The organism is Sporomusa rhizae (genome assembly GCF_041428845.1).
GTDB lineage: Bacteria > Bacillota > Negativicutes > Sporomusales > Sporomusaceae > Sporomusa > Sporomusa rhizae.
Genome location: NZ_CP156925.1, coordinates 4,015,515 through 4,130,857, shown reverse-complemented (window position 1 = coordinate 4,130,857; position 115,343 = coordinate 4,015,515). Strand labels below are relative to the sequence as shown.

Here is a 115,343-nt window from a genome sequence, read left to right as displayed (position 1 = left end):
TAAGCATGGCAGATGCCGGCTTTAACCTTTTATCAGTTGAACCGGTTGTTGCTAAGGATGCCGATTATGCGTTAACTGAGGAGCATTTGCCCGAATTATTCCGCCAGTACGAACTGTTGGCCGAAGAATATCTGGCCCGGAAACAGGCGGGTAACGGCTTTGATTTCTTCCATTTTAACCTTGATTTAAGCAACGGCCCTTGTGTGGCTAAACGCTTAAGTGGCTGCGGTGCCGGACATGAATACTTTGCTGTAACTCCGGAAGGCGATCTGTATCCCTGTCACCAATTTGTCGGACGCGACGAATACAAGCTGGGTAACGTATACGACGGTGTTACTAATAAGGAAATGCCGGGGAAATTCCGCCAGGCCCATGTTCTCAATAAACCTGCCTGCCGTGAGTGTTGGGCAAGATTTTATTGCAGCGGCGGCTGTCATGCCAACGCCGACTTGTTCCATCATGATTTGCACAAACCATATGAGTTAGGCTGCGAGCTGCAGAAAAAGCGGCTGGAATGTGCAATTATGATTCAGGCTAAATTAGCGATGGCCGGTCAAGAGTAACCCGTAGGTGGGTAAAGCTTACTTTTTCCTGAGGTGTCCGCTATGACTTGTAAAGCAGTTAATCTTCATATAACCGGAATGATTCAAGGGGTGGGTTTCCGCCCCTTTGTTTATAATTTGGCTCGGTACTGGGGGATAAAGGGATGGGTTTCCAATACGGCCCGCGGTGTCGATATCCGGGCCGAAGGCCTTCCGGCTTCCCTGGATGCCTTTATCGCTGCTCTGAAAAGTCAGGCCCCGCCGTTAGCGGTTGTTGATACGATAGCGGTTAATCACTGCAAACCAGGCGGATATACCGATTTCGCCATCAAGCCAAGTGGCAATAGTGAAGTGAAAACAGCCTTAGTGTCACCTGATGTTGCCACTTGCCCGGCTTGCCGGGAAGAACTCCTGAATCCTGCTGACCGGCGGTATCATTATCCGTTTATCAACTGTACCAATTGCGGTCCGCGGTTTAGCATTATTCAGGACATCCCGTATGACCGGCGGGCTACCACGATGCAGCAGTTTACTATGTGTCCGGATTGTCAGGCGGAATATGATAACCCGGCTAACCGCCGCTTTCATGCCCAGCCTAACGCCTGTCCGGCGTGTGGTCCGGGTTACCGGCTGGTGGATACCAATGGCCGGCAGGTAGCAGTCCGCGATCAGGACGTATTTGCTGTTGCCAAGAGTCTGCTGGCTGAGGGCGCAATCCTGGCTATCAAAGGACTTGGTGGTTATCATCTGGCCGTTAATGCCAAAGAGGAAGCAGCTGTAAAGCGGCTTAGAACGCGGAAATTGCGTGAAGCTAAGCCGTTTGCTGTGATGGCCGGCAGTCTGGCAGCGGTTAAGCTCCAGTGTAATGTTGATACAAAAGAGGAAGCGTTGCTGACAAGCCAGGCCAGACCCATTGTACTCGTTAAAAAAGGCGCTGACTATCACTTGGCAGACAGCCTTGCGCCCGGCAACCCCTATGTTGGTGTAATGCTGCCGTATACGCCGGCTCATTATCTGCTATTAGACGAAGAGGACATGGTAGTTATGACCAGCGGCAATGTCAGTGATGAACCTATTGCCTATCAGGACAAGGATGCCTTTGAACGCCTTAGTATTATTGCCGATTATTTCTTACTGCATAACCGGGATATTCATTGCCGGACAGAGGACTCGGTGGTCAGAGTTGTGAAGGAAGAACCATACTTTATCCGCCGCAGCCGCGGGTATGTTCCTGCTCCTGTCAGACTGGCGCAACCATTGCCACCGGTATTGGCTGTAGGCGGTGAATTGAAGAACACCTTCTGCCTGACGCGCGGCAGGCAGGCTTTTATTAGTTGTCATATCGGCGATTTGGCGAATTTATCTACCTATCATTCTTATATAGAAGCAATTAACCATTTTAAAAAGCTGCTGGCATTATCGCCGGAAGTTGTTGCCTGCGACTTGCACCCTGAGTATTTATCGACAAAGTACGCATTAACCCTTGGCTTGCCAATAATACCGGTTCAGCACCATCATGCACACATTGCCGCCGTGATGGCTGAACACCACCTAACCGAGCCTGTTATCGGTCTTGCTTTTGATGGTACAGGCTATGGGGAGGATGGAACACTGTGGGGCGGCGAGTTTTTGGTTGCTGATTTAAAAGGATACCGGCGTAGCGGTCATTTGGGCTATTTACGGCTGCCGGGCGGGGAAAACGCCATCAGAGAGCCGTGGCGGCTGGCTTTGTGGCTGCTTAAGGAAATTTACGGTCAAGACTTTATCAACCTAAACTTGCCGTTTATACGACAATTGCCCGCTGGTTGGGAACTGTTGCTCACAGCCGCCGAAAAAGGAGTAAATGCGCCGCTGGCTGACGGCGCAGGCCGGATTTTTGATGCCGCCGCCGCCCTGCTGGGTGTTAGACAGGTTATTACCTATGAGGGGCAAGCTGCCATTGAATTGGAGCAAGCCGCGCAAGGCGCTAACGGCAGGGTGCTGCCCTACGATATTGTGTCGAAGAATGGGCAATTGATACTTGACTATAAGCCGTTGTTTGCCGGGCTATGCCATGCGTTGCAACAGGAAACAGCCATATCGCAGCTTGCTGCCGATTTCCATATAACCTTGGCTGCTGCTGCCTGTGAAGTAGCGCGAAAAATCAGCCAGGCTACCGGTATTAAAAAGGTGGCTTTAAGTGGCGGTGTCTTTCAGAATATCACCTTTTTAACACAAGTTGTCGGAATGTTAATGCAACATGATTTAATAGTATATCTTCATCGGCAAACGCCAGCCAACGATGGCGGTCTGTCTCTGGGGCAGGCGGTGATTGCCGGCGAAAGGAGTAGATAATTATGTGTTTGGCCGTTCCCGCCAAAATTATCGAATGCAATGGTTTCATGGCAACGGTTGATATAAGCGGTGTTACCCGCCAAGTCAGTCTTATGCTGCTGCCGGAAGCAGTTGTCGGTGATTATGTGCTTATCCATGCCGGGTTTGCCATTCAAAGCATTGATGAAGAAGAGGCACTGCGTACTCTCGAACTGTTTAAGGAGTTGGAGCAATATGCGTCTAACAGCTGAACAGACAGCGGGTGCTGCCGCCTTTTTTACCGCTACTATTACCAGGCTGGCAACCCGTCCTGTGCGTATCATGGAAGTGTGCGGTTCGCATACGGTAGCCATCTTTCGCAACGGTATCCGGCAATTGCTGCCGCCTACGGTTGAATTAGTCAGCGGCCCCGGCTGTCCGGTGTGCGTTACACCCAATGAATATTTGGACACCGCTATCGCCTATAGCCGCTGCCCCGATACCGTAATTGTCACCTTCGGCGATATGCTTAAAGTACCTGGCTCGGCGTCTTCCCTTCAGGCCGAAAAAAGCCGGGGGGCGGATATTCGTATTGTGTATTCGCCGCTCGACAGTTTGACGATTGCCAGAGAGAATCCTGATAAACACGTAATTTTTCTTGCGGTAGGTTTTGAGACAACCGCACCTACCGCGGCGGCCACTGTGCTCGAGGCCAAACAACAGAGACTTAAAAATTTTTTCGTTCTGTCAGCGCATAAGCTGGTACCGCCGGCACTGCGAACATTATTGTCAGCGTCTGAGACCAAAGTAGATGGTTTTCTGCTGCCGGGGCATACTGTCACAATAAGCGGTTTTGAGCCTTATCGCTTTGTTGCTGAAGAATATCAAGTACCGGCAGTGGTTACCGGGTTTGAAGCGCTGGATATTTTGCAGGGGGTCTCTTTGCTGATGGAACAAATTGCAGCCGGTAAGGCTGAACTCCTTAATCAATACCGCCGGGTAGCCAAGCCGGAAGGTAATCCGGCAGCCTTGCGGATTTTACAGGAAGTATATAGTCCGGCGTCTGCTGCCTGGCGTGGCTTTGGTGTTATCGAAGGCTCCGGGCTTAAGCTTAAGCCTGAGTATGGGGAGTATGACGCCCAAACAGCGCTGCCGTTGCCTGAAATCGTAACAAACGAACCGGTAGGCTGCCGCTGCGGCGAAGTGCTGCGCGGCAATATCATTCCGGAAGCTTGTCCGCATTTTGGCAGGAACTGCACGCCCGAGCAGCCTGTTGGTGCTTGCATGGTATCGGTCGAAGGTGCGTGTGCCGCTTGGTACAAATACGGACAGGGACGGTGGAATTATGCATAAAATGCCAGAACAGATTTTGCTTGGGCACGGCAGCGGCGGCCGGCTCAGCCAGGACTTGATTAAAAATATTATGCTGCCGGCTTTCCAAAACCAGGCGCTTGCCGAAATGCATGACGGTGCCCGGTTGACAATTAATGGCACTAAACTGGCATTTACGACAGATAGTTATGTTGTGAAGCCACGGTTTTTTCCTGGCGGCAATATCGGTAAGCTGGCAGTCTGCGGAACAGTCAATGATTTGGCTGTGTGCGGCGCGCAGCCACTGTATTTAAGTGCCGGGTTTATTTTAGAAGAAGGACTGTCTATGGCCGAATTCCGGCAAATTGTGGCTTCGATGGCAGAAATGGCTGCGGCTGCCGGTGTTGAGATTGTTACAGGCGACACCAAGGTAGTGGAAAAAGGTGCAGTTGATGGTATCTACATTAATACTGCCGGCGTGGGTGCCATGCTGCCTGGTGTCCAGATAGCCGCCAACCGGGTCAAGCCCGGCCAGGACATCATTGTCAGTGGCTTTCTTGGCGATCACGCCATTGCGGTAATGAGTGAACGGCATGGCTTAACGCTGCCGGCGCAGATTGTCAGCGATTGCGCACCACTAAACAAGCTTATTCAAAAACTGCTGACAGAAGTACCGGAAATCGCTATGCTGCGTGATCCTACGCGCGGCGGTTTGGCGACAACCCTAAATGAAATCGCCGTCGACGCCGGAGTAGGTGTTATGCTTGACGAAAACCTAATTCCGGTACGCCCTGAAGTGCAGGCAGTCTGTGCACTTTTAGGATTTGATTCTTTGTATCTGGCCAATGAAGGAAAAGTGATTGTTTTTGTCGAAAAAGAGCTTAGTGAAAAAGTTTTGACGATTATGCACCAAACCGAAACGGCTGGTGCCGCCTGTGTTGTCGGAACAGTAACTGAAAAAATGTCCGGACAGGTTGTACTCAAAACAAAAATAGGCGGCTTGCGCCTACTGGACATGCTTTCAGGGGAACAACTACCGCGAATTTGTTGACATATTTCTTGGAAGTTGTCCATAGTATATAGTATTATTAACAAGGACAGGCACCTTGTCATTACTTAGGGGAGGTTATACTGTGCAATTGGATTACGGCTTAAAACTGGAAACAACGCAAAAGTTAATAATGACTCCCCAGTTGCGTCAGGCAATTGCAATTCTCCAGCTTCCGGCTACAGAGCTGGCTGAGCTGGTGGAAAAAGAATTACTGGAAAACCCTGTGCTGGAAACAGATAATGACGGCAATAAAGACGAGCCTACTATCGAATCCGAGCCGTTAACCCGTGATGATAACCAGCCGGAAGCCGATGGCTGGATTGAATACTTACTGAATGGGGCGCAGAGTGCTCCGGGCAGTGGAACGGGAATTTCGGAAACAAATCAACGCCGGGAAATTGCAGATGTTGAGGCGTTGTCTTTGCAGGATTATCTGGAAATGCAACTGCATTTTGCTGTGTTTAAAGCTGGCTATTTGGCGGTCGGTAAATATCTTATCGGCTGTATTGATGACAACGGCTATTTATGCGGTACATTATCCGAAGTGGCTGCTCAGCTTGGTGTAGATGAAATCGTAGTTGGCGATGTCCTGCAAATCATCCAAACTTTTGATCCCGTCGGTGTCGGAGCGCGCAGCTTGCAAGAATGCCTGCTTATTCAACTGGAACAAAAAATCTTAGATTACAAAAGCGAAGAATTCGATTTGGCTGTTGCTATTATCAATGAACATCTTGATCAGGTGGCTTCCGGCCGTTTTAAACAAATTGCTGATAAGCAGCACTGCACGGTGCATGAAGTCCAGCAGGCTGTTGATATAATTCGTACCCTTAATCCTAAACCAGGTCGCACCTTTGGCGGCGGACAGCCTGGTTATATTGTGCCTGATGTTACTGTGGAACGCATTAATAATGGATATGCTATCAATATTAATGATAATTATGTGCCGCAACTGGCCATTAATCCTTATTACCGCCAGATTGTCCGGGATGCGGACAGTGACGCCCGCAAATACGTAGAAAGCAGGATTAATGCCGCTGTCTGGCTGATAAAAAGTATCGAGCAGCGCCGGCGAACATTATACAATGTGACCGAGGCCATTATCAGTTTGCAGCAAGCTTTTTTTGATCATGGTTCCAAATTTCTGCGACCTCTTACTATGAAAAAGGTGGCTGAACAGATTGGTGTTCATGAATCTACCGTCAGCCGGGCTACCGCTAATAAATATATCGCTACTCCCCACGGCGTATTCGGTATGCATACCTTTTTTACTTCAGGGGTTCAAAGCGCAGATGGACAAGATGTGTCAGCAAGCCGGGTAAAACAAGAGATAAAAGAGCTTGTTGCCGCGGAAAACCAAACCCAGCCTTTAAGCGATCAAGCCTTGTGTGACATCCTTAACGGCAAGGGAATTATGGTATCACGAAGAACCGTAGCAAAATATCGTGAAGAAATAGGAATTGCCGCATCAAGTAAACGCAAGCGTCACTAGCCCTTTGTGAAAAAACGTTACAATATTCCAAATATTGTAACAAAAATATTAAATTGGAAAAGGTATCTGCAAAAAAATGGAGAATAAGAAACAGGAATAATAATATTATAGAGGGCGGTGAATGTCTAATTGGCACAGCAGGATATTGTAAAATTGCTATGTAATGGCTATGTTATACCTGCGCCGCGCAATTATGAGGATTTTAAGTATGCGCTGGAACACTCTTCAAATCCTAGTCTCAGCCTGTTATTCGGCGATATTAACATTTTGCCCGAACTATTAGTCAAGGCGCGGGAGTACAAGAAACGCATTCTGGTTCATCTGGACTTGCTGGGCGGGTTCGGGAAAGATAAGGCTGGTATTGTTTTTTTGGCAAGAATGGGGGTTGCGGCTGTTATCACGACTAAACCCCAGCTGGGAAAATTAGCCCGCGAGGCAGGAATGCTTGTTATTCATCGCTTATTCTTGATGGATTCAGAGGCTATAAAGACTGGCGTAAATCTGCTTAAAGGTTATAAACCGGATGCTTTGGAATTACTGCCGGCCTCAGTTCCCGCCAGTGTAGTGGCTGAGCTGGGGGGAATGACCGGGCTACCCATTCTCGGGGGTGGCTTGATGCACAGCAAAGAAGACATCGAAATGGCTGTTCGCAGTGGCTTGAGTGCTGTTAGTGCCAGTAAACGCGAGCTTTGGGAGCCATTTGGAAAAGGGTAACAGTATGTGAAAATAATAATTTACGGAATATTTGAAATATAGCAGGAATTGAAAAAAGAGTAGAGAATATATTTGAACTAGAAGAATACAGGGACAGAGATAAAGAGGAAGTCCGCAATTTTCGCCCAGGAACGGTGCTAGCAGTTTCAGGGGCGTTAATTCGGGCTTTTGTTTTTTTGTCCAAATAAGGGGGGGCTTAGAAAACAGGTAGAAAAGTGATTAGCGTCGTTAGCTGAGTATATTAGGAACGCACAATTTCACAAGAAAAAAGAAGGGGGTATTATCTATGACTAATTTGTTTGGTGAATTTTTTGGCACGATGGTCCTTTTAACATTCGGTTGTGGTGTTGTAGCTAACGTGGTTTTAGCACGTTCGAGAGGAAACGGCGGCGGCTGGATAGTAATAACCGCAGGCTGGGCATTTGCAGTCATGCTAGGGGTATTTGCTGCGCTTGCCACAGGGGCTCCTCAAACCGACCTTAGTCCGGCAGTTACTCTGTTTAAAATGTATGCCGGTGTATACGAAGTGCCTCACGCTCTTGCTACTATGGGTGTCCAAGTACTTGGCGGCATTGCCGGTGGTGTTATTACTTGGTTGGTTTATCTCCCGCATTGGGAAATTACGGAAGACAAGGGTGCAAAATTAGCTGTGTTCGCAACAGCACCGATCGTTCGCAAGTTTGGTCCGGCTTTATTGTGTGAAGCAATAGCAACTTGCTTTTTGCTTATTGCTTTCTACACTATCGGCAGCAAAGCTGCACAAGGTGTTGCTGGTATTCCTAGTGGTTTAGGAGTTTACCTTACTGCAATGGTAATCTGGGCCGTTGGCTTGAGCTTGGGTGGCCCTACTGGTTATGCGCTGAACCCCGCCCGTGACCTTGGACCTCGTATTGCTCATGCTATTCTTCCGATTCCTGGTAAAGGTGATTCCGACTGGGCTTATGCTTGGGTTCCGGTAGTTGGTCCGATGCTTGGTGCGACTCTGGCCTTCATGATTTGCCGGGCACTTCAATTGGTCTAATATTTTTAGATTGCTGTAGGAAAGCTCTAAACAGGTTTTTCGATATCATTGAGGCCTAAGCCTTAAATAAATAAAAAGGGAGTTGCTGTCATGACCAAAAAGTATATACTTGCTCTTGACCAAGGAACAACCAGTTCGCGGGCTATCGTATTTGATTCCTGTTCCAACATTGTCGCAGTTGCCCAAAAAGAATTTACTCAAATTTTCCCGAAACCAGGTTGGGTTGAGCACAATGCGGACGAAATCTGGAGTTCGCAAATCGGTGTTGTAGCCGAAGCTATAGCCACCGCAGGCATTAGCCCTGCTGATATCGCCGGTATTGGTATTACCAACCAGCGGGAAACAACTGTAGTCTGGGATAAAACAACCGGCAAGCCAGTATATAACGCCATTGTCTGGCAGTCCCGCCAAACAATGGACATCTGCAACGATCTGAAAGCTAGAGGCTTGGAAGAAACCTTCCGTAATAAAACCGGCTTAGTAATAGACGCATATTTCTCGGGAACCAAAGTAAAATGGATTCTTGATAATGTTCCCGGCGCCCGCGAAAAAGCGGAAAAAGGCGACCTGTTATTCGGAACCATCGACACCTGGCTGATCTGGAAATTGTCAGGCGGAAAAGTGCATGTAACTGACTATTCCAATGCTTCCCGGACTTTAATGTACAACATCCGCGAACTTAAGTGGGATGAAGAACTGTTGGCTGCGCTGACTGTTCCCGCCTGCATGCTGCCGGAAGTTCGGCCGTCCAGCCAAGTATACGGCGATACGTGTCCTACCGTATTCCTGGGTGCTGCCGTGCCTATCGCCGGTGCCGCCGGTGACCAGCAAGCCGCACTGTTTGGCCAAACTTGCTTCAAACCCGGTATGGCGAAGAATACCTATGGTACCGGCTGCTTCATGCTTATGAACACCGGTGATAAATTATATGACTCCAAGAACGGCCTATTAACAACAATTGCCTGGGGTATTGAGGGTAAAGTAGAGTATGCTTTAGAAGGCAGTATCTTCGTCGCCGGTTCTGCTGTACAGTGGCTGCGTGACGGTCTTAGATTGATTGAGGCTGCTGCCGACTCGGAGTATGTTGCCAAAAAGGTTAAAGATGCTGAAGGCGTATACGTAGTTCCGGCCTTTGTTGGTCTGGGTGCTCCGTATTGGAACATGACTGCCCGCGGCGCTATCCTTGGCTTGACCCGTGGTACCAGCAAAGCACACATTGTTCGCGCAACCTTAGACTCCATGGCATATCAGACCAAAGACGTATTAAGCGCTATGGAAGCCGACTCAGAAATCAAACTGCAAGCGCTTAAAGTGGATGGCGGTGCAGTAGCTAACAACGTCTTGATGCAGTTCCAGGCAGATCTCCTTGGAGTACCTGTTGATCGTCCGCAAGTAATTGAGACAACCGCTCTCGGTGCAGCATATCTTGCTGGTCTTGCAGTTGGTGTTTGGAGCAACAAAGAAGATTTAGTTAATAACTGGAAATTAGAGAGCCGCTTCGAGCCTAAGATGGAAATGGAACAAAGTGCCAAACTTTATAAGGGCTGGCAAAAAGCAGTTAAACGTTCGATGGATTGGGAAGACTAATTTCTACTCTAAATTTACTACTATAAATATTGATAGGACTCAGAGATGAAGAGAAGTCCTTCTTGCGCCAGCTTGCCGGCACAAGGGGACTTCTTTATCTTTTTTTAACCTAATTCTAGGAGAGGGCTGACCTGATAGGCAGAGGTTTGACCCAGTCTCCCAAAGGAGTTTATAAAATATGCAAGCTACCGTTGTGGTCATTGGCGGCGGGGCAACCGGGGTTGGTATACTCCGTGATTTGTCCATGCGCGGTGTTAAAACAATTTTAGTTGAACAAAAAGATTTAGCTTATGGTACTAGTTCCAGGTTCCACGGACTTTTGCACAGTGGTGGCCGGTATGCGGTCAAGGATGCTGAATCTGCTAAAGAATGTATTGAAGAAAATTATATTTTGCGTAAAATCGCCAAGCACTCGGTTGAAGAAACCGAAGGACTATTTGTCAGACTGCAGGAAGACAGCGAGCAGTTTGAAGCCGATTGGGTGGCGGCATGTGCCAAGGTTGGGATTCCAACAACCCAAATTACTCCGGCGGAAGCCAAACGTTTAGAACCGCATCTAACCAGCAAAGCCGTTTCTGCTTACCGTGTGCCTGATTCTGCGATTGACGGTTTCCGTTTGGTATGGCAGAACGTGATGTCAGCGCGCAAGTACGGCGGCGAAGCGTTGACATATACCGAAGCAATTGCCATCCAGCATGAAAATAATCAGGTAGTGGGAGTTAAGGTCAGAAATACACTAACAGGCCAAATCAGCTCAATTGCCTGCGATTATATTGTAAACGCCGCAGGCTCCTGGGTAGGCCAGGTAGCCGGACTGGCGGGGATTGATGTTCATGTTAAGCCAGACAGAGGTGTCTTAATCGCTTTTAATCACCGTTTTACCAGCAGGATTGTAAACAGACTGCGGCCGCCTTCTGATGGAGATATCTTTGTGCCGCATGGTTCAATAACTATTTTGGGTACTACTTCTTCCCCGGCGGCTCGTCCTGATGACACCATTCCCCGGACGGAAGAAGTGACTAATTTATTAAAAATTGGCCAGCCTTTATTTGAAGATATTTATAATTATCGTATCCTGCGGGCATTTGCCGGAACACGGCCGTTATACAGTGCCAATCCTAATGCCGAAGGCCGGGCGGCTTCCCGGAATTTTACCATTATTGACCATGAAAACGACGGCTTACAAGGCATGGCTACTATTGTTGGCGGTAAGCTGACAACTTATCGTCTCATGGCTGAGAAAATGGCTGATAAAGTATGTCAAAAGCTTGGCGTGACTGCCGAATGCCGGACAGCAAGCGAGCCAATGATTGAAGGTGCTCCGGCAGCGGAAATTGAAGCAGCCAAACGCCTTTTCCCTGCTTATGGCGCTAACCGGGCAGCTTCCCGGCTTGGCTCCAAATTTGGTGAGGTAGTGAAAGCCATGGAGGACAATCCGGCTAAACGCCAGCTAGTGTGTGAGTGTGAAATGGTAACCCTGGCAGAAGTCGAGGTAGTGGCTGCTGATCCCACTAGCTTTAGCCTGGAAGACATCCGGCGCAAAACCCGTATGGGCATGGGAACTTGCCAAGGCGCTTTCTGTGGTTTTCGCAGTGTAGGCGTGGCGGCAACCACTGATCTAATTGCCGACAAAGATGCTCCAAAGTTTATGGAAGACTTCCTCCAAGCACGGTGGAATGGTATTCGTCCGGTACTTTGGGGAAATCAGTTGAGAGAAGCCGAATTAATGCGTGGTATTTACGCGGCCTCATTAAATATAGATGGAGCGGTTAAACATGAGAACGAATGATGTAATTGTAATCGGCGGTGGTCTTGCCGGTCTAACAGCGGCTATTACAGCAGCCGGAAGAGGTAAATCCGTACGGCTGATGACATCAGGCACCGGTGCGCTGGCTATTGGCGGTGGGGCTATTGATATACTCGGCTATCAGGAAGATGGCACATTAGTGAAAAATGCCCGGACTGGTCTAAGCAGTCTGTCGCCTGAGCACCCGTACAGCAAGGCAGGCAGTCAGGCTATTGAAGAGGCGGTAGCCTTCTTTCTGACACTTTGCCAAGAGGAAGGGTTCTCCTATACAGGTAGCCTTGATCAAATCCAATGGCTGCCGACAGCGCTGGGGACATTGAAGCCCAGCTGCTTAGTGCCTGAGTCTATGGATATAACTCCGGTTAAACAGGCCGACCATGTCATAGTTGTTGGTTTTACCAGACTAAAAGATTATTTCCCGGAATTAATTATCAAAGGGTTAAGCCGGATTCCCGGCTATCAAAAAGATTATGAACAAGTCACCGTTGATCCCGGTTTTACCGGCGGGCGGGATGTTACTACTGTCGATATTGCCAGATGGCTTGATACGCTGCAGGGACAACAGGCTTGCCGTGAGCAACTGCAGCATCACATTAAGCCGGGCAGTGCAGTGATTATTCCGCCGGTATTAGGCTCTCGTCCCAGCTATGCCGTCAGGGATACCTTAGAAAAAATACTCAGATGCAAATTTGTTGAAACTACTGTTATGCCAACAGCAGTTGTAGGTCTTAGACTGCGGGCGATGCTCTTGGCGCGGGCCAAAAAACTGGGTGTAACTATCATGGAACAGGCGCATGTCACCAGGGTTGTAAAGGATGGTAATAGTGTGACTTCGGTTGTCACCAGCAATATTGACCGGGAACGTGCTTACCAAACTAAGTCGGTTATCTTGGCTACAGGCGGATTTTATGGCGGTGGTATTGTAGCAGATATCAATAGTGTAAATGAAGCCATTTTGAACTTACCTGTGGCTGCGCCAGCCGACAGAGAAGATTGGGGAACGCTTAAGCTGTTTAGTGGCTCAGCCCAACCTTTTGCTAAGATCGGTGTTGCTGTTGACTCCAGCCTGAGACCGGTAAATGCGCAAGGACAGGTGCTATTGGAAAACGTTTATATTGCAGGGCGCAACTTAGCTGGCTATGACTATTGCCTGGAGAAATCCGGTAATGGGGTAGCGTTAGTAACAGGTTACAAAGCCGGCTTAAGCTGTTGAGGATAGTTAACAGTTTAAGAATATATTTAGATGGAGAGAAAACACATGAAAAAACATCACGAAAATCCAGATAGCTGTACCACCTGTACTTCCTGCGTGGTTCACTGCCCGGTTACCCAGGCTGTGCGGGAATTCCGGGGACCTAAACTGGCCGGTCCGGCTGGCGAGCGGTTTCGTTTACTGGAAGACGAATATGATGCTGCTTTGCAATATTGTTCTAATTGCAAAAACTGTGATATCAGCTGCCCGTCTCAGGTTCCCATCTCTACCTTAAATATGAAGGCGAGAGCCAAATACTATAAGACTCACAAACAACCATTCCGGGATTGGATATTGTCTCATGGAGAACAGATGGCCAAAATGGCCAGCCTGACACCGGGGCTTGCTAATCTGGGCATGAATAATTTTATCAGCCGGGCTGTCCTCAAAGGCTTGGGCGTTTCAGATAAAGCTCCATTGCCGGAGTATGCGTCAGAAACTTTTAGCAAGCAGTTTAAGCGGATTAAACAAAAACCGTCCGCCAATAAAGCAATATTTTACCCCGGTTGTTTTGTTAATTACAATCAGCCGGAAGTTGGCCTTGATGTAGTGGCTGTATTGCAGGCCAATGATTTTGAAGTTATTGTGCCGGAGGATTTAGTATGCTGTAGTTCCCCGTTGGTAGTTAACGGCTATATGGACGAAGCGGAAGCTAATGCCAGGAAGAATATCGGCATTTTAGAAAAGTATGTGCAAATGGGCTACCCTATTATAACGGCTTGTACCAGCTGCGGCCTCATGCTAAAACAAGAGTATCAGGAACTCTTTGAAATTGAGGGTGTAGAACAAGTTGCCTCCCGTATCTACGATATTGCAGAGTTTTTACTTGAACTTTACGATGAGGGCAATCTCAACACCAATTTTGTTAAGCAAAACGGCAAGTTCATGTATCACGCACCTTGCCATTTACGGGTTCAGGGGATTGGTAAACCCAGTCTGGAGCTTTTGCGCATGCTGCCGGGGATTGAAGTGATCGACGCCGATGCCGGCTGCTGTGGCATCTCGGGTAACTATGGTTTTAAAGAAGACAAATATGATATTGCTATGGCTATTGGCAGTAACTTGTTTGAGACTATTAAAGCCAGTGGTATAAAAACCGTATTGTCAGAGTGCGGTACCTGCCGGCAGCAGATTGGTCATGGCGCCGGGGTTAAGACAGTTCACCCGATTTCCCTGGTACGCGCGGCCTACGGAAACAAATAGGGAACATACGTCAAGAAGGAGAGGTACGTATGGAGCAAAGACGCAGTTGGATGGCAAAACTTGCAACTAACATTTTGGGTTCAACCGAACAAAATTCCGGGGAAAACCAAGGCAAAGCGGCATCCCTTGCAGTTGAACATAAAATGGGGATAAGTACAGATACTATTGATATGTTTGGCATGGCAGGAGATTTAGCTTTTATATCGCAGCAGTTAGTTTGGGAGATGGAACAGAGTAAAGCGGCCTTAAAAAAACTGAGCAAGCTGTCAGCGACGGTTGCCAGGGAAACGGAAGGTAATGCCAGTAGTACCCAAGAGACTGCTGCAGGAATAGAAGAAACCGCAGCCGCTGCCGGCGTTGTATCCAACTCGTCTAGAGAAGTTCTTGCCCAATGTATGGCTTCGCTGGAACTGGCCGTTAACAGTCAGCAAGAATTTGTTAAAGTAACTCATACTATGATGGATGTGGCTCAGGTTGTCGAAGGGGCGGCGCGTTCAGTGGAAAATCTGAACGCTGCCTCGCGGCGCATTAGCGAATTTACCAGCAAAATACAAGGTATTGCCAGTCAGACCAATTTGCTCGCCCTGAACGCGGCTATTGAAGCCGCACGGGCTGGCGAACACGGACGGGGTTTTGCGGTTGTTGCGCAGGAAGTAAGGAAACTGGCAGGAGAGAGCGCGGAAATAACGCAAGAGGTTAACTCTGTTGTCGGCGATATCACCAGTCAGACTAAGCAAGTTACGGCAACTATGCTGACAGGCCGTGATAAGCTGGCTGGTATAGAGAGTATAACGCGCACCTCGACCCAGTCGATGCAAGCAATCGTTGATACCATAACTCAAATCGGCAATACCGTCGAACGATTATGTCAATTGTCGGAAACCCAGAATCTAACTACCGAGCAAATGGCCACATCGGTGGGTGTCATCGGGGCGGCAACGGTAGAAATAGCAGAGAGTACTCAGGTTATGCAGGCAAATATCGGCCAACAGCAGGAAAAACTGGAACATGTCTTTGGCCACGCCCGGGCTATTACTGCTGTAGCTGACAAATTGCAGGAAGTAGCGGTTTTGTTTAAAACGTCTGAGGAAATTGTTTTTGGGGTAAATCCGTTTACCGCACCGCAGATTATCCGCGAAGCCTACGTTCCTATCCTGGAAGCTGCCGCGAAACGGATCGGTTTGCATGCCAGGGTAATCATTGTGTCGGATTATGATGCCCTTGGCCGTGCTATGCTTCATGGCACGGTAGATGTCGGCTGGTTTTCGCCTTTTGCCTATGTCTCGGCTAAAAAGACAGGCGCAATTAATCCGCTGGTTACCCCTATTGTCAATAACAGTGCTTCTTATACCGGACTTATCATTAGTTCCAAAGACAAAGGGTTATCAACTCTCGATGCACTCAAAGGAAAGAAATTTGCCTTTGTTGATAAACAATCTGCTTCAGGATATATTTATCCGCGCGCTTTACTGATGCAGCGCGGTAAGAAACCGGAAATGTTTTTTGGCGAAACTGTGTTTTCAGGCAGTCACAACCGGGTTATAGAAAGTGTGCTGGAAGGGATAGTGGATGCCGGCGCAACCTACTCAGAAGCCATTGCAACGGCCAGAACCAAGGGCCTGCCGGTGGAGAAGCTGGTTGTTTTGGCTGAGACCGAGCCAATCCCCAAAGATGCCATTGCCGTACGGCCAGGAATGCCGAGTGACCTTTCAGAAAAATTACGTCAGTCTTTTCTTGGTATTAACGATACGGATCATCAAGGAAAGACGTTGCTTGCCAAAGCCGGAATAAACGGTTTTACTATGACTAAAGATCAAGCTTATGACGTAGTTAGAAAAGTGGCTGGTAGCTAGGTTGAGAAAAAGAAATAAATCACATGGGATTTTTATGCAGGATTCTTATTAAAAACAGCGAATTGAAAAAAGCGCTAGGGCGGGACAAAATATGCACTTGTGGGACAAAAAAAGACCCGAAAAGCGTGTTTGGTAACTTAAATCAACTAATAAAACTTACACATAATAAAGGAGGAGTTCAATGAAAAAAAAGACGAAAATGATCTGTACAGTTGGCCCAAGTACTGACAAACCAGGAGTTTTAGAACAGATGCTGCAGGCCGGTATGAATATAGCCAGATTTAATTTTTCCCATGGGACGCATGAAGAGCACGCCAAGCGTATGGCTAGAGTACGGGAAGCTTCACAGAACACAAATATACCGGTTGCTCTGATGCTTGATAACAAGGGGCCGGAAATGCGGCTGGGATTATTTGCAGAAGGCAAAACCTATTTGGAAAAAGGCCAGACCTTTACCTTAACTACCCGGGAGGTATCAGGCGATAACCAGATCGTTTCGGTCAACCATAAGCTGCTGCATACAGAATTGTCGCCCGGGCATGTAATTCTTCTTTCCGATGGTCTTATCAGTCTGGTAGTTAAGGAATTAAACGGCCGGGATATTGTGACAATTGTTCAGAACAGTGGATCTATTTCCGATCGTAAGCGGGTTGCTGTTCCCGGTGTCTATGTAAAATTACCCATACTATCAGAGCAAGACATTGCCGATATCAAGTTTGGTATAGCGCAAGGCATTGACTTTATTGCAGCGTCCTTTGTCCAACGTGCCAGTGACATTTTAGACATCCGTAAATTGCTGGAAGAAGCAGGCGCCCACGACGATATCCACATTATCGCCAAGATTGAAAATGCCGAAGGCGTTATGCGGCTTGACGAAATTCTTAAAGTTACTGACGGAGTAATGGTAGCCAGAGGCGACCTGGGGGTAGAAATACCGGTAGAAGAAGTGCCTTTGGTACAAAAGCAAATTATCGAAAAGTGTAATAAACTGGGCAAACCGGTAATTACTGCTACGCAGATGCTGGAATCTATGTCGACAAATCCACGACCGACCCGTGCTGAAGCCAGCGATGTTGCCAATGCCATTTTAGATGGCTCTGATGCTATTATGCTAAGTGGTGAAACGGCTTCCGGACAGTATCCGGTAGAAGCTGTCCAAACGATGGCAAGAGTGGCTATGCGTACCGAACAGTCTCTACGATATGAGCAAATTCTGCTGGCCAAAGGCATCGGCCAGGAGAAGTCCACTACCGAGGCGATCAGCCATGCCAGTGTCCAGGTAGCTCATGTGCTGGGAGCATCTGCAATTTTGACTTCGACTAATACCGGTTATGCCGCGAGAATGGTTTCCAAGTATCGTCCTAAGTCAGCTATTTTGGCTGCTACTCCTTATGAAAAAACACTGCGTCGCTCATTATTATACTGGGGTGTGTATCCTGCGCTAGCTCCGAGATCGCAAAGTACAGATGAAATGGTAAATAACGCCGTTACTAGCGCTTTGTCAACCGATATTGTAAAAGAAGGTGATTTGGTGGTTATTACTGCTGGCGTACCTACAGGTACAGCGGGAACTACTAATCTAATCCGCGTACATGTCGTCGGTGATATTATGCTGCGGGGAACCGGGATTGGCCAAGCGGCAACAACAGGAAAAGTGTGTGTGGCTAAGTCATTGAAAGAGTTGGCAGCAAAATTTCAGTCTGGTGATGTTTTGGTAGTAAAAGCAGTAGACGAAGAATCAGCATCTTATGCAGCCAGGGCTGCGGCTATCGTGGCTGAAGAAGGCGGACTTACCTCCCATGCTGCTATTGTTGGTATCAGTTATGGTATTCCTGTTATTGTTGGCGCTGATGGAGCGACAGACCGGCTGCCTGACGGCACAGCAGTTACTGTCGATGCCGTGCGGGGAATTGTTTACAAGGGCGAAACGAATGCCAGATAATAAAGTTTCCCAAATTCGCTAAAACAGGCAGGATTTTCTCTATGAGTAGCGAAGACAATTAAATGAAAGCGAAGTAATATTACCTTCGTGGGACATAATATGTTCAAGTGGGACTCAATACGACCCGAAGGGGATGTGCAGTGGAAAAAATTATTCAGCTACAGCGCAAGATTGCGCCTGAATTAACACAAGTTATTGAAGCAAGGTACAATCTCCTCAGGCATATTCAGCATACTCAGCCTGTTGGCCGCAGAGCTTTGGCGATGATGCTGGATATGGGGGAACGGGTGGTCAGAGCTCAGGTAGACTGGCTGAAGACCGCCGGACTTGTTGAGTTTTCGCAATTGGGCATGACGGTAACGGCGGAAGGGCAAGCTATGTTGGGCGATTTAGCCGAATATATCCGCCTCTTGCATGGCTTGGTTACGCTGGAAACAGAATTAGTCGAGAAACTCAATTTAAAGCAGGTCATTATCATCCCCGGAGATAGTGAAGCCGATAGCGCAGTGCGCCGTGAATTGGGGCGGGCTGCCGCAGGAGTACTAAACCAGCATTTGGGAGATAATATGACTGTTGCCGTAAGTGGCGGTTCTACCATGGCCAAAGTAGCTGAAGCCATAAGCTTCAGCATGCCGTCAACTACAGTAGTGCCTGCGCGCGGCGGTCTTGGTGAAATTGTTGAATATCAAGCCAATACAATTGCCGCTGTTATCGCCGGCAAACTTGGCGGACGTTACCGACTGCTGCATATTCCTGATGGTGTGAGTGAAGAAACACTGGAAGCCATTTTAGCCGGAGATGCACATCTCAGGACTGTGGCTGATGCCATTAGACATGCTAACATTCTGGTGCATGGTATTGGTGAAGCTGTAGAAATGGCTGAAAGGCGAGGGGTTCCGGCAGAGACAATTGCCGAAATCGAACGCCGTGGGGCAGTAGGTGAGGCGCTGGGGCAATATTGTGCTCTTCCAGGAAAAGTGGTATATGTTACAAGCAGTATAGGTTTGCGACTGGATGACTTGGCTGAGATCGGCACGGTTATTGCCGTGGCGGGTGGTAGTGCCAAAGCGAAAGCAATTTTGGCAGTTGCCGGGACAGGCAGACAAGATGTGCTTGTAACCGACGAAGCCGCGGCTAAGGCTATTCAGTTACTAATAAATAATATTTAGGGGGAGTTTTATTATGACTATTAAAGTTGGTATTAACGGTTTTGGCCGTATTGGACGGAATGTTTTCCGGGTAGCTATTAACAATCCTAAGTTTGAAGTGGTAGCTGTAAATGACTTAACTGACGCTAAAACCCTTGCTCATCTTTTAAAATATGATTCAGTGCATGGCACTTTGGACGCTGAAGTTAAAGCCGTTGACGGCGGTATCCAAGTTAACGGCAAAGTAGTTAAAGTACTTGCTGAAAAAGATCCTGCAAGCCTTCCCTGGAAAGACCTGGGTGTGGACATTGTTGTTGAATCAACAGGCCGTTTCACCGAGAAAGACAAAGCTATGGCTCATATTAAAGCAGGCGCTAAAAAAGTTATTATCTCTGCTCCGGCAAAAAACGAAGATATCACCATTGTTATGGGTGTAAACCAGGACAAATACGATCCTGCTAATCATCATGTTATTTCCAACGCTTCCTGCACCACGAACTGCTTAGCTCCTTTCGCTAAAGTTCTGCAGGATAAATTCGGTATCAAATCCGGCTTAATGACAACCGTTCATGCTTACACCAACGACCAAAACATTCTTGATCTGCCTCATAAAGACCTTCGCCGCGCTCGTGCAGCCGCTATGTCCATCATCCCGACTACTACCGGCGCTGCTAAAGCCGTAGCTCTGGTTCTGCCGGAACTCAAAGGCAAACTGAACGGTTTTGCTCTTCGCGTACCTACTCCTAACGTATCTATCACCGACCTGGTCGCTCAATTGGAAAAGCCTGCTACTGCCGAAGCTGTTAATGCCGCATTGAAAGAAGCTGCTAATGGCGACCTCAAAGGCATCATGGCCTTCTCCGAAGAACCGCTTGTATCCAAAGACTACAACGGCGATGCTCATTCATCCATTGTTGATGGATTGTCAACCATGATGGTCGGCGATAACCTCGTTAAAGTCGTTTCCTGGTATGATAACGAGTGGGGTTATTCCAACCGCGTTGTTGACCTCATCAGCTTCATTATCGGCAAAGGCCTGTAGTTTCTAGTCTGTAGTTTTTTACATAGGAAGCAATCTTGAACAGTGTTCGGGATTGCTTCCTCTATGCCTAACCTGTTAACTGGAGGAATGTGCATGAATAAAAAGAGTTTGAACGACATCTCGGTATCCAATAAAAAAGTCTTTGTCCGTGTTGACTACAACGTGCCTATGGACAAAGCAGGTAATATTACCGACGATACCCGTATCCGGGCTACCATTCCTACTCTCGAATTTTTATTGTCAAAAAATGCAGCTGTTATCCTTGCCAGCCATTTAGGCCGTCCCAAAGGCAAAGTTGCGCCTGAGTTTTCCTTAAAACCTGTTGCTGAAAAACTCTCGCAAATGATTGGCCGCGAAGTAAAGTTTGCTCCTGATTGTGTTGGTGCTGAAGCCAGCAAAATGGCAGCCGAATTGCAGCCCGGACAGATTCTCTTGCTGGAAAACCTGCGTTTCCACGCGGAAGAAGAGAAAAATGATCCTGAGTTTGCCAAACAACTTGCCGGATTGGCAGAGATACTGGTAAATGATGCTTTTGGCGTCTCGCACCGTGCGCATGCATCCGTGCATGGCATAACTAAATACATACCTGCAGTCCCCGGTTTCCTCATGGACAAAGAATTGCTGTTCTTAGGTCAGGCCGTTACCAATCCGGTTCGCCCGTTTGCAGCAATTATCGGCGGCGCTAAAGTTTCTGATAAAATCGGCGTAATTGAAAACCTGCTGAATAAGGTAGATACCCTTATTATCGGTGGCGGCATGGCCAACACCTTCCTGGCCGCGCAAGGCTATCAATTTGGTAAGTCCCTGGTGGAAGCCGATAAATTTGATTTGGCCAAGCAACTTTTGGAAACAGCTAAAGCCAAAGGTGTTAACCTGTTGCTACCTGAAGATGTTGTAGTAGCCGACAAGTTTGCAGCTGATGCTGAACGCAAAACAGTTCCCATTGACCAAATCCCGGCAGAATGGATGGCTTTGGATATCGGACCGGCTACTGCCGCTAACTATTCCGCCGCCTTAAACGGCATGAAGACCGTTGTTTGGAACGGCCCGATGGGCGTGTTTGAATTCGACGCGTTTGCTGTTGGTACGGAAGCGGTAGCCAAGGCGGTAGCTGCCTCCGGTGCTAAGAGTATTGTTGGTGGCGGCGACTCAGTAGCTGCTTTGGAAAAACTCAACCTTGCCGCCCAAATTACCCACATCTCTACAGGCGGCGGAGCGTCATTGGAGTTTTTAGAAGGTAAAGAATTGCCAGGCATTGCTGCTTTGGCAGATAAGTAAATTTGGGTTAGGGGTGGAGAATATGCGTAAGCCTATTATTGCAGGCAACTGGAAAATGCATAAAACAGCCGGAGAAGGCGTTACCCTTGTTGAGCAACTCAATGCTCTCACCAAGGCTGTACAGGACGTAGAAATCGTGGTATGTCCGCCATTTACAGCATTAGCTTCGGTCGCAACTGCTGTAGCTGGAACCAATATTGGTTTGGGAGCGCAAAACATGCATTGGGAAGACAAAGGCGCCTTTACTGGTGAGGTTGCTCCCGGCATGCTCAAAGACATTGGCTGCACCCATGTTGTTATCGGCCATTCCGAGCGTCGCCAATATTTCGCGGAAACAGACGAAACCGTAAATAAAAAAGTGAAAGCGGCAATTAAAGCCGGTCTTACTGCTATCGTATGTGTCGGTGAAACCCTTGCCGAAAGGGAGGCCAACGATACGGAAAAAGTTGTTGGCGTCCAGGTAAAAGGTGGTCTGGAAGGTTTAACCGCCGGGCAAGTAGCTGACCTTGTTATTGCCTATGAGCCTGTTTGGGCTATAGGCACCGGCCGTACCGCTTCCTCTGAGGATGCCAACTCTGTATGCGCCTTTATCCGACGTACTGTAGCCGGTATGTTTGGCCAGGAAGCTGCGGACAAAGTTCGCATTCAATATGGTGGCAGCGTTAAGCCTGACAATATAGCCGAATTGATGGCGAAGCCGGATATTGACGGTGCATTAGTTGGCGGAGCCAGTCTGGAAGCCGCGTCATTTAGTAAATTAGTAATGTTTAAGTAAGGAGAATGCCCTGTGTCAAAACTTTCTTCTCCTATTGCTCTAATAATTATGGACGGTTGGGGTAATGGCCGCGTCGACGATGAATTTAACGCTATTGCACAAGCTGACACACCACATATTACCTTGTTAAATGAACTCTATCCAACAACTGCGTTGGTATGTTCAGGTGAAGCTGTCGGCTTGCCTGAAGGACAGATGGGTAACTCTGAGGTAGGTCACCTTAATATTGGGGCAGGCCGCACGATTTATCAGGAACTTACCCGCATAACCAAATCGATAAAGGATGGCGATTTCTTTAGCAATCCGGTACTTTCCTCAGTATGTGAACAAACTAAAGCGTCAGACGGTACGCTTCATTTGATGGGGCTTGTATCAGATGGCGGCGTGCATAGTCATATTACTCATCTGTACGCCCTCATTGAATTAGCCAAACGCTCTGGCCTAAAAAAAGTATATGTTCATGCATTCCTGGACGGACGGGATGTACCGCCTACCAGCGCTGTTACTTACATCAAAGAACTTGAGGCTAAAATCGCAGAAATAGGCGTAGGTAAGATTGCCACAGTTGCCGGACGTTACTATGCTATGGACAGAGACAAACGCTGGGATCGGGTTGCCAAAGCCTACGACGCCCTGGTCGATTGTCAGGGCAAGAAGGCAGTTAATGCTGTTGCTGCTGTTGAAGCTTCCTATCAGGAAGGGAAGACCGACGAGTTTGTTGAGCCAACTCTTGTTGAAGGAACAGGCTATAGTGGTATGAAGCCAAATGACGGCGTTATTTTCTTCAATTTCCGTCCTGACCGAGCCCGCGAGATTACGCGGTCGCTGACAGTTGATGATTTTGACGGCTTTGCACGGAAAGATGGTAAATTCCCACTCTTCTTTGCTGCAATGACCCAATATGATGAAACCTTACCCGTACCGGTAGCGTTTCCGCCTACGCGTCCCGTCAATACGCTGGGCGAGATAGTCAGCAAGGCGGGTTATACCCAGCTGCGGATCGCTGAAACTGAGAAATATGCCCACGTAACTTACTTTTTCAACGGTGGCGAAGAAGCGCCGTTTCCGGGCGAGGATCGCCTCTTAATCCCTTCGCCCAAAGTGGCTACTTATGACTTAAAGCCGGATATGAGCGCTGTGGAAGTAACTGATAAAGTAGTTGAAGCTATCAAGTCAGGCAAATATGACTTTATCATACTCAACTTTGCCAACTGTGACATGGTAGGTCATACCGGCGTAATGGAAGCCGCTGTTATTGCGGTAGCTACAGTAGATAAATGTGTTGGCCGGGTAGTCAATGCTATGCGTGACAGGGGCGGAATTACGTTGATTACTGCCGACCACGGTAACGCTGAAGTCATGCGCAACCCGGAAACAGGGGAACCCTTTACCGCGCACACTACCAACCCTGTTCCCCTTATTTTGGTATCAGAAGCCCACCGGGGCGCCAAGCTGCGCCCCGGTGCACTGGCCGACATTACGCCAACAATTTTAGATTTGGCCGGTATTCCTCAGCCTGCAGAAATGACTGGAAAGACTTTGATCATAAATAAATAGGAGGAAAACATATGTGCACAACTATCGTTGATATTTTAGCCAGAGAAATTATGGATTCCCGCGGTAACCCTACTGTCGAAGTTGACGTATTATTAGAAGACGGCACAATGGGCCGCGCTGCCGTTCCATCCGGTGCTTCGACCGGCGCTTATGAAGCTGTTGAACTGCGGGATGGTGACAAGGACCGTTACATGGGGAAAGGCGTACTTAAAGCCGTTGAAAATGTAAACGAAATTATTACCCCGGAAATAGTCGGTATGGACGCTCTTGACCAAATCGGTATTGACCAAGCCATGCTCGAGCTTGACGGTACCCCGAACAAAGGTAAATTAGGCGCTAATGCTATTCTTGGCGTTTCTATGGCCGTTGCTAAAGCGGCGGCAGCTTCTTCCGGCCTTACCCTATACCAATATCTTGGCGGCGCTAATGCCAAAGAACTGCCTGTTCCGATGATGAACATACTTAACGGCGGCAAACATGCGGATAACAACGTAGACATTCAGGAATTTATGATCTTGCCTGTTGGCGCCGAAAGCTTTGCCGAAGCGCTGAGAATGGGTTCCGAAATTTACCATAACCTCAAAAAAGTACTTGGCAGCCGCAATTTGGCAACTGCTGTCGGCGACGAAGGCGGTTTTGCTCCGAATCTGGCTTCCAATGAAGAAGCTTTAAAAATTATCATTGAAGCTATCGAAAAAGCCGGTTACAAACCGGGTGAACAAGTTATGCTTGGTCTTGACGTGGCAGCTACCGAATTATTCAAAGACGGAAAATACCATCTTGAAGGCGAAGGTGTTGTGAAAACTTCTGCTGAAATGGTGGAATACTATAGTCAACTAGTTGACAAATATCCAATCATTTCGATTGAAGACGGCATGTCTGAAGACGATTGGGATGGCTGGAAATTGCTTACCGATCGCCTGGGCGGTAAAATTCAACTGGTAGGCGACGATTTATTCGTAACCAATGTTGAACGCTTGAGCAAAGGTATTGAAACCAGAACGGCAAACTCCATCTTAGTAAAAGTTAACCAAATCGGTACTCTGACCGAAACCTTTGATACCATTGAAATGGCCAAACGCGCTGGCTATACTTGTGTTATTTCTCACCGTTCCGGTGAAACCGAAGACGCAACCATTGCCGATATCGCTGTTGCAGTTAACGCCGGACAAATCAAAACAGGTGCTCCTGCCCGTACTGACCGTGTTGCCAAATACAACCAACTGCTCCGTATTGAAGAAATATTAGGAGATTTAGCGCAATATCGCGGCCGCAAAGTATTTTATAACTTAAGATAAGTTCGCGCCGGAAGGAGGTGAACTAAATGCCGAAGGGATTTTTTCTGAAATGCAGTGACTGTGGCTACCTGTACGAGTGCGAAGATGACTTGCTGGAATGTATGAGTAATACTAAGGTCTGTGAACATTGTGGCAGCTCCAACCTCGAAGTCGTTCCGCAGCAGGAAGGTAAGTTTGGCTGCACCAGCCGGCTTAACACGCATGTGGTAAATGTGAATAGCTATGTGGATCATCCCGAACCGGTAAAACCCTCCCCGGTAGGCGTAGAGTAGTGAGATTTAAACAGCCGTGCGTGCGGCTGTTTAAATTTTTTTAAAAAAGGGAAAAATATGTAGAGTAAATCGTGAATTTGTTGACTAAATAATTGTCAAGTGTCATTTAAGTATGATAGAATATTGTTATGCCTTGGCATTGTATTACAACAAGGATATGGATCAGTCGTGGGGGGTGTTATGAAAGTGGTAACAGGACTGATGATTTTAGAGGCAGTGCTTTCTATTGCGTTAATTTTAGCAGTAGTGTTGCAGTCAGGCAAAAGTGCCGGTTTGTCGGGCTCAATTGGCGGCGGCGCCGAATCTTTATTCGGTGGCAAGGCTAAGGGGCTTGATCAATTACTGGCAAAGGCAACAATTATCATTGCTGCGTTGTTTGGCGTTGTCACCATGGCTTTGGTAAAATTGATGCAGTAGGTTTGCTAACCTCAATTGCCGGTTTTCCGGCATATTGAGGTATTTTTAAGGTTTTAAGCTCAAAGGAGGAAAAAGGAATCATGGATTTATTGTATTTCGCGCCAATAGCAGGTATTGTGGCGCTGGCTTTCGCTGCCTATTTGATGACCAGTGTTCTAAAGGAAAACCCTGGTAATCAAAAAATGCAGGACATATCCCAGGCGATTTTTGAGGGGGCAATGGCCTTCCTTAACCGTCAGTACAAAACTCTTATTCCGTTTACCATCGTTATCTTCTTTATATTGTTCTTTGTTGACGGCTATAAACTGGCCGTATCTTTCTTAGTTGGTGCTGTTTGTTCAGCCATTGCCGGTTATGTTGGTATGACATCGACTACTAAGTCGAATGCCCGTACTACGGAAGCTGCCCGTCATAGCTTGAACAAAGCTCTGAACGTTTCTTTCCGCGCCGGAGCGGTAATGGGTATGTCGGTTGCCGGTCTTGGTCTTTTAGGTGTTTCCAGTCTGTACATAATCTTCAGAGACCCTGTTGTTATTAACAGCTTTGCCTTTGGCGCCAGCGCCATTGCTTTCTTTGCCCGTGTTGGCGGCGGTATCTTTACCAAAGCTGCTGACGTAGGCGCTGACTTGGTAGGTAAAGTCGAAGCAGGTATTCCTGAGGACGATCCCCGTAACCCGGCGGTTATTGCCGACAACGTTGGTGACAACGTAGGTGACACCGCGGGTATGGGCGCTGATTTGTTTGAATCCTATGCGGCTACCGCTATCGCGGCTATGCTGATTGGTCAAACCGTATTCAAAGGCGATATCAACGGTGTACTGTTCCCGCTGGTAATCGGCGCAGCCGGTATCTTCGCTTCTATTGTCAGCACCTTCTTAGTTAGAACCAGTGAAGATGGTGATCCGCAAGCCGCTCTGAACAGAGGTATTTGGGGCACCAACATCCTTGTTGCAGTTGCTACCTATGGTTTTGCCAGCATGATGTTCCCGGCAAAAGCTATGGGAATTACCATTGCTGTTATTTGCGGTCTGGCGGTTAACGTTCTTGTTGGCGCTATTACCGAGTACTATACTTCTAGTAATAAACCTCCTACCCAGCATATTGCTGACGCTTCCCAAACAGGCCCGGCCACTAACGTTATTGCCGGTATTGCCTGCGGTTTAAGAAGTACCGCTTTACCAATGATCGTATTTGCTGTTGCTATCTGGGTTGCTTACTCTTCAGCCGGTATCTATGGTATCGCCATGGCGGCCATGGGCATGCTGTGTACAGCCGGTATGGTTGTTGCTGTTGACTCCTTTGGTCCTGTTGCCGACAATGCCGGTGGTATTGCCGAAATGGCCGAACTTGGTCCAGAAATCCGTAAAACCACTGACAAACTTGACGCTGTTGGTAACACTACTGCTGCTATCGCTAAAGGTTTTGCAATCGGTTCGGCAGCTCTTACCGCACTTGCTCTCTTTACCGCTTTCGGTGAAGAAATTGCTAAGAATCCTAAACTGTCCGGTCTGTTAGTAAATGGCCATCTGGTTATTAACCTGACCGAACCAGGCGTAATCATCGGTATCTTCCTTGGTGCAACTCTGCCGTTCCTGGTATGTGCCTTCACTATGGAAGCCGTTGGTAAAGCTGCTTTTGAAATGATCGGCGAAGTTCGCCGTCAGTTCCGTGAAATTCCTGGCATCATGGAAGGCACTGGCCGTCCTGACTATGCTAGCTGCGTAGACATCAGCACCAAAGCTGCTATCCGTGAAATGATGCTGCCCGGTATTTTTGCCGTAGGCTCACCGATTCTTGTAGGTTTCGTACTTGGTGCCAAAGCTCTTGCTGGTTTCTTAGCCGGTGCAACTGCTGCCGGTGTACTCTTAGCTCTGTTCATGTCCAACGCCGGTGGCGCTTGGGACAATGCGAAAAAATGGATTGAGACTGGTAAATACGGCGGTAAAGGTACTCCTACCCACGCTGCCGCTGTTATCGGCGACACTGTTGGCGACCCGTTCAAGGACACTTCAGGTCCTGCCATGAACCCGCTGATTAAAGTTGCTGGTACTATCTCTCTCATCATTGCTCCGCTGCTGTTCTTCTAGAAGATCACATAATAAACGCCAAGCTTTTGCTTGGCGTTTTATTTTTTTGTCTACGAATTGCGCTGCCGACTATTCGCTTTTGGGGTGTGTTTCTTTATGTGGCAGATAATGGTATACTAGTGGTGATGAAAATGCATAGCAGTTGTATCGAACCGAAGAATTATTACATATAGATATAGGGATATTAAAAACTAGGGTACGTATTTTCGTATCTGAAAATCTGAGGTGAATGCGGATGGCTAAGCCGCTAATCGGCATTACGGTCAATCAGTTTTTAACACAAGGTGGCACACTGGCTGGTACCAAACGGCAATTTGTCAGTGACGCCTATGTGCAGTCTGTCCTTAGGGCGGGTGGTGTACCTATACTGCTGCCGATTATTACTGAACAGGCAGCCATCGAACAACAACTGCAAGTGCTTGACGGTCTTTTGCTGACAGGTGGCGGCGATGTTCAGCCGCAGCTATTCGGAGAAGAGCCGGTACGCGAATTGGGATCGGTAATCCCTGAACGGGATTTCCAGGAAATATTGCTGGCAAAACTGGCACTGGCGGCCGGCAAACCGATGTTGGGTATTTGCCGGGGTTGTCAAATACTCAATATAGCGTTAGGCGGTACTATTTATCAGCATTTAACTGCCGACGAGGCAACCGTGCAGCATGATCAAAACTCGCCGGGAGACTATGCCGGTCATACTGTTGTAACGGAAGCCGGCAGTAAGTTAGCGACTATTCTTGGTTCGCAGGTATTGACGAACAGTTTTCATCATCAAGCGGTCAAAGGGGTTGCCAAAGGACTTAGGGTAAGTGCCAGAACCCATGACGGAATTATCGAAGCTCTAGAACATGTAACTGCTGATTTTGCTATTGGTGTCCAGTGGCATCCCGAACTTATGATTGATAAGTATCCTAATATGCTCAAATTGTTTAAGGAATTTGTCGGTGTGACTGAACGAAAATAATACTACTACGAGGGGGCGTTGTTTTTGGCCGTAATACCAGGAGCCGAGCCCTTTTTTCTACCAGGAGGGGAGACAGGCATACTTGTCGTGCACGGTTTTACCGGAGCTCCTTCAGAAATGCGTTTACTTGGCGACTATTTGCATAACCTTGGCTATACTGTACTGGGGCCGCGACTGGCTGGACATGGCGTCACGCCGGAGAAAATGGCGAAAACACTATGGAGCCACTGGTACGAAAGTGTGGAAGACGGCTATCATTTGCTGGCAGGGATCTGTAAGCGAGTTATGGTTGTAGGCCTGTCTATGGGGGGGTTGCTGGCGCTTAAACTGGTCAGTGAATATCCTGTTGAGCGTGTAGTATTGCTTAGCACGCCTATCTATATAGCTAATAAGCGCCTAAAATTATTACCTCTGTACCGCATGTATACTAATTTTGTCCCCAAAGAACGTAAGCACTTGTCAGACGAAGCAGACGAGTATTCGATAAGCTATAATGTAACACCGCTTAACTGTTTAGCCAGCCTTTTAAAACTGATTAGTCATGTTGATGGCTTACTGCCTTCTATAACCATTCCGGCGCTGGTCCTTCAATCCAAAAAGGAACATACGGTTGAGCCGGAAAGCGCGCAATATATTTATGATAAACTGGGAAGTCACGAAAAAGAACTTGTGTGGCTGAAGAAGTCCGGCCATATAGTTACCCTTGATATTGAACGTGACTTTGTTTTTAGAACAGTAGGCCAGTTTTTGGCCAGAAATAGTTGAGGTGTATCAATGAGTGACAGTAATGAATGGTGTTTTGCCTGCGGGCTGAACAACCCTATCGGCTTAAAACTTAATTTTAGAGAAGAAGACGACATGTATGTGGCCAATTTTATTCCAGGTCCGGAACACCAGGGGTATAACGGAATTATGCATGGCGGCCTTGTAAGCACCCTTTTGGATGAAATAATGGCCGGCTATATGTATGCCAAAGGGTTGAATGCCGTAACGGCTAAACTGGAGGTACGCTTCCGGCAGCCAACTCCAATTGGGGAAAAATTAACTATTAGCGGATGGATTACCGGCCAACGGGGAAAAATGTATGAACTAGCCGGTAACGTTGTTTTGCCGGACGGAACTGTAACAGCTGAGGGAAAGGCGATCGTCGCTATAAAAGGAGATGAGTAGTAATGGACTTGGCCGAAAGAATACTCGAGTTTATGAGAGAAGAAGCCTATAAACCACTCACCGCTGAAGATCTGGCCGACGGGTTGAATATTCGCGGCATAGAATTGGAAGAATTTTGGCAAATACTGGACAAGCTCGAAAGTACGGCTGCCATTATAAGAACCCGGTATGGAAAATATGGTATTCCCGATCGTATGAATCTGGTTGTCGGTAAATTTTCCGCAACCACTAAGGGCTTTGGCTTTATTTTGCCTGAAAATCAGGATATGGAAGATGTCTTTATTCCGCCTGATGCTATCGGCGGCGCTATGCATGGTGACAGGGTAGTAGCCCGTATGCACCGCAAACATATTTCAGGAAGAGCGGTAGAAGGCGAGATCATCCGCATTGTTACCCGCGCTATCACTAAAGTGGTTGGTACCTTAGAATCCAGCCGGAATTTCGGGTTTGTTCTGCCTGATAACAGGCGGATTGGCCGGGATATTTTTATACCCAAAGAAGAATTAGGCGGCGCTAAAACCGGCTCAAAAGTAGTTGTTGAAATTACCGAGTGGCCGCAAAAACAAAAAAGCGCCGAAGGGCGCATTGTTGAAGTCTTGGGACGTCAGGGCGATCCTGGTATTGAGATACTTTCCATTATTAAAAATCATAATTTGCCTACCGAGTTTCCGCCAGAAGTTGAACGGGCGGCGTCACGGGTGAGCACAACAATTAGTGAAGACGAACTGCTGGGACGGCGTGACTTACGAGATCAGCTTGTGGTAACTATTGACGGCGAAGATGCCAAAGACCTTGATGACGCCGTGCATGTCGAACGGCTAAAAAACGGCCATTACCTCTTAAGCGTACACATTGCGGATGTCAGCCATTATGTACGTGAAAATACGCCGCTTGATAATGAAGCCAGATTGCGCGGTACCAGTGTCTATCTTGTTGACAGGGTACTGCCTATGCTGCCGCCGCGTTTATCTAACGGCATCTGCAGCTTAAATGCCGGAGAAGACCGTTTGGCATTGTCCGCCCAAATGGAGATTGACGGGCGTGGCCGGGTAGTGAGCTATGAAATATTCCCGAGTATTATCCGGGTTAAAACCAGATTGACTTACACAATCGTACGCCAAATCTTGGCCGACCATGATGAACTTTTACGGGACAAGTATGCCAAACTGGTTGGGCCGTTAGAAGATATGGAACGGTTGTGCCGGATTCTGCGTGACCGCCGTTTACGCCGGGGGGCCATTGATTTTGATTTCCCGGAAATTAAAGTTAAGCTGGACGAAGAAGGTCATCCCATCGCTATTGAGAAACGTATTCGCAGTATTGCTGAATCGGTTATTGAAGAATTCATGCTTGTGGCCAATGAAACGGTGGCCGAGCACATGCACATGCTGGGAGTGCCTTCGATGTTTAGGGTGCATGAAGAGCCTGACGAAGAAAAAATGAACAGACTCAATGTTCTGCTCAATAACTTCGGACAGCGACTGCCCAAGACCGAGGAAATTCAGCCAATGTCATTACAGCGGGTACTTAGCAAGATTGCCGGACGACCGGAGGAACGCATTATCAGCACTGTCATGCTGCGATCACTCAAGCAAGCCCGCTATGATGCCGAAAACCTTGGCCATTTTGGTTTGGCTGCAACCTACTATACCCACTTTACATCACCGATCAGGCGCTATCCGGACCTGATTGTCCATAGACTAATCCGTGAGACCTTCTCGTCAGGAGATGTCTCGGCTAAGCGCCGCCAGAAGCTCTCGGTCATGCTGCCGGAAATTGCTTTGCACTCTTCCGAACGGGAACGTGCTGCGGCGGAAGCCGAACGCGCTACCGTCGATTTGAAAAAAGTAGAGTATATGGCGCAATTTGTTGGTCAGGAATTTGACGGTATTATCAGCAGCGTAACCGCCTTCGGCTTTTTTGTGGAAATAGATAATGGTATCGAAGGACTTGTGCGCGTTTCCAGTCTGGAAGATGACTACTATCAATATGTAGAAGAACAATATGCCTTAATTGGTGAACGGACAAGCAAGATCCACCGCTTGGGCAACAGTATCCGGATTATTGTGGCAAAAGTAAACCCGGCGGAGCGTACCATCGATTATATCCTTGCTGATAATGCCAAGGCGCTGAAAGCTGTCGGCAGTGAAAAGACGCAAGAGAAAAAGAGTGGCAAAGCGGGAACAAGGCGGGGTACAGGCAAATCCAAACCTGCTGCCGCCAAAAAGAAGACTGCCACTGCCGCTAAACCTAAGAAAACCAGAGCGTCAAAAAAGTAACCAGGTGCATTACCTTCTCACTTCCGGTGTTTTCCGGGTTAAGTAATTGACGCAAGATGGTAAATCAGATACAATAGGGATGGATTATCTAGATTTTATCTGGGTTATCTAGATAATTTAAATAAGCGTATCTGTGGATTTTAAGAGGTGAGAAACGGTGAGCAAAGAAGCTGGGGGCATAAAAATAGCGGCGGAAAACCGTAAGGCCCGCCACGATTATCATATTCACGAAACCTATGAGGCTGGGATTGCGCTTACCGGTACTGAAGTAAAATCACTCCGGGCAGGCAAGTCTAATCTGAAAGATGCCTATGCGCGCATCGACAATGCCGAAATCATGCTGCACAACCTGCACATTAGCCCTTACGAGCAAGGGAACCGCTTTAACCACGAGCCCTTGCGTACCCGTAAGCTATTGATGCACCGGTATGAAATAAACAAATTAATCGGTAAAACCAAAGAAAAAGGTTTTACCTTAGTACCGCTCAAACTGTATTTTACCAGAGGCAGAGTTAAAGTCGAACTGGGACTGGCCAGTGGTAAGCATACCTATGACAAACGCCAGGATCTTGCGGAACGGGATGCCAAACGGGATATGGAGCGGGCGCTGCGCGACCGCCAGAAAGAATAATAACCCGCTCAGCCATGATGTTCCTCGATTGCTTGATAGCATTCTTTTTTAGTTACAATTTTGCCAGCCCAAAGCTGCAAAATTATTATACCGCCCAGAATCAACGCGCCGCCGCCTATCTGCAGCGGCGTTATTGTTTCATCAAGCAGTGCCACTGACAACAGCGCAGTTATAACAGGTTCCAGCGTACTGATAATCGACGCGTTGGTAGCGCCAACTTTGCTCATGCCGGCGAAGAAGCTCATAATGCCCACAATAGTTGCAAACAGGGCAATCGCAATAATGGACAGCCAGCCTTGCACCGGTAAGTTGAAAATCAATGTATTGGTGGATAATCCAAATACGACAAAAACGATGGCCGCTGAGGAACATACATAGACGGTCGTGATAAGCGAATCAGTGTTTTTCAGCAGGCGGTTGCCGATAACGATATAGATCGAATATACTAAAGCGGCCGCCAGGCCAAAGGTTATGCCCGCTATGTCGGCATTATCGAACGAAATTCCCAGTACCAGGGATAAGCCGGCGAAACAGATGGCTAGTGACAAGCCCTTTTGCCAGCTGTATTTTTCATCACCCATCAAAAACGATAACACGCTGACAATAGCCGGGTAGGTATATAACAGCATAACAGCTAATGATGCTGGCAGATGCATAACCGACAGGGCATACAGCATCGACATGGAACCATAGCCCATGGCGCCCAGTAAGAATAGTTTTGTCTTAAGTTTGTTATCAATTTTTAGTGATATACCGCGGTATTTGAGGATTAGCACCAGGCAAATAGCCGCTAAAAGGAACCGTCCGGTTAAAATGGTAATGGTATTAGCCCCGGCGGCATAAGCAAATTTAAGAAAAATACCCAAAGTGGCAAATCCGGCTGCTGAAGCTGCAACCAATAGTGCTCCGATGTGTTGTGGACTCAAAGTAAAATCACTCCTTTATCGCCAATATATTCGTTGTAAGCTAAAAGTTTTCCTGTAAATGGCTTGGTAAAGAAAAGATTTACTGGTAAAAGATTTATTTGCTCACGAGTCAAGCTTTATGCTATAATAAGCTAATGATGAAGTGTATATAAGTTTGCCCAAGCAGTCTATACTTACCTAAGTACCCTTAAATACGGGGGCGTACTGGTTTCGACAGGGGTGGTTATGGTATAGGTAGCGAGCCGGGGTTCCATTAGCCCGTCAATACGGTGGAAAATAGTAAACGCAAACGAAGAATACGCTTTAGCAGCTTAATGCTAACGTTCTACCTACGCACTCCCGCGGCCTAGGATAGGACGTCATTTAGTGGGATACCTGAGGCTCAATTCTCGGAGAGCTGACTGGGAAACTTCATCGAGATAGTGCTCAAGCAGCCTGTTAGTGGGCGGCAAGAGCGCGAAATTTAAAACACTGACTGCGCTCGGAGAAGCCTATGCAGTAATACTTCTGGACAGGAGTTCGATTCTCCTCGCCTCCACCATAATTTGGAAATGGTTAAAACCCGCGAAGATTCGCGGGTTTTTTGCTGTTTGTGGGTGGCCGGGAACCAGAAGATAATTTCGTGTGGTAAGGTTATGCGTAGAAAGTGGTAAGTTTATGCTTTGTTTTTTTCGCTTGGCAAGTATGTAAATACATGATCATGACGAATTTGACAGGTATTTACCTGTCGATTTTATAGATAAATACCTTGTATAAAAAACCAATTGATTCTATAATAAGAAGATAATTTGCAAAAAGACAGGAGGCATTACTATGAAAAAATGGTTGAAAAAAGCACTTGCTGTAGCAATTCTCGGCATGTTTGCAATGTCGCTGGCCGGTTGTGGCAGTACAGAAAAAAAAGAATCCGCGGCAGACGCTGTTAAGAAAAAAGGAAAATTGGTTGTTGGGACGGCTACTGGTTATTATCCTTTTGAAATGGCGGATAAAAATGGTGAATTGGTTGGTTACGATATTGAGGTTGCAAAAGCGTTAGGAAAAGAACTTGGTGTAGAAGTAGAGTTTCAAAATTACGCATTTAGCGGACTTATACCGGCCTTACAGGCTAAAAAAGTAGATTTGGTTATTGCCGGGATGACAATCACCGATAAGCGCAAAGAAGTTGTAAATTTTTCTGATTCGTATTTTACTTCCGGACAAGCTATGCTAATTAATAAAAATTATCCTAATGTGAAGACCTGGGAAGATCTTGATAAAAAAGGCAATGTGATTGCCGTGTCGATGGGAACAACAGCTGACCAGACGGCATCTAAAATGTTCAAGAATGCCGAAGTCAAAAAATTCGAAGGTTCCGCACTTGCCGGTTTAGAAGTATTAAACGGCAAAGCTGTGGCTGTTATTCATGAAGTGCCTTGGGTAGCTATCTATAATAAAATGAACAGTGATACTACATATGCCGTACTTGAGCCATTTACAACGGAAGAGCTTGGTATTGCGGTTCCCAAAGGAAATGACCAATTATTGGCTGAAGTTAATAAATTTGTTAAAAAGTATAAAGCCAGTGAAGATTATAAAAAAGAGTATAGCTATTGGTTTGTCGATATGAAATGGTGGGATATGGTACCGCCTAAGAAATAGCGGCTTCATAGGAAGAGGAGAATTAACGTGTATCATTTAGATTTTGGTGTATTAGTTGAATACCTGCCTTCCATAATGGACGGCTTAATTATGACGATAAAAATATCAATCTTATCGATTTTCTTAGGTACTTTTTTGGGGATAGTAGGTGCTTTATGCCGCATATCCAAAAACTTAGTACTGCAAAGCATAGGTAATATCTATGTAGAATGGATAAGAAATACACCGCTTTTGATTCAGATTTTATTTATCTATTTCGGTCTGGGTATTTTTTTCGATTTAGCACCAATTTTAGCGTCGGTCATTGCGCTGTCCTTTTTTTCCGGTGCGTATATTACAGAGATAATCCGGGCTGGTATTCAATCTGTTCACCGTGGACAGCGTGAAGCAGCCTTGTCTATCGGCATGACTGACTGGCAGACAATGTATCTGATTATTTTGCCGCAAGCAATCAAACGCATCTTGCCGCCGTTAGCAGGCCAGTTTATCACCTTGATAAAGGATTCTTCGTTGGTATCAGTTATTGCCGTTACTGATCTTACTTATGTGGCTAAGAATATTGTTACTACGACCTTTCGGGCATTTGAGGTATGGCTGGCTATTGCTGTATTTTATTTTGTTCTTTCGTTTGGCTTGTCTTTAGCCGTTAGAAAGCTTGAAAAGAGGATGGCAGAAAGTGATTAAGATAAATAATGTGTCAAAGAATTTCGGTACATTGGAAGTATTGAAAAATATATCACTAACAGTTAATGCCGGAGAAGTCGTAGTCATTATCGGGCCCAGCGGTTCCGGCAAAAGCACTCTTTTAAGGACGATCAACGGTTTAGAAGAGATCAACAGTGGTATGGTTACGGTAGACGGCATAAACGTTCATGAAAGTAAGGATAGCCTTTATCAGGTTCGTCAGCTTACCGGAATGGTGTTTCAGCAGTTTAATCTGTTTAATCACAAAAATGTCCTGAATAATATAAGCATGGGGCCTATACATGTGCAAGGCAAAAAGAAAGAAGAGGCCGAGGTGATTGCTGCTCAGCTTCTAAAAAAAGTAGGTCTGCCGGAAAAGTCGGCGGCGTACCCTTCAAGACTGTCCGGTGGGCAGCAGCAGCGGGTAGCGATAGCCAGGGCTTTGGCTATGCATCCTAAAGTAATGTTGTTTGATGAACCGACATCTGCACTTGACCCCGAGATGATTGCGGAAGTTTTGGAAGTTATGAAAGGGCTGGCACAGGATGGTATGACAATGGTCGTTGTCACCCATGAGATGGGGTTTGCACGGGAAGTAGCAAACAGAGTAATATTTATGGATGACGGTAAGATACTGGAAGAAGCTGACCCTAAAGAATTTTTTGCTCATCCTAAAAACGACCGTGCTAAACAATTTTTAAGTAAAGTCCTTAATCACTAAGAATACGAAGTCGCGGAAAACTTGTGTAAATAAATATGAAAATCTTCCTTAATGGCAAGAATAGGAATAAATCTATTCAAGTTAGAAAGGAAGATTTTTTATGTCAGCAATTCCAAAGGAAGTTATTCAAAAAAATGGACTATACCGCGGAGAAACTGGACAGACTGTATTTCGTGGTAAATATTTTATTTCGATGATCGGCTAGATAAGGTGCTTTCATTAGTTGTTCAGGGATAGTATTCAACTTGGGTTTCAAAAACCTTTTGAAGCAAGGGACGTTCTTTTTGCTTCCCCTTATAGATAATGATATAGTAAATCAAAAACAGGAGAAAAAATGGTAAGATGTGCGAGAAAAAAGAGTGCTAGCGAAATATATCATATTATGATGCGAAGAATAAACCGCCAGGATATATTTTTTGACGATGAAAACTAGCGACGTTTTCTAGAAACTATGAAACGGGTCAAAGAAAGTAAAAGTTGTGCTATTTATGGATATTGCTTGATGGGAAATCATGTTCATTTGCTATTGCATGAAGAAGAGGAAGGGTTATCCGTTACATGAAGCGTATCGGTACGAGCTATGCACGGTGATATAATCAAAAATATGATCGAGTAGGGCATCTTTTCAAAATCGTTTTCAAAACGAGACCGTTGAAACAGAAGCATATTTATTGGCGTGCTAAGGTACATCCATAATAATCCTGTAAAAGCAAAGCTGGTAGCAATACCAGAGGAGTACAAATGGAGCAGCTGTAAGAGGAAGTATTGAGAACCGTGAATTGTCTGCCTTTGTGACGGACGATGAGCGGTTTTTGTTTTTTGGAGGCGATTTTCTCGCCTCCACCGCACGAGATTGTTTGCAGTGACTAAGAGTTACCCGTATCCGCTTTGGACAGAATACGGGTAACTCGCTTTCTTTTACATATTTGGAAATCTCGAAATATTTTTGATTTTTTGCAAGAAGATCGACGTTTTACTTTCTCATCAACGGAAAACAGAGCTTTCGTTAAAATTACCGATGATTTAGAAAAAAAAGAGAAAAAAATTGTCGTATTTTGCAAATTCAGCTAGATAAATGCAGGATTTTATCTTATTGAAGGTAAATATAACAGTTAGTAAATAAAAATGATTATTAGGAGGATGCACGATGTCGATCAAAGCAAAGCTTTTAACCGTTGTCCTTGTGCTTTTCGTGTTTATCATTGGTCTGCTCGGGATCAATTTCTATACCTTCGGAATTTTACAGGGAGATGCTCCAGCGATTAACCTGTCAGGAAATCTGCGATTCCGGGCTTATAAACTGGCTTTGCTGGCCAACCAGTACGCGGCAGCGCCTGCCGCTAGCAAGGTGGCTATCGGTAAGGAAATCGACCAGGAAATAACGATGTATGACAAAATCGTAGCCGGTTTTGAAAAGGGAGACGAGTCACTCAAACTGGTTCCGATCAGCGATGGCCAAAGCAAACTACAGTATGACGCTGTGAAAGTCCACTGGGAAAAGTACAAGGCGGTGATCTTGTCTGTCCAAAACGGGGCGGATATGTCGGCGAAGGTCGATCAAATCAACTCGATGGCACCCAATTACGTCGGGGAAGTCAATAAATTGGTCAATTTGCTGGATCAAAGCTCGCAAAATAAAATAACCCTATCAAAACAAGCACAGGCGGCAGTATCTCTGCTAGGACTGGGAGTGGCGCTTTTCGCGCTGTTTGTCATCGTCAGAAAGGTCATTCAGCCGATACATCAGCTGTCCGCGTCTTTTGCGCAGGTGGCTACTGGGGAAGGAGACCTCACCGTACGCTTGGACGACACGCGTCAGGATGAAATCGGTGAGGTCACGAAATACTTCAATCTGTTTATTGGCAATGTGCAAAAAATTATCCGGGTTTCTCAGGAAACTGCGGAACAGGTCGCCCATTTGGCGGAGATGCTGGCGAAGGCCAGCGATGAAAGCAGCAGAGCCGTCGAACATGTGGCGAATACAGTACAGGAAGTGGCCGCAGGGGCGAACAAGCAGAATGAAGATATGAATAGACTGGCGACCAACACGGAAAATGTGGCCGCCGGCATGAAAAAAATGGTCGAGCACGCCAAGGAGGCGTCTAGTCTGTCGGAAGAGTCGCAAAGGCAGGCTAACAATGGCGGAACGAGCGCTGGAATTGTGACCGATTGCACCGAGCAACTAAAACGAACAGTCACGGAGGTCACGGAAAATGTCAGCTTATTGTCTGAGCATTCTAGTGATATCAGCCAAATCATCGATTTGATCAAAGCGATCTCGGGGCAGACCAACCTGCTGGCCCTTAACGCGGCAATCGAGGCGGCCAGGGCCGGAGAGGCGGGGCGCGGATTTGCAGTGGTGGCCGAGGAAGTACGTAAGCTGGCGGAACAGACCAATGAGGCTGCCGACAGTGTAACAGCCAAAATACTGCAGATGCAGCAGCAAGTGGAGTCAGTTCATGACGCAAATACCCTGTTGGGAGGAGAACTGACACATATCGAGACCGCAGTAACCGATCTTGCTATAGCGCTGCGTGAGATCATGTCCGGGGCAGAGAACAGTAAGAAGGCGGTCGAAGAGATTGCGCTTCTCAATGAACAGGCCTCGGCGAACTTTGCCGGTATCGCTTCTTCCTCACAGGGGATAGCAGGTGTGTCAAAGCAGATCGCCGCGCAGTCCGAAGATTCGGCGGCTGCGATTGAAGAGCAGACTGCGTCTATCGAGGAATTTACAGCGACGGCGCAACAGTTGTCGCATTTGGCTGAGACTATGGGTAAGTTAGTTGGCGAATTTAAAGTATAAGGAGGGATATATGGGGACAGGAACCTTGTCCCGGCAATTAAATACGAAACTATATAGGCTGTTTGCCACGGGCTTAGGGTACTTAGTAGAATTGCTAGAAAATCGATTTGATTAAAAAAAGAGGGACGATCTCCCCGAACACCTTTGAATGGTTTCCTAAAATGTATGATAAAGTTGTCAATTTTGTTATAATAGATATAGATGAAGCGTATTAACGAATCCGTTACGTTTGAGCGGGAGGTGTATGGAATGGCTATGGATTTACTGAAAGCTAAGGATAATGAGCATTTTGCACTGGCTGAACTAAAGAAACGTGTACAAGAGAAAACGGCAGTCGAAAAGGTTGTTGTGTTTGGTTCGGTAGCTCGTGGTGAGGCAACAGAAGAATCCGATCTGGACGTACTGATTCTTACAGAGGAACCAGTTTCCTATTCAGAGGAAACTTCTATATTTGATATAGCGTTCTTTGTTAACCTGGAGTATGATACCAACATTAGTGTAGTGGTTATTCCAAAGGAAAAATGGGAGTCTCCTGTCTGGTCGTTATTGCCACTTCATCAGGCAATTGCCAGAGAAGGAATTGCCGTATGACCTCGGAAGGTAATGTAAAGGAATTAGCACAGTATTGGCTGAATAAGTCGCTCGAGGCGGAAGAAAGTGCAACACTACTGTTCAATCACCGGCAGTGGTCCGCCTGTGTCAGTAGGTTGTACTACGCTTCTTTTTACGCTATGAGTGCACTTCTTGCATTACGTCAGTTAAGCTATGGAAAGCATTCCGCCGTTAGGGCCAGTTTACATAGAGACTTTGTAAAAACGGGCGCATTGCCTGTAGAGGCAGGTATGGTGTACAATCGGTTGTTTGAATGGAGACAAAAGGCCGATTACGAAGCTTTTTTGGAAATGAACGAACAAATGTCTGAAGATCTTCTGACACAAGCTAGGGATTTGCTTACAATCTTACGTAAATATGCAGAAAATGAAATAAGTTGACGGATTTTTAAATGGCTAAAGGAGTGTTCAGAAGATGTTTAGAGTGTCACATGTTAGGCAGGCCCAGGCTTGCAACGATTATGTTCTGCATATTACGTTTGACAATGGAGTAACGAAGTTGTATGATCTAAAGCCTAAATTGATTGATGAGCGCTTTGGCATTTTACGCGATAGAGGTTTTTTCAAGGTCCTGCTATGGATCGCCTATGCGAAAATTTGGAAACAGTTAAAACCCGCGAATTTCGCGGGTTTTTTGCTATTTTAATAGAAGCAAAGGGATGTTCTTTTTGCTTCCACTTACGGCCCCTTGAATGAATATCTAAAATAGTATGATGCTTGACCTGAACAAATTATAGGTATAATATGTTGATAAGAACATATGCTTAAGAAGACATATACATACAGATGGATATGAAATTTTGCCAAGGAGGTCTATAATGTTTAAAAGAACTGTGCTGATTGATAATACTGGAATTGATGAATTTGTGCTTCAAGAGCTCAAAGCTTTAACTGAAGAGTTAATCATATACCATGATATACCTAAATCCAAAAATGAAATATTGCTTCGAGCAGATAAAGCCGATGCAATACTCGTTTCATGGAATACAAACTTGTCAAGTGATATTATTGAAGTTCTACCTGAGCTAAGATATATCGGCATGTGTTGCAGCCTGTACGATGAGGCTTCGTCAAATGTAGATATAATAACAGCTGGTAGAAAAAATATTGTTGTAAAAGGAGTGCGAGATTACGGAGATCAGGGTGTTGTTGAGTTTATATTCAGCGAATTAATCCGATTATTCTTAGGATTGGGTAATAGAAGTTTCAGGTCTGAGGCAGTTGAACTTGGCGGCATTAAATTTGGTGTTGTTGGCATGGGGTCAGTGGGACGTAAGGTAGCGGATGCAGCGGCTTTCTTCAACATGGAAGTTAATTATTACAGTCGAACTATAAAGGAAGAAATTCCATACAAATATTTACCGCTCAGTGAATTGTTGTCACAATGCGACGTAATATCGCTACACTTGCCTCGAAATACAGTTCTTATTGATGAACAGGGGTTTAAAGAGATTGGTGCAGGCAAAGTACTTATTAATACTGGTCTTGGATTTTCCTTTGAAAGGATGGCATTTGATGAGTGGATTGGACAGGAAGGCAATTTTGCAATATTAGATACAGATTCAATAACAACGGAATTCCGAAATGAGTACAGAACTTTAGCAAATGTCATTATGAATGAACGTGTTTCCGGTTTTACACGCAACGCCCGAAAGAGACTTTCGCAAAAAGTGATTGATAATATGCGTAGCTACTTACGGTCACGATGCTAAAAGATAAGTAGTACTTGGCTTATTTAAGTGTCTGCGTTTTTTGGGGGCCAACAGTTTCTTTAAGCGAACCAATTAATTCGAATATCATTATTTTTACCGCAATGATACTTTCAAGTGTCTATATATTTAGCTAGATAAAATAGGTGAAACAATAGGGAGATTTGATAGAGAAGTTGATGATAGCTTATATAGGCATATCATTTTTAATATGACTGGTAAGGAGTTTATTGGTATGATATTGAACATATTGAAGTGTATTTCTGACATAACCCGACTTAGAATTCTCAGTTTAATTTTCTATAAAGACGCACCAATGTGTGTTGGCGATGTTGAAGAATCTCTTGGATTGTCACAGCCGAGCGTTTCGCGCCATCTTCAAAGGCTACAAAGGGATGAGTTGCTAACCTCTTTTCGGAAAACACAATTTACATATTATGAACTAAATCAGGCTGCATTCGACCAATACAAATTTTTAGCACCTATGCTCGAATTAAATATCAAAGAGCTACCTGAGTGTATGAAAGACATTCGAAGAATGAAGAATATTAAAAGTTAGATAAGCCTGTTTTGAGTCAGGTGACGGTTCTCTGACTCAGGTGACGGTTCTCTGACTCATTCCCTGTTTAGGACAGGGATAGGGGACAGGTTCCGTGTCCCTGCAGTAAAAAATACAAAGCTAAAATAGCAGGTTGGTTCTAAAGTTGATCAGGTAATTTCGGAATATGGACCAGCAAATATAACAACATACGGAAAATATGATATGTATGAGTATTTCTACGAGGGCAATCCTTCAAGTATATTACGCTTTGCAATAAATCAGTCCAATAAAAAGGTGGAATATATCGGAGTACGGCTAAATTTGTAACTGCCCGAACCCTGCGGAGTATATGTAGCGGATATATTAGATTTGTAAGGTCACGAATCATTTCACCAAATTAAAAATAGTAAAACCTGCGAAAGCTCGCAGGTTTTTTATGTTTCAAAAAAGTTGTCAATTTAATATCGTAGCCATGTCACGTTATAGTCGCCTTTTATCAATTGACTAAAATTTATCGTTACTGTTTTGTGGAGTCTACTCTATACACGGAAAATCGATTACGAGGATCAGTATCATATAAATAAGGTATTTTTATTTCATTCAAGAGGGTAAAGGGGGTATTGTTTTCTAGAAAGTATATATAATCATAGGATGGGTAATACAATATTATATCTACTGTTCTTTCATAGCTTTCTACAGAAAGCAAAATATTACCTATAACTTTTGTGAATATTTGTATTGAAAAAGGGTTGAAGAAGTAGAATTTATTATCTGACGGATTTATATTATATTTTTCCGCAAAGCAATGTAAGAAATTTATTTTATTTAATTTCTTTTTATGTTTCTTTAGATAATCTCTTTTATTATCAATGGCTTGTTTATAGAAGAAGGGATTCATTTCTATGCCTGTAACAGTGGAATCAAAAAAGTGATTTATATAAAGGTTAAACCTTCCTTTGCCACAGCCAAAATCAACTATAGTATCGTCTGTTGTGAAATGATATTGCTTAGATAATATTTCTAATACAGAATAGGAGGTTGGCTCATATCTGTTATAGTGATGTGATTCATGGGCTATTTTTTGTTCCCCTGAGGTTTTTATATTCAGTAGTTTTTCATAATATTGTTCGTCCATTAAGTCCTCTCTGATTTTAACTTTATGTAATTTAAGTAACTGCTTTAAAGTATATAATTAAAAGATACATAGAGCAAACAATAAAACAACTGTTTCACTTTAATCCAATTACTCTCACCCTGCTCCGCATTAAAAATATCCACATGATGATAGACAGAGACACTGATGAAATAATAATAATGCCAAGTCCATCTATCAGATTATTCCAGCCCAGAGTCCCTATAGCCATGCCAATACTTCCAAGAATCGTATGAACCGCATTGATTAAAGAAGACGCTGAGCCAACATCTTCTTTTTGCTGATCTAATAAAATATCAGTACTGAATGGCCGGATAGCTCCCTCTACCAATGTAAAGGGTAAAAAGGTTATTAAAAAGAACCATGGTGAGTGATTCCCCAAAAGAAATAGACTCAAGCCACTAACGAGGGCGATTCCAAAACAGCACCATGAAAAAAAACGAGGCGTGAAATGTCCGATGGAACGAATATAAATAATTGGTCCTAAAATCGCAAAGGCCGAATTAGCTGCAAAAAAGTAACTATATGACTGTTCATCCAAAGCAAAAATATTCTCGTAGATATAGGAAGACGTTGCAATATATGCCATATAAGGTGCGGACAAGACGGCGACAATAAAGAGAAACCCGCTGAAGCCTGCGTTTTTTCCCACCACGAGCAGACGTTGCAGCGAACCTGACAAACTTCCATGGTATCGTTCTTCAACAGGTAAGGTTTCCTGAAACAGCAATGCAATGAATAAGCTTATAATGCCGGTAAGTGCAAGCGCCCAAAAAGTATCGCGCCAATCTCCAACCTGCAAAATTGCCGCTCCCGCAAGGGGGGCCATCATAGGCGCAAGAACCCCCATAACTTGAACGGCGGCAAGAACTTTGCTTTTTATCTTCCCGGCAAAGCAATCTTTAACCAGAGCGGTGGCAACGGCCGTAATATTTCCTGCGCCAAGTCCTTGCATAATACGGAATAAAATTAACTGATTAACGGTTAAGGCGAGGGCGCAAGCAATACTGCCTGAAATATACAAAATCAATCCCATGACAAGGATTGATTTTCGTCCGTATTTATCACTGAGCGGACCAAACACAATGATTCCTACAGCAAAGAAGATAAAAAACGCGATTAAGGTTAGATTGATCATGGCTGCCGTTGTATGAAAGTATTGAGCCATAGAAGGCATGGCAGGCAAATACATATCAATAGACAACGGAATGAACATTCCCATTAAAGAAATAAAAAAGATCATCCCCTTGGTTCCTAAATATTGCTGAGGCTTTAATAACACACTGTGGCTTTGATGGTCATTCCTGATCATTTCACTTTCAACTCCAATCCGATGGTTTTAACTATTTAGCTATAGAATCGACGAAAAAAAAAGGATAAGCGATCAACTTACGTTGACAACTTATCCAGCATACGCGAGTATACCCTCCGTCAAGCCCAAATTATAATAGGTAATTCCATCTATGTCAATACTCGATTGGCGTAAATAATGCAAGATGATAAGCAGAGAATTAGATATAATCAAAATAATTTCAAAATCCGCCTCGGACTTACTATATTTAAAACAGATAAGAGGGGATAGGAGCAAACACTCCTATCCCCTCTGTTTTTGTTCCCCCGATATTTTAAAGGATGTAAGAAACTATATTTTGTTACTGAAAAATACTTTTTGAGATGTATGAATTGAGGTAATTGACAAAACCAGACTTGTCGGTGACTTATTTCTAAGCGTAAACTTCCGTTCTGGATTGCTAAATAATTGAACACATAATATAAATTTGTTAATTTATTTAGCAATTCCAAAAGTAGACACAGACCATCGTCAGAAATTGTCATGTCGTATTGTTTGCACAATGAAGGGTAATTCCTAGCTGTCATTGCGAGTCTAATATGGCGATTTTTCTTTTTGTGCTTTTATTGACAGCCTAAATAGCTGGGTTGTTTGCAATAAAAGCCCAAAATATAACTGCAGCATAGAAAGCTGCTGTAATATGAACCGTTAGTAGTTTGGTAGATGGCATAGAATTTGCAATATATAAATGCTAGCCAAGTAATTCGGAACTGGCTTATCTTATATTGAAATAGGAGATGTTTTGTATGTACACTTTTAAGTTACCGACAGAGATTAAAATGTTTAATTCTACGGCAGAATTTCTTGAAACCATGAACATTACAGAAAGGGATCTTTTAATTACCAACGCTCCCATCTATGAACCTTGCCTCAAGAATTATGATTTGAAATGTCGGGTGGTTTTTCAGGAAAACTATGGCGTCGGTGAACCGAATGACAAGATGATTAACGCTATTATTCAGGATCTGGGAGACTGTAGTTATGACCGGGTATTTGCCGTGGGCGGCGGGACAGTTATCGACGTTGCTAAAGTACTTGCATTGTCAGGAGTTCATAACGTTCTTGATGCTTTATATGCCCGCATCCCGTTGGTAAAAGGTAGTAGATTGCTGGTGGTTCCGACTACTTGCGGAACCGGGAGTGAAGTGACCAATATAGCTATTCTCGAAGATACTGGGGCGCATGTAAAGAAAGGGATCGTTGGTCCGGCGGTGTTCCCCGATGAGGCCATTCTCGTTCCGGAATTATTAAAAGGCTTACCATACAAGTTTTTTGCCTTCAGTTCGATTGATGCGTTGATCCACGCTATTGAGTCATATTTGGCACCAGCCTCTAATACTGTCAGTGAAATATTTGCCGTAAATGCTATTCAAAAAATACTCAATTCCTACCTTGATATTGCCCGGAATGGTCCGGAAGCCCAGGCAAAAAATGCTGCACAAGTATTGCTTGCGAGTACCTTTGCAGGAATTGCTTTCGGTAATACGGGTGTAGGTGCAATCCATGCAATGTCCTATCCTCTTGGCGGTAAATACCATGTTCCTCATGGAGAGGCTAATTATGCTTTCCTTGATGTAGTGCTTAGAAAATATGACGAAATTCATCCTCATGGGAGAATTAAAGATCTGAAATTAATAATTTGTAATTGCCTGAATATCAAAAATGCTGATACTGAACAGGCAATACCTAGTTTGCTAAAACTTTTAAGTTCAATTATCGCGCTAAAAAGGCTCAGTGAGTATGGCGTTCAAATAAATGAACTGGAGGCATTTGCCCAGGCGGCCATGGCACAGGAACGCCTTATGAAAAATAACTATGTGCAGTTAACGATACAAGATGTGCTTAGCATGTACCAGGCTCGTTTTTAATGGAAAACCTGCTCTTTTGTAGTTAGAAAACGGTGGTTTTGGAGGTTAATACATGCCAAGGAAATGTGCAGTGATTGAGGCCGGACTAAGAACCTACACAGAAGGTCTTCAATTGCAGAAATGGGCTTGGGACAAGGTTGCTTCCGGGGAATGGGATGGCATTCTTATACTACTACAGCACTTTCCTGTCATTACACTGGGAAGAACGCATGAACCTGAGGAGTTGCTGTGGCCTGCCGCAGAATACACCTCCCTTGGAATTGAAATGGTTCATTGCAATCGTGGTGGAAAAACCACTTGTCATAATCCCGGTCAATTGGTTGGGTATCCCATACTAAATTTGACAAAATGGCGTCAGGATACTCATTGGTATATGCGCTCCATAGAACAGATTGTTATCAATACTATAGCGTGTTTGGGGATACGAGCAGAACGAAAACAAGGATATACGGGTGTTTGGACAAAGGATAGAAAAATTGCTGCAATCGGTGTGGCTATTCGTCGCTGGATAACCAGCCATGGCTTTGCGCTCAACGTGAATAACGACTTAGCAATATTTAAATCGGTTGTGCCTTGCGGAATTCGTGATTTTGGAGTTACAAGTCTTTTGGATGAAGGCATTGGCGAGGTGGTAATGCCTGAAGTATGCAAAATTGTTATTTATGAATTTCAACAGGTTTTGCAATGTTCTTTTAATACCGTAACACCATTGAAAATAGATAAAGAGTTGCCCTGGTCTATGTCTTAAGAATAATACTACAATGTAACGAGAATACATGAAAAGGGCCCTTTGATGTATAACGTTTTTATGGAAAACAGAAGAGGTGGTAGTAATGCGTAACCCAAAACAAAAGTTGCCTCCGTGGTTAAAACAAAGGGTAACTGCTGAAGGTGTAAACACGGTTAGCTCATTGATGAATGAGCTTGCTCTAAACACCGTATGTCAAAGTGCTGACTGTCCCAATATTGGAGAATGTTTTGGAGCCCGCACGGCTACGTTTCTCATTTTAGGCGGAATTTGTACAAGGCATTGCCGGTTTTGCTCCGTACCCAAGGGACGACCGCAGGGACTGGATCTTGAAGAACCGGAGCGGGTTGCTCAGGCTGTAAAGACCCTGGGGCTAAAGCATACGGTCATAACATCTGTAACGCGGGATGACCTTGCCGATGGCGGCGCCGGACTTTTTGCGGCCTGTATCCAACGAATCCGGCAATTGAATCATGAAATCACCGTAGAGATACTTGTGCCCGATTTCGGCGGGGATGAGGCCGCGCTGTCCGTAGTACTGGAAGCCAGTCCGCAAGTATTTAATCACAATATTGAAACCGTACCCAGACTATATCCGCTTGTACGCCCTGAGGCAATTTATCAACGCTCGCTGGATATTTTGCAAAAGGCTGCTGAATATGGAGCCAGTTTAACAAAAAGCGGAATTATGCTTGGTTTAGGAGAAACGGAACAAGAAGTTGTGCAAGTACTTAAGGATTTAGCAGCCAGAGGGGTAAAGGCCATAACGATCGGTCAATACCTTCAGCCTTCCCCGGAACATTTGCCGGTGGTTGAATATGTTCACCCTGAATATTATAAAATGTATGAAGAAGTAGGATACTCTTTAGGATTTTTACAGGTAGTCTCAGGGCCGCTGGTTCGCAGCTCCTATCATGCTGCCATGCTATTAGATGCCAATAAAGATGATAAGAACAGATAATAGTCGGTAATTATATCCAAAGAGTAAGGTTCTGACAAAGAACGGTATCTTTGGCGGACACTCGCCGGTTAAAAGGCTGCCCTAAAAGTACTATAGGGCAGCCTTGTTTAGCATAGGTAAAATATTTCTTCCCGGTTGTTGAGAGCTATTGCTAAACTTATTATTTGTACTTTGTACCCAGAACACATATAATGAAGATGGAGTACGATTAATCGCTAAAGATCGACAAGAACTGCCTTAATATTATGGATATTTCAGGAGGTTGGCGGTTTATGGCATATAATAAATCCTATGAAGAGTTGTATGATATGTGGGAGCAGTTTATGGGCGGGAAAGGTGATATAACGGGGTTAAATACTGAAGTGGCTGCGTCATGGGTGAGATCTAAGAATGCTTGTGTAGATCCTTTCGGAACAACCTGTATAGTTGACAAGAAAACGATTAGCGAATTGCGCAGGAAAAACCAGCTTTTGCTGGATGTTGTATTGCCGTTTGTCGAATTAATTGACAGTTTTATTCAAAATACCGGATTTATGATAACTCTTGTTGACAAAGACGGGTTTATTCTTGACGTGAAGGGGGACAGGCACGCGCTGGAACAAGCCAAGACGAGCAGTTTTGTAATTGGATCAAACCGGTCGGAAGCGGAAGCCGGCACGAATGCGATCAGTTTGGCGCTTATTGAGAATAAACCCGTTCAGATAGCCGGTCCCCAGCATTATAGAAAATTCTATCACGAATGGACGTGTTCAGCCGCACCGATACACGATACCTATGGTAATCTCATCGGCGTGTTGAACTTGTCAGGCCATCGCTCCCTGCTGCATAAACATACATTAGGCATGGTTGCTTCTCTGGTACAGGCTATCGAACGGGAATTTCATATCCGGGAGAAGAATTCTAAATTACGCTTGACCAATGAGCGTCTGAAAGCCGTGATTGATTCAGTATCTGAAGGTGTTGTTGCTATTGATAAAAGCGGAGTCATCATCGAAAGTAATTCTAAATTTAAAAAGATGTTTCGTTTAGGTGAGTCTGAACTGCAGGAAAGCAAATTTCCTGAGATTTTTAAGAAAGATAGTTTATTGCTGGACGTTTTTAAGACAGGGCAAGAGTTTTTTGATCGCGAAGAGAATCTTTCTACCCGTACCGTGAATATTTCCTCATTGGTTACTGGACGGAAAATTATGAATGAACACGGTGAAGTAGCCAGTGTTGTCGGAATTATTAAGGAAAAGAAAGAAGTTTACCGATTGGTAAACCGGTTGACAGGTGCAAAAGCAGTCTTCCATTTTGAAAGTATCATCCATAAAGATCCGCAAATGGCGAAGACTATCGCTATTGCTCAGACGGTAGCCGGATCTGACACTCGCGTATTATTGGAAGGAGAAAGCGGCACAGGGAAAGAACTGTTTGCCCAAGCCATTCATAATGCCAGTCCAAGATGCTCAGGTCCATTTGTAGCTTTGAATTGCAGTGCAATACCACGGGAATTGATCGAGAGCGAACTTTTCGGTTATGCCGAAGGGGCTTTTACCGGTGCAAAAAAAGGCGGAAAGCCGGGAAAATTCGAGCTGGCTGACGGCGGAACCCTGTTTTTGGATGAAATAAACAGTATGCCCTTGGAAATGCAGGTAAAATTGCTCAGGGTTCTGCAGCAAAATGAAATTACGGCCTTAGGTGGGACGCAGGCAATTCCCGTTGATGTACGGATTATTGCCGCCTCGAATAAATCGTTAGAGACATTGGTGAACGAAGGCCGTTTCCGCCTTGATTTATTTTACCGGTTAGGGGTTGTAGTTTTGAAGATTCCGCCTCTTAGAGAAAGAATAGAAGACATTCCCTTGCTTTTTGCTCATTTGCTGCAGAAAATGGCCGCATCAGCCAATAGAAATATTACGTATTCACCCGAAGAATTAGTTCCTATGTTATGTGCTTATGAATGGCCGGGCAACGTAAGAGAGCTGGAAAACTATATTGAAAGAGCTGTCGTATTAGCACGCGGCGGAATTCTGACCCCCGAGCACTTTCCTGATAGAATGACTGTTAAAATTGCCGGAAACAACGAGGATACGATTAACTATCTTGCGATAAAAGAACGGGAAGCTATACAAAAAGTGCTGGCAATTCATAACGGAAATATCTCCAAGGCGGCAAAAACCCTGGGGATTAGCAGAAATACGCTGTATACAAAAATTAAGACGTACGGTTTGGAAGTTGTGTAATAAATCAGGAAATCATCTGGTGACAATGAATATATTTAAAACGCCTCGAATATTGGGGCGTTTTTTCTTATCCAATCAGAATGCGTACTTTCTGATTGGATAAAAAGAGGCCACCGTTTGTGTATACAGCCATTATTGCTATAAAACTTAACAGTTCAAATTTAAATTGCTCAATTAGTTATCATTGCCGGTGGAAGATATGAGACATAAACTTTCTACTACACTGTTGTTTCCGCTGTAGAATCCGCAAAAAGAGATTGGCACAAAATTTGCATAATTATCTATTGTGGAATGTACTTGGTAAAACTGGTGACAAGGACATGGCTCTGTGTTATCGCTAGAAGAATATAAGCTGGCGGAAAAGTATGAAGAGTCGGCAACCCAAGTGTGATACACAGGAAGCCATGCGTTAAAGTGTATAATTAAGGTGGGTGATATTATTGATTTGTTGAATTCGAATAAGACTGCTCTGTAAATAAAAAATAAACGGGAGTGGGAAACTATGCCTCTAATTATTTTGATAATCGGAATTCTTTTTCTATTTTTCCTTATAGTCAAAGTTAAACTTAATGGGTTTTTATCGCTTATTATTGCTTGTTTGTTTGTGGGACTGGCTGAAGGACTACCTCTTATGAAAACAATTGCTACGATTGAAACAGGTTTTGGCGGCACACTGGGACATCTTGGTTTGATTATAGGCTTTGGCGCTATGTTTGGACGGATTATGGCAGATGGTGGCGGTGCCCAAAGAATTGCCGAAACACTGATTGCCAAATTTGGGAGAAAACAAGTAGCATGGGCAGTTGCCTTTACTGGTTTTATTGTAGGAATAACCTTGTTTTGGGAAGTTAGTTTCATTGTATTAATACCAATTGTATTTACTGTGGCTATAGCAGGTGGAATACCTATTTTGGAAGCTGGAATTCCAATGCTCGCTGCCATCACCGTCAGCCATTGTTTTTTGCCTCCTCATCCCGGTCCGGTCGCCGTATCTGGAATTTTCCATGCGAATATCGGTCTTGTGCTGATTTATGGCATTATTATCGGCATTCCGACACTAGTTGTCAGCGGACCGTTATTTTATAAGTTCATTAACAGCATTGGCGTTAATCCAGAGATGAAGAAAGGACTGGCTATTAGTAAAATTTTTAAAGAAGAGGAACTTCCCGGTTTTGGCATAAGTGTTCTGACAGCATTGTTTCCAGTCATTCTGATTGTTGTTGCCATGATTGCCGAATTTATTCTGCCGAAAGAAGCGAATATTACCAAATTTTTTAGCTTCATAGGCAGCACGGACATGGCATTGTTTATAGCCTTACTTGTTTCCATCTATACTTTTGGCACCCGGCGGGGAAAAACTATTCCGGAAATAATGAAAAGCTCTGAGGAAGCAGCGAAAGCAATCGCCATGATTTTGCTCATCATGGGTGGAGGCGGCGCTTTTAAACAGGTGATTGTTGATGCGGGAGTAGGTAATTATGTTGCCAAGATTACTTCTGGATTGCCAATATCACCCTTAATATTGGCATGGCTTATCACCGCGTTAATTAGAATGTGCGTCGGCTCTTCTACTATATCTCTGTTTATGGCTGCAGGAATTGTATTGCCAATTGTTGAACAGTCGGGGATTAGTCCTGAACTTATGGTGTTGGCTGTAGCCTGTGGATCTGTTTTCGGTGGTCCGCCTACCGAGCCGTGCTTTTGGCTGGTAAAAGAGTATTTCAATCTGAATTTATCACAACAAATTAAAGTTTGGTGCGGTTTGTGCACGCTTATTGCCGTATTGGGATTAGCGGGAGTCCTTGTGTTAAGTCTCTTTATTCATTAAAAAGATATAATGTTTATCAGGAACAGAAAAATCTTTTACTGAGTGAAATAAGCTGTCTATACCAAAGAGGAAAGGAACGAAAAAAGTGAAGGCAGTTGTAAGAAAAAGTCTGGAACCTGAACAAATGTTTTTTGAAGATGTACCAATTCCGGAAGTTAAGGAAAACGAAGTTTTAATCAAAGTTAAGGCGGTAGGTGTTTGCGGAACAGACACTCATATGTATACAGGACATGTAGTAACTACAGTACCAGTGATTGTAGGACATGAGTTTTGCGGAATAGTTGAACAGCTGGGAAAGAAAGTTACTTCCGTAAAAATAGGAGACAAAGTAGTAAGTAGATTAAATATAGGTGTTTGTGGAATATGCAGAAACTGTCTGACTGGGAACCCGCATATGTGTGAGCATAGGACCTGTCCTGGGTTCGCAATTCATGGGGCTTATGCCGAGTATATCTCTATGGATGAGAAAATGTTGCTGAAATTAAATGCTCATATTCCAATCGAAGTGGGTGCAACCATTGAACCTATGGCAATTGTAGCCCATGCATTGCTGGAAAGAACCAAAATTGAGCCGGAAGATTTCGTAGTAATTTTTGGGCCAGGGCCTATTGGGCTTATTTCGCTTCAAATGGCAAACCTTTATGGAGCAAGGCAAGTAGTTATGGTAGGAACAAATGTGGATGAAAAGCAGAGAATGCCCTTGGCTCGAAAAATTGGTGCCAGCTATATCCTTAATGCTCAGGTGGATGATGTGGCAGAAGAAATTATGAAGCTTACAAACAATAAAGGGGCCGATTTAGTCATTGAAGCTTCAGGAGCAGAAAATGCAATTAATTGTGGATTTAGAGTGTTAAGGCGGCAGGGTAGAATGTGTGTATTGGGATTACCAACCGGACGAGAATTAAATATATCATGGTTAACAGCTGCGGAAAAAGCGTTACAGGTCATTTTTAGTTATAGTTCTTCACCCTGGTCATGGAATTTAGTGGTGCATATGGTTAACCGAGGGGCTATTGATACAAGTACTCTAATTAGTCACATAAAGCCATTAAAAGAGTATAAAGCCATGTTTGAAGAAATTAAAAAGGGCCAGGTCATAAAAGGTGTTCTTTTGCCTTAAAATAAAGGCATTTTATAAAAAAGGTATACAAGATGAGGAGGAATTTTCGTATGGAACAGAAAAACTTATTCACCAATTTTTCACAGGTCGGATTTGTTGTGAGAGACATGAACAAAACCGTCGAAGCTATGGAAAGAATACTTGGCGTGAAACCGGATGTAGTTAATAATGTAAATCCGGAGAATAAACGATACCATGGTAAGCCAGGCGATTTTGACGCTGTGTTGGCTTTGTATAATTTTGCGAATGTTCAACTGGAGTTTATTCAACCGGTCAGTGGGACCAGTATTTGGCAGGAACATCTTGATAAACATGGTGAGGGATTGCATCACATTCGTTTTACGGTGGATGACCATGACGAGGCAGTAGAATATATGGCGCAGAAGGGGATTTTACCGTCTCAACAAGGAGACTCACTTACTCCAACTGTGCAATGGGATTATTTTGATACAGAACCTGTGTTAGGTTTTATTTTGGAAACATTAAGTAAAAAGAAACAATAACAATTAATCTACGAATTTCAGCAAGTTTTTCAATACTCTTTTATAGCGCCTATAAACGCCCTGAATTTTAGGGCGTTTTTTGTTTTTACCCTTATTCATAAGCCAATGAAGAATTACAGGCGGCAGTGAGTATAAGCGTAGGTTAATCCGAGATTGATCGAATTTTGAGCAACAAGCTTAATTTTGTGAAAAATATGAACAGTAATCAAGAGTATTAGGGCTGTCTTAAACAAAAAAACTCCAAGATTATAGTACATAGTTCGCAAACATTATTGCAAATTTCGAATTGGCATAGTATTTGCATAAACCTTATAAAGAAACGTTTGGAGGAGGGAACCAAGGATTATTGCAGGCAGACTGCAGGTAGATTCAAAACATACACAGTGAAAGGAAGGGTTACTATGGCGAACAAAAAGTACGACAAAGAATTCCTGAAAAATTTATATTCGACTATGTTCAGGATCAGGACCTTTGAAGAAGAGGTTTTTGAGTTTTACAAATTTGGCAAAATGCCAGGTTTGGCTCATGTTTATATCGGTGAGGAGGCAATCGCCGCTGGCGCGTGTGCTGCCTTGAAAGCAGGCGATTATGCCGGCAGCACGCATCGCGGTCATGGTCATGTGATTGCCCAGGGAGCCGATACCAAACAGATGATGGCTGAAATTCTTGGGAAAAAAGACGGCCAGTGTAAAGGAAAAGGCGGCTCTATGCATATCATGGACATGAGCAAAGGAATTTTGGGAGCTAACGGCATTGTTGGCGCGGGCATCCCCATTGCCACTGGCGCAGCGTACACCGCCAAATTCAATAACACCGACCAGGTGGCTTTATCGTTTTTTGGTGATTCGGCCAGCAACGAAGGTACCTTTCATGAAAGTATCAACATGGCCTCTGCCTGGAAGCTGCCGGTAGTGTATATCATTGAAAATAATCTCTATGGTATCTCCGTTGCCCTCGACCGGGTGGTTAATGTCAAAGACTTGTCGCTGCGTGCCGTTGGGTATGGGATTAAGGGCGTTTCTATTGACGGCAATGATGCCTTAAAAGTGTATGAAACTGTGAAGGAAGCCGTTGATTTTGCCAGAGCCGGGAATGGGCCGACGCTGATTGAATGCAGAACCTATCGCTGGAAAGGGCATCACTCCGGAGACCCTGCCAATTACCGCTCTAAAGAAGAAGAAGCGGCATGGAAAGAAAGATGCCCGCTTAAATCGTTCCGGGAATATCTCCTGATTCACGGCAACTTTACCGAGCAGGAAGTAGCAGCCATAGAAAATAGCATTACGGCAGAAATCAAAGAGGCAGCCAAGTTCGCCGAGGACAGCCCGTACCCGGATGCTGCCGAAGCCTTTACAGATATCTTTGCCGAATAAGAGAACGGAGGTCATGATGATGGGACAAGAAGTAAAAATGAGAGAAATTACTTATGCGCAAGCCATTTGTGAGGCATTAGACGAAGAAATGGGACGTGACCCGAAAACCCTGCTATTGGGCGAGGATGTCGGTATCATTGGCGGCAACTTTAAAACATCAGTAGGTTTGCGGGACAAATATGGCGATCTGCGTGTTAAAGATACGCCGATATCGGAAGCCGGCTTTGTTGGTATGGCTGTTGGCATGGCCTTAACCGGTCTAAGGCCAATTGTTGAAATCATGTTTTGCGATTTCCTGGGAGTTTGTATGGACCAAATTGCCAATCAGGCGGCAAAAATCCGTTATATGTCCGGCGGTCAGGCGACAGTACCACTGACTGTGAGGATGCCGATGGGCGGAGGAAGATCATCGGCTGCACAACATTCCCAGAGCTTGCAGGCGTGGGTGGCCCACATACCCGGCCTAAAAGTGGTTTTGCCCTCTACTGCCGCTGAAGCGAAAGGTTTACTTAAAACTGCCATACGTGACAACAATCCGGTTATTTTTATGGAACACAAGATGGAATACAACAAAAAATTCTTAGTGCCGGAAGGAGAATATACGATTCCTTTCGGTCAGGCCAATATTGTGCATGAAGGTGACCGCTTAACGATTGCCGCTACGTCCGACCTGGTTATTAAGGCGAACGAAGTGGCTGCTGAATTGGCTAAGGAAGGTACCTTTATTGAAGTTATTGATGTTAGAACACTGGTGCCGTTTGATCGTCAGACCATTATCAATTCGGTCAAGAAAACCGGGCGGTTACTGATTTTGGATGAAGGTCATACCAATTTTGGCGTTCATGCAGAAATTGGTATGAACATCATGGAAGACGTTTTTTATGATTTAGATATGCCAATTATGCGTTTAGGAACGGCTGATGTACCCATTCCGTTTAGCCCGGCACTGGAATTCCCTATTGTTCCGGATGCAAAGAAAATTCACGCCAAAGTAAAAGAAATGCTGAAATAGACATTTATCCGTTTTTTTGCAAGTATTAAGTTAGAAGGAGGAATCATCGTTGGCTGAGTTTATTATCATGCCCAAGCTTGGTTTCAATATGGACGAAGGTCAATTAGTAAAATGGCACAAAGCTGAAGGCGATGCAGTAAAAAAAGGCGAGGTAGCGTTTGAAATTCAGACAGACAAAACCACAATAGAAGTTGAGTCTACCTGTGATGGGATTCTGCGCAAAATCTTTGTGGAAGAAGGACAAACTGTTCCGGTTATTGTGCCTGTTGCCGTGATTGGCGATGCCGGAGAGGATATCAGTGTCATGATTGCTGAAGCTGCAGCAAAGCTAGGTGGAAGTACCGGTATTGCAAGCGAGCAGCCTGCGGCCGTTGAGGAAAATGATGCGCCGCAGGCAGCCGCAGCTGCAGCTGAAGCGGTTAGCAGTGATTTGAAATTGTCGCCACGAGCACGCAAATATGCGGCTGAGCAGGGGCTGGATCTTAGTGGTGCAGTTATTCCCGGAAGCGGTTTCCAGGGGGGTATCACGCAAAAAGATCTGGAGCAGGGAGTAACAAGCGGCAAGATTACACCACTGGCTAAAAAAATGGCGCAGGCAGCGCAAGTTGATCTTGCTAATGTTGCTGGCTCGGGGGTTGGCGGCAAGATTGTTAAAGAAGATATCCTGGGAGCAGTCAAACAGGCAGCACCTGCGCCGGTGGGTGATATTGAAGTATTACGGACTATTGATTATAGCGGTATGCGCAAGGTTATTGGCGATCGATTGTCGCAAAGCAAATTTACGGCTCCGCACCTTTATTTCACAGCTTCAGTAGATGTTACTGAATTGATGAAATTCCGTGAAACCGTCAATAAAGCCCAGCCGCAGAAAGTTTCCTACAATGATTTTGTCATCGCCGCAGTATCACAGGCATTGCAGAAATTCCCGGCAATAAACTGCGCTTTGCATGGGAATAAAATAGTGCAATATAAAGATGTTAACATCGGTATGGCGGTCGGGATGGAAAATGGACTTATTGTGCCGGTCATCAAAAAGGCCCAGAACAAAAAGCTGACCGCGATTGCGGCCGAAACACAGGTTTTGGCAGAAAAAGCCCGTGCCGGCAAGCTTTTGCCGCAGGATTATCAGGGCGGTACCTTTACTGTGAGCAATCTGGGCATGTTCGGTATTGAAAACTTTACGGCCATCATTAATCCGCCGGAAGCGGCAATCCTCAGTGTCAGTGCCCTGAAAAAGACTCCGGTTGTTATCAGCAGTGAAGACGGTGACGAGATTGTGATTAAGACGATGATGAAAATGACCGTTTCTGTGGATCATCGCCTGATAGACGGGATGAACGCAACCAAGTTTCTCAACGAAGTCAAGGCACTATTGGAAAAACCTCTGACAATCTTGATCTAGCAGGAGTGGAAATATGAAACAGTTTGATATAGCCGTGATCGGCGGCGGGCCTGGCGGTTACGTTGCCGCCATTAAAGCTGCCCAGGAAGGCAAAAAGGTATGTCTGGTGGAGAAAGATAAGCTTGGCGGGGTTTGCCTGAACCGGGGCTGTATTCCTACCAAGACTCTGTTAAAAAGCGTTGATGTATTAAGCACTCTTCGTGAATGTGCCGCATATGGCGTTGTCGGTGCAGATATGAGCAGAGCTGCTATTGATATGAAAAAGCTGCTGGCCAGAAAAAACACTGTGGTGCAAAAACTTACCGGCGGTGTGGGTATGCTGCTTAAGGCCAATAAAGTTACTGTCTATACCGGCACAGCAGCTTTTGTCGATAAAAATACCTTGCAAATTGGCGCCGAGCAAGTGAAAGCAGATCATGTTATTATTGCCACCGGCTCGGTTCCGGTGAAGTTGCCGATTCCCACGAACAGCACTCAGGTTATTACCAGTGACGAAGCGCTCAATTTATCAGAAGTGCCAGCCAGGATGGTGATTATCGGCGGTGGGGTTATTGGTATCGAATTCGCTTTTGTCTATGCAAGTTTAGGAGCAAGCGTTACGGTTATTGAAGTAATGGATCACATTCTGCCCATGGTGGATGAAGAGATTACGGCAGACGTGGCCAAAATGCTGAAAGGCCTTGGTATCAACATCATGACCAACTCCAAAGTCACCAAAATTGAGAGCGAAAAGGTCTACTATGAGGCTGGCGGCAAGGAGCAATGCGAAGAAGCTGACAAAATACTTATGTCGGTGGGACGGGCTCCGAATACTGACGGACTCAATTTAGAAGTTCTGGGTCTGCAAATGGATCGACGGGCTATTGCTACTGATGAGTATCTGAAGACCAATGTGCCTGGAATATACGCTATCGGCGACGTCAACGGAAAATCTATGCTGGCGCATACGGCTTCCATGGAAGGGATCGTAGCTGTTAATAATATTTTAGGACATGGAACAAAAATGTCTTATGACCGGATACCTTCTTGCATTTATACCCAACCGGAAATTGCGTCGGTGGGGCTGACCGAAAAGCAAGCTGTAGAAAAATATGGCAAGGATAAAATCAAGGTCGGCAAGTTTCCGCTGGCAGCCAACGGTAAGGCTACTGTCGAGGGCGAAAGCCAGGGTCTGATAAAAGTGATTGTCGAAGCTGAGTTTGGGGAGATTTTGGGAGCACATCTTTATGGGATTCATGCCACCGACATGATTGCTGAGGTTGTTTTGGCAATGAATCTGGAGTCTACTGCCGAAGAGATTGCTTTGGCCGTACACCCGCATCCGACAGTCTCTGAAGTTATTCCCGAAGCCTTTCACGCTGTGCTAGGAAAGGCCATTCATTCTGTATAACAGAGTATAGTAACTCCACACAGCATACAGGCGAGGTAAAGAGGGAGATACCACATAATTGTTCAGTAATTATGTGGTATCTCCACAACTAGGACTAGGGGGAGAAAAGAATTATGAAAACAGGACAACAGTATGAAGATAGCTTGCGCAAAATGAAATTCAAGGTGTACTTGCAAGGAGAATTGGTGGAAAATCCGGTGGATCATCCGATTATCAGACCATCCATGAATTCGGTGAAAGCTACCTACGATTTGGCGGAAGATCCGCAATATGAAGCGCTGATGACAGCGACTTCTCATCTTACCGGCAAAAAAATAAACCGTTTCTGTCATTTGCATCAAAGCACCGAGGATTTAATCAACAAGGTCAAAATGCAGCGTTTATTAGGGCAGAAAACCGCAGCCTGTTTTCAACGCTGCGTAGGTATGGACGCAATTAATGCCGTTGACAGCACAACTTTTGAAATGGATAAAAAGCTTGGTACGAACTATCATGAGCGGTTCAATAAATTCCTGCTGCAGATGCAGGAAGAAGACTGGACCGTTGATGGTGCGATGACTGACCCTAAAGGTGACCGAGGCCTTAGCCCCAGCAAGCAGGCTGACCCGGATCTTTTTCTGCACGTGGTGGAAAAAAGAAAAGACGGTATCGTAGTTCGGGGGGCAAAAGCGCATCAGACCGGCGCGATAAATTCTCATTGGATTCTTATTATGCCGACAATCAGCATGGGGCATGACGATGCTGACTATGCTGTTTCTTTTGCGGCACCGGCTGATGCCGAAGGCATCTTTTATATCTATGGCCGTCAGTCTTGCGATACCCGTAAATTGGAAGGCGGCAATATTGATGTTGGTAATAAACAATTTGGCGGGCACGAAGCATTGATGGTGTTTGACAATGTGTTTATTCCCTGGGAAAACGTATTTATGTGCGGCGAGTACGAATTCAGCGGTATGCTGGTGGAACGTTTTGCCGGTTATCATCGCCAAAGTTATGGCGGCTGTAAAGTCGGTGTCGGCGATGTCCTGATCGGAGCCGCTGCATTGGCCGCCGATTATAATGGTGCACACAAAGCCTCACATGTGAAAGATAAATTGATAGAAATGATGCATCTGAACGAAACCCTGTATGCCTGCGGTATTGCTTGTTCCGCTGAAGGCCACAAAACAGCCTCCGGCAATTACCTGATTGACCTGCTGCTGGCCAATGTCTGCAAACAGAACATAACCCGTTTTCCTTATGAAATTGCCAGGTTGGCAGAAGATATTGCCGGTGGTCTGATGGTAACTATGCCGTCAGAAAAGGATCTTCACCATCCTGTTATTGGCAAAGTGGTGGAAAAGTACTTTAAAGGTGTCGCTGCTGTGGCAACAGAAGACCGCATGCGAATCTTACGGCTGATTGAGAATATCACTCTGGGCACAGCTGCCGTAGGATACCGAACCGAGTCTATGCACGGTGCCGGCTCACCGCAGGCGCAGCGGATCATGATTGCCCGCCAGGGCAATCTGGAGCAAAAGAAAAAACTGGCCAAAGCCATCGCTGGCATTGACCATTAACAGGCTTGCAGGTTCTAAATGCAATTGATAGAAGAAATTCTTGAACAAAAGGTTCGACCCACACTTCGTGCACATAATGGTGATGTGGAATTGCTGGAAATTACGCCTGAGGGCATTGTAAAAGTAAAATTGACCGGGGCATGCAGTACCTGCCCCGGTGCCCGGCAAACCATCTCTGAGATTGTGGAAGCAGCGCTTAAGGAAGCGTGCCCCGAAATAAAGGGTGTTGTGCCTGTCTTTCAGGTAAGCGATGAATTACTCAATGAAGCTATCAAGATTATTCGCAAGAGCAAAAGTATATGAAGACCAAACGAATTAGTATCAAATTTTGTGGCGGCTGCAATTCCCGGATTGACCGGGATCAGATCGCGGCAGAAGTGAAAAAGTATTTGTCTGGAAACGGCTATGCGATAGTTTATAATAGTTTGGATGCGGATTTTATCATTGCCGCTAATACCATTGACGCGATCGAAGTAAGCAAGGAGCAACTCAGCAGACTGGTAAGCGGAAAAGTGAGGGATTATTTTGAATAACTGGAGAGCTGTGTATCACGACAAACTGGTGACGGCAGAGCAAGCCCTTCAAAAAGTGCGCTCCGGTGACAGAGTAGTGACCGGGCATGCTTGCGGTGAACCGGCTACTCTGCTGGCGGCATTAGTAGCCAGGGCACCGGAATTGCGCGACGTGGAAATTGTCCACATGGTACCTATGGGATCGGCTCAATATGCTCAACCGGGAATGGAGGCAAGCTTCCGGCACAATGCGTTGTTTGTCGGTGCCTCGACCCGAAAGGCGGTGGAAGAAAAACGGGCCGATTACACGCCTTGTTTCTTTTCTGAGATTCCCCGGCTGTTTAACGACGGCATATTACCGGTAGATGTTGCGCTAATTCAAGTGACTCCGCCGGATAAAGAAGGATATTGCAGTTATGGGATATCTGTCGATTATACTATGGCGGCAGCGCAGTGTGCGAGTACCGTTATTGCCCAGATGAATCGAAAGTTACCGCGGACTGGCGGCACAAAAATTCACTTGGATGAATTAAGTTTTATTGTTGAGAGTGATGAGCCTATCTTTGAATTAAAGCCACCGGCCATTGGTGAAGTGGAAAAAATGATTGGTGAAAATGTAGCCAGCCTGGTAGCTGATGGAGCCACATTGCAACTGGGAATTGGCGCAATTCCTGACGCGGTGCTTCTGTTCCTAAAAGATAAAAAAGACCTGGGGATTCATTCGGAAATGTTCTCCGATGGGGTTGTTACATTGGCCGAGGCTGGCGTAATTACCAACAAGAAGAAAAATAGTAATCAGGGTAAATTTGTTGCGACTTTTTTGATGGGTACCCGCAAATTATATGATTTTATTGACAATAATCCCGATGTGGAATTATTGCCGGTAGATTATGTTAATGATCCCTGTGTTATTGGTGAGCACGAAAATATGGTTTGTATTAACTCTGCCTTGCAAGTGGATATTATCGGGCAGGTTAATGCAGAAATGATTGGTGCCAGGCAATTTAGCGGTATCGGCGGGCAAGTAGATTTTGTGCGGGGAGCCAGTCGCTCACCGGGAGGAAAATCAATTATTGCTTTACCCAGTACGGCATCTGGTGGCAAGATATCCCGCATTTGCTGCGAACTCAACCGGGGATCAGCCGTATCTACATCACGTAATGATGTACATTATGTGGTTACCGAATACGGGATTGCCAACCTCAGGGGCAAAAGTCTGCGGGAGCGTGCTAAGGCGCTGATTCAAATAGCTCATCCTGATTTCCGTGCTGCTTTGACCGAGGAAGCACACGCTAATGGTATTTTATGATACGTAGACTTAGCCGTGCAGGACTATGTATATTGTAGTAATGACGTGAGGAAAAAGGCACATGAGTAAAATTACCACACTGCCATTAGGTTTTGCGAACGCACTGCTTGTTAGAGATAAGGGCGCTATACTTGTTGATACAGGAATTAATGCCAACAAAAAAATATATGAAGAATTATTCCGGGAATTGGACTTTAATCCGCGGAACATTAATTTAATTGTAGTTACTCATGGGCACGCGGATCATTTTGCTAACGCCAATGAACTTAAGGAGATCACCGGCGCACCGGTGCTGTGCCACAAAGAGGCTGTTTATGCCTTACAAACTGCGGGCAATTCAGCTATTGTACCCAGAAATGAACTAGGCAAAAGTGTGTTTGAGATAATTAAGAAGAATTTGCCGAGGAGCACTAAGAAAGTGAATCCTGACATAATCGTGGATTCGTCGTTTGACCTGCACCCCTATGGTGTAGCGGGAAAAGTAGTTTATACGCCGGGACATACGGATTGTTCTCTTTCGATCATTCTTGAGTCAGGAGATGCCATAGTAGGGGATATGCTGGTACCTTCTTTTTTTACCGGAGAACCATGTGTAGCTTACTTTGCAAATAATGAAAAAGCGCTATTTGCCAGTCTGCAAATGGTTTTGCAGCAGGCTAGCATTTTTTATGGCGGCCATGGGGGGCCATTTACCAAGGCAGAGGTTTTGGATCTATTATAAAGTAAAATAAGCAAACTGCTTCCGATAATAAATATAACCCCTCTGTTTACTTGAGTAAGCCAATACTCCCTCTGCTAAGGTACAAAGTGGATAGTGGTTAATACCAAAAACCTCCTATGGTTGATAAAATACCATAGGAGGTTTGACTTGTCAGGAGAAGGGAAATGTAGCGTTATTATATAACTATTTTTGACATTGCTCGGCTAAATCACTAGCAAACATGCCAAAGGACACAGAAGAAACAGAACCGGTCATATGAACACGCCAATTGTCATCAATATGTATCTGAATATTCCCGCCTGGCATGTGAACGGTAATATCGCTATCGACTAAATTGAGTTTATATGCGACAGCAGCGGCAGCGCAACTACTCGATCCAGAAGCTAATGTATATCCTGCGCCACGTTCCCATATTTCTATCTTGATATTATTTCGATTGAGAACCTCTAGAAACTGAACATTGATTTTATTTGGAAACATTTCATGTGATTCCACAATAGGCCCTATAGCATTAACTTCCTGTTTGCTAACCTTCTTTACAGGAATTACGCAATGAGGATTGCCTATGGAGACACAATCTACAGTATACGTTTTTTCTCCTACAATTAGATTCTGATTTATTGCCTGAGCATCAGAGAATTTCGTTGGAATATCCTTGCTAACAAAATTAACTGTCCCCATATCTACTTTAATCATATGCGCCGAATCATCTAAATACTCTACAGCAACAATGCCCCCAAGGGTGTGCAGTTGAAAGCTTTTTTCCTTTATATATTGAGTGTCAAACAGATATCTTGAGAAAATCCGCACGCCGTTCCCGCTTTTTTCGGCTTCGCTTCCATCTGGATTAAAAATCTTAACATGAATTTCTTGGTTTTCATCAAAAATTGGTCCAAAGAGGATTCCATCAGAGCCAACACCAAAATTGCGATGACAAATTTTCTGGATGTTGCTTTCATTAAGGTTTATCTTATATTTTTGCGGGTCAATCACAATGTAATCATTCCCTAAAGCATGGTATTTATAAAAGTTAAAATCCATCTCTATCCTCCACAATTGATATATTCGGCACTGGTGACTGTTGAAATTAATGCGGCCGAACATATTGTAATAAGCAGATGAGAACCCTTATTCGTTAGAAGCGTTGATGACGAAGCCTTTATCGTCAAATTCAACGGTAGTTCCGGCTGCATACAGCTTAAGGACGCCGGAAGCTAGAACACCGGCAGGTGCGAGTAGCTTGGTGTTTTTATTTAAGGTGCCTTTGGTTACTTCCCCTTGTTCATTTAGTGTAATTGGTTTACCGGATTTAAATTCAATAAATCCCGGGCATGCAGAGTTGTCTGTAAAGTTTTCCGTTAAAATTTGTTTCCAACCGACAGGGCGTAAATAATAATCTTCAGCTAACGTACACGTCTCCAGCATTCCATTGTTATAAAAACTTATTTCACCGGTCGATACGCGTAGTTGGTTTGCCTGATTTAGGGTAAGGATTACGGTCGAGCTGCTGATGGTACCTTTAACAACCTCACCTTTATCATTGAATATGATTCTTGTGCCACTCTTAAATGGCAGGACCTTGGTTACGGGTTCATCCGCAGCAGAAGGAATGAAAATAAACTGTGGCGGCGTGTATGCAGCCGGTCGGATGGATTGCGATGAACCGGTTACATAGGGCAACCTTATATTCTCAGCCAATGTCCCTTCCAGAACCTCGCCATACTCATTGATTATAACAGTGGTTTCTTTTTTAAATTTGGGTATGTTATCCCACTTTGTTACTATGATTCCCGGTGGCATTATTCTTGTATTCTCTTTTAACGTTCTGTTATATTGCGCCGCATCGACACTCGCATTATAACCGACAAGAAAAAGAGCTATAAGTAGAATTCCTGCTACTGTCTGTGATAAAGATTTTTTCATACGAACCACCTCTACCCTTCACATTTTGTAATGTTTTCTCATTCCAGTTTTTCTTCATAATAATTGAATTTCCTTCCACAATATGGCATGTGGTGGGGCATAGGTGCTATAATTTAACCAAATCAAGTATTAAGGGAGAAAAACAAGTTAAATAGGAGGAGAAGAAAATGGAATTGAGAATTTCACAGGAACAAGATTTAGAACAAATTCTAGCTGTTCATGCTGCTGCTTTTGGTGGAAGAAAAGGAGAGGAAATTGCTCATCTTGTTAATGATCTATTAGTAGATTCTACAGCCTTACCTCTGCTATCCATTGTTGCAACAGTAAATAATAGTATTGTTGGGCATGTTATTTTTTCTAAGGCAAAGCTTACTAATCCGGATCAGGCGGTTTCAACAGTTATATTGGCACCTCTTGCAATTCATCCGGATTTTCAATGCAGAGGAATTGGTGGTAAATTAATAAAGTACGGATTAACGAAATTGTTAACAGCAGGGATAGAGTTGGTTTTTGTTCTTGGTCATCCTACATATTATCCAAAACATGGCTTTTGCGTGGCTGGAAAACATGGATTTGATGCTCCTTATCCCATTCCGGATGAGCATGCTGATGCATGGATGGTTCAAGAACTACGCTCCAGCGTAATAGGCAGAGTTAAAGGCAGGGTTCAGTGTTCTGATGTGCTTAATCAGCCACAGCATTGGCGAGAATAAGAGGAAAGTTTGAGCTCAGTTCGGCTTTTAAATATATATTCCGTTACCATCGATTGCGAGATATGATTCGGAGTATTCGAAAAGATAGGTATAAATGAAAGCCCACAAATTCGTGGGCTTTCTGCATGCTGTGGTTTTGGTAGCGTGTGTGTGAATCACCCTATTCGAAAGGTAAAGCGTTCCTGATAAATTACAGTTTATACGGAGTTTAGTAAAAAACAAGGATTTACATAAATAGAAAAGAATTGTTAATACAAATCCAAATTAATACATTTTACAACCTACTTCGGCGAAAGCAATGAGTAAAAGGAGGCGGAATATCGAAGTTCTTATGCGCAAAAGGGGATATTACGCAATTCTAGTAATAGGAGTTATCGCATTAGGCCTATTTTCCAGAGAACTATCCAATTGGTTGCCAAAATGGATAGGGGATATTTTATGGGGGATCATGGTCTTTTTCATTATGGGATTTCTTTTCAGAGATAGGCCTACTTTGAATAATGCGAGATGGTCAGCAATTTTTTCGACAGGGGTTGAGGTAGCTAAGCTCTATCATACGCCTTGGATAGATGCATTTCGCCATACCACGATTGGTGGCCTACTTCTGGGGCACGTGTTTTCAATACAAAATATTTTATGTTATTTTTCGGGGATTATTGTAGGGGCTGTTTGCGAAAAACTCTGGATAACGAAGAGAACTACAGCTCAGCGAAGAAACAAGTCTTAACCACATCTGGTTACCGGCTTCATAAACATGTATTGGAGAATGGTTATGTATTATTGGAATCAAAAAAATTTTAAAGGGTTAAAAGATATAGGTGAAAAATATTGTAATATATACGGGTACGAAGCTTTTGCAAACTACTGCTTCTTAAAGGAAAAGGGTTTAAAAAAGGAAGCATTACAAGCGGTTAATGCATTTGTTTTGTCTACTAAATGCAAGAGTATAGAGGAGCAAAGAAAAATTGCAAATGAGATTATATCTTTAAGTTATCATAATAGAGATATTCATCAGTTAATATCTCACCCATTAATGCAATTCCTGTTGGGAGTCTTCAAAAATTGGGCTGGAGAAGTCAGTGAGGATGCTACACCCTATCGATGGCTTGGCTACATAAGTAATGACTTGGTTTATTATGAAAAGGCACTTGAAATAAATCCAACTGACGAGATTTCGATTATTATGTTAGCTAAAGCTAGTTTAAATTGCATTGCCTATCAAACACATCATTTAAGTGAAACAAGATTTATTGGTAAACCCGATGATGCCAGATATAGCTTGGAAAAAGCCGATAAGCTTATAAATAGGTTGTCACAAGGAGAAGTAAAAGTCAGGTTACTTGAAGAGTATCATTACTATTTAAATTTAGTAAACAGGTGGACAGAATATAATCAAGAACAACATACACTATCCTTCCCGGAATGGTGTGAAGCTAAGGGGGTGCATTTTAACTTCTTGAGTATCATATATTACAATAAGTAACAGAAGGTGGAACGATATTTACGAATGAACTAGTCCTTTCAGAAAGACGAGCGTTTCTGAGAGGACTAGTTTTATTTACAAAAAAGTAAAATGATGTACCTGTCTCCATGTCCCTTTATTGCTGTATTAAGTGCTATAACGAAGCATAAAAAAAGTATTATTAGAAGCTTGACAATTATAATGGCAATGTATTACAATTTGGTTAACGATCGTTAACCAAATTGTAATAGGGGGAAAGAGAATGCCTAATACGATATCTTGGCAGCAGCTAAAGCTTTACATTTTAATGTTTGTAGTGATTGTTTCGGCTGGTAGCGTGTTCCATATGGAGCCGATACCACAGGATATTAATTACCATCTATTTGCCGATACCGGAGTTCGATTTGGAGTGGCGAATAGTAATGATGTTATTTCTAATGCCGGATTTATTATAGCTGGTATGATTGGTCTTAGGCGGATCAGGCACTGGGCATGGTCCCGCGAAAATAATTTATGGCGTTTTTTCTTTTTCTCGATAATACTAGTGGGCATTGGTTCAGCCTATTACCACTTGCAGCCATCCAACACAACTTTGGTTTGGGACCGGCTGCCGATGACCTTGGGATTCGCTTCTATGACTGCATGCATCTGCGGTGAGCGCCTGGGAACCAAAATAGGGCGGAGCCTCTTCTTGCCATTAACAGTTGGTGGTGTAGGCAGTGTTATTTATTGGTGGGCCACAGAGCAGGCGGGAGTAGGTGACTTGCGGTTCTATATACTAGTGCAGTATCTTTCGATGTTGCTGATACCGATAGTACTTCTACTGTATCCTAAACCGTGGCGGCAAAACAAATTCTACTGGTTATTACTCAGCAGCTATATTGTTGCGAAAATTTTCGAGTTAAATGATGTTGAAGTTTTTATCCTTACTCATCAGATAATTAGTGGCCACACATTGAAACATCTGGTGGCAGCCGCCGGTATGCTGATTTTCCGACCAGCGGCACGAGCGGATACTGGCATCTATCACAAAAGTACAATAATTTCGACTACCAAAAATTTTTTACATAATTAATTAACGATGGTTAATTGGGGGGCTATGAGATGCAACATTTATTGGGATACGGCGGAAAAAAAGGAGAGATATTAAAGGCCAGTTTAGCTTTGTTTGCCGCTAAGGGCTATGATGCTGTTTCGGTGCGGGATATTGCTAAGGCCGCCGGTGTATCCGAAGCAGCTTTATACAAGCATTTTAAGGGCAAAGAAGATATGGCCTTGTATATCTTTACAGTGATTATTAGCGATTATACAGAGCGAATAAAGCAAATTGACTGCAGTGAAGATGCGGCTGTTTCAAAACTCTGCCGTATTGTAGAGATCACTTACGATCTCTATCGTGAATATCCTGCGGAAATTCGTTTTGCGTTACTATCGCAGTACTCCTTCTGGGATTTAGTGGCCGAGGAAATCAAACCTCACTTCGTTATTCGTAAAATTTTAGAGGAGGGGATGGACAAAGGGGAGATACCACGGCAGGAGGTTTATTTTTGGATCATTGTGTTCACTGGTATCATGTTGCAACCATTAAATCAGTACCCGTATTTTCATGACGTGTTGCCTGAGTTTGATACCTTGAAGACAAAAATTACATCCCTGATAAATAAAGTGTTTAGCTGAGGAGGCAGTAGCAAATTGTCACGCGCAAGCAAGAAGTCGCGGAGATTATGGCGCGCTGTAAACTATTAGAGAAGTAGTATTGGCAGGTTGCGGGGGAAAACTTGCAACTGAGGGGGAGAAATTATGAAAGCTGTACTAAGAATCGTACTAAAATTGTTATTCAGGACCCGGTTGATTGGCGCAGAAGGGCTGAAATTTAGCGGCCCTTCGATAATATTACCCAATCATGTTTCGTTTCTTGATGCCATTTTTTTATATGCTTACTTACCGGAAGGCGCATGCTTTGTTATTAACACAACCATTGCTGCTAAGCTTAGCTTTATCTTACGTTGGGTCAATCATATCACTGTTGATCCGCTGAATCCTTATTCACTGAAGAAAATTGTGGGAGTTATTAAGGCAGGCCGTACGGTGGTTATTTTCCCCGAGGGTCGTATCACGACTACCGGAGGTCTGATGAAGGTTTACAGTGGCGTTGGTTTTATTGCTCTCAGAACAGGGGCGGTGCTGCATCCGGTAATCTTCCGCGGGCTGGAACTGTCCAAATTTTCCCGGGTAAAAGAAAAGTTGAAATCCCGCTGGTTCCCCAAGGTGAGTATCTATATTGGCAAGCCAGTTAAGATCAGTGTTTCGCAGGCGACAAGTTTTCGCCTGCAGAAGAAGGAGATTAGCGACCGCATTCTCACCTTGTTGCAGCAGTCGATGTTTCAGGCCCGGCAACAGCAGGAGAGCAGTACCAACTTGTTTGATAAATTGCTGGAAGCCGGAAAGTTGCATGGCACCAGTAAAATTATGGCGGAAGATATAACCGGTACAGTTAGTTATCGCAAAGCCATTATGGGCAGTTATATTCTAGGTGACAAATTGCAATGCATCTTGGATAAGGAAGAAACTGTCGGCGTTATGCTGCCAAACTCCATCGGTCATTTGTTAGCCTTGTTTTCATTGTTTTATCTTGGCAAGACTCCGGCTATTCTCAATTTTAGCGCCGGGCCTGCGAACAATATTGATTGCAGTGAAACCGCTGGCGTTAAAACAATTATTACCTCCCGGATGTTTATCGAAAAAGGAAAGTTTGAAGAACTGGAAGCCAGGCTGGCTGCCCGGTTCCGAATTGTTTACTTGGAAGATGTCAAAGGGCAGGTAAGCCTCGCTGATAAATTAACTGGCCTATATAAGTATCTTATCGGTAAAAAGGCAGCCGGGACAGGAAGGCTGATCCTATTTACCAGCGGCAGCGAGAGCAAACCTAAAGGAGTAGTTCTGCGTCATGAAAATATCCTTGCCAATATTAATCAGGTATCGAGCGTAATCGATTATACTCACCGGGATAAAATGCTGAATGCTCTGCCGATGTTCCATTCCTTTGGCCTTACCGCCGGTACCTTATTGCCGGTACTTAATGGTCTTGAGGTATTTCTTTATCCGAGTCCATTGCATTATAAAATTCTGCCGGAGATTGCCTACGACCGGAACGTGACCTTGTTGTTAGGGACGCCAACATTCCTTTACGGCTACGCCAAGTACGCCCACCCCTATGATTTTTACAGCCTGCGCTATGCCGTGGCTGGTGGCGAGAAACTCAAGGACGAGGTACGTCAAATGTGGCAAGATAAATTTGGCATCCGCATCTTTGAAGGGTATGGCACTACTGAGACGGCTCCGGTGCTGAGCTTAAATTCGCCACTGGCCTATCGGGCGGGTACGGTTGGCAGGTTCCTGCCCGGTATTGAGTACCGCACGGATGAAGTACCGGGTATTGAAGAGGGCGGCAACCTATTGGTAAAAGGACCTAACGTCATGGCCGGATATATGCTGTACGGCAAAGGTTTTATACCTGCGCCGGAATGGTATGATTGCGGCGACGTTGTTAGTATTGATAGCCAAGGCTTCCTTAGTATCAAATCGCGGCTCAAACGTTTTGCGAAAATATCAGGTGAAATGGTCAGTCTCGATGCCGTGGAAAAGGTCGCCGAAAAATGCTTCGGGACCGACCGCAATGCTGCTGTTAATGTACCTGATGCTAAAAAGGGAGAAAAAATCATACTATACACGATGCACAAAAACGCTTCTAAGCAGATACTCAGAGAAGCGATGAGCCAGAGCCGTCAGAGCATGCTGACTATGCCGGCGGAAGTTATTGTTGTTGATAAACTACCTCTATTGGGTAGCGGCAAAACCGACTATGTCACACTGAAAGGGTTGGCAGACAAGGAGGCCGCAGAAAATGCCTAGGATTTCGCCCCTGCGGGCACTATTTACCGCCCAATTTCTTTCCGCGTTCGTGGACAATATGATATTGTTTGTTATTCTGGCCATTATTAAGCGAGATAGCTATCCGGACTTTTACCTTTCTTATGTGCAGAGCATTTTTCTGGCCTCCTATATTATCTTGTCACCTTGGGTCGGCCGTTTTGCCGACCGAAAGCCGAAGGCCGAGGTACTTATTATCGGCAATGTCGTAAAAACCGTTGGTGTACTTTTACTATTCGTTGGTCTTGATCCTGCGATCAGCTATGCTGCCGTAGGACTGGGGGCCGTTATCTATAGTCCCGCCAAATATGGTATATTACCATTTCTCACTCGCAACGAGGATGAATTACTTAGAGCTAATTCCGGTCTCGAAAGTTATACAATTTTAGCTATTTTAACCGGTTCGGTGGCAGGCGGTTTTTTATCAGATCTGTCCATAAACCTGGCGCTGGGAGTTTGTGTGCTTTTATATGTCTCATCGATTGGTATTAATACCATCATAACTAAGGATCCTGGAGATAAAAGAATTGGTTACAACCATGCAATTAGTGAATTTTTCACAGATACTGCGGTTCTCTTACGTGATCGGCAGAGTCATTATTCCTTAGTTGGAACTGGCTCTTTCTGGATGGCTTCGGCAGTGCTCCGTATGATTATCTTTGCGTGGGTACCGCTTACTCTTGGAATAACGAGCGGCACCGCTATTAGTATGATTATCGCGGTTACCGGCGTAGGAATTGCGATTGGAGCTTTGGTTACTCCTTATCTAATTAGTATTAAAAATTATCAGCGTACGGTTTGGTTTGGCTTCGCCATGGGGGTGGCCATATTAGGGTTCCTTGCGATTACCAGTCTGCCGATAACTGTAATCGGATTACTTATTGTTGGCGTGCTGGGCGGGATATACATAGTTCCAATGAACGCCTGCTTGCAGCAAGTAGGTCACCATACGATCGGTGCGGGTAAAACCATCGCAGTTCAGAACTTCATGGAAAATACCTTTATGTTCCTTGGTGTTGGGCTATATACGCTAGCGACCAAAGGCGGGATTGCAACAAATGTTTGTTTAGGAGCCACGGCTTGTGTTCTTCTGTTGTTGGTTAGTTATATGTTTCTGTTGCTAAAGAAGAAAAAGATTTGAGGCAGTATAGTGGACGGTTAATGTCAGTAGAAAAATATAAGAGGATAAACGATTATGCAGCTAGGTAAGGTTTTCCCGTCTATTTTAAAAAATACGATTGAGTGTAGCTTTGTAAAAGAAGACAGTATTCCTATCGGATCGTCTAAGTTTGGTGGTCAGCCCGATCTCACGGTAAAAAGCAGACCGCTTAGTTTTTTAGCACAGATAAACTGTCAGGAGATCAGCAAGTATGATACGGAATCCCTGCTTCCAGCAAGTGGAATTCTCTATTTCTTCTACGAGCTTGATTCCATGTCATGGGGGTTTGACCCTAAGGATGCTGGAAGTGCAAAGGTGTTTTATTATGAGGGGGACATTTCCAAGCTTGCGCGCGTTGATTTCCCCGCGGATCTGGAAGAAGATTATCAAATGCCAGAGCTTAAAATACAGTTGTCAAATAGGAACGATCTTCCGTCTTATGAAGAATTCAGTTCGGACTTTGAATATGATGACATTGGCGATAAAGAAATGGACGATTATGATGATATACGGGAGAACTATCTAAATACTGAGGAGAAAAATACTATTAGTAAAATACTCGGCTATGCGGATGTTATTCAAGGGGAAATGCGGCTGGAATGTGAGGAAATCGCCAATAGTATTTATTGCGGCTCCCCGCAGGATATAGATAGTGAAAAATTTGTGAAGCTAAAGCAGGATAGCAAGCAGTGGCAATTGCTTTTTCAGCTTGACACCGTTGAATGTGATGATTTTGAATTAATGTTTGGCGATTGCGGCAGAATTTATTATTACATACGGAAAGACGATTTAAGAAATCGCAAATTTGATAATTGCTGGTTAATCCTGCAATGTTACTAATCTGGAAAAACCTTTGTGTCAGGCTTTAGAAAACGTAAGATCAGCTAATTAAAGTAAAGCCTTACGGCGGAGTTTTTTCAAACTTACTGGGTATGACAGAAAAAATCAACGCCGGTTGTCGGAATTAATTCCGCTAACCGGCTGCTTTATGGCTTGCCCTTGATGGTAAAAATGTCTGATAGCAAATCAATATTTTTTACCTTATCTACTTGCAATTCATGTAAAAAGATACTATATTAGGAATAGGTGGAAATTAAAAAGTAAAGTCGCCGTGTCCCATAGGTGGTGGAACACCTATAGGCACGAGCAGGTGAGGAAGCACCTACACGTAACAGCGAACTGTCCACGACGACAATCTTATTATACCTGTTTGCTATCTTGATTACAAGTTTTGGTAAATAGGCTATCAGGATTGGCGTGTAGAGCAGGAGCTGAGCGACTGCATGCACTATTCGCTTAAATATATCTTGATACCGGTTTGGCGGGACGCGTTGACAGGTTCTGCTAGCGTGTTTCCTGTATCATGATTCTGTAGCAATGAACGATAGAATCGCATGTGTAGGGTGAATAATCCTGCGTATGTGATTCTTTTTAATTTCCTCCTGTAAAAATCCCAATCATGGGTCATTACAGGAGGGCATAGAGCCTCCGTTCTTAAAAAAGGGAGGGTATTCATTATGGTGACGCTGTATCTACCGGATAAAGAAATTGAATGTGCCGAGGTTAGGCCAGTCAAATTTAAAATGCTCATTACGGAAAATGGGCACGAGTATTTACTACTATACGATTGGGGCCAGCAACATTTATATGCCGTAAAACGAGGGGAAGGGGAGCAGCTGGAATTTACTTACATAGATAAGACCATACGGGTGGAAGAAGAACTTCAGTAGAGGAGAATAGCTCAGTAGGCGTTTTTAACAGTCAAAAGTGGGGATTTGCAAGGTCAGTTTACCAAACCCCCACTTTTTTTAGTTGCTAGGCGGTACAAAAGGGACTCAGAATAATGTTCCTCTAATTCGTAGGACTATTAGGTATGAGGAGGGAGAAATGCCATACGAAACTACAAGAATAGTAGCTGAGCAATCTTATCAACACTGGATTGCAAATGAAATTGCTTTCTTTTGGCTGGTTCATTACAATGGGCGCACTTGCCATACTTATATCTTGGTTCAGTTGGTGGATAAAAGCAGATTAAGTCATCTCTTATTATTAGGGTCATTGTCTGCTGGTGGTTTTATTATAGGAGAGCTTATCCTAATCCAATTGCTTGGAGTGGCTGAATATCTATATATGTTTACAAATGGGATTATAGCAAGAGCACTTTTCCTTATGATAATTGCTATAGAGCAAAGCCAACCAGCATCAAAAACGAGTTCAAGAATCAAATCGGTAGTGTATAGTCCTCATAGAAATGTTTGCTTTATGACCACATATTAGCAATAGTTCACCTCAGTAGATTAATTTGCAAGATTGCTAATCATAAACTAGATTGTTAGGCAACCTCCAAGTGACCACTGTACGATTTTGATATACATTTTCGTACAGTGGTTATTTTGTTTTATAACATAATTGTCGAAAAATAGACATTTATGTCTAATTTTGCATTGGTACGTTTTTTGCTTAAAATCGTATCAAGTCTTACAAAACCAGTTAGTTGAGAAATGGATGGTGGTTATACGATAGAGTGACAATAATTATTTGTTTTAATATGATGAACAACCAAAAAAAACGGAGAATAAAAAATGATTAGGGGGAGAAACGTGAAGTGGTTTAATAATCTCAGGTTATTCGCAAAAATTTTGTGTTTAGTCGTTATCATGGAGGTATTTTTGGGTGTTGTCGGTTACATAGGGTACTATTATACCGGAAAGGCCAATCAAAGCCTGGCGGAAATGTATCAGGAGAGACTTTTATCTGTGGAGTGGCTTAATGATAACCGTAATCTGGCTAGAGCGGTTCAGGCTGATATTTTTGAATTAATGCTAACCACAGACAATAACCGAAATAAGGAACTGTTGGATGATATTGATAAACGGATAACAAAATTCAATACTAATATGGCTAATTATGAAAAGACCAAGCTTGATGCTGAGTCCAGCAAATTATTAGCCTTGACTAAGGCAGAGTTGGTAAAATACCGTGATACACGTAAGGTAGTAATCGAACTGGCGATGCAAAATAAAAACGCTGAAGCATACCAATATTATGTAAAAAATGTTGCTGAACCTTCCGAGAAATTTAACCAGTATCTGCGGGAATTGGCGGAGTATAACATACAACTGGCTGATAAAATTAACAAGCAAAATAATGAGGAATTTGTGTTTACAAAACATTTACTGAGCAGCCTGGTTACCGGGGCAATGCTGTTAGCACTAATTTTGGGTTGGCTGTTGGCCAGGAGTATTACTCAGCCGCTGAAACAAGAGTCAGACCATCTCGATAAACTGGCCCAAGGTGACTTTTCCATTAATGTGCCGCAGCAATTCTTGAATCGTAAGGACGAAATAGGTCATATGGCGGCAGCAATTGACCGTTTAAATAACAGTGTGTCCCAGCTTATCCGCCGGATTGCCGATTCCGCCGAGCATGTGGCGGCGTCCAGTGAGCAGCTTACTGCCAGCGCGCAACAATCGGCAGAAGCAGCCAGTAGTGTGGCGGACGCGGTGACGGAAGTAGCGGCAGGTACAGAGCAAGCAAAACAGTCAATAGAACAGGTACATAGTTCTCTGTCTGACCTGGACGGGAAAGTAATAACCGTTAAAACTGATGTGGAAGTTGTGACCAAGTTGGCCTACACGGCAAACGAGTCTACAGCTAAGGGAAAGCAAATCATCGATGATGCGGTCCGACAAATGCATAATATCGGTGAAACTTCCCATAAAGTCGATGAGGCAGTAAACAAGCTAGCCGTTAGTTCCCAGAAAATCAGTGAGATTGTTGGCATGATTTCCGGTATTGCCGAACAAACCAATTTACTGGCATTAAATGCTGCGATTGAAGCGGCGCGGGCTGGTGAGCAGGGAAGGGGCTTTGCGGTAGTGGCCGAAGAAGTCAGAAAGCTGGCAGAGCAATCACAGCTAGCAGCTACGCAGATCATCGGCCTGATCACGGAAAATAACACTGACATCGGTAGTGCAGTGTCGGCGATGCAGGAAGCGAACCATAACATCGCCAAAGGCGTGGATAGTGTAAATGTAGCCGGTAAAGAGTTTGAGACTATCGCCACTGCAGTAGCTAAAGTAGCCGAATTGGCTACGAATGTTGTAACCGCTGTCGAGGGCGTTGCGGACAGTAATCTAAATATCGTTAAAGCTTCTGATGAAATTGACAAGGTCGTTTCGGATACGACTGCAAACGCGCAAACTGTTTCCGCCGCCACCGAGGAGCAATCGGCTTCAATGCAAGAGATTGCTTCGGCAAGCCAGGTTTTGGCCAACTTAGCGCAAGATTTGCAGAACGCTGTAAGTAGTTTTAAAGTGTAAATACTTTTTTGCCGACAAATAATCTACAATCAACAGACACACCAGCATTTGTTTATACGTAAAGCCCGTACCTTTTAGGCACGGGCTTTATTTTATAACTCTAGTTAAGCTGCTGTTACAGGACTGTTTTACAGACTAAAGTCTAAATTTCTTTACCGCATCTTGTAATTCTTGAGCCATAGTTGCCAGACTTTGGCTGGCCGAAGCAATTTCCTCTACCGACGCGGACTGTTCTTCGGTGGCTGCCGAAACCGTTTGCGATTGTCCGGCAGTAGTCTTACTGATGTTTTCTATTTCCCGAACCGATCCAACAATTTGCTGACTGCCGGAAGCGAGTTGTTGAATGGCAGCAGATATTTCCTTAATATGATCGGATACTTCGTTGATGTGGTTCGTAATTTGCTTGAATGCATGACCGGCGGTTGTTACTACTTCTGCACCGATTTTGACTTCTTTAGTTCCTTCGGCCATTGCCGCTACGGCACTGGAAGTATCACTCTGGATTTCGCCGATCAATGCTGCAATCTGTTTGGCGGCATCTTGCGATTGTTCGGCAAGTTTACGCACTTCATCCGCTACTACGGCAAATCCACGGCCGTGCTCACCGGCACGGGCGGCTTCTATCGCAGCATTCAAAGCAAGTAGGTTAGTTTGCCCGGCAATCCCGGAAATTGTGTCGACAATTTGACCAATCTCTTTGGAGCGGTCACCTAGTTTGGCAACGACTTGTGCTGAGTTGATTACGGTTTTCTCGATATGCCCCATTTGGGTTACTGCCGTATCGACGGCCTTGCTGCCACTTTGCGCCGCGTTGGCTGTATTGGCAGACATTCCTGCTACGGTATTGGCACTGTCGGCAACATGTTTAATTCCGGCCGACATTTGCTCGACCACAGTGGAAGCTGCATTAGCTGCATTGACCTGTTTTTCCGATCCGTAAGCTACCTCGGTAATGGTTGAGGCAATATGATTGGCAGCTTGGGCCGACTGTTCTGCGCTAGCGGTCAATTCTTCCGAAGAAGCCGCCACTTGTTCTGAGGTAGTGCTTATTTGGGTGATGAGATGTTTTAAGTTATCAACCATCTCATTAAAGGCAATGGCGAGTTGTCCCAGTTCGTCCTGCGATTTGACGGTGATATTTTCCTGCAAATCACCTTTAGCAACCAGCTGGGATATGCGCAATAACTCATGAATCGAACGGGTAAGATAACGACTGATCTGATAGGCCGCACTAATTCCTAATAAGGCAGCCAAGGTGATACAGAATGTTAATACCCATTTGGCACTGCTATACAGCTCATCGACTTCTTTACTGGATATTTTGCCATGTTCTTGATTGAATTTAACCAAATCTAAGGCGGCCTGCGAGGCTGCGTTAAAGGACTGGAGGGATTGACCCTGCATTAACTTTGCTGCTTCTTCCGGTTTTAGATTCTTACTTAAAGCGAGAAACCTTTTGTCATCTTGAATATAATTTCCCCAGTTAGTTTTTAGTGCACTCCAGAGCTTTTTGTCATTCTCATCATAAAGTGTTTTCTCATAATTGGTTATTTGCTTTTCAATCTCTTTGCTATTTACTTCGAGTTCTTTATCCAACTGGATAATATCGTCCTGGTTGGTGGCCACAACACGCTTATATTCCGTAATTCGGTAGTTGTAGATAGCCTCATTAATCGAGTGGGCGACATCTACGCCATCAAGCCAGTTGTTTGCCAGTTCTGCTGATTTATCATTTACTACCTTTAGGTTATATGTGGCATAGAAACCTAAGGCTATCATCATTACAATTAAAAGACCAAATACTAAAAATAATCTCGCTTTAATCGTTAATTTCACAAATTTCCCTCCAAAAAATTCCGTTTTATACTATAAGTTACTACAAAAATTAAATATAAGATCCTTTCTGAAGAAGCGGGGAGAAATATCGATTCGGACTCCACGCAATGTCTATGTAGGACAGCTGCGATTAACTGACCTCTTTTAACAAATCTAAATCAATTGAGCTTAGCAATTTTTCCAGATCAAGCAGTATCAATAACCGGTCATTATCCTTACCGATACCACGGATATAGCTCTTGCCGTGCATCGCATTGTTCTGCGCAACTTCGATGGCAGCTTCCGCAAGTATTTTCACCTCAGTAACCTCATCAACTATGATTGCAAATTCCTGCCCGGCAGCTTCGATGATAATTGCCAGCCGGTCTGCTTTTTTTTCAGAATTTAATTCAAACCTGGCGCTTAATTCGATTACGGCAATCATCTTACCTCTGACGTTGATAATCCCTTCGATATAACTTGGTGTACCCGGCAGTTTGGTAGCACTCTGGTATTTAATAATCTCCCTTACCTGTGAAATCGAAACAGCGTATTCTTCTTTTCCTAAGCGAAACACAACTAATTGTTCTTCTGCCATTTAGTCTCCTCCATTTACTCAAGAGTACAAATCCTTGGCTCCATAGTTGGCGTCCAATCTTACTGTCTGGTAATCACCACCACAAAAAAAATGTCATATATTGTCGTAATGTGTCTATGACCAACTTACACCGCCTAGTAGTATTTGTCAATACGGATTTGTGGACTGTATAGTCAAGCTATTTCAATAGCTTACGGCATTTGATTAGTTCAAAAAGAAAATAATGGGACATAATTCATGATATGGATTAAGAAAACAAAACTAACCACTGTACAATTTTGAGCTACAATTTCGTACAATGGCTAGTTTATTTATTTTGAAGGAGTCGAAAAAACGGTATTTTTGTCGGTTTATTACGTTGGCATGTTTTCTGCATAGCCTTCTCATAAGTCTCGCATACAAGCTTTAGAGCGAAGGAGAAAACGGATGGTGGTGTTAGAACGTAGAGGGATAATGATTATTTTACACAACTAGCCAGTCAGTAACTGGCCCATGATTATTTTATATAAAAAGCTACTTCTATAGACTAAAAAAATTTCTATCTATCGTTGAGAAAAACAATGTATTTGGAGGTATCGAGATGGAAGAGAGAAAGATGGAAGAGAGCGAAATGACGAACGAAGAAATTACCGAAATCCTTAAAGAATTACCAACGATTCTACAAGAAGTCTTTCGTGAACAAGAAGAGAATGGCTCAGTGGAAAAGGATAATAAAACTTCTAAGACAATATGAAAGGAAGGATGCTATGAAGTGGACGGTAGGTAAAAAAATAAGTGCCGGTTTTCTTTTGGTGCTGGTGTTAGTTATTCTCATGAGTGGGTATAGTTATTGGAAAATCGGTGTTATAACCGCTTCATACCAAGAGTTTAGCAAAGTAAACATTGAGAAAATTGAAATGGTTCAAGGGGCAGCTTCCGATATTGCCAATGAAGCAGTTGTTATGCGCCGTTACAATTTTGTGGGTGATCCAAACGATATTCCGATTTATAACAGTTATAAGGCCAAGGCAAGTGAACGACTGATGTGGCTTGAAAAAAATCTAACCAGCCAGAAGGCTAAAGAAAACCTCGATACTATGAGGAAGGAAAAGCTAGCTTACGAGGAAATTGCCGAAAAATCAATGGCAGCAAAGCAATCGGGACGGTTAGATGAGGTGGCTACATATATGTCAGAGGCAGGTAAGCCTTATAAAGCGACAATGAGAGCAGCTGAAGACCTGGTTTTAACAACTAAAGAATACGTAAAACAGGAACAGGAAAAGTATGCCGCAGAGGCTGAGTTTTCACGGCTTACACTCGTAATTGTAAATATCATTGTCATTATAATGTCGATTTTTGTATCGTACTATGTGTCACGCAGTATTTCCCGTCCTATTCGCCAAGTGGCTGAGTGCGCAAGCAAGATAGCAGCAGGTGACTTATCAATAAAAACACTTGAATATAAATCAGATGATGAAATTGGTCAACTTGCTCGGGCTTTTAATCAAATGCTAACGAATTTGCGAAGCGTCATCCACCAGGTTGCAGGGTCTGCGGAACTAGTAGCCGCATCCTCACAAGAACTTACTTCAAGTGCTGAACATTCTGCTCACTCCGTCATCCAAGTAGCTGCTAACATCGCAGAAGTAGCAGCAGGTGCAGAAAAATTGCGACAAAATATTGCAGATACAGCTAATAACGTAGAAAGAGTGACCGCTGGCATTCAGCAAGTTGCCGCGAATGCAAATAGTGTCACCGCCGTCAGCGATAAAACGGCAATTGCCGCCTCTAATGGTGGTCAAGCCGTAGAAGTAGCAATTCGACAAATGTCGACTATAGATAAAACGGTGGAAGAATCGGCTGCAGTAGTAGCCCAGCTTGGCGAACGCTCCGGTGAGATTGGCCAGATCGTTAATACCATTTCAAACATCGCAGGACAAACAAACTTATTAGCATTAAATGCGGCGATAGAGGCGGCACGGGCAGGTGAGCAGGGGAGAGGTTTCGCTGTAGTTGCAGAAGAAGTACGAAAACTGGCAGAGCAATCTCAAGAAGCGGCCAAAACAATTGCCACCCTCATCCAAGAGATACAGGCAGAAACAGAAAAGGCTGTCATGGCTATGAATAATGGAACCCGTGAAGTACGAATTGGAACCGATGTAGTGAATATTGCAGGTAAATCCCTCACCGAGATATCACAATTGGTCCAAGAAGTATCTAGTCAAGTAAAGGATATATCTGTAGCAATTCAAGATATGGCAACCGGCAGTCAACAAATTGTTGTAGCCATAAGGGATATTGATGGTGTTGGTCTTGAAACCAGCAGCAGAACTCAAACTGTTTCGGCTGCTACACAAGAGCAGTCTGCATCTATGCAACAAATTGCATCATCTAGCGAAGCTTTAGCTAGCATGGCCGGCGAGCTTCAAGAAGTTATTGCAAAGTTTAAACTATAAAATACCGAGGTGTGCTATGAACGACAACAAAGGCATTTTACTTGAGACCGGAACAAATGAGTTTGAAATTATTGAGTTTTCTATTGGTAATGTGGCCTATGGTATTAATGTTGCTAAAGTACGAGAGGTTATAAATATTGTTGAGACGACCACTATGCCCCAAGCTCATCCATTTGTGGATGGAATTTTTTCGTTACGGGGAAAAATTATGCCGCTCGTCAACCTGGCCCGAGCCTTAGACGTAGAAGAGTACTCAGACCAGTGCCGGGTTATTGTTAGCGAGTTAAATAATTATTTTGTAGGCTTTAAAGTAAACGATGTTTCAAGAATCCATCGTATTTCCTGGGCACAAATGGAACCGCCACCGCAAACCGGTAGTTCAGACACTGTTATTGGTATTATAAAGCTGGATAATAAAGTGATTCTTCTTTTAGATTTTGAAAAGATACTTGCGGAAATTAATCCTGAAATTAATCGTAAGCTTACTGAAATTCCCGTTTCAGCTACAGACATGGTTGATGCAAGAAGAAGGAGAAAAATCCTAGTTGCCGAAGACTCTAAAATGTTGCGTGATCTTCTTAATTCGACCCTACAAAAAGCAGGTTATATTGAAGTATTATGCAAGGAGAATGGACTGGAAGCGCTCAAATATCTTGAAGGTCAATACATAGGAACAAATAAGGACGGCGGTATTCCAATTGATCTTGTGATTACCGATATTGAAATGCCACAAATGGATGGACATCACCTTCTAAAGAGAATGAGAGATAATTCAAATCTGCAACATATCCCTGTCGTTATTTTTTCGTCCTTGATCAATGAAGAGATGCGTCGGAAAGGTGAGGTGTTAGGAGCTAATGCTCAGATTACAAAGCCTGAAATTGGTCAACTGATTAAAATTATTGATCAACTATTAACGAAATAAAGTCTTTTTAAGCAGCTAGTAAGGTCTTCGGGGGGTGGGTAATATGAATGGAAACTATGAACAAATAACAATAGATATTGGGTCTGAATGCCTTGCAGTTAACTCAGACGTTATAAAAGACAAGATACTTGATTGCTTTATTGAGCAGCAGCAAAAAGAGATTTGCTTTGATTTTACCAATACTAAGCATATGGATGCAGCCGGTCTTGGAGTGATTGCTTCTTTAATCTTTGAGGGGCGCCGTAAAAGGGTTACGTTTTCTATGAAGGGGGCAACGGGCTCTGTTCTTGATATGTTGACAGCCACTGGCTTAAGTCGTATATTGGACTTGAATACTGACACTGATCAAGGTTGAAAGAAGCCGACTCAAGCATTTGAGTCGGCCAGAGTGTAGACAAATCCCGCTTCAGGCCGGAAGGCCAACAAGCGGGATTTTGTTAATAGTTACGAGTTTCATAAATTTTGATAACATAGACGGAAAAGTTCTTGAAAAAGGCGGTAACATACCGCGCTTTTTTTTCCACATTGCTAACTTCTTTAAATTCATACACGCAAAAAGAAGCGTGAGGTAGTGTTGTACTTTCCTCAAGCCACGATAGCGAGTATAGCGCATTCCATGTCTTTCTTTCGCATCTGCGAAGACACGTTCAATGGTTTGGCTTCGGCGGCGATATAGGTCTTGGCCTTGGTGAGTATGACGGACATCCTCTGCATATTCAACGCAAGATTCCCAGATATGCCGGTTTACGACTTTTGTAAAGTTTTGGCTTTGGGTACATTGCATACGCAGTGAGCATTGGACACATATCTTGGGATTGCTTTTGTATTCCCGATAGCCTTCTCTATTTGTAGTGGAATATTTTAGCACTTGGTTATTGGGGCAGATATAGCAGTCATAGTATTCGTCATAAACATACTCGTATTTCTTAAAGTATCCTTCTTTAGTCATAGGGCGTTTGTAGGGCATAACCGGTATTTTATTTGCTTGCATAATTTCACGACATACTCCCGGCGTTTTGTAACCAGAATCGGCAACTACTGCTTTTATGTCATTAAATTTTTCAATGACATCTTGAAATACATCGGTAAACACCTGACTATCATGAACATTACCTGGGGCTGTTTTAACACCAAGAATAAAATTGTTGCGCTCACAGGCCACTGTGGCGGTGTAAGCAAAGCAACGCTCTTTTTCACCTTTATGGAACATACCACTTTCTGGGTCAGTTGTACTTTCTTTGACTTCCTTTTCTTCAATCATTGTTCCGTCAGAATCATTGTCGTTGTCATCGGTAAAAGGTTTCTTGCCATGTGATTCACGGTCAGCGTTAATTTCAATCATCAATTCACGCTTATATTTATGTACTCGATGCTGGGCCATCTTTTTAACATACTTGTTTTTATTGGCGTTGGCCTTAACATGACTAGCATCAAAAAATACAGCATCTGCTTTGATAAAACCACATTCTATGGCCTCAAATAACACTCTTTCAAAGATTTTTTCAAAGAGGTCACTTTCTTTAAACCGTCTTTCATAATTCTTCCCGAAGGTAGAAAAATGCGGTATCTTCTCCTGAAAGCCGTAGCCTAAGAACCAGCGGTAAGCAAGATTGACTTGAGCATCGCTAATTGTTTGACGCATAGATGTAATACCGTACAAAATCTGCAGTACTAGCAATTTTATCAGAACGACCGGATCGATACTGGGTCTGCCAGTAGTATCACTGTATAAATCTTTAACTTCATCATATATAAAATCGAATTTTATGCTTGCATCAACTAAGCGCAGTAAATGATCTTGTGGAACTAGCTCGCTTAGACAAACAAATTCGACTTGGTCGATTATCACTCTGTTTTTCTTCTTAAGCACGATTATCTCTCCCAATCTCTTATTATCTCTATTTTACTATATTTCACACCGGATTAGAAGAGGTTCTCAAATATAAAAAGGCTGCCGACTTTGTCGACAGCCTGGCCGACTCAAGCATTTGAGTCGGCTTCTCTATTTGTAATACGAAAAACAATTGGCGTATTTGCTATTAGACAGGGATGTATCAATAGTCTACTGTTCTTTCCGGTTGTCAATTTGATCTAGTTTATAAATTAAGGCTCGGCGTGAGACACCAAGATATTGGGCAGTTTGCGTTTTGTTATTATCGTGCATCTTAAGTGCTTGCAGAATGATACGCTCCGAAAAATGTTCTAGAGGAAATTCATTATGGGGCAAACGAAAGGATGTATCTGGTGTAAGCAGAATTACGTCCGGATCTGTTGTACTCTCCTGAGGATATTTGGTGATAGGAATTGTTCCTAAATGCATGGGTTTCAATGTGTCTTCATCATACATAACCACTGACCATTCGATGGCATTCTGCAGCTCTCGTATATTTCCCGGCCACTCATAGTCCAAGAGGATCTTTTGAGCATCCGGGCTTATGCTAGAAAATTTACGGTTTCTTTGTTTGGCAAAAGAATGTAAGAACATACTGGATAATGGAAGTATTTCTTCCTTACGCTGTCTAAGAGGAGGAAGTTGTATCGTTCCAACTTTCAAACGATAATATAGATCCTTTCGAAACGTTCCTAAACTAACTGCTGTTTCAAGATTTACGTTAGTTGCACATATTATACGAATATCTGTTTTTATCTTGTTGAGCCCGCCTACACGATAAAATTCTTTTTCTTGGATGACGCGTAAGAGCTTACCTTGTAGATCAAGGGGAATTTCCGCTACTTCATCTAAAAAAAGAGTACCGCCTTTAGCCAGATCCATTTTGCCCTTAGAGCCTTTGGCTAAACCGCCTGTAAATGAGCCGGCTTCATAACCAAAGAGTTCACTTTCAAATAAACTAGGTGTTATGGCCGCACAATTAATATCTATAAAGGGTAAATCACTAGGTTTGTCTCCATAATGAATTGCCTTAGCAATCAGTTCTTTACCTGTTCCTGTTTCTCCCTGAATCAAAACCGGAATGTCGCGTACCAAATGATACTTATACGCAACGCCAATTATCTCAGCCATACAGGGGGAAAAGATCCCCATCTGAATACCTAGATTTTTGGTTGCGATGGATTTCCATTGTAACAATTCTTCTCTAGTTTGCTCAGTTTCCGCATAAACAGCCTCGGAAAATTCTTTTGATAGACGTTTGTTTTCGCGTTTGAGTACTTGATGTTCACGTACACGCTCAATAATTGCCGCGAGTTCATCTATACGAATGGGTTTTAGCAGATAATCATAGGCACCGGCACGCAGCGCAGAAATAGCAGAATCCATGTCACCATGCCCGGTAAATAATACTACGTCAGTAAATTCTCCCTGTTGTTGTGCTTTAATTTCGGTTAGAAGGTCCAGTCCTGATTTTCCCGGCATCTGGATATCAGACAATACAATTGGATAATCTCCCTGAGAATAGGCTAAGAGAGCCTGTTCTGCCGATGAACAGTCCACAATGTGGTGACCTAGCCTAAAAAGAAAATTATGAACGGAATCCAAACTATCGATATCATCATCTACAAGCAGTATGTTCATAAAACTTTTCTCCCATCATTGAGAAGACTTTGGGTAGTCGGAAGGGTGAATTGGATGGTAGCTCCTCCCATATGATTCGGGCGTACGGATACTTTTCCACTAAAGGATAGTATAACAGACTTTACTATTGAAAGTCCTAAGCCCATCCCATTACTCTCTAGATTAGTAGTAAAGAAAGGCTCAAATACTTTTTCTTTTAGGGTGTCGGTAATGCCAGGACCATTATCAAGTACCTCTACAAATACACTATTTCCTTCATGCCATGCCTTTATTATAACGTGTTTGTCTGGTTTGTTAACAGTATCTAAGGCTGTCATAGCATTTGCCAAGAGATTAATGAATACTTCCTCCAGGGGTGTGATAGATCCCAAAATAGGCGGAAGGGTGGCGGGGATATCCAGCATTACTTTGATTCCATGAAGTTTCATTTGTTTTTCAATTAAACTTAAAGCTCCGCTTAATGGTTCCATCAAATTTATGGGTTGTAGGTTAGTAGTTTGACGTTGGCGGACAAAAGAACGAAGGTGCTGGATAATACTATCAATACGGTCTACTTGAGAAGAAATTCTCTTTAAGTCATTATAAATATCGGCTGGCGTTACAGAAATATTGGTATGTTGCATATACAGGAGGGTATCAGCTGTAACTTTTATAGCATTAAGAGGTTGATTGATCTCATGCGCGATACCCGCTGAAATTGTAGCCAGGGTAGAGAGTTTTTCAATATGCGCTAACTTATCCCGGGCTTCAGCAATTTTTTGTTCAGCTTGTTTTTGCTCAGTAATATCCCGGATAATTACCAGAACTTCTTCTTCTCCGCAAATGACTATACGACATTCACGTTGCCGGGTACTGTTATCTGCGGATATCTCATATTCATAGCTTTGCGTTTCCTTTGTATCGAAAGCCGCGTTCATATAATGCGAAAACTGTAAGGTTTGATCTTTACCCAGAAAGGAAAATATATTTGTACCGACAAGCTGTTCTGCTGAGAACTTTATTTTAAGTTCTTTTGCAGGAGGCTTGACTGAGAGACAAAGACCATCCCGGCGAATTCGAAGCATGAAATCGGGTATTGAATTTAACAGAGCCCGGTTGGTGCTTTCAATCCTTCGTAAATCTTCTTCTGTTTTTTTTCGTTCTTGAATTTCAAGTACCAATTCATCATTCAGTTCTGCCAACGCTTGCGTGCGCTCTTTTACCCGTTTTTCCAAGAGGTCATGCGATTGACGTAGGATTTCCTCGGCTTTTTTCCGTTCCGTTATATCAATTAGTGTTCCCATGACAATTAATTTGCTCTTTTGGAGGTAGGAACTGCCTATGGCCTCAATAAAAATGGTTGAACCATCGGCTTTTTGACCATGGAACTGATAGCGTATACTTGTCCTTCTATCTTTGTTTTTTGTGGTAATGCTTTGCAGCACTGTTTGTTCATCTTTAGGTATCACCAGGTCGAGAATACTTCGGCCTATAAGTTCTTCAGAATGATAGCCAAAGATATCGGAAAAACATTGGTTAGCGTATACAATGGTTTGACCACTAAGTACATAAACACCAACAAGAAAGTTTTCAACAAGTCCACGATATCTTTCTTCAGCCTCGTGGAGAGCTAGGTTGGCTTGATTAACATCATTCATAGTACTTTGCAGAGCTTCGGCCATTTGATTAAATGTAATACATAGTTCTTGCAGTTCGCGGGGGCTGTTACTGAAACCATTGGGAGAAATCATGTAATTTAAATGACCATCTTGTATTTTTTGTGCTCCGAAAGCTAATGCATCCAGTGGTATAAGTAGTCGTCGAGATAAAAAACGGTTAATCGGTATGGATAACAGAATAATGGTCGCGAAACCGACTACCATTAGATAAATTTGCTTATGAGCCGGTTCACTAATTTCGCTTTCGTCAATTTCCCCCATGAGAAGCCAGTGTCCGTGATTGATTTGACGATAGGATCCTAGCACTTTAACACCGCGAAAATCTGTATAAGAATCGGTTCCATTACCGGAATGAAGTCCGTTGTAAAAACCCTGGGAAGTAACAAGATGTTTCTCGTTCGAATCTTGAGAAAACCGTGTGCCTGATAACATGAGTCCATTGCGGCTTACTAAGTAGGTTTTACCGGAGTTACCGAATTGATATTTATCTAATAGACCAGTTATTCTATCAATTTTTACAGCTCCAACGATAACGCCGTGTATTTCGCCTGTAGCATTTCTGGCCGGGGACGAGAAAACAATGACATCATTACCACTGTTTTTTCCAATAAGAACGTCAGAGATATCGTTCTCACCCCTGAGTCCTGCCGCAAAATACTCCCGATCTGAAAAATCTATACCTGGTTGATACAGCATATCAAGCGTACTTATGCCACTGTTGTTGATGTAAATAATATCGTGAAAGTCTTTTTGGTTATCAATGAATGTACGAAAGGTATGGTTCATGTGCCGATAATCTGCTTCTTTTACTCCTCTTGTTTCGGCGAGAGATTTTATTTTGTCTGCGTTATCTTGAAGCCAATTTTCGATGGCTAACTGCTGAATGGACATGGTTTGCTCCAAATGGTTTAAGCTTGCTTCGTGGATTTGGCGGTATTCACTAGTAATATACAGAGCCATTACCAAGCAGCTAGTTGTTAGAACCAGTAAAAAGGCATGGGTTTGTAAATAAAATCTAATACTTAGCCGGGAAGTCCTATTTGATTTAGATGAAAAGTACATGCAGTGTAGTCTACTTTCTTTAAAATAGTAAGGTTATATTTCGTTTATATAGACTAATCTCCTTCTGATTTTGCATTTAATAGTGGAGAGAAAATTTCTCTATTTTCAAAAGAAAGTTGATTGATTGTTGCCAAAGACAGGGATTATATGTATTATTAAAAATGCAGAACAGTCTGTGTTTCTAGCTATCTATTATTGATGCCATTATATTAGTATAGATAAGCCTTGGGACAAGAGTTTTTCAATATTTTGGAATTGGAGATGTCATGTCAAGAAAAAATGTCTAATGCCTCTTTGTAGCAGCTGTTTAATCGAATTTTAAATTATTACATTCTAATCGACTAATGAGGTGGCGGGACTTTGTTCACATTGATAGTTGATCATTCAGAAAAGTTTCGGGAGACAATTAAGTCTTATCTTAATGAAATATGTATAGAACAGATTGATGAAGCCGAAACAGGAATAAGTGCAATTAATAGAATCAAAAGACTACCTAAAGTAAATAAGTATGATGCTATTATAATTGATGTGGATATGCCCCGAAAGGATGGCTTACATATCCTAAGAGATCTTACAATATTGTCTCCAAATTCAAAATTTATCGTATGTAGTTCGAATAGTGATATACGGACAGTAGTGATAGCTAGGGGATTCGGAGTGAATGAGTATATTGTAAAACCGTTTACTAGAGAAAGGTTCTTAAGGACGTTTTTAAGTGTATAGGCTTGATATGGTTACTATTGATAATGATTTCGTGTTATGCCGGTATAAACTGAGAAGGTCGCTCTGCAGAGAACATTTAACTAACGGGGATATGGGAATTTAAATTTGAAGCTATATAAAAATGTATGTTGTGCATTGACGTTAGAAAAGACCTGTCTGCGAAGAACGCCGATAGGTCTTTTCTGCATGTTGAAAGAGCTGTCGCAGCGGTAAGTCATGCCGATGTTTGCGATCTAAACATTTGGGTCTCAGATTTTGGACGGTTTTGGTCTTAGAGCAGGAAAACTTGCATACATCGACGATCTATTCAAAGGATTTCTTTTCATTGAATCCCATGCCGGAGACTCAAACTAGAAAGCCCTCTTTGGTTACGATTGGGGCCAGCAACATTTGTATGCCGTGAAACGCGGGGAAGGGGAGCAGCCGGAATTCGCCCATATTGATAAGGTAATGCGGGTGGAAGAAGAACCGCGGTATAAGAGAGTAGCTCAGTAGGCTTTTTCAAGGCTTTCTGAATATAGTTATGGCAAGGCTTCAGGGAATTCTGAGCCTTGCCGTTTTTATTAGGTATTTCCTTTGTAGTCAGTTGGTGTATTTTGGCTTAAAACATGTTAAAATAAATTATAATCAACAAATAATTAAGATTTCAAGAAAATGTTCATTGTTCTTTTCAAAATCATAGTTAACTCTCTAGCTATAATTAAAACTATTTGATGGACTATTTGGAGGAGATATGGAGTTTAGAAATTTTTTATATTTTGTTACGCTGGCGGAAGAATTGCACTTTGGTAATGCGGCAAAGAAACTTAATATGTCTCAACCGCCTCTAAGCCAACAAATACAAAAGTTTGAAGAAGAACTAGGTGCTAAGCTTTTTGAACGAAGCCACAAACAGGTAAAGCTAACTGTTGCTGGCAGGGCCTTGTTGCCCGAAGCAAAAAAAATTTTGAAACAAACCTCGAATGCCATAGATATTGTAAAAAAAGCATCCCGGGGAGAATATGGCGAGATTCGTATAAGCTATGGAGAGACAGCTAGTTTCCGCGGGTTGTCCAATATAATGAAAAAGTATCGTGAACAGTACCCGCTGGTTGAAATAGTTTTATCCGAGATGGCTACAGCTGAGCAAATCGCGGCGTTAAAGGATGGTAAAATTGATGTTGGATTTATCCATCCTCCCAAGCAATTTACAGATTTAGAGCACCAATACGTTTTAACAGACCCTTTGATTGCAGTCTTGCCGGAAAATCATCCGCTGGCAAGCTGTACGGAGATTCCTCTTACTGCTCTTAAAGATGAGGTTTTTGTAATTCCCCGCAAAGAATCAGGACCGTTGGTAGACTATATTATAGAAGCTTGTGAAGGCGAGGGGTTCTCACCGCGAATCGCCCGCCATGACGTTATGCGGCTAACGGTAAGTACATTAGTTGCTGGCGGGGCGGGAATCGCTGTTCTCCCTGAATCGAGCACGCAGGTGATTACCCCCGGCACTGTATGCGTAAAATTATTACAGGGAAATTTGGGAATTGAATTACATGCAGCTACTAGAAAGAACGATAATAATGCAGTGGTTTCAAATTTTTTAAGAGTAATTCGAGAAGTGAGGCAGGGAGACTAAAGTAGCTTTGCGATAACGCCGATATAATTTTTATATTAACTTATGTCGAAGAATGTATTGGACGGGCAGTTGAATGTGCTTTATAGTGATAGAGACTGCAATCTATAATACAAGGAAGAAGGATTTACTTATGAAGAATATCTTTATACTTTTTAATCAGCTCTTATCATCTCGGCGCGATTGTGGACTTCTTTTATTTAGATTAGGAATTGGCTGCATGTTTATGTGGCACGGTTTTCCAAAGGTGTTTGGCGGAGAACATAAGTGGCTTGAAGTGGGGCAGGCGATGGGGACGCTAGGGATACATTTTGCTCCTGCCTTTTGGGGATTGCTGGCAGGATCAACCGAATTTTTCGGAGGACTATTTTTTGCCCTTGGCCTATTTTATCGGCCGGTCGCATTTTTACTCATTGGCAATATGAGTGTTGCTTTTGCAAGTCAAATGTTAGAAGGGAAAGGGTTAATGAAAGCGGCTCAATCGATAGAAGACGGATTCAGTTTTCTCGGTGCTTTATTCCTTGGCCCAGGTAAATATAGTTTAGACTATTACTTTGGCTTTATTAGCTCAAATCATAAGTATCGTTCTCAATCAACAGAAGCTAACCTCCTAAATTGAATCACGTGTTATTGGTGATGAGTCAGGGGACGGTTCCTTGACTCATTTTTAGCGTGCTTAAAGAAATGGGACAGGGGACAGGTTCCGTATCCCGGCAGTTAAAATACAAAGCTATGTTCGACTATTGACCTGTTTTCTTGCAACCAGGAGGCTGTACAAGCCTTTGAAGCGCCGTCTCGGGCTGGTTTGGAAGTAGTTAAGCGATGTAACTTTTGATCTGCTGTTATCATGCCTTTATCTGCTTGCGGTTCTCTTATCAATGCTAAGAGGCGCAAAGTGGACTTTTAAATTTCTTTAGAAATAACAGGAACGGCTACTTGCCTAATAAAGGCAGGTAGCCGCTTTTGTTTAAGACTAGTTTGTAGTAAATAACATTGTCTGGTTTTTCTGTTAGTGAAATTATTTTGCGTAACGGTGTAATCATTTTACCTTCTAAAGTTAATTGTTGACAGCATTTGACATTACAATTGGATTACCAGTTTCGCTGGTTACGTCACCGTAAAATTTGGTAATCTTACGGTGAAAAAATACGGACAAAAACTGACTTGTTGAAATTTTTATAGTTAAATGAAATATCAAGCAATTTTGCCACAATAGTCCGGCAAGAGGTTGGACTTCTATAAAGAATGTCGGATCGTGTAAAATAAGGGTAGAAAAACGGAGGGAGGCCATCATGCTCAAGGAAAGATGTACCCAATTGCTTCTGCATTTAATAAAAGCCGACGACATGACTACAATTGCCGCTTTGGCCGAACTGCTTAATGTTAGCAAGCGGACGATCCGTTATGATTTGGATGCGGTGGATGATTTCCTCAAATCCCATGGTTTACCAGTGTTGTTGCGTAAGCAGCATGGTGGAGTAATGCTCTCCCAGAATGCTTCCTGTCGCAGTCAAACGCTGGAATTTTTGCATACTGCCAATGTCTATCACTATCCGTTTTCATCAAAGGAACGGGAAATCCTTGTCATCGGTCAGTTAATGCACAACCGTGATTATACAACAATTGATGACTTGGCTGCCAGGTTGTGGGTTAGCCGTAATACCATGATTAAAGATCTGCAGGAGGTAAAGGCGTGGTATCAGCGTAATGGGCTGGAATTGCGTTCGATGCCAAAGTATGGAATTAAAGTCATTGGTAATGAAAGAAATTTCAGGCGGGCCGCCATATGTTTTATCAAAGAGGGCATTGGTTTGGAAAAGGCACTGGAGATTCTTCAAAAACTTTCAAAGACCGGCCAAACGGGTCCTAGTATGTATGAATTCTGTCAGGAATGGTTTTATGACGTTAATTTTGCGACTATTCAGGCTTTTATTAGGGTAGTGGAAAAAGAACTGCATACCATGTTTTCCGACAGTGCGTTTATTGGACTCACGTTTACAATTGCTATCGCGGTTAGACGGATGCAGATGGGGCGGGATTTAGTATTGACTGCGGAAGAACTGCACGTCTTGCAGAATACTGCTGCATTTCACGTAATACGGGAAGTGACGGGACAGTTAGAGGATTATTTCAATATTACCGTTACGCTGGATGAGGTTGGTTATCTAACCGAGCATATTCTTGGCAGTAGTGTATTGTCGTCTGCCGTTCATGATAGCAACAACCGGATGGAACTTGATATGTTGGTGTGTAATCTGATTGCCGAGGTCAGCCGCAGTTTAAAGCAAGATCTGCTTGCCGACCGGCAGTTATATCGCGGTTTGATGAATGAGCTTAGACCGTGCATATACAGGCTAAAGTACGGGCTGGTATTTGATCAAAGCCAGTTAGAAGAATTACAAGGCAAGTACCAACAATTGTTTATGGTAGTACGCAATCATCTTAAACCGGTGGAAAGCTATGCGGGTGGCAAACTGACTGACGCGGAAGCCGCTCACTTGACCCTCCATTTCAGTGCGGCGCTAGAAAGAATTGCACCAGCGGACAAAATTTTGCCCAATGTGCTGGTGGTATGTGCCGCTGGGCTGGGTACGGCAAGTTTACTGGCAGCAAAGCTGCAATCCATTTTTGATGTCCACATTGTGGACATGGTTGCCTGTCATCAGGTGGGGCGGATATTGGCTGAAAAGCATATTGATCTCATTGTTTCTACGGTAGAATTGAAAGATATAATTGTTCCGGCGGTTACGGTAAGTCCGCTCCTTCCACCACAGGATGTGGTAGTGTTAAAGGATTATCTGGACATTGTCAAAGTTCCGAAAGCGCTGCTTGACAAGACGCTTGATATTGTCGGTCGCCATTGTGTCATTCGCAATTATGATCAGCTATATGCGGATTTATCAAAGCATTTCTATTCTGAGGAGGCAGTTTTGTCTTACAGCAGCCAGCCGGCTTTGTCCGATTTGTTGACTGGCGACAGGATAGAACTTGATGTTGAGGCGGCTGACTGGAAAGAAGCTATTAGGGCTGCAGGACAATTGCTGCTGAAAACCGGTTGTGTTGAAGATGCTTATATTCAAGCTATGATTACTGTTGTTACTGAACTCGGACCTTATATTGTGTTGTGGCCGGGTATTGCGCTGCCGCATGCTGGTACGGAGAGCGGAGTCCGTCAACTGGGAATTAGCCTTGTCAGGCTCAAACATCCGGTTTGCTTTGGACATCCGGAAAATGATCCGGTCAGAATGGTCATTGCGCTGGCTGCAGTTGACAGTTCTAGCCATGTCATGGCTTTGCTGGAACTTACAAGCATGCTGGGCAATACGGAAGCAGTACGAATACTGCTCAGCTTGCAGAACAGCCGGCAAGTTGAAGAATTTATTCGGAAGATGGACTTTTCAGAGTGCTAAAGATTAGCATAGCCTGAGTGGTATTGCAAAAAACAAGAAACAGGAAAGCGCAAATAAAGCTTTTTTAGAGAGGTGTGTGATGGACGATGATAAAAGTTGACGTAACATTAACCAATGCTTCAGGTTTGCATGCCCGTCCGGCGGCCCAGTTGGTACAAGCAGTTAACCAATACAAATGTTCAATTGTTAGAGTTGCCAAGGATGGTCGGGAAGTAGACGCCAAAAGCATGATTGGCATAATGAGTCTGGGGGCTAAGCAAGGTTCGGTATTAACCATCAGTGTTGACGGGCCTGAGGAAGTTGAAATTGTTCAACTGTTGACAGGATTGATTGAAAGTGGCTTTGGCGAAGGGGAGTGAAGAGACTATGTTAATAGGTATTGCAGCGTCTCCGGGAATTGCTATCGGTAAAGCACTTATTCTTACTGAAGCAGTTTTTGCCGGAGAAAAGAGCGAGGTGAACGGGGATCAGCAGCAAGCTTTTCAGGAGGCACTGGAGCAAAGTAAACAGGAGATAATACTTCTTCGGCAGCAGGTGAGCCAACAGACGGGAGAAGAAGCGGCCTCAGTTTTTGATGCACATCTGCTCATGTTAGAAGATACAAGCTATGTTGACCCCATTAGGGAGGCTATCGGGCAGGGGGCGGACGCCGTCAGTGCCGTACAGGCGACAATGCAACAACTGGTGGATTTATTCCGCAACATGGAAGATGAATATATGCGGGAACGGGCAGCGGACATTACTGATATCAGTCGACGGCTTATCCGCAATCTTACGGGTAGCACTGCGGTTGACTGGGGGGCTATTGCCGAACCGGTAATTGTTGTCGCCCATGACTTGACCCCGTCAGATACTGCCCAGCTTGATCCAAGTTTGGTACTTGGATTTGCCGCCGAATCAGGAGGAAGGACATCGCATAGCGCTATACTGGCAAGAACGCTGGGTATTCCGGCAGTCGTGGGAACAAAAGCATTGCTATCTAAAATAAAAGACGGTCAGCTCGTCATTGTGGACGGTGATACAGGCAATATTGTTATTGACCCCGATGCAGACACTGTCATGCAGTTTAGGCAGAAAGCCGCAGCAGCTGCTCAGGTCCGGGCTGAGCTGGCATTATTGAAAGATCAGGCGGCCGTTACCATTGACGGCTGTTGTGTGGAATTGGCTGCGAACATCGGCGGCCCGAGGGATATTGCACCGGCTTTAGCCAATGGTGCGGAAGCGATAGGATTGTATCGCACGGAATTTCTATTTATGGACCATGAGGCTGCGCCCACCGAAGAAGAACAGTATCAAGCCTACAAGGCGGCGCTGGAAGGGATGCAAGGCCGGGCGGTGGTGATTAGAACGCTGGATGTTGGCGGTGATAAGCAAATTGCCTACCTGGATATGCCTAAAGAGGATAATCCGTTTTTAGGCTGGCGGGCGGTGCGTATGTGCCTGGATCGGCCAGAATTGTTTAAGGTGCAATTGCGTGCTTTGTGGCGGGCCGGTTGTCATGGAAATCTTAAAGTGATGTTTCCGATGGTGAGTAATCTGGCGGAAGTAAAGCAAGCAAAACATTTGCTTTTTCAGGCTAGAGAGGAATTGCTGGCCGAGGACAGGCCGGTTGCAAGGAAGCTGCAGATAGGGATAATGATAGAACTTCCTGCGGCTGCACTGATTGTTGACCAACTGGCTTCTGAAGTGGACTTCTTTAGTATTGGCAGTAATGATTTAATTCAATATACTGTCGGCGTGGACCGGATGAATGAAAATATTGCCCATTTGTACCAGCCCTTACATCCCGGTGTTTTACGTTTGATTGCGATGGTCATTGATGCTGCGCACCGACAGGATAAGTCGGTGGGAATGTGCGGTGAAATGGCGGGTGATTTGACTTGTATTCCGCTGCTGTTAGGGTTGGGGTTGGATGAATTCAGTATGAGCGCTGGAAGTATTCCGCAGGCCAAAAAATTGATTCAAAGTCTTTCAGCAACAGAATGCAGCAAAGTGGCGGCAAAATGTCTAGCAGCAGGAGAAGCCGATGAAGTAAGGAAGCAATTGGCGGTTTTGGCCTAATTTGGTTTATTTCCTACAACTTGGGATTATTGAGAGGGGAGTGTACTATTGGAAATTAAGAATTTTTCAGCAGTAACCGTAATTTTAAGAGGTTACCGTTATGAAATTGTTAGAAACATTTGTTTCGTTGCCCGAGAAACAGCGCATATAAAAAATCTGGAGATTACGATGAATACCCCCGGAGCTATTGATATTATTTCTAAAATTAGCGGGGAATTCAGAGAATGTTTAAACATAGGTGCTGGTACCGTTACTTCGCTTAGCCAAGCTGTACAAGCCATTGAAGCAGGTGCAGAATTTTTATTATCACCGACGGTGATGGAAAAAAATATTGTCGATTATGCCAGGGATCGAAACGTACTGACCGTTTCCGGTGCTCTTTCTCCTACCGAAGTGTTTGCGGCCTGCCAAAACAAATGTGATATTATTAAGATTTTTCCTGTTTCTGCTGTCAGTGACACGTACTTTAGTGATTTAAAAGGACCTCTTAATGACTTTCCTATTATGGCAGTTGGTGGAGTAAACAAGTCCAATGCCGGTGAATATTTTGCCAGAGGCGCCAGATATATAGGATTGGGCGGACTCTTTTCCAAAGATATTTTGGAAGAAAATAATTTAACAAAAATGCGAAAAAATTGTGAGGAATTCGAAAAAATGGTTTTTTAAAGAACAGGAGAGTTGAAGAAAATGGATGAGTTTATTGACCTAGACACAATCTTTATTAATCTAGAAACAACAGATAAAAAAGCTTTATTGGAGAAACTTGGGACTACGCTGTGCGATAAAGGCTATGTCAACGAGGCATATACGCAAGCGGTTATTTTAAGAGAGGAAAAGTTTCCTACCGGTTTAAATGTTCAGGGAAAAGTTAAAGTAGCGATACCGCACGCAGACAGCGGGCTTGTAAATCGTCCACAGATTGTATTTGCTAGCTTAAAAGAACCCATATACTTCAATAGTATGGAAAATTCCGAAGAACAAATTGGTGTGCAACTGGTATTTATGCTGGCCGTAAAAGACCCTGATAAGCATGTTGCCGTATTGCAAAAGCTGATGGAGATGTTTGGGGATAAAGAGGTATTAAACCAGCTGGTATCTTGCTCTTCTAAAGAAGAAGCCAAAGCGATATTAAATGAAAAAATTAACTAATTGGAAGGATGACTAATTATGAAGAAAATTTTAGTCGTATGCGGAACAGGTACTGCAACATCAACCGTAGCAAACAGGATGATCTCGGAGTATCTAAATGCAAAAGGGATTAAAGTATCCGTTACTCAGGCCAAAGTTACAGAAATTGCTGCTTACGCCGGAGAAATAGATCTTCTTGTACTCATGGCGACCGGGGCTGCAGTGCCAAGCAATATCAACGTTCCGGTAATCAAGGGATTGTCGTTTCTAACAGGAATTGGAAAAGAAGAAGTGTTAAAAGAAATTGAAGAAATTGTAAAATAATAAAAAAGTAGGAGGTATAACCATGCAAGAGGTAGCTGGTTTTTTTCAAAATGTTATGTCTCTGGGTTCCTATATTGTATTGCCGATACTAATATTTATTATTGCATTGATTTTAGGAACAAAAATTGATAAGGCTTTCCGGTCTGCTATTTTAATCGGGATTGCGTTAATCGGGATTAATTTAATGACAAAATTCTTAGGCGATAATCTGGGACCGGCAGTAAAGCAAATGTCCCAGAATGCCGGACTAAATCTAGATATTTTAGATGTGGGTTGGGGAGCCGTAGCAGGCGCTATCTGGTCCACTCCTATGGGCGTAGTTGGTATACCTCTTATCCTGGTGTTTAATATTGCATTAATCATATTTAAGCTGACCAAAACGTTGGATATTGATATCTGGAATTATCATCATATCGTAACGGCCGGAGTTCTGACCTATACAGCTACCGATAGTGTTGTTCTGGGATTCCTTGGAATGTTGCTTATGGCGTTTGTTATTTTTCGGCTTGCCGATTGGTCTGCGCCGATAATTCAAAAGTTTTACCATTTACCTGGTATTTCCTTGCCAACCAATTCTGCTTTAGCGCCTTTGATTATTGCAGTTCCAATGAATTATTTTTTGGATAAGATCCCCTTTGTGAGAAAATCAAAACTTAGTTTTGACTCACTGCAAAAATATCTGGGTGTCTTTGGAGAGCCGGCAATCATGGCCATTGTTATTGGATTAGGCATTGGACTTGTCGCCAAGTATTCCGTTAAGAATACGCTTACTTTAGCGATGAATTTGGCAGCGGTTATGGTGATATTGCCCAAGGTGATATCTATTTTGATGGACGGATTATCTGCGATTCAAGCGTCAAGCAAAGAATTTTTAGAAAAGCATATGAAGGGCAGAGAAGTCTTTTTGGGCCTGGATGCGGCAGTGGCCATTGGACATCCATCGGTATTGACGGTTTCTTTAATTCTTATTCCTTTGGCAATTCTCATTGCAGCTATTTTACCGGGAAATCGCATGATGCCGTTTGCTGATTTGACGGCAATTACGTTTCGAATGATTTTGGTTGTTGCGCTTGTACGCGGGCATGTATTAAAAACACTGCTTATTGGGATAGTCATTATTGCGCAAATTTTAATTTGCGGAACCATAACTTCGCCATTGATTACCAAAGTATATTTGTCATTAGGAAATACTTTACCGAATGGTATAGCTGGGATTGCCTCTTTTTCGGCAGGATCGCTATTTACCGGGTTCAGCGTAATTCAACTGCTTTCATTCTCTATTACCGGTCTTGCTATTTCCGGAGTAATGTGGCTGTTATTTTTCCTTTTACAAAAACAAGAACAGGCTAAGGCGATTAAGCTGGCAGAAGCAGCAAGTGATGCGGAATAAAGGTGAAAGAGGTGAAAATAATGACCAAAAGGGCATTATTAATGCGTGAGAACGATGACGTAGCGACTGTATTGGACTACATTTGTACTGGAGATTCTGTTCAGATCCTCATGGATGGAAAGTCGCATAATGAAATTAAAGTCATTGATGAGATTGATTGTTACCATAAAATTGCCGTCAGGAAAATTAAGAAAGGAGAAGAAGTTTTTAAGTATGGCGAGATCATTGGAAGGGCGACACAAGATATCAGCATAGGTGAGCATGTGCATATAAATAATCTGGAAAGTGTGATGGTAGTATGACAAAAATCAAAGGCTTTGTTCGTCCAGATGGAAAAGTCGGCATTAGAAACAAAGTTTTAATACTTTCAACCGTAGGGTGTGCAAATGGAACTGTTCAGCGAATCTCAGCTCAAGTTGATGATACTGTGGCTATTCCGAATGTTAAAGGGTGCGGTCAGATTGGCAAAGGAATAGAAATCATGAAAAAAGCGTTGTTGAATCTGACGATGAATCCTAATGTTTATGGAACTATTCTGGTTGGCTTAGGCTGCGAAACGACAAAACCGTATGAGCTTGCTGAAGAAATAAGAAGGATCAATCCTAAGCCGCTGGAAGTTATCACCATCCAGGATCAGGGAGGAACCTTAAAGGCAATTGAAAAGGGGATAAAATTAGCAAGAACAATGGCCGAAGAAATGTCAAAACTGGAAAGAACGGAGGTGGAGTTATCCAGTGTTGTTCTAGCTACCAATTGTGGCGGCTCAGATGCGACATCAGGCTTGGCAGCTAATCCGACATTAGGTAAGTGCAGTGATCAATTGATTGCTCAGGGCGGTACTGTAATGTTAGGTGAGACTACGGAACTGATTGGGACAGAACATATTTTGGGAAGAAGAGCAAAAAATGAGAAAGTGAAAGCCAATATTTATAAAATTATTGAAGATTTGGAAGAGCAGTTTAAGGCGACAGGAATTGATGTAAGAGGCGCAAATCCAACGCCTGGAAATATGAAGGGCGGTTTGAGCACTTTAGAGGAAAAAGCGCTGGGCGGCATTAGCAAAGGCGGATCTACGTCCATCAATGAAGTTGTTGAGTATGCATCGATTCCCCGGGAAAAAGGGTTAGTTATCATGGATACTCCGGGGTATGACATAGAATCTGTTTCAGGTATGGTAGCAGGAGGAGCTCAAGTTTGTGTATTTACAACAGGGAGAGGAACGCCTATTGGAAATGCATTAGTTCCCGTTATTAAAATTACAGGAAATAAAAATACCTATGAAAGTATGGAAGATAACATCGATATGGACACATCCGGCGTCATTGAAGGGACCAGGACATTGAACGAGCTTGGTAATGAACTCTATGAAATGTTGCTGGAAGTTTGCAATGGGAAAAAAACAAAGGCGGAGTTATATGGGTTTGGTGATTTTGCAATCTACCATAATCAAGAAATTTGGTGCAACTGTGAATTGGATTAGGTCAAAAAAACAGGTCAACAATCGATACTCCACTATTTACCATGGTTCCGTTTTTAAAGAGGGAGGGTATTCATTATGGTGACGCTGTATATACCTGTCCTTTATCCTTTCAGAAGGTACATACAGAAGATATAAATATATATTTTCGTTGACATTTATAAAAATCGATGGTAGAGTATGTAAATGTACTACTAACTTAATACCGAACTTCGTGTGAAGATAATGGGAGAGAGATTTTATAATCCGCCGAAGATGTTATGCTTTCAGGCAAAAGGACCGTTATTGGACGAAACTCTGGAGAGCCTCAATTAGAGCACCGAAGGAGCAAGCTGATTTATTTAAAATCAGTGAATCTCTCAGGTAAAAGGACAGAGCAGATTAGCTGTTTATTTTTGAGGCCAAATTTTACAATTTGGCCTCTTTATGTATTTTAGAGGCCAGATTTTATTATTTGGCCTCTTTCTGCTTTTTTGAGGACGGTATTCACTAATTTTTGGGGGGAGTCGGTCAATTCAATAATAATTCATATCCCAATAACCAAATAGTAAGTGTGGAAAATTGGGATTGCAGTAACAGAGCTAAAATCAGTGACATTAGAAAGGCGGAATACATATGTCGGAAAACCAAAGCTTATCGAGAGGGCTGAAAAATCGTCATGTTCAATTGCTTGCCATTGGTGGTGCAATTGGTACCGGATTATTTCTAGGTTCAGGCCGGTCCATTCACTTGGCAGGCCCCTCTATTTTATTTGCCTATATGATAACAGGAGTCATTTGTTTTTTTGTTATGCGTGCCCTTGGGGAATTATTGCTTTCTAATTTAAACTACCATTCTTTTGTCGACTTTGTGCGTGAGTATCTGGGAAACGGAGCCGCATTTATTACCGGATGGACCTACTGGTTTTGCTGGATTTCACTTGCCATGGCTGACGTAACGGCTGCCGGTCTTTATATACAGTACTGGTTTCCCAATATAGCGCAATGGGTTCCCAGTCTTATCATTCTTGTGATTTTACTGATCATGAATCTTACCGCCGTGAAGTTGTTTGGTGAAATGGAATTCTGGTTTGCCTTAATTAAAGTGGTGGCAATTCTGGCACTGATTGTAATTGGTACATTTATGATTATTAAAGGGTTTTCCACAGATGCCGGGGCATCCAGCTTTACGAACCTTTGGAGCCATGGCGGCTGGATTCCCAATGGTTTAAGCGGCCTTATCCTTTCCTTCCAAATGGTTGTATTTGCGTTTACGGGAATCGAATTAGTTGGTTTAACCGCCGGTGAAACTGAAGATCCGGAACGCGTTATTCCCAAGGCGATCAACAATATTCCAATCAGAATTATTATTTTCTATGTCGGCGCACTTCTCATCATTATGAGCATATATCCCTGGACTTCCATTAGTCCGGATAGGAGCCCGTTTGTCCAGGTGTTTTCTGCCGTGGGAATTGCCGCCGCTGCAACTATTGTGAATTTTGTTGTCCTAACGTCAGCCGCATCTGCTTGTAACAGCGGGATCTTCAGTACAAGCCGCATGGTTTACTCTCTGGCGAAAGAAAATAATGCCCCTGAGTCAATGAAAAAATTAACTTCCAATCAAGTACCAGCGAATGCGACACTGTTCTCGGCCATTGTTGTCTTGATTGCGGTTATCATGCAATATATTATGCCGGAGGGAGTATTTGTACTCATTACGAGTATATCAACGTTCTGCTTTATCTTTATTTGGGCAATTATAACTGTCTGCCATCTAAAATATCGCAAAACGAATCCCGAACTTGCTGCTAAGAACAAATTCAAAATGCCGCTATATCCAATCATTAACTATGTAATTTTAGCATTTTTTGCTTTTGTTTTAGTTACATTGGCACTCAATGAGGAAACTCGTGTAGCCCTGTTTGTAACACCTGTATGGTTTATAATGCTTGGGGTGATTTACAAGATTTTAAAATCGAGAACGAAAGAGGAAGAGTCCGAAACCAGTTTAGCATAAGGTGTTGTGAAAAAGGGCATGTGAGAGGAAGCATAAAAATGGTCATTTAGCCATTTTTATGCTTCCTTTAAATTTTTCGGAATGCGGATGGAAAAACTTGCTGAAAGAGCAGCAATTGTCTTGTTTGGTAACATTTCTTTATTGATACTAAATAAGCCTCATTCGGGGAAAGATGAGAGAGAGTTTGTTTCTACAAGTAAAATTTAAAAGTGGAGGGGGTTTCGTATGCAAGTTTATTTAGGAATAGATGTAGGTTCCGTGAGTACAAATATTGCCGTTGTAGATGAGCAGGGAGCTGTGCTTGACACTTTATATATTCGGACACAAGGACGGCCGGTCGAGGCTGTTCAGAAGGGACTCAGACAAATCCACCAAGGTAATCCGGCGATCGTTGTCAAAGGTGTTGGTACAACAGGTAGTGGGCGTCAACTGATTGGAGTAGTTGTTGGCGCCGATTGCATAAAAAATGAAATTACTGCTCACGCAGTAGCTGCTATGCATATCGAACCTGATGTACAGACCATACTCGAAATGGGCGGACAAGATTCAAAAATTATCCTGATTCGTAACGGCATTGTAACTGATTTTGCCATGAATACGGTATGTGCAGCCGGGACAGGTTCTTTTTTAGACCAACAGTCGGCCAGGCTTAGCATCCCTATCGATCAGTTCGGAGATATTGCCTTTCAGTCGCAATCACCAGTAAGAATAGCTGGTCGCTGTGCGGTATTTGCTGAATCAGATATGATCCATAAACAACAGACCGGGCATCCTATTGGCGATATATTAAACGGGCTGTGTCAGGCCTTAGTACGCAACTATCTTAGTAACGTCGGTAAAGGCAAGAAAATTCAAGGCCCTATATTATTTCAAGGAGGCGTAGCGGCAAATAAAGGAATGCAACGGGCCTTTGAAGAGGCGCTCGATACGGCAGTCATTGTTCCGCCGCATTTCGACGTTATGGGCGCCGTCGGTGCAGCCCTTTTGGTCCGAGAAAAAATGCGGGATGTTAAGCCAACAGTATTTCGCGGCTTTGAGGTAGCGGATTTTGAGTACCAGCCAAGAAGCTTTGAATGTACTGGCTGTGCTAACTTATGTGAAATTGTAGAGATGCAGATGAATAAAGAAGTCATTGGTAGGTGGGGTGACAAGTGCGGTAAGTGGTCTAACATCCAATGAAACAGGTTCATGTACTGTTCCCTTTTACTTCCATTTATAAAATATAGTAATTGACAGATAATAATATTGTTGATTCAAAGTATATGAATATTAAGGAGGCCTCCCAATATGACGGTTAAAAAAGACCTTGAAAAAGCTATTGCTGCTGCAGAATCTGCAAAAGGTTCTTATGCTTCCTTTGCAACGGCGACTGATGACAAAACGGCGCAGGAAATGTTTAAACAAATGTCGCAAGACATGGATCGCCATATCGCTCAAATAAATAGCCGTCTTAGTCAGAACGCGGAGAACCAGTTACAAAATCTGCAAAATCAATAGCAACGCCAAAAAGGAGGTAGAAATCTTACCTCCTTTTAAACTGAAGAATAATAAGGTGAGCGAGATGAATTTTCGTGTAGGAATGCCGCAGGCGTTATTACATCATGAATTTGGCCAGCTTTGGATGGGTTTTTTTAAAAGTATGAACGTTCCCGTTGTTGAATCAGGCGCAACAACCAAATCAATATTGGATCGCGGAACTGTTCTTTCCATTGATGAGTCCTGCTTACCACTGAAAGTATATTTAGGTCATGTTGATTCCCTACTGGATACCTGCAGTCACATCTTTGTGCCGCGCATCGTTCAGTATCATCCCAATTATTATCTTTGTGCTAAATTTGCCGGGCTGCCGGATATTGTACAGAACACTTTCCGTCTATCTCCGAGTCGAGTGATCAGTCCGAATATCGAGGAAGGCTCAACGGCCGCAGCCATGCAGGCTGTTCAGTCCATTTGTAAATCCCTCGGCTTATCCTCCCTGACAGGACAAAAAGCTTACTATCATGCCTTGGCTGAATGGAGGGACCGCCCACAGCAAACCAAGAGTCAATCTATGAAAGCGAAAGTTGCTGTCATCGGTCATAGCTACATCCTGGAAGACTTTTTCTTCAGTCAGGATATCATGAGTCCTTTCCTATCTGAGGGAGTAACGATTGTCACGCCAAAGAGTATACCCAATAAAAAAATGTATGAGGTGGCCAAAGAATTTCGGAATGATATCTATTGGCAGTTGTCGGCCAAGCTTGCTGGAGCAACCCGGTTCTTTTGTCGTCAAGACGATATTGTCGGAATCATTCTAGTGTCCAGTTTTGGCTGTGGTCCCGATTCAATGGTAAATGAATATCTGGAGCATCATGTTCTTCGGGCAAGTGACAAGCCCTATATGATTCTCAACATAGATGAACACACCGGTAAAGCCGGACTCCTTACCCGGGTGGAAGCATTTTGGGATATGGTCGAAAGGAGGCTTAACCCTTGAAAGTATCCTTTCCTCATATGGGATATCTTAATATTCCGGTTACTAACATGCTGACAAGTCTTGGTGTAGAGGTTGTGGAAACACCGCCGATTACAAAGAATACAATTGATCTTGGTTCTTTATATTCACCGGAGGGTGTTTGCCTACCTTACAAAATGACATTGGGAAATTTTTTAGAGTGTATGGATCGCGGCGCAGATACCTTCGTTAGTGTATGCGGTGCGGGAAAGTGCCGCTTAGGTTTCTACAATGCCATACAAAAGATTCAACTTTCAAAGCGAAAGAATATTCAATTCTATGCGATTGATACCAATAACCTATTTAGATCGTTATACCGGTTCTTGCGTAAAACGGTGCCCCATGCAGGTCATATGGATATTCTGAAACAGCTTGCTATGGCGGTTAAGTCATTGCAGGCTCTTGACACTATCAACGATGCAAAAAGCAGGTACGGGGCGAGGTCTCTTACACCGGATAACATCGTTGATATAGCTAACGCTTCTATGAAAAATTTTGGCAAATGCCGGACTTTCCACGATATTTACTCTACAAGAAATGATATTTTAGAGCTGCTGCAGCTCTTTCAAACAGATACAGGCCTTGAGCCGCCTAAGGTTGCCTTAGTTGGTGAGTTATATCTGCTTCTTGAGCCTTATGTAAATCATTACATTGAAGATGTGCTTGTGAAACAAGGCGTTGAAGTCAAAAAATTCGTGTATACCGGAGAGTGGGTTTATGCCAATACGCTGCTAAGCGGACTTGGATTGTACAGTGAAGAGAAGGCCTATCAAAAGCAGGCAAAACCATATCTCAATCATCATGTGGGGGGAGACGGCCTAAAGTCGGTTGGCACGGCGTTGTGGTGTGCACAAAATGGCTATGCTGGGGTTATACATATATATCCCTTTGGCTGCATGCCAGAGGTGGTAGCTCAATATGCACTTAAAAATATTGCATCTGACTTTAACTTGCCTTTGCTATCCCTGAGTATAGATGAACATTCTAGCGATGTTGGCATTCTTACCAGGGTAGAGGCATTTGTTGATTGCATCAAGCGAAGAAAGCTGGAATCCTGAGAAAAAAGGCAGCGATGGCTTTAATGTAAAAAATTCGTAAAGATTCTTGTTTTTGCTTTATTAGGGTTGTCATATGCTATTAGCAGTGGTAAGATAGCCATAGAAAACTTAATACCTCCGTTAGGTGAGGTTCCTGCATAAACACAGGCCACTGCCCGGAAACATCGAGAGATGCCAATGGGTAGAACAGGTATTATCGAAATAAGGTATTACTTAATGTGGCTGAGTTGGGTTGTTACTCTACGTTATGCAGTGCTAAAACTTAGACGAATGGAAGGGTAAGAGCAAGCTTTTTTTGTTTTGCATTTTTAGGACCTTCCGTGAGGAAGGTCTTTATTATTTGGAGGTGGTAAGAATGGATTCTGACAGTAGTATATCTAGGATTGTAGAAACATTTTATAATCGGGTGAATATCTTACCACAAGGAGGAATTTTCTATGGCATTCTTCTCAACCAACATACCCAAAAACCGCTTAAATTGGGTTGATTTATTTGTACTTATTTTTATCTTTACAATACTCTATTCCATTTTAAACTTGGGTGCAGGCATGAATGCACCATTTACACTGGAGAATCAAACAGAAATTGCGCTTGATCCGTCATTGCTTCCTTACTATGCAGGGCGTTCCCTGCTGCGAATGTTTATTGCGTTTGGAGCCTCATTATTATTCACCCTACTATACGGTTATATTGCTGCCAAAAGTCGGACTGCGGAGAAGGTACTAATTCCGTTACTTGATATGCTGCAGTCCATCCCTGTATTAGGTTTTTTGTCAGCCACTATTACTGCGTTTATTGCACTATTTCCTGGAAGTCTATTTGGTGTTGAGCTGGCTTCTATTTTAGCTATCTTTACCGGGCAGGCCTGGAATATGACCTTTAGCTTCTACAATTCGCTCATGACCATCCCGAAGGACTTACAAGAAGCTTCCGAGGTACTTCGTATGAACTGGTGGCAACGTTTTGTAAAACTGGAAGTACCTTTTTCCATGATTGGACTAGTTTGGAACAGTATGATGGCCTTCGGTGGCGGGTGGTTCTTCCTGGCCGCCAGTGAAGCAATTAGTGTATTGGGTCAGAATATCCGCTTACCGGGTGTTGGATCCTATCTGGCAGCCGCTATCGAAGCAGGCGATATGCAAGCAATTGCCTATTCGATCTTTACTATGATTTTAATGATCGTGCTAGTTGATCAACTGTTTTGGCGACCGCTTGTGGTTTGGAGTCAAAAGTTTAAGATGGAATTAACTGAGTCTGCTGATGCCCCAACGTCATTTGTTTACGATATACTCCGCCGTTCTAAGTTGTTAAGCGTACTGCAGAAACTAATACTTTCGCCTATTGCTAAAGGCACAAATTACTTTCTGGATCAAATTGCTTCAGTATCTGAACACACTGCCCAGGAGTTTCAAAGTATTCCGCGTCATCATATTATCAGTAAGTTATTAAAGCTATTGGCCTTATTACTATTCCTGCAATTAATGCGCGATCCGATATACAACGCATATATACTGGTTTCTTCTATGGATGGCGGTGAATTATTGGGCATAGTTCAACTCGGACTTTATACCCTTGGACGTGTTATGATAGCCGTTTTGCTAGGTGCGCTTTGGACTGTGCCTGTCGGTGTCTGGATTGGTTTAAACCCGAGAATGGCAAGGATGTTGCAGCCAGTTGTTCAAATTGCCGCCTCGTTTCCGGCTAATATGATGTTCCCTTTTATTACAATCTTGTTCCTGAAGTATCAGGTGAATTTTGAATGGGGCTCAATTTCCCTCATGATGCTTGGTACACAGTGGTATATCCTGTTTAACGTGATCGCCGGTGCGATGTCTATTCCCAATGATTTGCATGAGGCGGGAGCCATCTTTAAGCTTTCTGGCTGGCGGAAATGGAAGGCGCTGATTTTGCCAAGTATCTTTCCATTCCTTATTACCGGTATTATTACCGCTTCAGGTGGCGCTTGGAATGCCAGTATAGTTTCGGAACTGGTCAGCTGGCATGATACACAATTAGTTGCCACTGGTCTTGGTTCGTATATAAGTAATGTTACTGAGCAGGGCGACTGGGCGGGGATCATTTGGGGTATTACTGTTATGTGCTTATTCGTAGTTACTATTAATCGATTATTATGGCGACGTTTGTACAATATTGCTGAAACAAAATATCATTTGGATTAGGAGGGCTAAGTATATGAAAGCACTAATTGAAGTTAAAGGTATATATAAGAACTTTGATCTGAAAGGACATGAAAATACAACAGTACTGGAAGATATCAACTTCGAAGTAAAAGAAGGAGAATTTCTTGCAATCCTTGGCCCGTCTGGTTCAGGAAAATCAACTTTATTACGAATAATTGCCGGGCTTGTTCCCGCTTCCCAAGGCACAGTTACTTACCTTGGAAATTCTATTCAAGGGGTAAACCCTGGGGTTGCCATGGTATTTCAGTCCTTCGCTTTGTTTCCATGGCTGACTGTTCTGGAAAATGTAATGCTTGGCTTGGAAGTTAAGAAAATGGCAGAAGCAGAGAAACGGGACAAGGCCTTAAAAGTTATAGATATAATTGGTCTTGATGGATTTGAGAATGCCTATCCTAAAGAACTTTCGGGCGGCATGCGGCAAAGGGTTGGTATTGGCCGTGCTTTAGTCAGTGATCCAGATGTGCTTTTAATGGATGAGCCGTTTTCTGCTTTGGACGTTCTCACGGCTGAGAATTTACGCCGCGATCTTTTGGAGTTATGGTTGGACAGGAAAATTCCTACTAAGTCAATTATTCTTGTGACACATGGCATTGAGGAAGCCGTATATATGGCTGACCGCGCAGTTATTCTTTCCACCGGCCCGGCTAAAATCGTAGAAGATATTATTGTTGATATTCCCCGCTGGCGTGATAAAAAGGCTTCCGAGTTTACGGTCCTTGTAGACAGAATATATTCTTTAATGACGAGAAAAGAGTTAAGATCTCATGGACCTACTGTTTATTCAAGGAAGATAACTGCCCTTCCACATGTCTCGGCTGGCGCGCTAACTGGTTTTCTTGAATTATTAGAAGACCTCAATGAGAGAACCGACCTCTACAAGCTGGCTGATCGCTTTGTCATGGATATTGAAGATTTCTTCCCCATCGTCGAATTAGCATCGTTGTTAGGGTACGCCAGAGTAACAGAAGGAGATATTGAACTTACGCCTGAGGGGATTCAATTTGCGAAAGCCACGGTATTAGAGCGCAAGGAATTGTTTAAAGATCAATTGCTGAAAAATATTCCTTTTTTCACCCATATGATCAATATTCTGGAAACAAAATCTAATCGACATATGAATATAGAATTCTTTGAAGACCTGATTGCCCGTACGCTTGGTGAAGAGGAGGCCCAAACCCAGATTCAGTTAATCATTAGTTGGGGTCGCTATGCTGAGATAATTGGATATGATAAAGAAAAAAAACAAATATATCTTGAGAGTATAAATTAGCCAATTGCTTCCTCATTTTGTGAAGAAATAAATACACAAGTATTACCATTGGCATGAAAACACTGATTACAAGAAATACAGGCTTTCCTATGGATTAAATGATGATACAATAATAGCACCGGCTCGATTGTAAGGGAAGTACGCACTTTTTTGTGCGATAATACCCTTTCTCATACTTTGGAATGTTGGAGGAATTATTAAAACCCGCGAAAAATTTTTCGCGGGTTTTTTGCTGCTCATTTATGGTGCTGGTGGGGTTTTGAATTGAATAAAGCGTTTGTTTAATCTATAACAAAGTATTTTTTATGACCATAATATGTTTTTAAAGTCTAAATTATTCTAATAATTAAAGGTTGATGCTATTATTTCCTCATAGCAAACGGTTGAGGAAATAAAAAATAAGGAAGGTATTAAAATGAATTATTTTGAGGAAAGCTTAAAATTACATGAAAAGAATATCGGAAAAATAGAAATAAAATCAAAGGTGGAAATTACAACAAGAGAAGATTTAAGTTTGGCTTATACTCCCGGGGTTGCAGAGCCATGCAGAAAGATTCAAGAGAATGAAGAAAATGTTTATAAGTATACTTCAAAAGGAAATTTAGTCGCAATAGTTACAGATGGGACAGCAGTATTAGGGTTAGGTGATATAGGGCCTAAGGCAGGGTTACCAGTTATGGAAGGTAAAGCAATTTTATTTAAAGAGTTTGCAAATGTTGACGCATTTCCCATTTGCCTAGCAACAAAGAATGTTGATGAGATCGTGAAAACTGTAAAGCTCATAGCTCCTGGGTTTGGTGGAATTAATTTAGAAGATATTGGAGCTCCCAGATGCTTTGAAGTGGAAGAAAAATTAAAGAAGGAACTTGATATACCTGTATTTCACGACGACCAGCATGGAACGGCAATCGTTGTTCTTGCCGGGATAATAAATGCTTTAAAAGTGGTTAATAAAAACATAGAAGATATCAAGGCTGTTGTAAATGGTGCAGGAGCCGCAGGAACTGCTATAGCTAAACTATTACTTTCTTCCGGAGTAAAGAATCTAATTTTATGTGATAAGGTTGGTATTCTTTATAGAGGGATAGACAATGTAGATGATGCTAAGAAGGAAATTGCCAAGGTGACAAATCCAGATAACATTAAGGGAAATTTAGCGGATGCATTAGTCGGGGCAGATGTGTTTATCGGGGTTTCAGCGCCGGGAATAGTAAGTCAAGATATGGTAAGAAAAATGAATAAGGATTCTATCCTATTCGCTATGGCAAACCCAACTCCGGAAATAATGCCGGATGAGGCCAAAGCAGCAGGAGCAAGAGTAATCGGTACAGGACGTTCTGATTTCCCCAACCAGGTTAATAACGTGTTAGCTTTCCCGGGAATCTTTAGAGGGGCTCTAGATGTAAGGGCAAAGGAAATTAATGAAGAAATGAAAATAGCGGCCGCTTATGCTATCGCGTCTATGATAAAAGAGGAAGATTTAAATGAGGACAATGTAATTCCATATGCATTAGACAAAGCTGTTGCAGCCAATGTTGCGGAAGCAATAAAAAAAGCAGCAAGAGAAAGCGGAGTAGCAAGAGTATAAGCGATTTGTATTAGTGAACAAATAGTACGCAATTGGCATTAAAAAGATTGGAGGAATAAATAATGCAAATTCCCATTAAGAAAACAATTGATAAAATTCCAGGCGGCATGATGGTTGTTCCACTTTTTCTAGGAGTATTAGTTAATACATTTTTCCCGCAATTTCTAAAAATTGGTGGTTTTACAACGGCATTATTCGATGCAAAAGCATCATCAACGATCTTGGCTTGCTTTATGTTTTTAATCGGTTCACAAATTCATTTCAAATTGGCACCAAAGGCATTAAAAAAAGGTGCACTGTTAATTATAGGCAAATTTATCGTAGGTGCAGGCATTGGTATATTTGTAGGAAAAGTTTTTGGGCCGGCCGGAGTATTAGGTTTATCACCATTAGCGATTCTTGCGGCATTAACAAATTGTAATGGTGGATTGTATGCATCTCTGGCTTCGCAATATGGTGATGAGACTGATGTAGGTGCTTATGCTATATTGTCTTTAAAAGATGGTCCGTTTTTTACATTAGTTGCCTTAGGTGCGTCAGGGCTTGCTCAAGTTCCTTTTATGGCACTTGTAGCAGTTTTAATTCCCATAGTAATAGGAATGATTTTAGGAAATATTGATTCTGATATGAGAGCTTTTCTTGGAAGTAGTAAGCTATTATTAATTCCATTCTTTTCCTTTCCATTAGGCGCAGGAATGAATCTTGAAACTATTATAAAAGCCGGGGGCCCTGGAATATTATTGGGAGTAATCGCTGCTTTTACTGGAATAGGGGCTTATATACTTTTAAAATTATTTAAAGAAGAGCCGATAATTGGTTTAGGAACAGGGTCAACTGCGGGAAATGCTGTCGCGACGCCAATTGCTGTTGCTGAAGCAGATCCTACTTTAGCGGCCATCGCCACAATAGCTACTGCCCAAGTTGCGGCTGCCTGTGTAGTATCCGCTATCGTTTGTCCATTTATTGTTTCCTATGCATTTAAAATGCTTAGAAAGCATAAAATGAAAAATTTAAATAAAGAAGCTATTGCATAAGAAAATAACCGTATGCAACCTCGTAAGTAAGTGGTAATAAAATTGTTTTGCCAGTTAGATTGGACAGCTATTAAATTAAACACGGAAAAATGGAAGACACTAAGGAAAGAAGGTCTTCTATGCTTCCGTGTTTTTTATATAAAACTTACATTTGCAGATGGTAAGGCTGAGGTGATGAATGTGAAAAAAGCAATGAAGCTGCAAACAAAGCTTACCTTATTAGTGATCGCGGTAGTGTTTGTTTCTATATCGATAATCATTTCTTTTGTTGCCTCATGGATGACCGGAAATATTGAAAGCAAGGCTAGAACTAATATTATGAATGTAGCCGAGATGGTAGCTCATTCAAGAGAGATAATAAATGCGCTGGAGGCTAAGGATCCGAATCGAAAGATTGGACCTTATATTACTATGCAGCTTCAGAATTTAGAACAGGTTGAGTATATCATTGTCGCGGACATGGAAGGGATTAGATATTCTCATCCCAACCCTGAAATGATAGGGGAAAGGTTTGTGGGAGGGGATGAGTATAGAGTAGTTCAAAGCGGAGAAACATATATTTCTGAGGCTACGGGGACACTCGGAAAATCGCTGAGAGCGTTTACGCCAATATATGATTCGGAAAATAAGAGAGAGATAGGTTTTGTGTCTGTGGGGACACTTACCCACAGCGTTGAAACAGCTAAGCATACAGCCATCTTATCTATAATTTTAATTGGTCTTGGTGGGTTGACGGCCGGGGTAATAGGGTCATTTTTATTAGCCAATAACATAAAAAATACGTTGCTGGGACTTGAGCCTGAGGAAATAACAAAACTTTATAATGAAAAGATGGGAATTCTTGATGCTATTCATGAGGGGTTAATAGCTGTTGATCAGAGAGGTAGAATTACTCTTATTAATGATGCAGCTTTAAATATATTACCACCTGAGAATCGGATTAATAAGGAACAGCTTATAGGGAAGAACATAGAAGAGGTTATTCCCAGCACCCGTATGATTAATGTATTAGAAACAGGGAAGTCTGAATTTGAAAAAGAGCAGCGGATAAATAATACCATAATAATGACTAATAGAATTCCTATTATGAATAGAGGTAAGGTTGTAGGAGCTATTGCCAGCTTTAGAGATAAAACAGAGGTTATCAAAATGGCGGAAGAGCTCACAGGTGTTCAAAAAATGGCCTGGTCCTTAAGAGCGCAAAACCATGAATTTATGAATAAGCTTCATACTATTGCGGGGCTTATCCAGCTGGAGGAATATGAGGAAGCACTGCAGTTTATATCAGATGTAGCAAAAGTAAGGAGTAATATAAGCAATATTCTAACAGGAAATATTAAGGATCCTTCCTTATCCGCTTTATTACTGGCAAAGTATAATAAAGCGGAGGAGTGTAGAGTTACATTAAACATTGATGAAAACTCAAAACTTACAAAGTTACCCGAGTATATGACTTCTGAAGAAATTGTATCCGTTGTCGGAAATCTAATTGAAAACTCCCTGGATGAAGTTAAAAATGACGGGACTGGATTAATATATATAAAAATTATAGAAGACGGACACTTTTTAACTATAAAAATGAAAGATAATGGCGGTGGAATTCCAGTAGATCATAGAGAGACAATATATGAGCAAGGATTTTCAACCAAGGAAGGACAGCGCGGACATGGTATGTATATTGTAAAGAAAATCATAGATGAGTCTAACGGTAAAATAGAACTTGTTGTGGATGACGGCGTTTTTTGGAATATAACTATACCGATGACATGGAGTGACAAGCTTGATTCAAGTAATGATTGTTGAAGATGATCCGATGGTTAGAGAAATAAATTCTAAGTTCTTAAAAAGAGTAGAAGGATTTGCTTTGTATAAAGCAGTTTCGAATCTTGACGATGCAAAAAAATATGTATTAGCTAACAAACTCGATTTAATTTTGCTTGATGTGTACCTGCCTAAAGAAAATGGGCTTGATTTTCTGAAGTGGATAAGAGGACAAGAGATAAATATTGATATTATTTTAATTACAGCAGATAAATCGATAGAAAGAATACAGGAAGCGTTTCGATATGGAGTCGTAGATTACCTTATAAAACCTTTCAATTTTGAAAGATTTAAAGAGGCGCTTCTTCAATTTAAAGGTAGGTATGATAAATTTAAGGAAAATGATGTAATTGAACAACAGGACTTAGATAAGTTAATAGCTAGTCAAAATACCGGTGTTTCCCGGCAGGAAGATGATTTTGCAAAGGGGTTTAATAAGTATACCTATAAAGCTATATGGGATGAGATCGAGAAAAACAATGGTAAGGATTTTACGGCAGAAGAATTAGCAGAGAAACTAGGTATAGCGAGAGTGACCATTAGAAGATATCTTGAATATATGGAAAAAGAAAA

100 protein-coding genes, 1 other RNA gene, 2 pseudogenes and 2 riboswitches (2 of these 105 cut by a window edge) are annotated in these 115,343 nt (G+C 43.3%); of the genes and pseudogenes, 93 read left to right on the top strand and 10 right to left on the bottom strand.

The window, feature by feature from the left end:
• The 28 genes from scfB to smpB form a co-directional block, all read left to right on the top strand.
• A protein-coding gene (gene scfB / locus SRRS_RS19520) for a thioether cross-link-forming SCIFF peptide maturase (RefSeq protein ID WP_371362879.1) crosses the window boundary here: on the top strand, positions 1 to 563 show its 3' end. 793 nt of this gene lie to the left of the window's left edge; the window shows 563 of its 1,356 coding nt (coding positions 794–1,356); the start codon falls outside the window, past its left edge; its stop codon occupies positions 561 to 563.
• Between the two features lie 42 nt (positions 564 to 605).
• Positions 606 to 2,876 (top strand): carbamoyltransferase HypF, encoded by a 2,271-nt coding sequence (gene hypF, locus SRRS_RS19515; RefSeq protein WP_371362878.1) that lies wholly within the window; start codon positions 606 to 608, stop codon positions 2,874 to 2,876.
• A gap of 2 nt (positions 2,877 to 2,878) precedes the next feature.
• Entirely contained in the window at positions 2,879 to 3,106 is a 228-nt protein-coding gene (locus SRRS_RS19510; RefSeq protein WP_371362876.1) for a HypC/HybG/HupF family hydrogenase formation chaperone, read from the top strand.
• Complete coding sequence (hypD, locus tag SRRS_RS19505) at positions 3,090 to 4,187, top strand: hydrogenase formation protein HypD (protein WP_371362874.1); 1,098 nt, start codon at positions 3,090 to 3,092, stop codon at positions 4,185 to 4,187. Before SRRS_RS19510 ends, hypD begins: the two co-directional genes overlap by 17 nt.
• 1 nt (position 4,188) lies before the next feature.
• Positions 4,189 to 5,196, top strand: coding sequence for a hydrogenase expression/formation protein HypE (gene hypE, locus SRRS_RS19500; RefSeq protein WP_371369882.1), 1,008 nt, complete (start codon positions 4,189 to 4,191; stop codon positions 5,194 to 5,196).
• A gap of 82 nt (positions 5,197 to 5,278) precedes the next feature.
• Entirely contained in the window at positions 5,279 to 6,685 is a 1,407-nt protein-coding gene (gene rpoN, locus SRRS_RS19495) for an RNA polymerase factor sigma-54 (protein WP_371362872.1), read from the top strand.
• Between the two features lie 129 nt (positions 6,686 to 6,814).
• On the top strand, positions 6,815 to 7,399 hold the full coding sequence (locus tag SRRS_RS19490) for a glycerol-3-phosphate responsive antiterminator (RefSeq protein ID WP_371362871.1): 585 nt from the start codon (positions 6,815 to 6,817) through the stop codon (positions 7,397 to 7,399).
• Between the two features lie 286 nt (positions 7,400 to 7,685).
• Positions 7,686 to 8,420 carry an MIP/aquaporin family protein gene (locus tag SRRS_RS19485; protein WP_371362870.1) on the top strand — a complete coding sequence of 245 codons (735 nt, stop codon included), beginning with the start codon at positions 7,686 to 7,688 and terminating at the stop codon, positions 8,418 to 8,420.
• 90 nt (positions 8,421 to 8,510) lie between these two features.
• Entirely contained in the window at positions 8,511 to 10,007 is a 1,497-nt protein-coding gene (gene glpK, locus SRRS_RS19480) for a glycerol kinase GlpK (protein WP_371362868.1), read from the top strand.
• 178 nt (positions 10,008 to 10,185) lie between these two features.
• Entirely contained in the window at positions 10,186 to 11,796 is a 1,611-nt protein-coding gene (glpA, locus tag SRRS_RS19475) for an anaerobic glycerol-3-phosphate dehydrogenase subunit GlpA (protein ID WP_371362867.1), read from the top strand.
• Positions 11,783 to 13,027 carry an anaerobic glycerol-3-phosphate dehydrogenase subunit GlpB gene (gene glpB, locus SRRS_RS19470; RefSeq protein ID WP_371362865.1) on the top strand — a complete coding sequence of 415 codons (1,245 nt, stop codon included), beginning with the start codon at positions 11,783 to 11,785 and terminating at the stop codon, positions 13,025 to 13,027. Before glpA ends, glpB begins: the two co-directional genes overlap by 14 nt.
• A 45-nt stretch (positions 13,028 to 13,072) precedes the next feature.
• Positions 13,073 to 14,269: an anaerobic glycerol-3-phosphate dehydrogenase subunit C gene (locus SRRS_RS19465; protein ID WP_371362863.1), complete on the top strand. Its 1,197-nt coding sequence runs from the start codon at positions 13,073 to 13,075 to the stop codon at positions 14,267 to 14,269.
• 29 nt (positions 14,270 to 14,298) lie between these two features.
• Positions 14,299 to 16,122, top strand: coding sequence for a phosphate/phosphite/phosphonate ABC transporter substrate-binding protein (phnD, locus tag SRRS_RS19460; RefSeq protein ID WP_371362862.1), 1,824 nt, complete (start codon positions 14,299 to 14,301; stop codon positions 16,120 to 16,122).
• 181 nt (positions 16,123 to 16,303) lie between these two features.
• On the top strand, positions 16,304 to 18,064 hold the full coding sequence (gene pyk / locus SRRS_RS19455; RefSeq protein ID WP_371362861.1) for a pyruvate kinase: 1,761 nt from the start codon (positions 16,304 to 16,306) through the stop codon (positions 18,062 to 18,064).
• Between the two features lie 140 nt (positions 18,065 to 18,204).
• On the top strand, positions 18,205 to 19,233 hold the full coding sequence (locus SRRS_RS19450) for a sugar-binding transcriptional regulator (protein ID WP_371362859.1): 1,029 nt from the start codon (positions 18,205 to 18,207) through the stop codon (positions 19,231 to 19,233).
• 13 nt (positions 19,234 to 19,246) lie between these two features.
• Positions 19,247 to 20,254 (top strand): type I glyceraldehyde-3-phosphate dehydrogenase, encoded by a 1,008-nt coding sequence (gap, locus tag SRRS_RS19445; RefSeq protein WP_371362858.1) that lies wholly within the window; start codon positions 19,247 to 19,249, stop codon positions 20,252 to 20,254.
• A 93-nt stretch (positions 20,255 to 20,347) separates the two neighbouring features.
• The gene (pgk, locus tag SRRS_RS19440) at positions 20,348 to 21,532 is read left to right on the top strand and encodes a phosphoglycerate kinase (protein WP_371362856.1); all 1,185 of its coding nucleotides are present in this window, start codon (positions 20,348 to 20,350) and stop codon (positions 21,530 to 21,532) included.
• A 22-nt stretch (positions 21,533 to 21,554) separates the two neighbouring features.
• Positions 21,555 to 22,307 (top strand): triose-phosphate isomerase, encoded by a 753-nt coding sequence (gene tpiA / locus SRRS_RS19435; RefSeq protein WP_371362855.1) that lies wholly within the window; start codon positions 21,555 to 21,557, stop codon positions 22,305 to 22,307.
• Between the two features lie 12 nt (positions 22,308 to 22,319).
• Positions 22,320 to 23,864 carry a 2,3-bisphosphoglycerate-independent phosphoglycerate mutase gene (gene gpmI, locus SRRS_RS19430; RefSeq protein ID WP_371362854.1) on the top strand — a complete coding sequence of 515 codons (1,545 nt, stop codon included), beginning with the start codon at positions 22,320 to 22,322 and terminating at the stop codon, positions 23,862 to 23,864.
• An 11-nt stretch (positions 23,865 to 23,875) separates the two neighbouring features.
• The gene (gene eno, locus SRRS_RS19425) at positions 23,876 to 25,162 is read left to right on the top strand and encodes a phosphopyruvate hydratase (RefSeq protein WP_371362852.1); all 1,287 of its coding nucleotides are present in this window, start codon (positions 23,876 to 23,878) and stop codon (positions 25,160 to 25,162) included.
• A gap of 26 nt (positions 25,163 to 25,188) precedes the next feature.
• Complete coding sequence (locus SRRS_RS19420; protein ID WP_371362850.1) at positions 25,189 to 25,434, top strand: hypothetical protein; 246 nt, start codon at positions 25,189 to 25,191, stop codon at positions 25,432 to 25,434.
• A gap of 180 nt (positions 25,435 to 25,614) precedes the next feature.
• Complete coding sequence (gene secG, locus SRRS_RS19415; protein WP_371362849.1) at positions 25,615 to 25,851, top strand: preprotein translocase subunit SecG; 237 nt, start codon at positions 25,615 to 25,617, stop codon at positions 25,849 to 25,851.
• 80 nt (positions 25,852 to 25,931) lie between these two features.
• The gene (locus SRRS_RS19410) at positions 25,932 to 27,938 is read left to right on the top strand and encodes a sodium-translocating pyrophosphatase (protein WP_371362847.1); all 2,007 of its coding nucleotides are present in this window, start codon (positions 25,932 to 25,934) and stop codon (positions 27,936 to 27,938) included.
• A gap of 235 nt (positions 27,939 to 28,173) precedes the next feature.
• Positions 28,174 to 28,899: a gamma-glutamyl-gamma-aminobutyrate hydrolase family protein gene (locus SRRS_RS19405; protein WP_371362845.1), complete on the top strand. Its 726-nt coding sequence runs from the start codon at positions 28,174 to 28,176 to the stop codon at positions 28,897 to 28,899.
• Positions 28,900 to 28,923: 24 nt separating this feature from the next.
• Positions 28,924 to 29,664 (top strand): alpha/beta hydrolase, encoded by a 741-nt coding sequence (locus tag SRRS_RS19400; RefSeq protein WP_371362843.1) that lies wholly within the window; start codon positions 28,924 to 28,926, stop codon positions 29,662 to 29,664.
• A gap of 9 nt (positions 29,665 to 29,673) precedes the next feature.
• Complete coding sequence (locus SRRS_RS19395; protein ID WP_371362842.1) at positions 29,674 to 30,069, top strand: PaaI family thioesterase; 396 nt, start codon at positions 29,674 to 29,676, stop codon at positions 30,067 to 30,069.
• A 2-nt stretch (positions 30,070 to 30,071) separates the two neighbouring features.
• Positions 30,072 to 32,348, top strand: a complete 2,277-nt coding sequence (gene rnr / locus SRRS_RS19390) for a ribonuclease R (protein WP_371362840.1) — start codon at positions 30,072 to 30,074, stop codon at positions 32,346 to 32,348.
• A gap of 157 nt (positions 32,349 to 32,505) precedes the next feature.
• Entirely contained in the window at positions 32,506 to 32,979 is a 474-nt protein-coding gene (gene smpB, locus SRRS_RS19385) for an SsrA-binding protein SmpB (RefSeq protein WP_371362839.1), read from the top strand.
• Between the two features lie 8 nt (positions 32,980 to 32,987).
• Here the strand turns inward: smpB and SRRS_RS19380 are convergent, their stop codons facing one another.
• Complete coding sequence (locus SRRS_RS19380) at positions 32,988 to 33,905, bottom strand: DMT family transporter (protein ID WP_371362838.1); 918 nt, start codon at positions 33,903 to 33,905, stop codon at positions 32,988 to 32,990.
• A gap of 195 nt (positions 33,906 to 34,100) precedes the next feature.
• Here SRRS_RS19380 and ssrA point away from each other — a divergent pair.
• The 11 genes and pseudogenes from ssrA to SRRS_RS19325 all read left to right on the top strand — a co-directional run bounded on the left by ssrA (position 34,101) and on the right by SRRS_RS19325 (position 42,630).
• Positions 34,101 to 34,446, top strand: a transfer-messenger RNA (tmRNA) gene (gene ssrA, locus SRRS_RS19375).
• A 272-nt stretch (positions 34,447 to 34,718) separates the two neighbouring features.
• Positions 34,719 to 35,543, top strand: a complete 825-nt coding sequence (locus SRRS_RS19370) for a transporter substrate-binding domain-containing protein (RefSeq protein ID WP_371362837.1) — start codon at positions 34,719 to 34,721, stop codon at positions 35,541 to 35,543.
• A 27-nt stretch (positions 35,544 to 35,570) separates the two neighbouring features.
• Positions 35,571 to 36,227: an amino acid ABC transporter permease gene (locus SRRS_RS19365; RefSeq protein ID WP_371362835.1), complete on the top strand. Its 657-nt coding sequence runs from the start codon at positions 35,571 to 35,573 to the stop codon at positions 36,225 to 36,227.
• A complete protein-coding gene (locus SRRS_RS19360; protein ID WP_371362833.1) occupies positions 36,220 to 36,948 on the top strand; it encodes an amino acid ABC transporter ATP-binding protein in 729 nt (242 codons plus the stop codon). Before SRRS_RS19365 ends, SRRS_RS19360 begins: the two co-directional genes overlap by 8 nt.
• 448 nt (positions 36,949 to 37,396) lie before the next feature.
• Positions 37,397 to 37,510, top strand: a pseudogene (locus SRRS_RS19355) (transposase); the annotation flags it as partial.
• A gap of 585 nt (positions 37,511 to 38,095) precedes the next feature.
• Positions 38,096 to 39,751 (top strand): methyl-accepting chemotaxis protein, encoded by a 1,656-nt coding sequence (locus SRRS_RS19350; RefSeq protein ID WP_371362831.1) that lies wholly within the window; start codon positions 38,096 to 38,098, stop codon positions 39,749 to 39,751.
• A gap of 249 nt (positions 39,752 to 40,000) precedes the next feature.
• On the top strand, positions 40,001 to 40,342 hold the full coding sequence (locus SRRS_RS19345) for a nucleotidyltransferase family protein (RefSeq protein WP_371362829.1): 342 nt from the start codon (positions 40,001 to 40,003) through the stop codon (positions 40,340 to 40,342).
• The gene (locus SRRS_RS19340; RefSeq protein ID WP_371362828.1) at positions 40,339 to 40,743 is read left to right on the top strand and encodes a HEPN domain-containing protein; all 405 of its coding nucleotides are present in this window, start codon (positions 40,339 to 40,341) and stop codon (positions 40,741 to 40,743) included. The genes SRRS_RS19345 and SRRS_RS19340 overlap by 4 nt, the downstream gene beginning before the upstream one ends.
• A gap of 34 nt (positions 40,744 to 40,777) precedes the next feature.
• Complete coding sequence (locus SRRS_RS19335; RefSeq protein WP_371362827.1) at positions 40,778 to 41,008, top strand: hypothetical protein; 231 nt, start codon at positions 40,778 to 40,780, stop codon at positions 41,006 to 41,008.
• A 172-nt stretch (positions 41,009 to 41,180) separates the two neighbouring features.
• On the top strand, positions 41,181 to 42,074 hold the full coding sequence (locus tag SRRS_RS19330) for an NAD(P)-dependent oxidoreductase (protein ID WP_371362825.1): 894 nt from the start codon (positions 41,181 to 41,183) through the stop codon (positions 42,072 to 42,074).
• A 208-nt stretch (positions 42,075 to 42,282) separates the two neighbouring features.
• Positions 42,283 to 42,630 (top strand): ArsR/SmtB family transcription factor, encoded by a 348-nt coding sequence (locus SRRS_RS19325; protein WP_371362824.1) that lies wholly within the window; start codon positions 42,283 to 42,285, stop codon positions 42,628 to 42,630.
• A 499-nt stretch (positions 42,631 to 43,129) separates the two neighbouring features.
• Here SRRS_RS19325 and SRRS_RS19320 read toward each other — a convergent pair whose 3' ends face one another.
• Both SRRS_RS19320 and SRRS_RS19315 read right to left on the bottom strand, forming a co-directional pair.
• The gene (locus tag SRRS_RS19320; protein WP_371362822.1) at positions 43,130 to 43,747 is read right to left on the bottom strand and encodes a hypothetical protein; all 618 of its coding nucleotides are present in this window, start codon (positions 43,745 to 43,747) and stop codon (positions 43,130 to 43,132) included.
• 94 nt (positions 43,748 to 43,841) lie between these two features.
• Entirely contained in the window at positions 43,842 to 45,077 is a 1,236-nt protein-coding gene (locus SRRS_RS19315; protein WP_371362821.1) for a Bcr/CflA family efflux MFS transporter, read from the bottom strand.
• A gap of 785 nt (positions 45,078 to 45,862) precedes the next feature.
• Here SRRS_RS19315 and SRRS_RS19310 point away from each other — a divergent pair.
• The 16 genes from SRRS_RS19310 to SRRS_RS19235 all read left to right on the top strand — a co-directional run bounded on the left by SRRS_RS19310 (position 45,863) and on the right by SRRS_RS19235 (position 63,647).
• Entirely contained in the window at positions 45,863 to 46,984 is a 1,122-nt protein-coding gene (locus tag SRRS_RS19310; protein ID WP_371362819.1) for an iron-containing alcohol dehydrogenase, read from the top strand.
• A 52-nt stretch (positions 46,985 to 47,036) separates the two neighbouring features.
• The gene (gene lipB / locus SRRS_RS19305) at positions 47,037 to 47,732 is read left to right on the top strand and encodes a lipoyl(octanoyl) transferase LipB (protein WP_371362818.1); all 696 of its coding nucleotides are present in this window, start codon (positions 47,037 to 47,039) and stop codon (positions 47,730 to 47,732) included.
• Positions 47,733 to 47,808: 76 nt separating this feature from the next.
• The gene (lipA, locus tag SRRS_RS19300; protein ID WP_371362817.1) at positions 47,809 to 48,693 is read left to right on the top strand and encodes a lipoyl synthase; all 885 of its coding nucleotides are present in this window, start codon (positions 47,809 to 47,811) and stop codon (positions 48,691 to 48,693) included.
• Between the two features lie 272 nt (positions 48,694 to 48,965).
• Positions 48,966 to 50,918, top strand: a complete 1,953-nt coding sequence (locus SRRS_RS19295) for a sigma-54-dependent Fis family transcriptional regulator (protein ID WP_371362815.1) — start codon at positions 48,966 to 48,968, stop codon at positions 50,916 to 50,918.
• A gap of 502 nt (positions 50,919 to 51,420) precedes the next feature.
• Positions 51,421 to 52,746 carry a gluconate:H+ symporter gene (locus tag SRRS_RS19290; protein ID WP_371362814.1) on the top strand — a complete coding sequence of 442 codons (1,326 nt, stop codon included), beginning with the start codon at positions 51,421 to 51,423 and terminating at the stop codon, positions 52,744 to 52,746.
• 85 nt (positions 52,747 to 52,831) lie between these two features.
• Positions 52,832 to 53,866: a zinc-binding dehydrogenase gene (locus SRRS_RS19285; protein WP_371362812.1), complete on the top strand. Its 1,035-nt coding sequence runs from the start codon at positions 52,832 to 52,834 to the stop codon at positions 53,864 to 53,866.
• A gap of 50 nt (positions 53,867 to 53,916) precedes the next feature.
• On the top strand, positions 53,917 to 54,369 hold the full coding sequence (locus SRRS_RS19280; protein WP_371362811.1) for a VOC family protein: 453 nt from the start codon (positions 53,917 to 53,919) through the stop codon (positions 54,367 to 54,369).
• 401 nt (positions 54,370 to 54,770) lie between these two features.
• A complete protein-coding gene (locus SRRS_RS19275; protein WP_371362809.1) occupies positions 54,771 to 55,742 on the top strand; it encodes a thiamine pyrophosphate-dependent dehydrogenase E1 component subunit alpha in 972 nt (323 codons plus the stop codon).
• A 13-nt stretch (positions 55,743 to 55,755) separates the two neighbouring features.
• Positions 55,756 to 56,754, top strand: a complete 999-nt coding sequence (locus SRRS_RS19270) for an alpha-ketoacid dehydrogenase subunit beta (protein ID WP_371362807.1) — start codon at positions 55,756 to 55,758, stop codon at positions 56,752 to 56,754.
• A 49-nt stretch (positions 56,755 to 56,803) separates the two neighbouring features.
• Positions 56,804 to 58,156 (top strand): dihydrolipoamide acetyltransferase family protein, encoded by a 1,353-nt coding sequence (locus SRRS_RS19265; protein ID WP_371362806.1) that lies wholly within the window; start codon positions 56,804 to 56,806, stop codon positions 58,154 to 58,156.
• Positions 58,157 to 58,169: 13 nt separating this feature from the next.
• Positions 58,170 to 59,546: a dihydrolipoyl dehydrogenase gene (gene lpdA / locus SRRS_RS19260; RefSeq protein WP_371362804.1), complete on the top strand. Its 1,377-nt coding sequence runs from the start codon at positions 58,170 to 58,172 to the stop codon at positions 59,544 to 59,546.
• Positions 59,547 to 59,659: 113 nt separating this feature from the next.
• On the top strand, positions 59,660 to 61,105 hold the full coding sequence (locus SRRS_RS19255) for a 4-hydroxyphenylacetate 3-hydroxylase family protein (RefSeq protein ID WP_371362803.1): 1,446 nt from the start codon (positions 59,660 to 59,662) through the stop codon (positions 61,103 to 61,105).
• An 18-nt stretch (positions 61,106 to 61,123) separates the two neighbouring features.
• On the top strand, positions 61,124 to 61,408 hold the full coding sequence (locus tag SRRS_RS19250; protein ID WP_371362802.1) for a NifU family protein: 285 nt from the start codon (positions 61,124 to 61,126) through the stop codon (positions 61,406 to 61,408).
• A complete protein-coding gene (locus SRRS_RS19245) occupies positions 61,405 to 61,638 on the top strand; it encodes a hypothetical protein (protein ID WP_371362801.1) in 234 nt (77 codons plus the stop codon). Before SRRS_RS19250 ends, SRRS_RS19245 begins: the two co-directional genes overlap by 4 nt.
• A complete protein-coding gene (locus SRRS_RS19240; RefSeq protein WP_371362800.1) occupies positions 61,631 to 62,926 on the top strand; it encodes an acetyl-CoA hydrolase/transferase family protein in 1,296 nt (431 codons plus the stop codon). Before SRRS_RS19245 ends, SRRS_RS19240 begins: the two co-directional genes overlap by 8 nt.
• Before the next feature lie 61 nt (positions 62,927 to 62,987).
• Positions 62,988 to 63,647 carry an MBL fold metallo-hydrolase gene (locus SRRS_RS19235; RefSeq protein WP_371362798.1) on the top strand — a complete coding sequence of 220 codons (660 nt, stop codon included), beginning with the start codon at positions 62,988 to 62,990 and terminating at the stop codon, positions 63,645 to 63,647.
• A gap of 183 nt (positions 63,648 to 63,830) precedes the next feature.
• On the opposite strand, the gene dapF is transcribed toward SRRS_RS19235, so the two are convergent.
• Entirely contained in the window at positions 63,831 to 64,688 is an 858-nt protein-coding gene (gene dapF, locus SRRS_RS19230) for a diaminopimelate epimerase (RefSeq protein WP_371362797.1), read from the bottom strand.
• Between the two features lie 87 nt (positions 64,689 to 64,775).
• On the bottom strand, positions 64,776 to 65,570 hold the full coding sequence (locus SRRS_RS19225) for a hypothetical protein (RefSeq protein ID WP_371362795.1): 795 nt from the start codon (positions 65,568 to 65,570) through the stop codon (positions 64,776 to 64,778).
• Positions 65,571 to 65,737: 167 nt separating this feature from the next.
• Here SRRS_RS19225 and SRRS_RS19220 point away from each other — a divergent pair, with 167 nt between their 5' ends.
• The 11 genes from SRRS_RS19220 to SRRS_RS19170 all read left to right on the top strand — a co-directional run bounded on the left by SRRS_RS19220 (position 65,738) and on the right by SRRS_RS19170 (position 77,156).
• Positions 65,738 to 66,283, top strand: coding sequence for a GNAT family N-acetyltransferase (locus SRRS_RS19220; protein WP_371362793.1), 546 nt, complete (start codon positions 65,738 to 65,740; stop codon positions 66,281 to 66,283).
• A 298-nt stretch (positions 66,284 to 66,581) separates the two neighbouring features.
• Complete coding sequence (locus SRRS_RS19215; protein WP_371362791.1) at positions 66,582 to 67,010, top strand: DUF2809 domain-containing protein; 429 nt, start codon at positions 66,582 to 66,584, stop codon at positions 67,008 to 67,010.
• Positions 67,011 to 67,055: 45 nt separating this feature from the next.
• Positions 67,056 to 67,766 carry a hypothetical protein gene (locus tag SRRS_RS19210; protein ID WP_371362790.1) on the top strand — a complete coding sequence of 237 codons (711 nt, stop codon included), beginning with the start codon at positions 67,056 to 67,058 and terminating at the stop codon, positions 67,764 to 67,766.
• A gap of 241 nt (positions 67,767 to 68,007) precedes the next feature.
• Entirely contained in the window at positions 68,008 to 68,820 is an 813-nt protein-coding gene (locus SRRS_RS19205) for a ceramidase domain-containing protein (protein ID WP_371362788.1), read from the top strand.
• Positions 68,821 to 68,849: 29 nt separating this feature from the next.
• Positions 68,850 to 69,422 carry a TetR/AcrR family transcriptional regulator gene (locus SRRS_RS19200; RefSeq protein ID WP_371362786.1) on the top strand — a complete coding sequence of 191 codons (573 nt, stop codon included), beginning with the start codon at positions 68,850 to 68,852 and terminating at the stop codon, positions 69,420 to 69,422.
• Positions 69,423 to 69,545: 123 nt separating this feature from the next.
• Positions 69,546 to 71,657, top strand: a complete 2,112-nt coding sequence (locus SRRS_RS19195) for an AMP-binding protein (RefSeq protein ID WP_371362784.1) — start codon at positions 69,546 to 69,548, stop codon at positions 71,655 to 71,657.
• Positions 71,650 to 72,816: a lysophospholipid transporter LplT gene (lplT, locus tag SRRS_RS19190; protein ID WP_371362782.1), complete on the top strand. Its 1,167-nt coding sequence runs from the start codon at positions 71,650 to 71,652 to the stop codon at positions 72,814 to 72,816. The genes SRRS_RS19195 and lplT overlap by 8 nt, the downstream gene beginning before the upstream one ends.
• Positions 72,817 to 72,870: 54 nt before the next feature.
• Positions 72,871 to 73,674, top strand: a complete 804-nt coding sequence (locus tag SRRS_RS19185) for a YwqG family protein (RefSeq protein ID WP_371362780.1) — start codon at positions 72,871 to 72,873, stop codon at positions 73,672 to 73,674.
• Between the two features lie 677 nt (positions 73,675 to 74,351).
• A complete protein-coding gene (locus SRRS_RS19180; RefSeq protein WP_371362779.1) occupies positions 74,352 to 74,564 on the top strand; it encodes a hypothetical protein in 213 nt (70 codons plus the stop codon).
• 157 nt (positions 74,565 to 74,721) lie between these two features.
• The gene (locus SRRS_RS19175) at positions 74,722 to 75,111 is read left to right on the top strand and encodes a hypothetical protein (RefSeq protein WP_371362778.1); all 390 of its coding nucleotides are present in this window, start codon (positions 74,722 to 74,724) and stop codon (positions 75,109 to 75,111) included.
• A 323-nt stretch (positions 75,112 to 75,434) separates the two neighbouring features.
• Entirely contained in the window at positions 75,435 to 77,156 is a 1,722-nt protein-coding gene (locus SRRS_RS19170) for a methyl-accepting chemotaxis protein (protein ID WP_371362777.1), read from the top strand.
• Between the two features lie 135 nt (positions 77,157 to 77,291).
• Here the strand turns inward: SRRS_RS19170 and SRRS_RS19165 are convergent, their stop codons facing one another.
• Both SRRS_RS19165 and SRRS_RS19160 read right to left on the bottom strand, forming a co-directional pair.
• Entirely contained in the window at positions 77,292 to 78,992 is a 1,701-nt protein-coding gene (locus SRRS_RS19165) for a methyl-accepting chemotaxis protein (protein ID WP_371362776.1), read from the bottom strand.
• Between the two features lie 130 nt (positions 78,993 to 79,122).
• Complete coding sequence (locus SRRS_RS19160; protein ID WP_371362774.1) at positions 79,123 to 79,569, bottom strand: chemotaxis protein CheW; 447 nt, start codon at positions 79,567 to 79,569, stop codon at positions 79,123 to 79,125.
• Between the two features lie 580 nt (positions 79,570 to 80,149).
• Here SRRS_RS19160 and SRRS_RS19155 point away from each other — a divergent pair.
• From SRRS_RS19155 to SRRS_RS19140, 4 genes are read left to right on the top strand one after another with little or no spacing between them, the layout of a single operon-like run.
• On the top strand, positions 80,150 to 80,302 hold the full coding sequence (locus SRRS_RS19155; protein ID WP_371362772.1) for a hypothetical protein: 153 nt from the start codon (positions 80,150 to 80,152) through the stop codon (positions 80,300 to 80,302).
• Between the two features lie 13 nt (positions 80,303 to 80,315).
• Positions 80,316 to 82,004: a methyl-accepting chemotaxis protein gene (locus tag SRRS_RS19150; protein ID WP_371362771.1), complete on the top strand. Its 1,689-nt coding sequence runs from the start codon at positions 80,316 to 80,318 to the stop codon at positions 82,002 to 82,004.
• 16 nt (positions 82,005 to 82,020) lie between these two features.
• Positions 82,021 to 82,929: a chemotaxis protein CheV gene (locus SRRS_RS19145; RefSeq protein ID WP_371362770.1), complete on the top strand. Its 909-nt coding sequence runs from the start codon at positions 82,021 to 82,023 to the stop codon at positions 82,927 to 82,929.
• A 43-nt stretch (positions 82,930 to 82,972) separates the two neighbouring features.
• On the top strand, positions 82,973 to 83,284 hold the full coding sequence (locus SRRS_RS19140) for an STAS domain-containing protein (RefSeq protein ID WP_371362768.1): 312 nt from the start codon (positions 82,973 to 82,975) through the stop codon (positions 83,282 to 83,284).
• Positions 83,285 to 83,440: 156 nt separating this feature from the next.
• Here the strand turns inward: SRRS_RS19140 and SRRS_RS19135 are convergent.
• The 3 genes and pseudogenes from SRRS_RS19135 to SRRS_RS19125 form a co-directional block, all read right to left on the bottom strand.
• Positions 83,441 to 84,799: pseudogene (locus SRRS_RS19135) on the bottom strand (IS1182 family transposase); the annotation flags it as partial.
• A gap of 192 nt (positions 84,800 to 84,991) precedes the next feature.
• Complete coding sequence (locus SRRS_RS19130; protein ID WP_371362767.1) at positions 84,992 to 86,461, bottom strand: sigma-54-dependent transcriptional regulator; 1,470 nt, start codon at positions 86,459 to 86,461, stop codon at positions 84,992 to 84,994.
• Complete coding sequence (locus tag SRRS_RS19125) at positions 86,458 to 89,079, bottom strand: PAS domain S-box protein (RefSeq protein WP_371362765.1); 2,622 nt, start codon at positions 89,077 to 89,079, stop codon at positions 86,458 to 86,460. Before SRRS_RS19125 ends, SRRS_RS19130 begins: the two co-directional genes overlap by 4 nt.
• Before the next feature lie 462 nt (positions 89,080 to 89,541).
• Here SRRS_RS19125 and SRRS_RS19120 point away from each other — a divergent pair, with 462 nt between their 5' ends.
• The 23 genes from SRRS_RS19120 to SRRS_RS19010 all read left to right on the top strand — a co-directional run.
• A complete protein-coding gene (locus SRRS_RS19120; RefSeq protein ID WP_371362764.1) occupies positions 89,542 to 89,904 on the top strand; it encodes a response regulator in 363 nt (120 codons plus the stop codon).
• Between the two features lie 733 nt (positions 89,905 to 90,637).
• Entirely contained in the window at positions 90,638 to 91,522 is an 885-nt protein-coding gene (locus SRRS_RS19115) for a LysR family transcriptional regulator (protein ID WP_371362763.1), read from the top strand.
• A gap of 130 nt (positions 91,523 to 91,652) precedes the next feature.
• A complete protein-coding gene (locus tag SRRS_RS19110; RefSeq protein WP_371362762.1) occupies positions 91,653 to 92,138 on the top strand; it encodes a DoxX family protein in 486 nt (161 codons plus the stop codon).
• 673 nt (positions 92,139 to 92,811) lie between these two features.
• On the top strand, positions 92,812 to 94,929 hold the full coding sequence (locus SRRS_RS19105; RefSeq protein ID WP_371362760.1) for a transcription antiterminator: 2,118 nt from the start codon (positions 92,812 to 92,814) through the stop codon (positions 94,927 to 94,929).
• 86 nt (positions 94,930 to 95,015) lie between these two features.
• The gene (locus SRRS_RS19100) at positions 95,016 to 95,288 is read left to right on the top strand and encodes an HPr family phosphocarrier protein (protein ID WP_371362758.1); all 273 of its coding nucleotides are present in this window, start codon (positions 95,016 to 95,018) and stop codon (positions 95,286 to 95,288) included.
• A 7-nt stretch (positions 95,289 to 95,295) separates the two neighbouring features.
• Positions 95,296 to 96,990, top strand: a complete 1,695-nt coding sequence (ptsP, locus tag SRRS_RS19095; protein WP_371362757.1) for a phosphoenolpyruvate--protein phosphotransferase — start codon at positions 95,296 to 95,298, stop codon at positions 96,988 to 96,990.
• Positions 96,991 to 97,038: 48 nt separating this feature from the next.
• Complete coding sequence (locus SRRS_RS19090) at positions 97,039 to 97,656, top strand: bifunctional 4-hydroxy-2-oxoglutarate aldolase/2-dehydro-3-deoxy-phosphogluconate aldolase (protein WP_371362755.1); 618 nt, start codon at positions 97,039 to 97,041, stop codon at positions 97,654 to 97,656.
• Between the two features lie 21 nt (positions 97,657 to 97,677).
• A complete protein-coding gene (locus tag SRRS_RS19085) occupies positions 97,678 to 98,139 on the top strand; it encodes a PTS sugar transporter subunit IIA (RefSeq protein WP_371362754.1) in 462 nt (153 codons plus the stop codon).
• A gap of 18 nt (positions 98,140 to 98,157) precedes the next feature.
• A complete protein-coding gene (locus tag SRRS_RS19080; RefSeq protein ID WP_371362753.1) occupies positions 98,158 to 98,442 on the top strand; it encodes a PTS sugar transporter subunit IIB in 285 nt (94 codons plus the stop codon).
• A gap of 22 nt (positions 98,443 to 98,464) precedes the next feature.
• The gene (locus SRRS_RS19075; RefSeq protein WP_371362752.1) at positions 98,465 to 99,832 is read left to right on the top strand and encodes a PTS transporter subunit IIC; all 1,368 of its coding nucleotides are present in this window, start codon (positions 98,465 to 98,467) and stop codon (positions 99,830 to 99,832) included.
• A gap of 20 nt (positions 99,833 to 99,852) precedes the next feature.
• Complete coding sequence (locus SRRS_RS19070; protein ID WP_371362751.1) at positions 99,853 to 100,134, top strand: UxaA family hydrolase; 282 nt, start codon at positions 99,853 to 99,855, stop codon at positions 100,132 to 100,134.
• Positions 100,131 to 101,312, top strand: a complete 1,182-nt coding sequence (locus SRRS_RS19065; protein ID WP_371362750.1) for a UxaA family hydrolase — start codon at positions 100,131 to 100,133, stop codon at positions 101,310 to 101,312. The genes SRRS_RS19070 and SRRS_RS19065 overlap by 4 nt, the downstream gene beginning before the upstream one ends.
• A 284-nt stretch (positions 101,313 to 101,596) precedes the next feature.
• Positions 101,597 to 101,694, top strand: a riboswitch (glycine riboswitch).
• 230 nt (positions 101,695 to 101,924) lie between these two features.
• Positions 101,925 to 103,304: an amino acid permease gene (locus SRRS_RS19060; RefSeq protein ID WP_371362749.1), complete on the top strand. Its 1,380-nt coding sequence runs from the start codon at positions 101,925 to 101,927 to the stop codon at positions 103,302 to 103,304.
• 225 nt (positions 103,305 to 103,529) lie between these two features.
• Positions 103,530 to 104,483, top strand: a complete 954-nt coding sequence (locus tag SRRS_RS19055) for an acyl-CoA dehydratase activase (protein ID WP_371362748.1) — start codon at positions 103,530 to 103,532, stop codon at positions 104,481 to 104,483.
• 108 nt (positions 104,484 to 104,591) lie between these two features.
• Complete coding sequence (locus SRRS_RS19050; RefSeq protein ID WP_371362747.1) at positions 104,592 to 104,801, top strand: DUF1657 domain-containing protein; 210 nt, start codon at positions 104,592 to 104,594, stop codon at positions 104,799 to 104,801.
• A gap of 64 nt (positions 104,802 to 104,865) precedes the next feature.
• Positions 104,866 to 105,780 (top strand): acyl-CoA dehydratase activase-related protein, encoded by a 915-nt coding sequence (locus SRRS_RS19045; protein WP_371362745.1) that lies wholly within the window; start codon positions 104,866 to 104,868, stop codon positions 105,778 to 105,780.
• A complete protein-coding gene (locus SRRS_RS19040; RefSeq protein WP_371362744.1) occupies positions 105,777 to 106,856 on the top strand; it encodes a hypothetical protein in 1,080 nt (359 codons plus the stop codon). Before SRRS_RS19045 ends, SRRS_RS19040 begins: the two co-directional genes overlap by 4 nt.
• A gap of 109 nt (positions 106,857 to 106,965) precedes the next feature.
• Positions 106,966 to 107,138, top strand: a riboswitch (M-box (ykoK) riboswitch).
• Positions 107,139 to 107,293: 155 nt separating this feature from the next.
• Positions 107,294 to 109,036, top strand: coding sequence for an ABC transporter permease (locus tag SRRS_RS19035; RefSeq protein WP_371362742.1), 1,743 nt, complete (start codon positions 107,294 to 107,296; stop codon positions 109,034 to 109,036).
• A 13-nt stretch (positions 109,037 to 109,049) separates the two neighbouring features.
• Positions 109,050 to 110,327 (top strand): nitrate/sulfonate/bicarbonate ABC transporter ATP-binding protein, encoded by a 1,278-nt coding sequence (locus SRRS_RS19030; RefSeq protein ID WP_371362741.1) that lies wholly within the window; start codon positions 109,050 to 109,052, stop codon positions 110,325 to 110,327.
• A gap of 415 nt (positions 110,328 to 110,742) precedes the next feature.
• Positions 110,743 to 111,915 carry an NADP-dependent malic enzyme gene (locus SRRS_RS19025; protein WP_371362740.1) on the top strand — a complete coding sequence of 391 codons (1,173 nt, stop codon included), beginning with the start codon at positions 110,743 to 110,745 and terminating at the stop codon, positions 111,913 to 111,915.
• A gap of 62 nt (positions 111,916 to 111,977) precedes the next feature.
• Positions 111,978 to 112,949 (top strand): 2-keto-3-deoxygluconate permease, encoded by a 972-nt coding sequence (locus tag SRRS_RS19020; RefSeq protein ID WP_371362739.1) that lies wholly within the window; start codon positions 111,978 to 111,980, stop codon positions 112,947 to 112,949.
• A gap of 42 nt (positions 112,950 to 112,991) precedes the next feature.
• Positions 112,992 to 114,752, top strand: a complete 1,761-nt coding sequence (locus SRRS_RS19015; protein WP_371362738.1) for an ATP-binding protein — start codon at positions 112,992 to 112,994, stop codon at positions 114,750 to 114,752.
• A protein-coding gene (locus SRRS_RS19010) for a response regulator (protein WP_371362736.1) crosses the window boundary here: on the top strand, positions 114,730 to 115,343 show its 5' portion. Its footprint extends 79 nt past the window's final position; only the first 614 of its 693 coding nucleotides appear in the window; its start codon is at positions 114,730 to 114,732; its stop codon lies beyond the right edge, outside the window. The genes SRRS_RS19015 and SRRS_RS19010 overlap by 23 nt, the downstream gene beginning before the upstream one ends.

Excerpts from the sequence above, each read along its gene's own strand:
- hypF (WP_371362878.1), top strand. The coding sequence starts at position 606 with ATGACTTGTAAAGCAGTTAATCTTCATATAACCGGAATGATTCAAGGG.
- SRRS_RS19510 (WP_371362876.1), top strand. The coding sequence starts at position 2,879 with ATGTGTTTGGCCGTTCCCGCCAAAATTATCGAATGCAATGGTTTCATG.
- hypD (WP_371362874.1), top strand. The coding sequence starts at position 3,090 with ATGCGTCTAACAGCTGAACAGACAGCGGGTGCTGCCGCCTTTTTTACC.
- hypE (WP_371369882.1), top strand. The coding sequence starts at position 4,189 with ATGCCAGAACAGATTTTGCTTGGGCACGGCAGCGGCGGCCGGCTCAGC.
- SRRS_RS19485 (WP_371362870.1), top strand. The coding sequence starts at position 7,686 with ATGACTAATTTGTTTGGTGAATTTTTTGGCACGATGGTCCTTTTAACA.
- glpK (WP_371362868.1), top strand. The coding sequence starts at position 8,511 with ATGACCAAAAAGTATATACTTGCTCTTGACCAAGGAACAACCAGTTCG.
- glpA (WP_371362867.1), top strand. The coding sequence starts at position 10,186 with ATGCAAGCTACCGTTGTGGTCATTGGCGGCGGGGCAACCGGGGTTGGT.
- glpB (WP_371362865.1), top strand. The coding sequence starts at position 11,783 with ATGAGAACGAATGATGTAATTGTAATCGGCGGTGGTCTTGCCGGTCTA.
- SRRS_RS19465 (WP_371362863.1), top strand. The coding sequence starts at position 13,073 with ATGAAAAAACATCACGAAAATCCAGATAGCTGTACCACCTGTACTTCC.
- phnD (WP_371362862.1), top strand. The coding sequence starts at position 14,299 with ATGGAGCAAAGACGCAGTTGGATGGCAAAACTTGCAACTAACATTTTG.
- pyk (WP_371362861.1), top strand. The coding sequence starts at position 16,304 with ATGAAAAAAAAGACGAAAATGATCTGTACAGTTGGCCCAAGTACTGAC.
- gap (WP_371362858.1), top strand. The coding sequence starts at position 19,247 with ATGACTATTAAAGTTGGTATTAACGGTTTTGGCCGTATTGGACGGAAT.
- pgk (WP_371362856.1), top strand. The coding sequence starts at position 20,348 with ATGAATAAAAAGAGTTTGAACGACATCTCGGTATCCAATAAAAAAGTC.
- tpiA (WP_371362855.1), top strand. The coding sequence starts at position 21,555 with ATGCGTAAGCCTATTATTGCAGGCAACTGGAAAATGCATAAAACAGCC.
- eno (WP_371362852.1), top strand. The coding sequence starts at position 23,876 with ATGTGCACAACTATCGTTGATATTTTAGCCAGAGAAATTATGGATTCC.
- SRRS_RS19420 (WP_371362850.1), top strand. The coding sequence starts at position 25,189 with ATGCCGAAGGGATTTTTTCTGAAATGCAGTGACTGTGGCTACCTGTAC.
- secG (WP_371362849.1), top strand. The coding sequence starts at position 25,615 with ATGAAAGTGGTAACAGGACTGATGATTTTAGAGGCAGTGCTTTCTATT.
- SRRS_RS19410 (WP_371362847.1), top strand. The coding sequence starts at position 25,932 with ATGGATTTATTGTATTTCGCGCCAATAGCAGGTATTGTGGCGCTGGCT.
- SRRS_RS19405 (WP_371362845.1), top strand. The coding sequence starts at position 28,174 with ATGGCTAAGCCGCTAATCGGCATTACGGTCAATCAGTTTTTAACACAA.
- SRRS_RS19395 (WP_371362842.1), top strand. The coding sequence starts at position 29,674 with ATGAGTGACAGTAATGAATGGTGTTTTGCCTGCGGGCTGAACAACCCT.
- rnr (WP_371362840.1), top strand. The coding sequence starts at position 30,072 with ATGGACTTGGCCGAAAGAATACTCGAGTTTATGAGAGAAGAAGCCTAT.
- SRRS_RS19370 (WP_371362837.1), top strand. The coding sequence starts at position 34,719 with ATGAAAAAATGGTTGAAAAAAGCACTTGCTGTAGCAATTCTCGGCATG.
- SRRS_RS19350 (WP_371362831.1), top strand. The coding sequence starts at position 38,096 with ATGTCGATCAAAGCAAAGCTTTTAACCGTTGTCCTTGTGCTTTTCGTG.
- SRRS_RS19345 (WP_371362829.1), top strand. The coding sequence starts at position 40,001 with ATGGCTATGGATTTACTGAAAGCTAAGGATAATGAGCATTTTGCACTG.
- SRRS_RS19340 (WP_371362828.1), top strand. The coding sequence starts at position 40,339 with ATGACCTCGGAAGGTAATGTAAAGGAATTAGCACAGTATTGGCTGAAT.
- SRRS_RS19335 (WP_371362827.1), top strand. The coding sequence starts at position 40,778 with ATGTTTAGAGTGTCACATGTTAGGCAGGCCCAGGCTTGCAACGATTAT.
- SRRS_RS19330 (WP_371362825.1), top strand. The coding sequence starts at position 41,181 with ATGTTTAAAAGAACTGTGCTGATTGATAATACTGGAATTGATGAATTT.
- SRRS_RS19325 (WP_371362824.1), top strand. The coding sequence starts at position 42,283 with ATGACTGGTAAGGAGTTTATTGGTATGATATTGAACATATTGAAGTGT.
- SRRS_RS19320 (WP_371362822.1), bottom strand. The coding sequence starts at position 43,747 with ATGGACGAACAATATTATGAAAAACTACTGAATATAAAAACCTCAGGG.
- SRRS_RS19315 (WP_371362821.1), bottom strand. The coding sequence starts at position 45,077 with ATGATCAGGAATGACCATCAAAGCCACAGTGTGTTATTAAAGCCTCAG.
- SRRS_RS19310 (WP_371362819.1), top strand. The coding sequence starts at position 45,863 with ATGTACACTTTTAAGTTACCGACAGAGATTAAAATGTTTAATTCTACG.
- lipB (WP_371362818.1), top strand. The coding sequence starts at position 47,037 with ATGCCAAGGAAATGTGCAGTGATTGAGGCCGGACTAAGAACCTACACA.
- SRRS_RS19295 (WP_371362815.1), top strand. The coding sequence starts at position 48,966 with ATGGCATATAATAAATCCTATGAAGAGTTGTATGATATGTGGGAGCAG.
- SRRS_RS19290 (WP_371362814.1), top strand. The coding sequence starts at position 51,421 with ATGCCTCTAATTATTTTGATAATCGGAATTCTTTTTCTATTTTTCCTT.
- SRRS_RS19280 (WP_371362811.1), top strand. The coding sequence starts at position 53,917 with ATGGAACAGAAAAACTTATTCACCAATTTTTCACAGGTCGGATTTGTT.
- SRRS_RS19275 (WP_371362809.1), top strand. The coding sequence starts at position 54,771 with ATGGCGAACAAAAAGTACGACAAAGAATTCCTGAAAAATTTATATTCG.
- SRRS_RS19270 (WP_371362807.1), top strand. The coding sequence starts at position 55,756 with ATGATGATGGGACAAGAAGTAAAAATGAGAGAAATTACTTATGCGCAA.
- lpdA (WP_371362804.1), top strand. The coding sequence starts at position 58,170 with ATGAAACAGTTTGATATAGCCGTGATCGGCGGCGGGCCTGGCGGTTAC.
- SRRS_RS19255 (WP_371362803.1), top strand. The coding sequence starts at position 59,660 with ATGAAAACAGGACAACAGTATGAAGATAGCTTGCGCAAAATGAAATTC.
- SRRS_RS19250 (WP_371362802.1), top strand. The coding sequence starts at position 61,124 with ATGCAATTGATAGAAGAAATTCTTGAACAAAAGGTTCGACCCACACTT.
- SRRS_RS19245 (WP_371362801.1), top strand. The coding sequence starts at position 61,405 with ATGAAGACCAAACGAATTAGTATCAAATTTTGTGGCGGCTGCAATTCC.
- SRRS_RS19235 (WP_371362798.1), top strand. The coding sequence starts at position 62,988 with ATGAGTAAAATTACCACACTGCCATTAGGTTTTGCGAACGCACTGCTT.
- dapF (WP_371362797.1), bottom strand. The coding sequence starts at position 64,688 with ATGGATTTTAACTTTTATAAATACCATGCTTTAGGGAATGATTACATT.
- SRRS_RS19225 (WP_371362795.1), bottom strand. The coding sequence starts at position 65,570 with ATGAAAAAATCTTTATCACAGACAGTAGCAGGAATTCTACTTATAGCT.
- SRRS_RS19220 (WP_371362793.1), top strand. The coding sequence starts at position 65,738 with ATGGAATTGAGAATTTCACAGGAACAAGATTTAGAACAAATTCTAGCT.
- SRRS_RS19215 (WP_371362791.1), top strand. The coding sequence starts at position 66,582 with ATGAGTAAAAGGAGGCGGAATATCGAAGTTCTTATGCGCAAAAGGGGA.
- SRRS_RS19210 (WP_371362790.1), top strand. The coding sequence starts at position 67,056 with ATGTATTATTGGAATCAAAAAAATTTTAAAGGGTTAAAAGATATAGGT.
- SRRS_RS19205 (WP_371362788.1), top strand. The coding sequence starts at position 68,008 with ATGCCTAATACGATATCTTGGCAGCAGCTAAAGCTTTACATTTTAATG.
- SRRS_RS19200 (WP_371362786.1), top strand. The coding sequence starts at position 68,850 with ATGCAACATTTATTGGGATACGGCGGAAAAAAAGGAGAGATATTAAAG.
- SRRS_RS19195 (WP_371362784.1), top strand. The coding sequence starts at position 69,546 with ATGAAAGCTGTACTAAGAATCGTACTAAAATTGTTATTCAGGACCCGG.
- lplT (WP_371362782.1), top strand. The coding sequence starts at position 71,650 with ATGCCTAGGATTTCGCCCCTGCGGGCACTATTTACCGCCCAATTTCTT.
- SRRS_RS19185 (WP_371362780.1), top strand. The coding sequence starts at position 72,871 with ATGCAGCTAGGTAAGGTTTTCCCGTCTATTTTAAAAAATACGATTGAG.
- SRRS_RS19180 (WP_371362779.1), top strand. The coding sequence starts at position 74,352 with ATGGTGACGCTGTATCTACCGGATAAAGAAATTGAATGTGCCGAGGTT.
- SRRS_RS19175 (WP_371362778.1), top strand. The coding sequence starts at position 74,722 with ATGCCATACGAAACTACAAGAATAGTAGCTGAGCAATCTTATCAACAC.
- SRRS_RS19160 (WP_371362774.1), bottom strand. The coding sequence starts at position 79,569 with ATGGCAGAAGAACAATTAGTTGTGTTTCGCTTAGGAAAAGAAGAATAC.
- SRRS_RS19155 (WP_371362772.1), top strand. The coding sequence starts at position 80,150 with ATGGAAGAGAGAAAGATGGAAGAGAGCGAAATGACGAACGAAGAAATT.
- SRRS_RS19150 (WP_371362771.1), top strand. The coding sequence starts at position 80,316 with ATGAAGTGGACGGTAGGTAAAAAAATAAGTGCCGGTTTTCTTTTGGTG.
- SRRS_RS19145 (WP_371362770.1), top strand. The coding sequence starts at position 82,021 with ATGAACGACAACAAAGGCATTTTACTTGAGACCGGAACAAATGAGTTT.
- SRRS_RS19140 (WP_371362768.1), top strand. The coding sequence starts at position 82,973 with ATGAATGGAAACTATGAACAAATAACAATAGATATTGGGTCTGAATGC.
- SRRS_RS19130 (WP_371362767.1), bottom strand. The coding sequence starts at position 86,461 with ATGAACATACTGCTTGTAGATGATGATATCGATAGTTTGGATTCCGTT.
- SRRS_RS19125 (WP_371362765.1), bottom strand. The coding sequence starts at position 89,079 with ATGGCTCTGTATATTACTAGTGAATACCGCCAAATCCACGAAGCAAGC.
- SRRS_RS19115 (WP_371362763.1), top strand. The coding sequence starts at position 90,638 with ATGGAGTTTAGAAATTTTTTATATTTTGTTACGCTGGCGGAAGAATTG.
- SRRS_RS19110 (WP_371362762.1), top strand. The coding sequence starts at position 91,653 with ATGAAGAATATCTTTATACTTTTTAATCAGCTCTTATCATCTCGGCGC.
- SRRS_RS19105 (WP_371362760.1), top strand. The coding sequence starts at position 92,812 with ATGCTCAAGGAAAGATGTACCCAATTGCTTCTGCATTTAATAAAAGCC.
- SRRS_RS19100 (WP_371362758.1), top strand. The coding sequence starts at position 95,016 with ATGATAAAAGTTGACGTAACATTAACCAATGCTTCAGGTTTGCATGCC.
- ptsP (WP_371362757.1), top strand. The coding sequence starts at position 95,296 with ATGTTAATAGGTATTGCAGCGTCTCCGGGAATTGCTATCGGTAAAGCA.
- SRRS_RS19085 (WP_371362754.1), top strand. The coding sequence starts at position 97,678 with ATGGATGAGTTTATTGACCTAGACACAATCTTTATTAATCTAGAAACA.
- SRRS_RS19080 (WP_371362753.1), top strand. The coding sequence starts at position 98,158 with ATGAAGAAAATTTTAGTCGTATGCGGAACAGGTACTGCAACATCAACC.
- SRRS_RS19075 (WP_371362752.1), top strand. The coding sequence starts at position 98,465 with ATGCAAGAGGTAGCTGGTTTTTTTCAAAATGTTATGTCTCTGGGTTCC.
- SRRS_RS19070 (WP_371362751.1), top strand. The coding sequence starts at position 99,853 with ATGACCAAAAGGGCATTATTAATGCGTGAGAACGATGACGTAGCGACT.
- SRRS_RS19065 (WP_371362750.1), top strand. The coding sequence starts at position 100,131 with ATGACAAAAATCAAAGGCTTTGTTCGTCCAGATGGAAAAGTCGGCATT.
- SRRS_RS19060 (WP_371362749.1), top strand. The coding sequence starts at position 101,925 with ATGTCGGAAAACCAAAGCTTATCGAGAGGGCTGAAAAATCGTCATGTT.
- SRRS_RS19055 (WP_371362748.1), top strand. The coding sequence starts at position 103,530 with ATGCAAGTTTATTTAGGAATAGATGTAGGTTCCGTGAGTACAAATATT.
- SRRS_RS19050 (WP_371362747.1), top strand. The coding sequence starts at position 104,592 with ATGACGGTTAAAAAAGACCTTGAAAAAGCTATTGCTGCTGCAGAATCT.
- SRRS_RS19045 (WP_371362745.1), top strand. The coding sequence starts at position 104,866 with ATGAATTTTCGTGTAGGAATGCCGCAGGCGTTATTACATCATGAATTT.
- SRRS_RS19035 (WP_371362742.1), top strand. The coding sequence starts at position 107,294 with ATGGCATTCTTCTCAACCAACATACCCAAAAACCGCTTAAATTGGGTT.
- SRRS_RS19030 (WP_371362741.1), top strand. The coding sequence starts at position 109,050 with ATGAAAGCACTAATTGAAGTTAAAGGTATATATAAGAACTTTGATCTG.
- SRRS_RS19025 (WP_371362740.1), top strand. The coding sequence starts at position 110,743 with ATGAATTATTTTGAGGAAAGCTTAAAATTACATGAAAAGAATATCGGA.
- SRRS_RS19020 (WP_371362739.1), top strand. The coding sequence starts at position 111,978 with ATGCAAATTCCCATTAAGAAAACAATTGATAAAATTCCAGGCGGCATG.